Annotated in this window: 94 protein-coding genes, 1 tRNA gene and 2 pseudogenes (1 of these 97 only partly in view); 50 read left to right on the forward strand and 47 right to left on the reverse strand. The window is 68.5% G+C overall.

Going from position 1 to position 115,343, the window contains the following annotated elements; all coding sequences use genetic code 11:
- The first annotated feature begins 135 nt into the window (after positions 1 to 135).
- A complete protein-coding gene (locus ACIBAF_RS21555; protein WP_399464852.1) occupies positions 136 to 2,712 on the forward strand; it encodes a GIY-YIG nuclease family protein in 2,577 nt (858 codons plus the stop codon).
- 692 nt (positions 2,713 to 3,404) lie between these two features.
- Here the strand turns inward: ACIBAF_RS21555 and ACIBAF_RS21560 are convergent.
- Positions 3,405 to 4,361 (reverse strand): DUF6615 family protein, encoded by a 957-nt coding sequence (locus tag ACIBAF_RS21560; protein ID WP_399464853.1) that lies wholly within the window; start codon positions 4,359 to 4,361, stop codon positions 3,405 to 3,407.
- A gap of 437 nt (positions 4,362 to 4,798) precedes the next feature.
- Here ACIBAF_RS21560 and ACIBAF_RS21565 point away from each other — a divergent pair, with 437 nt between their 5' ends.
- Positions 4,799 to 5,116 carry a hypothetical protein gene (locus tag ACIBAF_RS21565; RefSeq protein WP_399464855.1) on the forward strand — a complete coding sequence of 106 codons (318 nt, stop codon included), beginning with the start codon at positions 4,799 to 4,801 and terminating at the stop codon, positions 5,114 to 5,116.
- Positions 5,101 to 5,922, forward strand: a complete 822-nt coding sequence (locus ACIBAF_RS21570) for a DUF317 domain-containing protein (protein WP_399464986.1) — start codon at positions 5,101 to 5,103, stop codon at positions 5,920 to 5,922. The genes ACIBAF_RS21565 and ACIBAF_RS21570 overlap by 16 nt, the downstream gene beginning before the upstream one ends.
- 184 nt (positions 5,923 to 6,106) lie before the next feature.
- Here the strand turns inward: ACIBAF_RS21570 and ACIBAF_RS21575 are convergent.
- Positions 6,107 to 6,541: pseudogene (locus ACIBAF_RS21575) on the reverse strand (hypothetical protein); the annotation flags it as partial.
- 208 nt (positions 6,542 to 6,749) lie between these two features.
- Between ACIBAF_RS21575 and ACIBAF_RS21580 the strand changes: the two are divergent.
- From ACIBAF_RS21580 to ACIBAF_RS21590, 3 genes are read left to right on the forward strand one after another with little or no spacing between them, the layout of a single operon-like run.
- Positions 6,750 to 7,835 (forward strand): tyrosine-type recombinase/integrase, encoded by a 1,086-nt coding sequence (locus tag ACIBAF_RS21580; RefSeq protein ID WP_399464857.1) that lies wholly within the window; start codon positions 6,750 to 6,752, stop codon positions 7,833 to 7,835.
- Positions 7,832 to 10,273 (forward strand): tyrosine-type recombinase/integrase, encoded by a 2,442-nt coding sequence (locus tag ACIBAF_RS21585; RefSeq protein ID WP_399464858.1) that lies wholly within the window; start codon positions 7,832 to 7,834, stop codon positions 10,271 to 10,273. Before ACIBAF_RS21580 ends, ACIBAF_RS21585 begins: the two co-directional genes overlap by 4 nt.
- Positions 10,270 to 10,872: a DUF6262 family protein gene (locus ACIBAF_RS21590; RefSeq protein WP_399464860.1), complete on the forward strand. Its 603-nt coding sequence runs from the start codon at positions 10,270 to 10,272 to the stop codon at positions 10,870 to 10,872. The genes ACIBAF_RS21585 and ACIBAF_RS21590 overlap by 4 nt, the downstream gene beginning before the upstream one ends.
- Before the next feature lie 53 nt (positions 10,873 to 10,925).
- Here ACIBAF_RS21590 and ACIBAF_RS21595 read toward each other — a convergent pair whose 3' ends face one another.
- A complete protein-coding gene (locus tag ACIBAF_RS21595; protein ID WP_399464862.1) occupies positions 10,926 to 11,336 on the reverse strand; it encodes a DUF6069 family protein in 411 nt (136 codons plus the stop codon).
- Entirely contained in the window at positions 11,333 to 11,944 is a 612-nt protein-coding gene (locus ACIBAF_RS21600) for a TetR/AcrR family transcriptional regulator (RefSeq protein WP_399464864.1), read from the reverse strand. Before ACIBAF_RS21600 ends, ACIBAF_RS21595 begins: the two co-directional genes overlap by 4 nt.
- Positions 11,945 to 12,117: 173 nt before the next feature.
- On the opposite strand from ACIBAF_RS21600, the gene ACIBAF_RS21605 reads away from it, so the two are divergent.
- The gene (locus ACIBAF_RS21605; RefSeq protein WP_399464988.1) at positions 12,118 to 12,495 is read left to right on the forward strand and encodes an NUDIX domain-containing protein; all 378 of its coding nucleotides are present in this window, start codon (positions 12,118 to 12,120) and stop codon (positions 12,493 to 12,495) included.
- 81 nt (positions 12,496 to 12,576) lie between these two features.
- On the opposite strand, the gene ACIBAF_RS21610 is transcribed toward ACIBAF_RS21605, so the two are convergent.
- From ACIBAF_RS21610 to ACIBAF_RS21620, 3 genes are all read right to left on the reverse strand, one after another.
- Complete coding sequence (locus ACIBAF_RS21610; protein ID WP_399464866.1) at positions 12,577 to 12,888, reverse strand: hypothetical protein; 312 nt, start codon at positions 12,886 to 12,888, stop codon at positions 12,577 to 12,579.
- A gap of 71 nt (positions 12,889 to 12,959) precedes the next feature.
- Positions 12,960 to 13,409, reverse strand: a complete 450-nt coding sequence (locus tag ACIBAF_RS21615) for a hypothetical protein (RefSeq protein ID WP_399464868.1) — start codon at positions 13,407 to 13,409, stop codon at positions 12,960 to 12,962.
- Positions 13,410 to 13,492: 83 nt separating this feature from the next.
- Complete coding sequence (locus ACIBAF_RS21620) at positions 13,493 to 15,202, reverse strand: relaxase/mobilization nuclease domain-containing protein (RefSeq protein WP_399464870.1); 1,710 nt, start codon at positions 15,200 to 15,202, stop codon at positions 13,493 to 13,495.
- 83 nt (positions 15,203 to 15,285) lie between these two features.
- Between ACIBAF_RS21620 and ACIBAF_RS21625 the strand changes: the two genes are divergently transcribed.
- Positions 15,286 to 15,771: a hypothetical protein gene (locus ACIBAF_RS21625; RefSeq protein WP_399464871.1), complete on the forward strand. Its 486-nt coding sequence runs from the start codon at positions 15,286 to 15,288 to the stop codon at positions 15,769 to 15,771.
- Between the two features lie 9 nt (positions 15,772 to 15,780).
- On the opposite strand, the gene ACIBAF_RS21630 is transcribed toward ACIBAF_RS21625, so the two are convergent.
- The 7 genes from ACIBAF_RS21630 to ACIBAF_RS21660 all read right to left on the reverse strand — a co-directional run bounded on the left by ACIBAF_RS21630 (position 15,781) and on the right by ACIBAF_RS21660 (position 20,937).
- Positions 15,781 to 16,278: a plasmid mobilization protein gene (locus tag ACIBAF_RS21630; protein ID WP_399464873.1), complete on the reverse strand. Its 498-nt coding sequence runs from the start codon at positions 16,276 to 16,278 to the stop codon at positions 15,781 to 15,783.
- A 131-nt stretch (positions 16,279 to 16,409) separates the two neighbouring features.
- A complete protein-coding gene (locus ACIBAF_RS21635) occupies positions 16,410 to 16,577 on the reverse strand; it encodes a hypothetical protein (protein ID WP_362873470.1) in 168 nt (55 codons plus the stop codon).
- A gap of 159 nt (positions 16,578 to 16,736) precedes the next feature.
- Positions 16,737 to 16,928 (reverse strand): hypothetical protein, encoded by a 192-nt coding sequence (locus ACIBAF_RS21640; protein WP_399464874.1) that lies wholly within the window; start codon positions 16,926 to 16,928, stop codon positions 16,737 to 16,739.
- Positions 16,925 to 18,547, reverse strand: a complete 1,623-nt coding sequence (locus ACIBAF_RS21645) for a hypothetical protein (protein WP_399464875.1) — start codon at positions 18,545 to 18,547, stop codon at positions 16,925 to 16,927. Before ACIBAF_RS21645 ends, ACIBAF_RS21640 begins: the two co-directional genes overlap by 4 nt.
- Positions 18,544 to 19,188 carry a WhiB family transcriptional regulator gene (locus tag ACIBAF_RS21650; RefSeq protein WP_399464877.1) on the reverse strand — a complete coding sequence of 215 codons (645 nt, stop codon included), beginning with the start codon at positions 19,186 to 19,188 and terminating at the stop codon, positions 18,544 to 18,546. The genes ACIBAF_RS21645 and ACIBAF_RS21650 overlap by 4 nt, the downstream gene beginning before the upstream one ends.
- Positions 19,189 to 19,337: 149 nt before the next feature.
- Positions 19,338 to 20,030: a hypothetical protein gene (locus ACIBAF_RS21655; RefSeq protein WP_399464879.1), complete on the reverse strand. Its 693-nt coding sequence runs from the start codon at positions 20,028 to 20,030 to the stop codon at positions 19,338 to 19,340.
- Positions 20,031 to 20,037: 7 nt separating this feature from the next.
- Positions 20,038 to 20,937: a helix-turn-helix domain-containing protein gene (locus tag ACIBAF_RS21660; RefSeq protein ID WP_399464881.1), complete on the reverse strand. Its 900-nt coding sequence runs from the start codon at positions 20,935 to 20,937 to the stop codon at positions 20,038 to 20,040.
- Between the two features lie 847 nt (positions 20,938 to 21,784).
- On the opposite strand from ACIBAF_RS21660, the gene ACIBAF_RS21665 reads away from it, so the two are divergent.
- The 4 genes from ACIBAF_RS21665 (at position 21,785) to ACIBAF_RS21680 (ending at position 24,833) form a co-directional block, all read left to right on the forward strand.
- On the forward strand, positions 21,785 to 22,225 hold the full coding sequence (locus ACIBAF_RS21665) for a helix-turn-helix domain-containing protein (RefSeq protein WP_399464882.1): 441 nt from the start codon (positions 21,785 to 21,787) through the stop codon (positions 22,223 to 22,225).
- 300 nt (positions 22,226 to 22,525) lie between these two features.
- A complete protein-coding gene (locus tag ACIBAF_RS21670) occupies positions 22,526 to 23,053 on the forward strand; it encodes a hypothetical protein (RefSeq protein WP_399464883.1) in 528 nt (175 codons plus the stop codon).
- Positions 23,054 to 23,064: 11 nt separating this feature from the next.
- A complete protein-coding gene (locus ACIBAF_RS21675; protein WP_399464885.1) occupies positions 23,065 to 24,258 on the forward strand; it encodes an MAB_1171c family putative transporter in 1,194 nt (397 codons plus the stop codon).
- Positions 24,255 to 24,833 carry a phosphatase PAP2 family protein gene (locus tag ACIBAF_RS21680; protein WP_399464887.1) on the forward strand — a complete coding sequence of 193 codons (579 nt, stop codon included), beginning with the start codon at positions 24,255 to 24,257 and terminating at the stop codon, positions 24,831 to 24,833. Before ACIBAF_RS21675 ends, ACIBAF_RS21680 begins: the two co-directional genes overlap by 4 nt.
- Positions 24,834 to 24,883: 50 nt before the next feature.
- Here the strand turns inward: ACIBAF_RS21680 and fxlM are convergent, their stop codons facing one another.
- From fxlM to ACIBAF_RS21735, 11 genes are all read right to left on the reverse strand, one after another.
- Positions 24,884 to 27,289 carry a methyltransferase, FxLD system gene (gene fxlM, locus ACIBAF_RS21685; protein ID WP_399464889.1) on the reverse strand — a complete coding sequence of 802 codons (2,406 nt, stop codon included), beginning with the start codon at positions 27,287 to 27,289 and terminating at the stop codon, positions 24,884 to 24,886.
- A gap of 146 nt (positions 27,290 to 27,435) precedes the next feature.
- Complete coding sequence (locus ACIBAF_RS21690; protein WP_399464891.1) at positions 27,436 to 28,482, reverse strand: phosphotransferase enzyme family protein; 1,047 nt, start codon at positions 28,480 to 28,482, stop codon at positions 27,436 to 27,438.
- A gap of 5 nt (positions 28,483 to 28,487) precedes the next feature.
- Positions 28,488 to 29,288 (reverse strand): class I SAM-dependent methyltransferase, encoded by an 801-nt coding sequence (locus ACIBAF_RS21695; RefSeq protein WP_399464893.1) that lies wholly within the window; start codon positions 29,286 to 29,288, stop codon positions 28,488 to 28,490.
- Positions 29,285 to 30,166: a phosphotransferase gene (locus ACIBAF_RS21700; protein WP_399464895.1), complete on the reverse strand. Its 882-nt coding sequence runs from the start codon at positions 30,164 to 30,166 to the stop codon at positions 29,285 to 29,287. The genes ACIBAF_RS21695 and ACIBAF_RS21700 overlap by 4 nt, the downstream gene beginning before the upstream one ends.
- Positions 30,167 to 30,299: 133 nt before the next feature.
- A complete protein-coding gene (locus ACIBAF_RS21705) occupies positions 30,300 to 30,800 on the reverse strand; it encodes a LuxR C-terminal-related transcriptional regulator (RefSeq protein ID WP_399464897.1) in 501 nt (166 codons plus the stop codon).
- A 38-nt stretch (positions 30,801 to 30,838) separates the two neighbouring features.
- The gene (locus tag ACIBAF_RS21710) at positions 30,839 to 32,269 is read right to left on the reverse strand and encodes a glutamine synthetase family protein (RefSeq protein WP_399464898.1); all 1,431 of its coding nucleotides are present in this window, start codon (positions 32,267 to 32,269) and stop codon (positions 30,839 to 30,841) included.
- A complete protein-coding gene (locus tag ACIBAF_RS21715; protein ID WP_399464900.1) occupies positions 32,269 to 33,795 on the reverse strand; it encodes an amino acid permease in 1,527 nt (508 codons plus the stop codon). Before ACIBAF_RS21715 ends, ACIBAF_RS21710 begins: the two co-directional genes overlap by 1 nt.
- A gap of 75 nt (positions 33,796 to 33,870) precedes the next feature.
- Entirely contained in the window at positions 33,871 to 34,866 is a 996-nt protein-coding gene (locus ACIBAF_RS21720) for a hypothetical protein (RefSeq protein WP_399464902.1), read from the reverse strand.
- A gap of 224 nt (positions 34,867 to 35,090) precedes the next feature.
- The gene (locus ACIBAF_RS21725) at positions 35,091 to 35,285 is read right to left on the reverse strand and encodes a hypothetical protein (RefSeq protein ID WP_399464904.1); all 195 of its coding nucleotides are present in this window, start codon (positions 35,283 to 35,285) and stop codon (positions 35,091 to 35,093) included.
- Positions 35,285 to 35,680: a hypothetical protein gene (locus ACIBAF_RS21730; RefSeq protein WP_399464905.1), complete on the reverse strand. Its 396-nt coding sequence runs from the start codon at positions 35,678 to 35,680 to the stop codon at positions 35,285 to 35,287. The genes ACIBAF_RS21725 and ACIBAF_RS21730 overlap by 1 nt, the downstream gene beginning before the upstream one ends.
- A 153-nt stretch (positions 35,681 to 35,833) precedes the next feature.
- Positions 35,834 to 37,072 carry a helix-turn-helix domain-containing protein gene (locus tag ACIBAF_RS21735; protein WP_399464907.1) on the reverse strand — a complete coding sequence of 413 codons (1,239 nt, stop codon included), beginning with the start codon at positions 37,070 to 37,072 and terminating at the stop codon, positions 35,834 to 35,836.
- Positions 37,073 to 37,496: 424 nt separating this feature from the next.
- On the opposite strand from ACIBAF_RS21735, the gene ACIBAF_RS21740 reads away from it, so the two are divergent.
- Positions 37,497 to 38,219 (forward strand): HAD family hydrolase, encoded by a 723-nt coding sequence (locus ACIBAF_RS21740; RefSeq protein ID WP_399464908.1) that lies wholly within the window; start codon positions 37,497 to 37,499, stop codon positions 38,217 to 38,219.
- Here ACIBAF_RS21740 and ACIBAF_RS21745 read toward each other — a convergent pair.
- Positions 38,216 to 38,686, reverse strand: a complete 471-nt coding sequence (locus ACIBAF_RS21745) for an FAD-dependent oxidoreductase (RefSeq protein ID WP_399464910.1) — start codon at positions 38,684 to 38,686, stop codon at positions 38,216 to 38,218. The two genes, ACIBAF_RS21740 and ACIBAF_RS21745, sit on opposite strands and share 4 nt — an antisense overlap.
- On the opposite strand from ACIBAF_RS21745, the gene ACIBAF_RS21750 reads away from it, so the two are divergent.
- The 3 genes from ACIBAF_RS21750 to ACIBAF_RS21760 all read left to right on the forward strand — a co-directional run bounded on the left by ACIBAF_RS21750 (position 38,658) and on the right by ACIBAF_RS21760 (position 41,000).
- Positions 38,658 to 39,269, forward strand: coding sequence for a hypothetical protein (locus tag ACIBAF_RS21750; protein ID WP_399464912.1), 612 nt, complete (start codon positions 38,658 to 38,660; stop codon positions 39,267 to 39,269). The two genes, ACIBAF_RS21745 and ACIBAF_RS21750, sit on opposite strands and share 29 nt — an antisense overlap.
- A gap of 196 nt (positions 39,270 to 39,465) precedes the next feature.
- Complete coding sequence (locus ACIBAF_RS21755; RefSeq protein WP_399464914.1) at positions 39,466 to 40,134, forward strand: HAD family hydrolase; 669 nt, start codon at positions 39,466 to 39,468, stop codon at positions 40,132 to 40,134.
- The gene (locus ACIBAF_RS21760; protein WP_399464915.1) at positions 40,131 to 41,000 is read left to right on the forward strand and encodes a DUF1932 domain-containing protein; all 870 of its coding nucleotides are present in this window, start codon (positions 40,131 to 40,133) and stop codon (positions 40,998 to 41,000) included. The genes ACIBAF_RS21755 and ACIBAF_RS21760 overlap by 4 nt, the downstream gene beginning before the upstream one ends.
- On the opposite strand, the gene ACIBAF_RS21765 is transcribed toward ACIBAF_RS21760, so the two are convergent.
- Both ACIBAF_RS21765 and ACIBAF_RS21770 read right to left on the reverse strand, forming a co-directional pair.
- Positions 40,984 to 41,538, reverse strand: a complete 555-nt coding sequence (locus tag ACIBAF_RS21765) for a guanylate kinase (RefSeq protein ID WP_399464917.1) — start codon at positions 41,536 to 41,538, stop codon at positions 40,984 to 40,986. The genes ACIBAF_RS21760 and ACIBAF_RS21765 overlap by 17 nt on opposite strands.
- Positions 41,538 to 42,575: an AAA family ATPase gene (locus ACIBAF_RS21770; RefSeq protein ID WP_399464919.1), complete on the reverse strand. Its 1,038-nt coding sequence runs from the start codon at positions 42,573 to 42,575 to the stop codon at positions 41,538 to 41,540. Before ACIBAF_RS21770 ends, ACIBAF_RS21765 begins: the two co-directional genes overlap by 1 nt.
- A gap of 556 nt (positions 42,576 to 43,131) precedes the next feature.
- Here ACIBAF_RS21770 and ACIBAF_RS21775 point away from each other — a divergent pair.
- From ACIBAF_RS21775 to ACIBAF_RS21845, 15 genes are all read left to right on the forward strand, one after another.
- On the forward strand, positions 43,132 to 44,403 hold the full coding sequence (locus ACIBAF_RS21775) for an ATP phosphoribosyltransferase regulatory subunit (RefSeq protein ID WP_399464921.1): 1,272 nt from the start codon (positions 43,132 to 43,134) through the stop codon (positions 44,401 to 44,403).
- The gene (locus ACIBAF_RS21780) at positions 44,400 to 45,755 is read left to right on the forward strand and encodes a UDP binding domain-containing protein (protein ID WP_399464922.1); all 1,356 of its coding nucleotides are present in this window, start codon (positions 44,400 to 44,402) and stop codon (positions 45,753 to 45,755) included. The genes ACIBAF_RS21775 and ACIBAF_RS21780 overlap by 4 nt, the downstream gene beginning before the upstream one ends.
- Positions 45,752 to 46,456, forward strand: a complete 705-nt coding sequence (locus tag ACIBAF_RS21785) for a PIG-L deacetylase family protein (RefSeq protein WP_399464923.1) — start codon at positions 45,752 to 45,754, stop codon at positions 46,454 to 46,456. Before ACIBAF_RS21780 ends, ACIBAF_RS21785 begins: the two co-directional genes overlap by 4 nt.
- Positions 46,457 to 46,506: 50 nt before the next feature.
- Positions 46,507 to 47,928: a pentapeptide repeat-containing protein gene (locus ACIBAF_RS21790; protein ID WP_399464924.1), complete on the forward strand. Its 1,422-nt coding sequence runs from the start codon at positions 46,507 to 46,509 to the stop codon at positions 47,926 to 47,928.
- A complete protein-coding gene (locus ACIBAF_RS21795; protein WP_399464990.1) occupies positions 47,915 to 48,661 on the forward strand; it encodes a class I SAM-dependent methyltransferase in 747 nt (248 codons plus the stop codon). Before ACIBAF_RS21790 ends, ACIBAF_RS21795 begins: the two co-directional genes overlap by 14 nt.
- The gene (locus ACIBAF_RS21800) at positions 48,658 to 49,473 is read left to right on the forward strand and encodes a sugar phosphate isomerase/epimerase family protein (RefSeq protein ID WP_399464925.1); all 816 of its coding nucleotides are present in this window, start codon (positions 48,658 to 48,660) and stop codon (positions 49,471 to 49,473) included. The genes ACIBAF_RS21795 and ACIBAF_RS21800 overlap by 4 nt, the downstream gene beginning before the upstream one ends.
- Positions 49,474 to 49,496: 23 nt before the next feature.
- Positions 49,497 to 50,534, forward strand: a complete 1,038-nt coding sequence (locus ACIBAF_RS21805; RefSeq protein ID WP_399464926.1) for a DegT/DnrJ/EryC1/StrS family aminotransferase — start codon at positions 49,497 to 49,499, stop codon at positions 50,532 to 50,534.
- A 20-nt stretch (positions 50,535 to 50,554) separates the two neighbouring features.
- Positions 50,555 to 51,727: a DapH/DapD/GlmU-related protein gene (locus tag ACIBAF_RS21810; protein WP_399464927.1), complete on the forward strand. Its 1,173-nt coding sequence runs from the start codon at positions 50,555 to 50,557 to the stop codon at positions 51,725 to 51,727.
- Positions 51,724 to 53,250: a class I adenylate-forming enzyme family protein gene (locus tag ACIBAF_RS21815; protein WP_399464928.1), complete on the forward strand. Its 1,527-nt coding sequence runs from the start codon at positions 51,724 to 51,726 to the stop codon at positions 53,248 to 53,250. The genes ACIBAF_RS21810 and ACIBAF_RS21815 overlap by 4 nt, the downstream gene beginning before the upstream one ends.
- Complete coding sequence (locus ACIBAF_RS21820) at positions 53,247 to 54,194, forward strand: aminotransferase class IV (protein ID WP_399464929.1); 948 nt, start codon at positions 53,247 to 53,249, stop codon at positions 54,192 to 54,194. Before ACIBAF_RS21815 ends, ACIBAF_RS21820 begins: the two co-directional genes overlap by 4 nt.
- The gene (locus ACIBAF_RS21825) at positions 54,191 to 55,258 is read left to right on the forward strand and encodes an SAM-dependent methyltransferase (protein WP_399464930.1); all 1,068 of its coding nucleotides are present in this window, start codon (positions 54,191 to 54,193) and stop codon (positions 55,256 to 55,258) included. Before ACIBAF_RS21820 ends, ACIBAF_RS21825 begins: the two co-directional genes overlap by 4 nt.
- Positions 55,259 to 55,438: 180 nt before the next feature.
- Positions 55,439 to 56,731 carry a histidine--tRNA ligase gene (gene hisS / locus ACIBAF_RS21830; RefSeq protein WP_399464931.1) on the forward strand — a complete coding sequence of 431 codons (1,293 nt, stop codon included), beginning with the start codon at positions 55,439 to 55,441 and terminating at the stop codon, positions 56,729 to 56,731.
- 163 nt (positions 56,732 to 56,894) lie between these two features.
- Complete coding sequence (locus tag ACIBAF_RS21835; RefSeq protein ID WP_399464933.1) at positions 56,895 to 57,938, forward strand: LD-carboxypeptidase; 1,044 nt, start codon at positions 56,895 to 56,897, stop codon at positions 57,936 to 57,938.
- Positions 57,939 to 58,422: 484 nt separating this feature from the next.
- Complete coding sequence (locus tag ACIBAF_RS21840) at positions 58,423 to 58,803, forward strand: helix-turn-helix domain-containing protein (RefSeq protein ID WP_399464934.1); 381 nt, start codon at positions 58,423 to 58,425, stop codon at positions 58,801 to 58,803.
- A gap of 47 nt (positions 58,804 to 58,850) precedes the next feature.
- A complete protein-coding gene (locus tag ACIBAF_RS21845; protein ID WP_399464935.1) occupies positions 58,851 to 60,458 on the forward strand; it encodes a LacI family DNA-binding transcriptional regulator in 1,608 nt (535 codons plus the stop codon).
- 153 nt (positions 60,459 to 60,611) lie between these two features.
- On the opposite strand, the gene ACIBAF_RS21850 is transcribed toward ACIBAF_RS21845, so the two are convergent.
- The 3 genes and pseudogenes from ACIBAF_RS21850 to ACIBAF_RS21860 form a co-directional block, all read right to left on the reverse strand.
- Positions 60,612 to 61,364 (reverse strand): phytanoyl-CoA dioxygenase family protein, encoded by a 753-nt coding sequence (locus ACIBAF_RS21850; protein WP_399464936.1) that lies wholly within the window; start codon positions 61,362 to 61,364, stop codon positions 60,612 to 60,614.
- A gap of 234 nt (positions 61,365 to 61,598) precedes the next feature.
- Positions 61,599 to 61,981 (reverse strand): annotated as a pseudogene (locus ACIBAF_RS21855) (glutamate--tRNA ligase); the annotation flags it as partial.
- 232 nt (positions 61,982 to 62,213) lie between these two features.
- On the reverse strand, positions 62,214 to 62,678 hold the full coding sequence (locus ACIBAF_RS21860) for an NUDIX pyrophosphatase (RefSeq protein WP_399464937.1): 465 nt from the start codon (positions 62,676 to 62,678) through the stop codon (positions 62,214 to 62,216).
- Between the two features lie 104 nt (positions 62,679 to 62,782).
- Here ACIBAF_RS21860 and ACIBAF_RS21865 point away from each other — a divergent pair, with 104 nt between their 5' ends.
- The 6 genes from ACIBAF_RS21865 to ACIBAF_RS21890 all read left to right on the forward strand — a co-directional run bounded on the left by ACIBAF_RS21865 (position 62,783) and on the right by ACIBAF_RS21890 (position 80,332).
- Positions 62,783 to 64,903, forward strand: a complete 2,121-nt coding sequence (locus tag ACIBAF_RS21865) for an AIPR family protein (protein ID WP_399464938.1) — start codon at positions 62,783 to 62,785, stop codon at positions 64,901 to 64,903.
- Positions 64,904 to 65,156: 253 nt separating this feature from the next.
- Positions 65,157 to 67,298: a restriction endonuclease subunit M gene (locus ACIBAF_RS21870; RefSeq protein ID WP_399464939.1), complete on the forward strand. Its 2,142-nt coding sequence runs from the start codon at positions 65,157 to 65,159 to the stop codon at positions 67,296 to 67,298.
- Entirely contained in the window at positions 67,295 to 68,725 is a 1,431-nt protein-coding gene (locus ACIBAF_RS21875; protein WP_399464940.1) for a restriction endonuclease subunit S, read from the forward strand. Before ACIBAF_RS21870 ends, ACIBAF_RS21875 begins: the two co-directional genes overlap by 4 nt.
- Positions 68,725 to 73,032 (forward strand): protein kinase, encoded by a 4,308-nt coding sequence (locus ACIBAF_RS21880; RefSeq protein ID WP_399464941.1) that lies wholly within the window; start codon positions 68,725 to 68,727, stop codon positions 73,030 to 73,032. Before ACIBAF_RS21875 ends, ACIBAF_RS21880 begins: the two co-directional genes overlap by 1 nt.
- On the forward strand, positions 73,023 to 74,690 hold the full coding sequence (locus tag ACIBAF_RS21885; RefSeq protein WP_399464942.1) for a hypothetical protein: 1,668 nt from the start codon (positions 73,023 to 73,025) through the stop codon (positions 74,688 to 74,690). Before ACIBAF_RS21880 ends, ACIBAF_RS21885 begins: the two co-directional genes overlap by 10 nt.
- The gene (locus ACIBAF_RS21890) at positions 74,687 to 80,332 is read left to right on the forward strand and encodes a hypothetical protein (protein WP_399464943.1); all 5,646 of its coding nucleotides are present in this window, start codon (positions 74,687 to 74,689) and stop codon (positions 80,330 to 80,332) included. The genes ACIBAF_RS21885 and ACIBAF_RS21890 overlap by 4 nt, the downstream gene beginning before the upstream one ends.
- A gap of 80 nt (positions 80,333 to 80,412) precedes the next feature.
- Here ACIBAF_RS21890 and ACIBAF_RS21895 read toward each other — a convergent pair whose 3' ends face one another.
- Positions 80,413 to 81,195, reverse strand: coding sequence for a hypothetical protein (locus ACIBAF_RS21895; protein WP_399464944.1), 783 nt, complete (start codon positions 81,193 to 81,195; stop codon positions 80,413 to 80,415).
- A 1,176-nt stretch (positions 81,196 to 82,371) separates the two neighbouring features.
- Between ACIBAF_RS21895 and ACIBAF_RS21900 the strand changes: the two genes are divergently transcribed.
- Positions 82,372 to 82,569: an AlpA family transcriptional regulator gene (locus tag ACIBAF_RS21900; protein ID WP_186280928.1), complete on the forward strand. Its 198-nt coding sequence runs from the start codon at positions 82,372 to 82,374 to the stop codon at positions 82,567 to 82,569.
- Positions 82,566 to 83,963, forward strand: a complete 1,398-nt coding sequence (locus ACIBAF_RS21905) for a tyrosine-type recombinase/integrase (protein WP_399464945.1) — start codon at positions 82,566 to 82,568, stop codon at positions 83,961 to 83,963. The genes ACIBAF_RS21900 and ACIBAF_RS21905 overlap by 4 nt, the downstream gene beginning before the upstream one ends.
- Positions 83,964 to 84,216: 253 nt before the next feature.
- Here the strand turns inward: ACIBAF_RS21905 and ACIBAF_RS21910 are convergent.
- A tRNA-Arg gene (locus ACIBAF_RS21910) sits at positions 84,217 to 84,292 on the reverse strand.
- Between the two features lie 321 nt (positions 84,293 to 84,613).
- Here ACIBAF_RS21910 and ACIBAF_RS21915 point away from each other — a divergent pair.
- The 5 genes from ACIBAF_RS21915 to ACIBAF_RS21935 all read left to right on the forward strand — a co-directional run bounded on the left by ACIBAF_RS21915 (position 84,614) and on the right by ACIBAF_RS21935 (position 91,571).
- Positions 84,614 to 86,221, forward strand: a complete 1,608-nt coding sequence (locus ACIBAF_RS21915; protein WP_399464946.1) for a dynamin family protein — start codon at positions 84,614 to 84,616, stop codon at positions 86,219 to 86,221.
- Positions 86,222 to 86,224: 3 nt separating this feature from the next.
- On the forward strand, positions 86,225 to 88,261 hold the full coding sequence (locus ACIBAF_RS21920; protein WP_399464947.1) for a GTPase: 2,037 nt from the start codon (positions 86,225 to 86,227) through the stop codon (positions 88,259 to 88,261).
- Between the two features lie 324 nt (positions 88,262 to 88,585).
- On the forward strand, positions 88,586 to 89,146 hold the full coding sequence (locus tag ACIBAF_RS21925) for a single-stranded DNA-binding protein (protein ID WP_399464948.1): 561 nt from the start codon (positions 88,586 to 88,588) through the stop codon (positions 89,144 to 89,146).
- A 299-nt stretch (positions 89,147 to 89,445) separates the two neighbouring features.
- Entirely contained in the window at positions 89,446 to 90,864 is a 1,419-nt protein-coding gene (locus ACIBAF_RS21930) for a TQXA domain-containing protein (protein ID WP_399464949.1), read from the forward strand.
- A gap of 128 nt (positions 90,865 to 90,992) precedes the next feature.
- Positions 90,993 to 91,571: a hypothetical protein gene (locus ACIBAF_RS21935; protein WP_399464950.1), complete on the forward strand. Its 579-nt coding sequence runs from the start codon at positions 90,993 to 90,995 to the stop codon at positions 91,569 to 91,571.
- Positions 91,572 to 91,781: 210 nt separating this feature from the next.
- Here the strand turns inward: ACIBAF_RS21935 and ACIBAF_RS21940 are convergent, their stop codons facing one another.
- The gene (locus tag ACIBAF_RS21940; protein WP_399464951.1) at positions 91,782 to 92,033 is read right to left on the reverse strand and encodes a hypothetical protein; all 252 of its coding nucleotides are present in this window, start codon (positions 92,031 to 92,033) and stop codon (positions 91,782 to 91,784) included.
- A 247-nt stretch (positions 92,034 to 92,280) separates the two neighbouring features.
- On the opposite strand from ACIBAF_RS21940, the gene ACIBAF_RS21945 reads away from it, so the two are divergent.
- From ACIBAF_RS21945 to ACIBAF_RS21960, 4 genes are all read left to right on the forward strand, one after another.
- Positions 92,281 to 92,619, forward strand: a complete 339-nt coding sequence (locus ACIBAF_RS21945) for a hypothetical protein (protein ID WP_399464952.1) — start codon at positions 92,281 to 92,283, stop codon at positions 92,617 to 92,619.
- Positions 92,620 to 92,972: 353 nt separating this feature from the next.
- On the forward strand, positions 92,973 to 94,637 hold the full coding sequence (gene ettA / locus ACIBAF_RS21950; protein ID WP_399464953.1) for an energy-dependent translational throttle protein EttA: 1,665 nt from the start codon (positions 92,973 to 92,975) through the stop codon (positions 94,635 to 94,637).
- Positions 94,638 to 94,643: 6 nt separating this feature from the next.
- On the forward strand, positions 94,644 to 95,066 hold the full coding sequence (locus ACIBAF_RS21955) for an acyl-CoA thioesterase (protein WP_399464954.1): 423 nt from the start codon (positions 94,644 to 94,646) through the stop codon (positions 95,064 to 95,066).
- Positions 95,063 to 95,746, forward strand: a complete 684-nt coding sequence (locus ACIBAF_RS21960) for a hypothetical protein (RefSeq protein WP_399464956.1) — start codon at positions 95,063 to 95,065, stop codon at positions 95,744 to 95,746. The genes ACIBAF_RS21955 and ACIBAF_RS21960 overlap by 4 nt, the downstream gene beginning before the upstream one ends.
- A gap of 51 nt (positions 95,747 to 95,797) precedes the next feature.
- On the opposite strand, the gene ACIBAF_RS21965 is transcribed toward ACIBAF_RS21960, so the two are convergent.
- Positions 95,798 to 96,211: a globin gene (locus ACIBAF_RS21965; protein WP_399464958.1), complete on the reverse strand. Its 414-nt coding sequence runs from the start codon at positions 96,209 to 96,211 to the stop codon at positions 95,798 to 95,800.
- A gap of 158 nt (positions 96,212 to 96,369) precedes the next feature.
- Here ACIBAF_RS21965 and ACIBAF_RS21970 point away from each other — a divergent pair, with 158 nt between their 5' ends.
- Positions 96,370 to 97,383 (forward strand): methyltransferase domain-containing protein, encoded by a 1,014-nt coding sequence (locus tag ACIBAF_RS21970; RefSeq protein ID WP_399464959.1) that lies wholly within the window; start codon positions 96,370 to 96,372, stop codon positions 97,381 to 97,383.
- 272 nt (positions 97,384 to 97,655) lie between these two features.
- On the opposite strand, the gene ACIBAF_RS21975 is transcribed toward ACIBAF_RS21970, so the two are convergent.
- The 9 genes from ACIBAF_RS21975 to ACIBAF_RS22015 form a co-directional block, all read right to left on the reverse strand.
- Positions 97,656 to 99,431, reverse strand: a complete 1,776-nt coding sequence (locus ACIBAF_RS21975; protein WP_399464960.1) for an FHA domain-containing protein — start codon at positions 99,429 to 99,431, stop codon at positions 97,656 to 97,658.
- A gap of 48 nt (positions 99,432 to 99,479) precedes the next feature.
- Positions 99,480 to 100,826 (reverse strand): VWA domain-containing protein, encoded by a 1,347-nt coding sequence (locus ACIBAF_RS21980; RefSeq protein WP_399464961.1) that lies wholly within the window; start codon positions 100,824 to 100,826, stop codon positions 99,480 to 99,482.
- A gap of 138 nt (positions 100,827 to 100,964) precedes the next feature.
- A complete protein-coding gene (locus tag ACIBAF_RS21985) occupies positions 100,965 to 102,287 on the reverse strand; it encodes a PP2C family serine/threonine-protein phosphatase (protein WP_399464962.1) in 1,323 nt (440 codons plus the stop codon).
- A gap of 3 nt (positions 102,288 to 102,290) precedes the next feature.
- Entirely contained in the window at positions 102,291 to 104,990 is a 2,700-nt protein-coding gene (locus tag ACIBAF_RS21990; RefSeq protein WP_399464963.1) for a tetratricopeptide repeat protein, read from the reverse strand.
- Positions 104,991 to 104,992: 2 nt separating this feature from the next.
- Entirely contained in the window at positions 104,993 to 106,354 is a 1,362-nt protein-coding gene (locus ACIBAF_RS21995) for a hypothetical protein (protein ID WP_399464964.1), read from the reverse strand.
- A gap of 60 nt (positions 106,355 to 106,414) precedes the next feature.
- Entirely contained in the window at positions 106,415 to 107,446 is a 1,032-nt protein-coding gene (locus ACIBAF_RS22000) for a glutamate ABC transporter substrate-binding protein (RefSeq protein ID WP_399464965.1), read from the reverse strand.
- A gap of 14 nt (positions 107,447 to 107,460) precedes the next feature.
- A complete protein-coding gene (locus ACIBAF_RS22005; RefSeq protein ID WP_399464992.1) occupies positions 107,461 to 108,837 on the reverse strand; it encodes a hypothetical protein in 1,377 nt (458 codons plus the stop codon).
- Between the two features lie 105 nt (positions 108,838 to 108,942).
- On the reverse strand, positions 108,943 to 109,974 hold the full coding sequence (locus ACIBAF_RS22010; protein WP_399464966.1) for an N-acetylglucosamine kinase: 1,032 nt from the start codon (positions 109,972 to 109,974) through the stop codon (positions 108,943 to 108,945).
- On the reverse strand, positions 109,965 to 111,230 hold the full coding sequence (locus tag ACIBAF_RS22015; RefSeq protein WP_399464967.1) for a 6-phospho-beta-glucosidase: 1,266 nt from the start codon (positions 111,228 to 111,230) through the stop codon (positions 109,965 to 109,967). The genes ACIBAF_RS22010 and ACIBAF_RS22015 overlap by 10 nt, the downstream gene beginning before the upstream one ends.
- A gap of 185 nt (positions 111,231 to 111,415) precedes the next feature.
- Between ACIBAF_RS22015 and ACIBAF_RS22020 the strand changes: the two genes are divergently transcribed.
- Positions 111,416 to 112,624 (forward strand): RNA-guided endonuclease InsQ/TnpB family protein, encoded by a 1,209-nt coding sequence (locus ACIBAF_RS22020; RefSeq protein WP_399464968.1) that lies wholly within the window; start codon positions 111,416 to 111,418, stop codon positions 112,622 to 112,624.
- A gap of 23 nt (positions 112,625 to 112,647) precedes the next feature.
- Here the strand turns inward: ACIBAF_RS22020 and ACIBAF_RS22025 are convergent, their stop codons facing one another.
- From ACIBAF_RS22025 to ACIBAF_RS22035, 3 genes are all read right to left on the reverse strand, one after another.
- Positions 112,648 to 113,508: a carbohydrate ABC transporter permease gene (locus tag ACIBAF_RS22025; protein WP_399464993.1), complete on the reverse strand. Its 861-nt coding sequence runs from the start codon at positions 113,506 to 113,508 to the stop codon at positions 112,648 to 112,650.
- 82 nt (positions 113,509 to 113,590) lie between these two features.
- Complete coding sequence (locus ACIBAF_RS22030; protein WP_399464969.1) at positions 113,591 to 114,535, reverse strand: carbohydrate ABC transporter permease; 945 nt, start codon at positions 114,533 to 114,535, stop codon at positions 113,591 to 113,593.
- Between the two features lie 2 nt (positions 114,536 to 114,537).
- Positions 114,538 to 115,343, reverse strand: partial view of an ABC transporter substrate-binding protein gene (locus ACIBAF_RS22035; protein WP_399464970.1) — the 3' portion only. The gene runs 544 nt beyond the window's last position; 806 of the gene's 1,350 nt are visible here — the last part of the coding sequence; its start codon lies off the right edge, out of view; its stop codon occupies positions 114,538 to 114,540.

The raw sequence follows: 115,343 nt of genomic DNA on the forward strand, positions 1-115,343 counted from the left end.
GATCCAGTAGATCAACGGCACCATGCGCCAGAAGCGCTTCCGTGAGGTGGGACGGTCTCCGTTACGGATCTCGGAGAGGGTTCCACTCTCGTCCGTGTCAACAGGGGGATTAGAGCTGTGCCTTCCACTACTGGCTTGACTGACTTGCGCGAGCAGTGGATCCAGAAGATCTACACGAGGATCGCCACCTCCAGCGGCCGCCACCCGTTGCTAGATCCGGCGCGAATCGTCGGCGACACGAGCGATCTGGATCTGATGCGGGCCCTTCTGGTTCTGCAGATCGCCGTCTTGGACGCGCGTGGCCGATCTACCGCGCACATCACCGGACTCCTGGCCGAACACCCGGTCTTCGCCGATCCCAAGCCCGACACAGATCAGTTCGCCAGCCTGGTCAAGCATGTCCGCCAGCGTGTGGAATACGACGGAGTAACGGGTTCCGTCCTGCTGTCCGGCCTCGGCCTGCGTGCCGAGGACTTGGAAAGCGCGTACGCCCTTCTCCTGGACCACTGGTTCCGTCGGCGTTCCCGCGCGGCCACCACTGCCCAGGTAGTCAGAGACCTGGCCCGGCACTGGGGCGTGGAAGCCTCTCGCACCGTAGAAGCTGTGGTGCCTCGCTCACTCGCACCCCTGGAGGCGTGCTCCGACACCGTCTGGTCCCGGCTGAAAACGGAGCCCGATACTCGTGTCCAGCATGTCGTGTCACGTGTCCTAATCGGGAAAGGCCACGAGGCACAAGAGCTATGGATGAAGCAGTTTCCAGCCCGCGGTGTCAGGCATCTCTGGGAGCTGGGCTCACAGGCGGCCAGCTGCACCGCAGCTAGAGGGTACTTTCGCGAGGCGATCCGCCACCTCCAGCTGAACTATGCTCAGCGGTCGGTCATCACCCGCGCCTTGGACCTGATCGACGAGCAACTCGAGGCGCTCGCCGAGGCGATGGGTTGCCTAAGCGCCGCCGAGCGCGACCTGCTACGGCCCCGTACACAGCAGGAGCGCTTCCAGGAAGCCTGCATCCTGACCTTCCTGAACCGGTCGTTCCACTTCCGAGACAGCTACCCCGTCAGCTCCTGCGTCCCCGACCCCCAGGCGGTACACGGCACATACGGCCCTCTGCCCTGGTGGAGCATCATCGTGCGAACCGGGGAGGAGACGGAGGCCGCCCGCGCCGCACTCAGCGAGGGAGTGTTGCCCCTCGGTTTCGAGAGGGATCCCGGACACGCGAGTCGACTTCTGCTCATCTGCCGCAAGCCCAGAACGGAGTCCCTGGGTATGCGCGCTCACTTCGTCTTCGACCTGGACAACCCAGCCCACGCCTGCGAGCTGCTCCTCATAGCGAAGAGCTCGGGCGTCCCCATCGACCTCTATGCCGAATCACACCACGAGCAAGACGAATGGGACATCGAGTCCACCCACCTGGGCACGCTGTACGCTCCCATCGGCCCGGAACTCGCTGGCCTGGTCACGGAAGGGGCCATCGAGGCACTGACACGATCCTTGCCGGGCGCCCGTGACAGGGACCACGACGAGCGTGAGGGGATTGAGCCGCTCGCGGAGGCGTTGCTGCGTCTTCCTCGCGCACAGGTCGAGCACTATTCCTCGGGGCGCCACATCACCGCATCGTCCTATCGCGACCTCGAAGGCGGGGTCGTAGCGCTGACGGCCGACCCGCCGGTCGAGCTCTCTGGATTCTCCAGAAGCACCAAGAGGCGCCAGCGGTCCAGCGGCTCGCGGGAGACGCGCACCAGGACTCCCCTGCCTCCCCCTCGGACGACTGGGTTCGTGTACGTCCAGCGGAACCCTGCCTTCCCGGACATGCTCAAGATCGGCTACTCGGACCGGCTCGCAGAGGACCGCGCGAAGGAGCTGTACGGCACATCGGTCCCCTTCCCTTACGAGGTACTCTTCAGGGCTCTCTCATCCCGCCCTGAAGACGTGGAACGGGCTGTCCATCGCGTCCTCACTGCCCAACGGGTCAACGCAGACAGGGAATTCTTCCGCGTCGCCCTTGAGACGGCTATCGAGGCGATCCGCCATTGCCAGGGTGAGGCAACCGGGATCACCACCTGGGAGCCGACACCTGCCATTCATCGCCTGCGCGCGGACGACCGAGTCGTCCTGCCCCTGAGGGCCGGGCAGTTGTTCGCGCTCACGGCATACCCCCATCTGCTCAGTTCGTCCGCCGAGGTCCTCGACTTCTGGCAGGCCCACGCGGACGGTGATCTACTGGAAATTCACGCCACGCGCGACCCCGGGCATGTGGCTGGCATCAGCGACAACGATCCCGGTGCATTCGAGGACCCCGTTCCATTCCTCAATAGGGAAAAAACCGCACGGAACGGCATGCTCCACGGTCGGGAACGCCTGGTCGCCGGCGACCGGCTGATCTGGTTCTCGGACGAAGAGGGGCCGACCGACGCCCGCGGCGTCGTCTTCGAAGCGGACGCCTTCTGCCAGGTCACCTACCGGTCGGCAGCCATCCGACGGGGCCCGCTGGGAATTCCTCTCCTGCTGAACGACCTTGACCGGGACATCCCCGACGCCATGGGAACACTCATCAGGGACGTCCTCGCACTAGACCCACCGCGCAGCTGGGCGCCCCGGAACCCTCAAGAAGAAGACGGGTGGGCGGTAGCGGCCACGGATCCCCAGCCGCCCGAGCGCTGGCTCCCCCAACTCGAACGACGGCGCAGGAACGTGCGCCGAGACCGATCCTGAACACCGTGAGGCACAGGAGCCAGCTCGACGTGACCAATCCCAGCGCACGCACTGAATCTCTGTCAGATCCCAAGTAAACCCGGCAAGTTCTTTTGCCAACCGATCCCGGTCGGCGCAGGTCAGCGGGACTCCAGCGACTAACGTCACCCCCAAGGACAAACTGCCGTCCGTCGACGAATCCTCCCTCCGGGGAACTGTCCCTGCCACCCCTTCAGTCGCCATACTCGCGGCACTGGCGCTGCGGGAGGTCTTACTCGATCATCTGCCAATGAAGTTTGTCCCTGCAGGTCAGCGTCTTCCTGGACCAACTTCGATGTTGTAGGTTCTCGCGGCTCGTGTCGTATGAGATCGCGCTGACCCGGTGCTGTGCGGACAGTCTCACCTCATGTCGGGATGATCGGTCTCACCGCAGTGGCGGATTCCTAGTGACGCCCCCCGGGGGGTCCACCACGGAACTGCCTCACTAGTGACGACCACCGACGCCAGGCGCCCAAACGGTGGCGCATCCTGGCCCATGGGCCCGGCGCGGTCCCGCCTGCAGGCCGGGGAGCTCGTGCCGATCGCGTTCACGATCCTCGAAAACCTCGGTTGGCGAGCAACGGCGGCCCCACTGCACCCTGCCCGTGCGCTGCGGTCGCGGACTGTACCAGCGGAACGCTCGCCATCGCTCGGCCGAGGGCGCATAGGACAGCTCAGCGCCGACGGCTGCGGCTTCGCTTCGCTTGCCGCTTCACGATCACCGTACGAGGCGCGGCGGGAACCTCTTCCTCGGTGCCAGGATCGAAGAAGCCAGGAGCCATCCTCCGCATGCTCTGCACGTAGCTCGGGAGATCGAAGATCCGCCTATTACGGTCGATCGGGATATGGTGCAGGTGCCCGGACGCGTCGCGGGCGCCGCTCGCTCCGCCCCTTTCGCTGAGAACCTCCAGGGTGCCGTGGACACGATCGAGCCAGTCACCGCGGTCGATCTGGGGATCCCAACGTTCTTCTCGGTTCGAATTGTGCGGCGGAAACCCGAAGGCATACGACCAGGGCACCGCTTGGGACAGGTGCTCCACAACCGAATACTTGGAGCGACCTTTAGCCTCGCACACATGCTTGACGTAATGACTCGACGCGATGGCGCAGCCGTAATGTCTGGGCTCGGCGTGGCCGCACTTGTCATAGTCCTGCATGTTGGGGCAGGCGTTCCAATATGCAGGTACCGCCCAGTGCGTTCCCGGGTGGAACTCCCCTTTGGGCCAGCCGTTGTAGAACACATGGAACGGATAGCGACCCTGCGCGGGGTCGCAGCCGCGAATCAGCGTGTCGTACTGAAACGTGTCCTCCGCGGTCCCGCCATGTCGCAACTGGGCATAGGTGCCCCCTTCGTAGGCGCGCTTGGCCTGCATCCTGACACAGAGCCACCCTGCATCATCGTCTCCGATCCACCACTCCCAGTCAGCCCCTGTCTCCCGCTCGTTCGACTGGGAGCTCTGCCAGATCAACAGCCCGGGTACTTGAGTCCTCAACGCGTCGAGGTTGCTATCCGTAACGCTCGTCTCGTCGAAGCGGCGACCCGGAAGTCGGCTGTCTTCCAACCGCCGCCACGTATCCAGCGCAACCTGGTCCATCGCGGTACACAATGCCTGCAAGCTCTCGATCGCCACGAGCGCACCCTCTCCAACCGTCCCGACCTGTGGCGTCTCAACGAGCCGACATCCGTACGACATCGGACGTGAGATTCCGACATGGGGCGCGAGATCCTACAGATGTCGACGGACAGCAGTTCGCCCGGGGCAGACAGGAAAGAGCCGGGAAAGACTGGCCAACGCGCGTAGAACTATGTCAACGTAGACGACCTTCCCGGAAACAGCCAGGTCAGAGAGGTGATTGTCCATGGCTGTGGCTCCCGTGAGCCACGGAGATGCCAGCCGATATCGTCCCCGTCGTGTCACACGTGCTGGAGCCTCCCGGCCCCTGTGAAGGACAAAGGCGAGTTGGCGTCAGGAGATTCCACACGGTACCGCGCTCCTTCTGCCCAACCTTGAGCGGCGCGACCTTCGCCGTCCCGTACGCCCTCTGCCTGTATGTAAGGAGACTTCCCGTGGAGCCCTCGGAGATGACCGTCGGTGACCTCATCGACCGCCTGTCCGCCTGCGACCGGACCGCGCCCTTGCGGCTGGCGATGAACCCGTTCTTCCCCATGGCCCATCGCCCGGCGCAGGTCGTCGAAGCGTGCGATGAGGCCGGACGGCCCGTCGTCTACCTGGCCGAGGGACGGGACGCGGACAGCCAGCTCGGGCATCTGCCGCCCGAGGTAGCCGTGGCCCTGACCTGGCAGGCCCCTGTCCAGGCGCCACCGCGCCGCCCCCGCCGTACCGCCCGCGGCCGATCCGCACCTAGCACCTGGAGGCGCCCCTGAACCCCAGCCACTCGCTCGGCCCGTCTACCCCGAACCGCGCTCAGCCCGCGTACTGGGTCGGCCCTCGACACCTCGCCGGTGACGACGGACGTCTCTACGACGCTGTCGCCGACACGCTGGCGGGCCTGAATTGGACGAGCCTGGCAATCGTCCGCGGACGCCAGGAGCCTGACGAGGCACCCGAGGACCGCCAGGTCCTGCGCAGCACCGTGCTCCACGTCAGCCCCGACACCCTGCGGTGGGCCCAATGGGTGCTGCCGGACGAGCCGTTTCACCTGGGCGGGCTGCCGATCGCCTGGCAGGTCTGTGCCCGTCAGGACGTGACCACGCCGCTCGCGCAGTGGTCCGCTTACTTCACCCCCGACGTCCCAGGCGAGGTCCTAGCCGAATTCCTCGTGGCGCTCGATGCCCGCGATCAGCCCACCGCCGCGTTCACCGGGCCAGATCTGGTTCTCGACGCCGTCACCGCGCACGGCTGGCTCCGCGACGTCGACCAGCTCGACGCCGGGGCGACGGATCCGACCTTCACCTCCCACCTCAGCCTCGGCGAGGTGCCGCCCCTCATCCAGGATGGCGACCCCCGTGCCCTGACCGTCGAGGCGGACGAGGCGGGGCCTGTCGGATGGCAGGCATGGGCAGAGCCGGTGCTGGGCGCGCCGTGCCTGTGGGCTGTGTCCTTCAGCGCCAGCGTGCCGCACGACCTCGTCGCCGCCTTCGCCGCATCCCTCAGTTCCACCGCACCGGTTCTGCGCCGGGTGCTGCCCGAGAGCACGCGGGACCGACTCCTGCGCGCCCCGGCCAGCTGAGTGCCGGCGCACCGTTTGCATCCGACAGTCCGGTTTCCCGAGTCATTCGGGAGGCCGGGCTGTTTGCTGTTACCGGCTGGCTCCTACCTCTCCTCAGCCTCTTCCCCTGAAGGGTCCTGGCGCAGATACACCAACAGCGCCCCGGCCGTTCGCTTGGCCTGGGGCGCTGTGGCGTGGGAGGGCGTCAGCGGGATGCCGTTACCTTGGCGAGAGCCTTGTCGAGGTGCTGGTCGACGAGGGCCGGCGCTCCCGAGACGGTCAGTAGCACGTTCCCGGAGCGGATCGCGGTCTGCTTGACCACACTGTCCCGCCCGTCGGCGGAGAAGGTGAGGAGCATGCTCCACCGCTCGTCGCCGAGCTGGGGCGCGGACATGCGCTGCGCGGTGATGTCGATCGCGGTGCTGCCGGAAAGGAGCTGGAACTCCGGGCATCCGGTTATCGCGGCGAAGATCCGGCCGGTGCTGTCGGAGAGCTTGCCTGCGGTGTCGCTGTACAGCTCCTCGGACACTTCCGAGTTGCTATCGCCGCTGTAGGTGAAGGATGCCTTCGCCTTGCGGGGGAAGTCGAGCGAGCTTCCGGTGACCGCGTCGCCGCCGAGTTTGGCCAGGGTGGGGCAGCCGTTCTGTGGGGGTCCCGCGAGTGCGGTGGACTGTTGCACTGGGCGGACTGCGGAGCTGAGTTGAACAGGTACTCCTGCCGTGTCGTGCACGTTGTGGATGTCGTTGTGGACGCAGGCACAACTGAGGAGAGAGCACGTGCAAGCGTTCAAAGTCCGTATGCCTTCGGGCGATTGCTACTGGACTGTGCTGGATCAGCAGATGCAGGTGATGCCCGCTGCCGACGGGTTCCTGCGGTACGTACGGTTCAGCAAGGATCGAGCCGAGTCGACGACGGAGGCGTACGCAAGAGCCATCGTCCTGTTCCTGCGCTGGTGCGCTCTGCTGGGCCTGGATTGGCGCTCGGCCGCGGGACATCTGGGAGCGTTCATGCTGTGGCTTCGCCACGCTCCCGCCTCCGCGACGGCGGGCTGGGTCTCGCCTGGTCCGGGTGCCAAACCGGTCCGTGGACCGCGCCGCATCAACCGCATCCTGATCGCGGTCCGTGGCCTGCTCGTGTTCGCCGCAGGCGCCGGCGACGTCCCGTCCTCCGTCGTCTCGCAGATCTACGAGATCGCCGACACCCGTGACCTGCCGCCCGAGGCCGCCGGCTCCGACAGCGGCTTGCACTACCGGCTGCGCGCCCGCCACCGGGTCAAAGAACCGCAGTCCAACGTGGACCGCGCCTCCGACGAAGAGGCGGTTGCCATGCTGCGAGTCTGCTCCTCGGCCCGCGATCTGTTCCTGATCATCGTCATGGCCCGAGCCGGTCTGCGGCGAAGCCAGACCGTGGGTCTGCACCGCGAAGACCTTCACTTCCTCGTCGACTCCAGCGCTCTGGGCTGCGACTTCCCCGGCCCGCACCTGCACGTCGTGCGTCGCCGGAACATCAACGGCGCCTGGTCGAAGTCCCGAGACTCCCACATCGTCCCCGTCGACCGCCTCGTCGTCCAAGCCCACGACCAGTACGTCTTCGAGCGCAGAGCCCTGATCGGCGATGATCTGAGCGACTTCGTCTTCGTGAATCTCTTCCGGGAACCGATCGGTTCCCCGATGCGGCCGGACGCGATCAACGATCTGACCACCGCTCTGTCGAAGCGGGCCAGGCTCAGCCGTGTGATCAAACCGCATATGTTGCGGCACAGTTTTGGCAGCAACGTGGCTGATGCCGGTGGTGAGTTGGACGTGATCCAGGCTCTGCTCGGTCACCGCTCCCCCTTTTCGGCGAAGCCATATCTCCACCCCAGCCGGCAGCGGCTGCGCGATGCCGTCGAGCGTGTCGGCAGCCCGCGGCTCACGACGGGGGCCGTGCGATGACCCTGGCCGCGTTGCACTCGGCGCCCCCGGAGGCGGACGACCCGGCAGCGTTCCTCTGGCGGTTGGTTCCGAGCGAATTCCTTGCCGAGATCGGCTGGGACGCTCAGCTTCAGGTGCTGGCGATGCCGATGGACCATCCGCTGCTGGGCTGGACTCCTTGCAAGACGGCGGACTGCGGCTCGCCGACCCGAGCCCGCACCAGCCTGTGTCAGTCCTGCGAGCATTCGTTGGCCGCCAGCGGACAGGACCAGGACGCCTTCCTCGCCGCCCACCGCAGGAACCGCCGCTTCGGCGTCGATCGTTGCGCGGTGGGATGCCCCCGCCCTTGGAGGTCCAGCCGTGTTCCGCTCTGCGAGGCTCACCTGCACCAGCAGCGGTTCATCCACAAGGTGTCCGTCGAGGAGTTCCTCGCCAGGCCCACGGTCGCTCCGCTGCCCGGGTTCGGACAATGCAAGGTCCTCGCCTGCGACCGCTTCCGGTTGGGCAGGCAGCACGGGTTTTGCAAGGCCCATCGCGCCCGCTGGCGCCAGGACCTGCGAGCCGACTCCAGCCTGGATGAAGAGACCTGGTGCCGCCTGCAGTCCCCGGTCCCCGTGCTCAACAACGTCACCTTGCGGGGCCTGTCTCCGCTGGCCAGCGCCCAGATCGTCCACGGCGTCTATGAACGCTGCCGTCAGGGCCTCAAGACCCCTCTCAACGAGCTGAGACCTCTGGTCAACGAGCTCCGGAGACAGCAGTCGGCCTCCGTTGACGATCTCAACACCGAGCGGGGACAACGGGCCCGCTGCCTGCTCGAGTCCTTCCAACGAGTCCACCGCCGGGCGATGTCCTCGCCGGCCAGTGAGTTCCTCAAGGACACCTGGGACCTGCACGTGTTCGGCCACTCGGGATGGCTCCGCTTCGGACAGATCACCCAGCCATGGCTTCGGCAGGCCGTCAAGCGCTGGGCCATCGACGATCTGCCCCACCGTCGCGGCAGCGTCGGCGCCACCGTCCAGTGCCATATCGCCTACATGGCCAAGCTCTCCGAGAGTCTGCGCCTGCAGAATGCCGCGCAGGGCCTGGACATCGTCGCCCTCGGCCGTGACGACATCGTGCAGTTCACCAACCGGCTCGCCTACCTGGAATCCCGCAAGGACCTCACTGCCCGGCTGCGGCAGCAGACCTGCCGCCATGTCCGGCGCATGCTCACCCGCATGCGGGTCCTCGGGCTGACCCGAGCCGGGGAACCCCTGGAAGGGCTGGCACCCGACTTCGCCCTGCGGGAAGAAGACATCCCCCGCGAAGCCGAGCGCGGCGACGAACCCGGCCGAGCCCTGCCCCTGGAAGTCGTACGCATTCTCTGCGACGCCCTCCCGCTCCTGGGCTCGATGGCGTCGCGCGACTTCCGCGTCGCCATTGAGCTCCTCATCGACACCGGCCGCCGTCCCGACGAGATCTGCCAGCTGGCCTGGGACTGCCTCCGCCAGGACAAGGAGGGCGGGTGGGTGCTGATCTACGACAACATCAAGGAACAGCGGCTGGGTCGCGAGCTGCCCATCACCGCGGCAACCGCCAAAATCATCCAAGAACAGCAGCAGGCCGCCCGCGAGCGCTTCCCGAACACCGCCTCCCAGCAGCTGAAGCTGCTGGGCCGTACGCTGCGCAACCACTTCGGCCTGCACGGCCTCAGCAACGAGACCCTCACGACCAAGCATCGCGACTGGGTCGACAGCCTGCCCCCGCTGATCATGTCCAACGGCCGTGAATTCCCCAAGCAGGACGTCATCCCCTACTCGCACCGCCACACCTATGCCCAACGGCATGCGGACGCCGGCGTCCCCATCGACGTCCTGAGCGAGCTCATGGACCACGACTCTCTCCGAGTCACACAGACCTACTACCGAGTCGGCGAAGCCCGGCGCAGAGCCGCCGTCGACCAGGTGGCACGTCACCAGCTGGACCGGCACGGAGCCCCGGTCTGGCGAGAAGTCGAGACCTTGATCGACGGGCAACGGGCCCGCTACGCCCGCCACGCGATCGGCAAGGTCGCCGTCCCCTTCGGCGGCTGCACCGAGCCCAGCAACGTTCAGGCAGGCGGCGGAGCTTGCCCGTTCCGCTGGCAGTGCGGCGGTTGCGACCACTTCCGCACCGACCCCTCCTACCTGCCCGAGCTGAAGGCATACCTCGACGACCTCCGACGCACCAAGGAACGCGTGCTGTCCGCCACCGGCCTTGACGAATGGGCCAGAGAGAAGGCCATCCCCTCCGAGCAGGAGATCGAGCGGATCAAGAACCTCATCAGCCGGGCCGAGGATCACCTCGACCACCTCTCGGAAGCCGAGCGGAGCGAACTCGAGGAAGCGATCGCTCTCGTTCGCCGCGGGCGCCGGGCCGTCCCCCTGGGCATGCCACAGGTTCGCCCGCCCACCTCCGATCTCCGACTGGAGCGACCATGAGCACGCAGACGCACGGGATCATCCAGGCCCGCCGGGCCGACACCAGTCGCCGCCGGGACAGGGTCCTCAAGACTCTGGACGCCGCCACCAAGGCCAGGGAAGAGATCAGCGTCTCCGCCATCGCCCGCCGGGCCGGCGTCGATCGGACCTTCCTCTATCGGCACCGCGACCTCCTCAACATGATCCACACCCAGGCCGCAGAACCACCGCCCACCACAGGCGAAACCGTCAGCCGACCCTCACTGCTTGCCGACCTCGCGAACGCGCAGGACCGCAACACCCGCCTGGCCAAGGAGAACCAGCAGCTACGTGGCCGCCTGTCCGCCGCACTCGGCGAAGAGATCTGGCGCGAAGCCGGACTTGCGGCACCGCCGGACGTCGAGACCCTGACCCGCCGCATCACCGAGCTGGAACAAGAAGCCGTCGAACTCCACCGACGACTCCAAGAGAGCGAGGAGGACCTCGAAGCGGCCCGCTCGGTCAACCGCGAATACATGGCCCGGCTCAACGCCAGCGACACGGCCCCTGGGCCTCGGCCCGCCCCACCAGGTATCGCTCATCATCTCGATCGTGGTGGGCACTTTGACGGTCATCCCTAGCCGCGCGACGTGCCTCCATCTGGTGCTGTTCGCGGCGTACTTGGTGCTGGCGGTCACCCCCTAGCAGCACCGGCTCCCGCCCCAGGGGACCTGCCGCCCAGCCCCGGGACCAGCACCGCCGCCACCGCCACGTGCATCAGAGCAAGGGAGACCCGGGTGCCGCCGTCCATGCCGTCGCCGATCAACGGCAGGAAGGAAACGGCCAGTACGCCGCCGGCCACCCCGGTCCAGATAGCGCGGGCGCGCCGCGCCCCGAACCGCTCCAGGGCGGCCAGCAGTCCCCAGCCGGAGAGAGACGCGAGCAGTGCGACGACCGCCACGGGCACGGCGCCGATGTCGAGCGTCTGTTCGCCGTCGGCGATCCGCAGCCGGTGCCCCAGCAGTGGGTCCGCGACCAGCCACACCAGGACGGGGGCCAGGACGGCCAGGGCCGTAACCCCCAGGCGTCTTCTCCGCGCGCTCACTTGGCGCCTCCCGAGAGTGCCCCGTGCAGGAAGACCTCCACCAGCTCCTGCGGGGTCAGGTCGGGCCCGTCCTCCGTACGCGGCTGGGCGAAGAGCAGCCCGATGAAGAGGGCCGCGATCTGCTCCGGGGGCCGGCGCAGGCCGGCCTTGTCGGGCTCAAGCAGCTCCGCGAGGGCCGCGCGGATACGGGTCGTCGACTCGTCGCGGCCCGCGCCGCGCACCGTGCCGGGGTGCTTGCCGCCGCGATGCCCCAGCGAGCCGAGGATCGCGCCCATCCTGTCCATGTGTGCCTGCAGCGCCTCGGCCGCCTCCGCGAGCCGGTCGGGCAGCGGCTGGGATACGTCGATCGCGTCGAGCTCGCGGACCGCGTGCTCGGGGGAGAGCGCCTCGGCCATGCAGGCTTGCAGCAGTTCGTCCTTGTCGGCGAAGACGCGGAAGATCGTGCCCTCGCCGATGCCCGCGGCGCGGGCGATCTTCGCGGTCGTCACGGCGGAGCCGTACTCGGTGATCAGCGGAATCGCGGTCTGGATGATCATTTCGCGGCGCTGCTCCGGCGACATGGCGGGGGCGCGGCGGCGGGGGGTCTGGTTCTCCTTGGGTGCTGTCATGACCACGAGATTACGGAGTGAGGACTCACTCCGTCAATGAGTGAGTCCTCACTCCGCCCACCTTTTCCATACTCGGCTGCTTGTTGACGGCAGCCCACCAAGATCCACAACTACGGCTGGAGTACTAGGTTGAGCCGATACACACAGACATCACCTCCGCTGCCCGCGGGGCCATCGCCGTCATCCGCAACAGCAATCACGATCTCCTGATGCATCTGCGAGATGACGTGGTCGGCATCGCATGGCCTGGACACTGGTCGGCTCTCGGGGGCGGCTGCGACCCTGGCGAGATGCCAGCCGATGCCATCGTCCGGGAACTGGCCGAAGAAGCCGGCCTCGTCGTGACCGACTTGGCCGAGCTCTTCGAGATCACCGACGAGCACGGGTCAGGTCAGCGGCTCACAGTCTTCGCCGCTTCCTGGGACGGCGATCCGGCTGGCCTCCACCTGAACGAGGGCACCGAGCTCCGTTTCGTTTCGCCCGCCGAGCTTGGAGATCTCACGATCCCGCCGTTCATCCGCGACGTTCTCGCCAGGGCCGCCTCGGTCTGACAACCCGTCCGAGTGACATCGCTTGCACCACAGGTGTTGCACTCTCTACCTTGCTAGCAAGAGCCATCTGAACTGCGAAAACTACGACGTCCTCACGGCCGAGACCCGCAGAACCCCCACAGAACAGCCGAGGACGGTGACGTCGTCGTGCCGGGCGGGGCGCTGGGGCGTGCGGGTGTAGCCGCTGCCGAGGTCGCTCTCGTCGAGCAGGAGACGCTCCAGCGCGGCCGACGACAGCGGCGCCGTCTGCCGCTCGCCGTTCACCGGAATGCCGGTGCGGGTGGCGGATGAGGCGGTGGGCTTGGTCTGGCTGGAGGGGGCGGAGCAGGCCGGCAGGGCGAGGACGGTGACGGCCGTGAGGCCGAGGACGGTGGTGGCGACGCGAACACGCACGGAGAGACCCCTTGTGCTAGGTGACGGTTGGGCAGTGCGGGCCCGTGGGCCCGGAGGGGCAGGGAAGGGGGTCAGTGGCCGAGATGGCGCAGGCAGTCCTCGAACGTCGCGTGCGTCGCGTCCGAGGGGCCGGAGTGCCGGTTGAACCAAGCGGTATCGAGCCGTGGTTCGAGCTGCTGGTGTCCGGCGCGGCAGCGCAGCCACACCTGGCCGCGGGTGGAGATGATGAGCCAGTCCCGGTACGTGGCGCACTCGGCGCAGGCGACGACCTCATTGTCGAGGACGATCGGCCAGGGCCACGGCATCATCCGTCCCTCGACCTGGTCGTGGCTGGGCACCCGCAAATCCACCGGCAGGAAGTCGTCCACCACCGGTGCCGGCTCAGCGACCGACTCTGGGGCGATGGTCGCGGGGTGCGGTGGCCTCTGGTTCGCGATAATCCGCGCCTCGAACTCCGCGTGCCTGCGCAGTATCTCGGCCATCTCTGCCTCCGCGCGACGGCGCCGTATCCGGTGGAACAACCGTGGTCCTCCCTCGTCTCGTCCTGCACACACGTTGATCGTCTCGCAACGGCAGGACCAGCTTCCATTCAAAAAGTCTGTAGTTATTGCCTGCGGCTACGAGATCCGGACCGCCCCTGTTCGGACCGCTTCGCGCGGTGCGTGCCCCGGTCGGCTGGGTGATCGCCGAGTGCCATGTCGGTGGTGTCTGCGGGGAGGCCGGCGGCGCGGCGTAGCCGCCACACGAGCACGTCACTGACTGACTCCGCACTGTTCAGTTCCCGTCGCCCAGCTGCTTCGGTGAGGAGGCCGGCTGGGTCGTGGCCGGCGCTCTCGGCGTCGGCGAGGGTGGCGGCGAGGGCGTACCAGCCGGGTTCGGTCAGGATCTGCTCGGCCAGTTCCGGCAGCGCCTCGCGCAGTACGGCCGTCTGCCGTTGCCGCAGGGGGCGGTTGAGGCGTCGGCCTCGCTGGTAGAGAGCGCCGAGGGGCTGGGCTGCGGCGGCCTGGTATGCGGCGCGCAGATGCTCGGCGGCCTGGCGGGCGGCGGCGGCCTGCTGCGCATGGCCCTTCTTCGCGTGCCAGTGGATGGCGGCGGTGATGAGGAAGAACAGCATGTCGATCGCCATCGCGGTGGTCGCGCCGTCCTCGCCACGGCCGAGCGCGGGACCGCTGTGGACGAGGTCGCGGGCGGCCTGCCGCAGAGCACGGTCGTACCCGCGCTCGGCCCTGACGTGGGAGCGGGAGGCCCTCTCGAACGCCCAGGCTGCTTCTCGCAGTTCGCGGCGGGTGTGGGCGGCGGAGGTCTTCGCCAGCGCGTCCAGGACCTCGCCGGCCGCCGCGATGTACGCGGCGGCCACCGCGTCGTCGCTGTGCTCGACGACCAGCACCGCCTCCCATGCGGCCGAGGCCGTACGCCGACGCGCGGAGGCCGGGCCGCCCGGCGCCGGCTGTCTCGGCGCGGTGTCCGGGGCGTGGTTGTCGGCGGACCAGCGTTCCCGGATGCGGGGAAGAGACAGGTCCGGCGCGAGGCGCGCGCCGGGGTAGAACACCGGCTCGTCCTGGGCGTTGCGGTCATCAGGCAGGGCGACCTTGTACCCGAGCAGGTCACCGGACGGGGCGGCCCGCTTGCGGATCAGCAGTCCCGCGGCGGCCAGCCGCTCGAAGAACTCCTCCTCGCTGGTTGCGCCGGCCACCGCGCGGCGCACGGTCTCGCGCAGCTCCTCCCGCGCCGTGCGCTGTCGGCCCTGGCGTTCGGCTTTGTGGCGTTCGGCGCTGGTGGGTCGCTGCGCGGCAGTGCCGTCGCCCTTGTTGAGGCGGCGCAGCCCCAACTCCATTTCCAGAACGCGGGCTTGGGCCTGGACACGGGCGGCGTCGTGGTCAAGGTCGGGTTTGTAGCCGTCCTCGCGGACGAGGGTGGCGACGATGTGGATGTGGTCGTCGGCGTGCCGGACGGCCGCCCACCTGCAGCCCGCGCCCTGGTCGGGGTCGTCGATGCCGGCGGCGGCGACCATGCGGCGGGCAACGTCGCCCCACTCCTCGTCGCTGAGGATGCGGTCCTCGGCGGCGTTGCGTACGGAGAGGTGCCAGACGTGCTTCTTCGGCCGCTCGGCCTCGTCGATGTTCGCCAAGGGCTGGTCGAGGAGCTGCTGAAGCTGCTTGAGGGTGGCGGACTCGTCGCGGCCGGGGTCGGGAGCGTTGTTGTCCCAGGAGGCGACCAGGTGCGGGTCGATGTGCTCCTCGTACTTGCCCGGCCCGTACAGGTAGTACAGGAGGCCGAGAGTGCGCTGCCCGCGCTTCTGGATCCTGGGAATCATGCTGCTGTCCTAGAACGATTGATCAACTGGGTGGTCGGCGGGAGTGGTGCGTTCCGGTTCCTCGTGGCGGGAAGCCATCGCGGATGAACTGGATATCGCCGCTCTCCGCCCTCCTGGGAGTTCTGTTCGGTGTCGGCGCAACGGCGCTGGCCGATCGCCGGCGGTGGCGCAGGGAGTCGGTCACCCGCCTGCTGGAGCTGCGTACGGCGCTGTACGCCGAGTACTTGGTCGCGATGGAGGAGACGGGGCAGGGCCTGCTGCGCCTCCTGAGAACCGCGGCGGCGGAGGAGCGCGCGGAGGCGGCCGAGGCGGCCTTCGTGGGCTTCAATCTCGGCGGCACCCGTCAGCGGATTCATGTCCTCGCCCCGCCTGACGTGTCCGAGGCCGCCGACGCGGCTTTCCGCAGCCTCCGGCGTGCGCGGGACTACGTTGCCATCGCGGATCAGCGGGACACACAGGGGCTGAGTGCCTTGAAGGACGAGGTCGGCTGCCTACGCGACCGGTTTCAAGAGGCACTGCGGCGCGACGTACGTGGCCTGCTGGTCGGCAGCGCTTCGTGGTCCGCGTGAGCTTCGAAATCACCGCCTGTCCAGCAGCCGGTCCGTGGCCGCCTGCACGCGGGTCACGGCGAGTTGGACCGCTGCGACGACTGCGTCGACCTCCGTGGGCTGACCACCGGAGTTGATGGCACGGGCTACCTGGTTGAGGTTGTTGCCCACTTGACCGAGATGTCGGCGGGCGGCGAACAGCTCGGCGACCAGTTCGCGATGTCCGGCGATGGCTGCAGCAGTCTTGTCGAGGTCGTGCGCGGCGGCGAGGCCGCTACGCGCGAGGAAGGCAGGCAGGCTCGTACGGGTGGCGTTGGCGGCGGCGGCGAGGAGGGTCTTCTCGTCGTCGTTCAAGCGGACGCTGCACACGTAGTCACGTTTACGCGCGGGCGGCTTCGGTGAGCGCTTGCGCGAGCTCTGCTTCGTGGCGCGGCGCTTGCGCGGCGACGGCTGCTTCTCCGGCTGCGATCCGCCCTCGGTCGCTGCCTCGCGGACCAGCACCCCCCGGTGCTGGTCCGCTTCCGCCACCCCCGGGGCGGGTCCGGCCGAAGACACCTTCCCCGACGGGGAAGAGTGTCTTGGCCGATAACTTGCTCGCCCTGAGACCGAGTTGAGCTTCGGCTCGCGGTCCGGGGTGTTGTCGGTGTCGTTCGGGTTGGTCATCGGGTGCGGGGCCTCGTGGTGCGGATGCGGTGCTGGATGGTGGCGGCCAGCTCGACGATGTCGGCCGGTCCCGCGAGCACGCGAACGGGACTGTCGGACTTGCGCTGAACGAGCCACTGGCCGTTCGGGACAAGAATCGCCGCGTGCAGGAGCTGACGACGCACCAATACCTCCGCCCAAGCGGCGGCCTCGGCAGTGGTAGGCGCGGATGAACGCATGATCTGGGAGTTGATGGTGGTGCCTCCTGGAAATCGGGCCGTGGCCCGGCACTGGGCCGGGCCACCGGTCGCCTTACGGGGCCGTGAGCTGCGGCTGTGCGAGCGTCAGCCGCACTCAGGGCAGCGCACGACGTGCCGGCTGAGGGCCTTGGCCATCCGCTGTTTCGCCGACAACGCATGCTTTGCGCTGGCCTTCGCCGCCGGCCTGCCGGCATGCAGCTCGGAGTGGTTGCCCAGGAAGCCGATCTCCTGCTCGAACTCCTGACGGATCTGGGAGAAGCGGTGGCAGGTCCTCATCGGCTGGAGCTCCTTGTGGTCGTGGTGGTGGTCGCCTCACTCCGCAGCTGCTGGAGGACGAGGCTGAGTCGGTCGTTGCGGCCGCCCGTCAACCCCTCGCGCCGGATGATCTCCCGGAGCTGGACTCGGGTGACGGTCTCGTTGCCGTCCCGCTGCAGCAGGGCGGGGACGTGTGGCAGGACCTGCTGCACGAGCTGGTCGACAGCCGCCTGCAACTCCCGCGACGGGCGCTGCGCCTTCTGGCTGCGGGACCGGCCGCCTCGCTTGCCCTTGGCTTTGCCACTCGGCTTCCGCCGCAGCGGGACCATGTGTCCCCGGTCCGTGGTGGGGTCGGTCCCCGTGTCGGTGTCGGTCGGTCCCCGGTCCGTGGTGGGGTCGGTCCCCGTGTCGGTGTCGGTCGGTCCCCGGTCCGTGGTGGGGTCGGTCCCCGACTCGGCGCCGCTCGGTCCCCGGTCCTGTCGAGTGGCCTGAGCAGGCACCTCGTGCATCTGGCGGCCGGTCCCCTCGCCGCTGTCGAGGGACCTGTCGGTCCCCGGCTCAGCCGCTTCGGCCCCCGCTTCCGTGCTCGCGGGCCACGCTTCACGGTCCCCGGATTGGGGGACCGTACAGCCCGGTGCCGACGCGGTCCCGGGGACCGGTCCCCTCGCAGACTGCGCGGACCGGTCCCCGGTCGGGTTGGCGTGGGGGCGGGGACCGTCGCCGGGGACCGCGGTTTCCAGTGAGGTGGTCCCGGTGACCGGTGCGGGGACCAGGCCCGCTTGGTTGGCCTGCGGGGACCAGGGAGAGGGCAGGGGCACCGTGGCGAGGGCGAGTGCGTGCCGGCGGGCCGCAAGCTGGTTGAGCAGCTCGGCCCGCTGCGCGGGATCGGTGCCGACCGAGGCTCGACCGATGGCCTTCGACAGTCGGCGGGTGAGCCGTCGGCCGCGCCACCCCGTTCGCTGCTCGGGAGTGCGCTCCGCGAGGCGGGCGGCGAGGGTGACGGCACGGCGAGTGGCCCGCTCACGGGTGATCTGTGCGGCGTCGCGATCCCGGGCGGCGATGTTGAGGCGGGACAGCAACCGCTCGCGTGCCTCCCGGCCGAGAGTGGCGAGCAGACCGTGGGAGGCGGCGCCGGGGGTGCGCAGGCGCAGTTCGATGCCCATGGCGAGGTGCCACAGCATCGCCGCCATGACCGGGCCGACGAAGGCCCGGACGGTGCCGCCGATGGGGCCGCTCTCGGCGTAGGCCGGGATCACCTGCACGCCGGTGATGACCCAGACCAGCGTGCCCGGCATGCCCGGCGCTCCCTGGGTGGCCAGGTTCTGCCGTGCCATGAGCGCGGTCGCGAACAGCGCCAGTTCGGCGGCGGCGAACATGCCAGCCCGCTCGGCGGTGCCGGCCATGTCGAGGTAGTCGGCGGCGAACCGCCAGCTGGTGTCCGCGCTGTAGACGGTGCAGCCGAGCGCGGCAAGGGCGGCGACCTTGACCGCGGGGCCGCCAGAACGTTTCTCCTGGTCGCTGGCTCCCCGGCGGATCGCCCAGCCCGTCAGGACAAGAGCCAGGACGGCGGCGGGGACGCCGACTGCGAGGAGGACGGACAGGTCCGGGACGGCGCCGAGGGACAGGGAGAGGCGGGTCAAGCGGCGGCCTTTCCGAGAGGGGCGTGCGCGGATGCCGGCTGTACCGGGTGGGCGGGAGGCTCCTCCTGGGCTGCCTGGCCGGTCGCGGGTGTGCTCGTGGCCGGCTTGGACTGCTTCCGCTTCTTCTTCCTCGGGGGCACCCCCAGGGTGAGGTCCCGGTGGAAGACCTTGTGGGCGGCCTGGGTCAGCAGGTCGCGGGCGTGATTCTGGCTGACCTGCAGAGCGACGGCGAGCCGGTCGGCACGCCAGCCCCGGGCGTAGGCGTGGTCGATGACGACCTGCTGCTCCTTGGCGGTGAGATGCACGTCGCGGCCGTTGAAGAACGCGATCACCCGGCTGTAGTCGAGCCGCTGCGGCAGCCCGTCGTGCCAGGGCCGGCGTTCGGCCTCGGTGAGCCCGCCCCAGATGCCCTCCTTCAAAACGTTCTCCAGGGCGAAGTTGAGGCACTCCCGCTTGACCGGGCACGCGGCGCATAGCTCCTTGGCGTCGGCGATGGCCTCGTGGTCCCGGGGCAGCGGGAAGAACGTGGCATCGGCGTCCTCGGGGTCCATGCCGTGGCACACGCCGTCTGTATGCCAGCTGGTGTCGCCGATGCCACGCAGGCCGCTGAGCGGCGTGTTGTGGGTGGTGATGGTGCGCAATCTTGTCTCCGATGTGGTGCCGCGTTGGCCGCTCGGGTCCGGCGGCGGGTGGACGCGGCGTCAGGCGTCGGTTGCGGCGCAGGGCGGGCGCCGCAGGGAGGGGCGGTGGTATCGGCTGTGCACCGGGCGGGGTGCACCGCCGGGTCAGGTCACGCCATCGCGGGCTGCTGGGCGTGCTGTGCTGCGGCGAGGTCGACGCGGCCGGGGTGCGGGGTGGCGCGGGGTGCGGTCCCGTGTGCGTAGCCGTCGGGGCTGACGCGCCGGCGGCGGCACGGCTCGCCGACCGCTGCGTGGCACCATTCGCAGCGGACGCTGAGGAAGTCCGGCTGGCCTTGGGCGACGGCAGCCTCGCGGGCAGCGCGGGCTGGCCGGTAGGAGGCGAGTTCGGCGCGGACGTGATCCGGTATGTACCGGCCGATCGACTTGAGATGAGGTTCGAGGTCCGGGTCGACCTGGCCGCTGGCGATCTGCCGGTATGTCGTCGGCGCTGTGGCTCCCGAGGCAACGGCGTGCCGCGTGCGGACCAACTCGGCGGTCCAGGCGGCCTGGTCGTCCGGGTCGGCGGTGGGGGTGGGGTCGGTGTGACGCTGAAGGCGGTCACGCCGGTAGCTCTCCCACGGGCGGGCGATGTCCGCGGGCAGGATCTGGTACGGCGAGACCCGGATGTGCTGGCGGGCTGCGATACGGGCGTCCCAGCCGTGTGGTGTGGCCAGGGGCACGTCCCCGAGCAGCTCATGCCACTGGGCAAGCTGGTCGCGGGCCTCGCCTGTGTCGGTGCGGATGGTGCGGGGGTCGAGTCGGCCGATGTAGGCCAGCAGGGCGGCGACTTCGCGTCGGTCCACGAGGGTGCTACTCCGTTCCGGTCGGCTCGTCGAGGGCTGCGAGGAGGGCGGCGGTGTGGGCCTCGGCGCGGGTCATGCCGCCTTCGGGTGCGGGGCCGCTGCCGGGCAGGGCGTAGAGGCGCGGGCGGCCCGGGGCCGGGGTGTGCTCACGGGCGACCCAGGCACGCCAGTCGGCAGCCCAGGCTCCCGCCGAGCGGGGCTTCCAGGCCGCGCGGTAGGCGCGCCACTTTGCGTCGGCTGAGCGCAGTCCGTCCTCGCCGAGGCGGGCGAGGTGACCTTGCTGGCGGGCCCAGGCGTGGGTGGCTGGGTCGACTTGCCACTGGCTGGCCGAGATGACGGCAGCACTACTGCTGTCCTTACGGTTCACCTTCGGTTCACTACGGTTCTGGGGGTCGGAATCCGCACCCCCCAAGGGTCGGAATCCGTACCGTCGGGGGGTCGGATTGCGACGTGAGGGGCCGGAATCCGACCCGTTCGGAACCCGGCGGGAGGGGGCGGAATCCGTACTGTCCTTGGGCCAGATTCCGTACTGCCGGAGATCCTCGATCTTCAGCTCGGGTACCGCATCCGCTTCCGTCGTCGGCGCGACGTCCGCGTCCGAGCCCTCCTCTTCGGCGGCCTTGACCTTGGCCAGGAACGCTGCGGTCAGGGGCAGGCGGTAGACCGTGGTCCGCTGCGGGCCCTGGAGGTCCTCGCGCTGTTCCAGCTCGCCGCTGGTGGTGAGCTTCTCGAGGGCGTCGCGTACGGCGGTCCGGCTCGCGTTCGTGCGCTCGATCAGGCTGGAGAGGGAGGCCCAGGCGGTGCACTGCTCGTCGGGCACCCGGTCGGCGATCGACAGCAGGACCAGGCGAGCGGTTCCCCGGCTGGAGCTGTGCTCCCACACCCACTCGCGGGCGTCGCTGCTCATCGGCCGCTCCCGACCGACAGGCGGCAGGCACGCGCCGGCATGGTGGCCAGGGCGTGCTCATGCCCGAGGCGGGGGGACGCGGGAACGAGGGGGGCTGCCGCGCAGGTCAGGCCGTCGGGCCTTTTGCGCAGGGCGGAGCGCATGCGAGAATCTCCTTTGGTGTTGCCACGCTGAGACGCCCCGTGGAAGGGATCAGCGTGGTGATGGTGGCGATATCCGCCCTTGCCGGGGCGGTTTGTGCCGTGAAGCGTTCGGCGTCCGGGAGTTGCACCTCTCGGGCGCCGTCGCTGTTTGTGGGCCTATGAGGCCCGAAGTATGCGTATGCCGCTGCTCCTCGGGGTCGTCCTGCCCAGGCGGGCTGCCCGGGGGACGACGAACATACGCACGACCCTGCGTCAAGATCCAGACTTGGTTCTTAAACCCTGTAGAAGTCGCGCGGCCGACGCGAAGCGCGTCGGATCGCCCGCAGCAAGAAGCAGAGCGCGTTCTTGGCGGTCGTCTTCGCGCCAGGGCGCCTGGTGGCTGTCTCGATGATCTGCGCGCCGGTCCGTGTGGAGGCTGCGGGCGAGCCCAGAGCATGTTGCCGACCGTCGGGCGGCGTGGCTTGGCCCTCGCCTGGCTGCGGCGACAGGGGTCCTCAGTGGCCACGTCTGCACAGCGCCCCCTCCCCGTCCGTCTGAGCTGCGAAAGCGCTGCCTGTGCATTCGCATCAGTCGATGCCGACGCGAAGACAATAGACCAGGGAGGATGGACTGCGTCAACTGGGGAGAATGGAACAGTTGCGTCGGGCGGTGTATGGTTCACACCAGTCGAAGAGCCCCTGTGAGTCATTGAAGGGTGGGCCTGTATGGGCGAAGGAGTGCCAGCGGGGCAGCGCACCCTCGCGGAGAAGCTCGACTACCTCTTCAAGACGGTCCACCCGAAGAACCGGGGCGAGTACACCTATGAAGAGGTGGCGCAGGCTATCCAGGGGTCGGGGGGGCCTACCATCTCGGCGAGTTACATCTGGACCCTGCGGAAGGGCAAGAAGGACAACCCGACGATGAAGCACCTGGAGGCCCTTGCTGGCTTCTTCGGCGTGGCCCCTGCTTACTTCTTCAGCGACGAGTCCTCCGAGCGCATCGCCGAGCAGCTGTCCCTGCTCGCCTCCATGCGGGACAACAATGTGCGAGAGATTGCCCTGAGAGCCTCCGGCCTGTCGCCGGAGACCCTCACGACGATCAAGGGATTCCTTGAGAGGGCTCGCACGCTTGAGGGACTTCCCGACGATGAAGCGTCCAGCAGGTGAACGGAAGGTGGCCTCCGGGCGCAAGGGTGCGATCCGGCGACGAGTGTGGCGCAGGTCACTCTGCGGGGCCCGGCCTTGCGGTGCGTATCGATGCCCATGCGGATTGCCGCTCAATTCAGCCTTGATCAAGTGATGCCGAATCAGGCGCATTTCTTGATCATCATCGGATGAGCGCAAATTGAGCATGCTCTTGGCATATTCGCTTGAAGGTTGTCGTATCGTTCCTGTGCCGGAATGCTGGATTCCGGTGCCGCCTCTGTCGCGGCCACGTACAGCGCCACCTGCGGAGCTGAGTTGCCGTTGCGTAGTCGAAGACAGCAGCCGGGCGACGGACACGACCGTCCGGACATCGGGGACGTGCTGGCCTCGATCGACATCCCGGACCCGTTCGATGTCCAAGTCCTGTGTGACCGAATCGCGGCGCAGCGCGGCCGTGTCCTCCATCTGCACAGCGTCCCCGGCATCTCCGGGACCGACGCCCCGTGCGGGGTATGGATCGCCACCGAGAAGGCCGACCACATCTTCCACGAGGCGGCGACCAGCCCGCTGCACCAAGACCACATCATCCTGCACGAGATCGGTCACATGCTCCTGGGCCACCGCTCGATCCTCGACGGTGTCGAGGCAGGTGGCGGCGGCCTGTTCCCGGACATCGACCCTGCCACTGTGGTCAGTCTCCTCACCAGGGCCAGCTACGGCACCGAGGACGAACGGGACGCCGAGCGTCTCGCAGGGCTGATCGCCAGCAAAGTCGCGGCCTCCCGGACCAGTAAGACGCCGCGCAGCAGCGTGCTGCGGCGCCTGGGCGACGCGCTCAGCGACTCGTAAGAGTGCCCTGGATGATCGACATACTTCCTGCGGTCCTGTTGTGGCTGGTCACCGCGTGGCGCACCCCGGCCGCATGGCGTAAGCCGAGCAAACGAGTCCTGTGGAGCGCCTTCCTCGCCTTGGCTGTTGCCATGACACTCAGGCTCCCCTCCATCGCCGCCCCTGTGGACGCCGCCCTCGGGGTCAACAACTTGAGCTCTCTCGGTAAGCACCTCGGCTGCATCGTCGCGGCGCACTCGGTACTGACCTTCGTCCACAACATGGCCGAGGAGAAGGCAGCCGGAATCAAGTCCTCCCGCGTCCACCTCCTCGCCCCCGCCACCGCAGCAGCCATCATCACAGTGCTGTTCTTCGCCACCCCTCAGCCGCACGAAGCGATCGACCTGCTGACCGAATACGCCACCGACTGGCGCATCGCCACCTACGGAGGGGTGTGGACGGCGTACCTCGGGGCGGCACTCTTCAGCGCCTCCCGGCTGTGCTGGCGCTGGGGCCGGCAACCCGGCACCGGCCTCCTCGGCCGTGGCCTGCGTCTCACGGGCATCGGCACGATCATCGGCATCGTCTACGCCGTGTACCGCGTGGCCGCCGTGGGCCTGCCTGCTCTTGGGCAGAGCCCTCTGCCGACCAGCACGAGTGAAGCGATCGGCAGTCTTCTCCTCTTCAGCGCGCTGCTCTTCATTGTGATCGGCAGCACTGTGCCCGCCGCCGGACGACTGCTTCGATGGAACCGCGAATACCGCGACCTGCTGCAGCTGTACGCGCTCTGGCTCAGCCTCACGGAGGCCGTACCCTCCGTCCGCCTCGACCCGCCACGGGGCAGAACTTCCGAGCTTCTCTACCTCCGCCACGTTCACGACCGCCTGTACCGCCGCACCATAGAGATCCGAGACGCCGTCCTGACCCTCAGCGACCACGCCCCAGGCAGCCTGCGCGACCAGGCCCGCGCCCACGTCGCAGCCTCCGGCCTCATAGGCGCCCAAGCCGACATCGCAGCGGAAGCCTGCTGGATCATTGGCGCCCAGAACTCCCGGCAGCGCAACGAGCCCTCGTCCGGCGAGGTCCTCCCGCCTGCCAGCGGCGGCCGAGATTTGCCCAGTGAGATCCACGCTCTCAAGCAACTCGCCAGGGCCTACGAATCCGACCTCACCGGCACCTTCGCCACCAAGCTCGACCATGCCCGAACGCTGGAGACGACACAGTGACCGAGTCCCGCACGGCCCGCCTCATCACCGACGCGCTTGCGCCGGCCAACCTCGTTATCGCGATACTGCTGATCATCGGCTGGCACAGCACGAGTAGCGTCACGGGGCTCGGCTGGGGCGTGCTGGCCGCCCTGTTCTGCGGCGGCATCCCATTCGCCGTCATCATGCTCGGTGTGAAGCGCGGCCACTGGACCGACAAGCACGTGCGAGTCCGCGAGCAGCGCGCCGTGCCTCTCCTCGCCACGATGGCGTCGGTACTGATCGGCATCTCGCTGTTGGTCGCCCTCCGGGCACCCCGCGAGGTGTTCGCCCTGGTCGTCGCCATGCTCGTCGGCCTCATCATCACTATGGCCGTGACCATTTGGTGGAAGGTATCGGTCCACACCGCCGTTGCCGGCGGAGTAGTCGTAATCCTGCTCCTCGCGTACGGCGCGCAAGTGGCACCACTGGTAGTTGGGGTCGCGGCCGTGGGCTGGTCCCGCGTCATGCTCCGTGACCACACTCCTGCCCAGACGGTGGTCGGTGCCCTGCTCGGAGGGCTGGCTGCCGCTGTTGTATTCAGCGCGGTGCGCTGACGAATACTGGTGGGACGCCACGTGAGTCCATAGGCGCGCACCGCACTCAGTCAAAGTTTCTCGGCGTCCCAGTCGAAGACGAGTCGGCTGTGCTGCTTGTCCAGGACGAGCCCTTCGGACATCTCCCGGACGTTGGTCCCGGCAGGGTAGACGGCCAGCTGCGGATAACCGTGGCCGCGTACATGCAGGTTCCAGAAGCGGACGGCAGCGGCGAGTTCCTCGGCGAGGAGCGTGCCGTCCGGGCCGTAGGCGTGGGCGATGAACTCTGATCGCCGTTCCTCGGAGGTGTCCGCGTCGTTGACGAGGACGTGGGTGAGGTAGGCCAGGGAGCCGTCGCCGAGCACGGCGGGCGCGTCAGCCCCGCGGGGCACGGCGGCGATCCCGGTGTCCTTGGCACGTTCGAGGGCGAGGCGGCAGAAGCCGGGCAGCGTGGTGGCCAGGTAGAGCTGGAGGGTCTCGAACGACTCGTTGCCCGCCACGGTCACCCCGGTGGGCAGCTCGTACCGCGTCCCGCGCAGCGCATCGTCGATTCCGGACACGTCGGCCGGTTCCCCGTCCTCGAACCGCAGTTGCAGCTCCCCGCCGCGTAGTTTGGCGACCGGGGTGGTGCGGTAGCCGGTGCCGAGGTCGCGTACGAACCCGCAGAACGTGAACTTGCGGGCGTGCAGCACGTTGCCGTGCTTCTGGAAAGTGATGGCACGGGTGTAGCCGTGGATCTCCAGCGGCAGCACCAGATGCCGGTCCTCGGCCAGCTGCTCCCGCCAGGCGGGGGCGATGTCCCAGCAGTTGTGGGTGATGATGCAGCCGTCGAAGCCGCCGTCGGGCACGTGGCCGGGTGCTCCGAGGCCGCCGTCGCCGAGGAGGGCGGTGACCCGGCCGCTGCCGGCCTCGGCGGTGAACCGTCGGGTGCGCTTGACGACGTACGGGTCGATGTCGACGCTCACCACCTGGCCGGCTGGTCCGACGACGTGGGCGAGCAGCTCGGCGTTGTAGCCGCCGGACCCCACCTCGCACACGGTCATGCCTTCCTCCAGGTGGAGGCTCTCGATCATGTCGGCCTGGAGCCAGGCGGCGGACACCGAACTGGTGGCCTGCCCGTCCTCGTCGCGGCGCGTGATGACGGCGAGGTTGTCGTCGTACGCCGTGGTCAGCGGGCTTTCGGGCGTGAAGCGGTGCCGCTGCACCGTCCGCAGCGCCTCCCGGGCCTCCTTCGAGGGGGCCCAGCCACCGGAGATGACCGCTGCGGTCATCTCCTGCCGCAACCGCACCGCCTCGGCTGGCTCCCCGTCCACGCGCGGGTGGTTGATCGCGTGCGGGTAGGCGCGCACGGGCGGCAGGCCCGGGATGATGCCGGGCCAGACGGCATCCAGCGCGGAAGCGGACGGGGCGAAGATCCGGTCGAGGTGGGCCAGGGTGTGCAGGGGGTGCCACTCCCATCGCGAGAATTTGGCGGCCTCGCGGCAGGTGAGGGTGCCGGAGAAGGCGTTGAGTCGGACCACGGCGGTCAGGCGTGAGACGCCGTGGTTGTCGTCCCAGAGCATCGTCAGCAAGTGTGCGTCGGCCGGGTCGGCGATCAGGCCGGCCTCCTCGGCCAGTTCCCGCACCGCCGTCTGTTCGAACGGTTCCGAGGAGTCGGTGCGTCCGCCCGGCAGCTCCCACATGGTGCTGGTGGAGCGCCCCAGCAGGACCCGGCCGCTGCCGTCGGTGACCACCGCGCAAGCACCGGTCACCGCGTGCGCGGTGGGCCGCTCCTTTTCCGCCACCTCGGCCTGGCCCTGGCGCGGACCGCGAAGGAGCACCATGGCCAGCTCGTCCGCATCGAACCGCTGGACCTGTTCCCACCCGGAGGTCAGCAGGCTGATTTCGTCTTCGTTCAGGGCGATGTTCCGCCTGTCTGCGGGGGTGTTCGCGGCGAGCGGCGTGATGACGACGATCGCGCCGCCCTCGCGTAGCCGGCGGCCGAGTTCGTGCATGACGCGGGTGCGGTCGCTCAGGAATGCGTACATCAGCCGGAGGGTGATCAGGTCGTAGCCGTCCTCGTGCAGCGGCTCAAGGTCGCCTTGTTCGATGTCCAGGCACAGCCACCGCACCCCGGACTCGTGGTCGCCGTGGGCACGGGCCAGGGCGCTCTGCGACCAGTCCACCGCGTCGACCATGTAGCCCATCGACGCCAGGTGGACGGCCAAGTCCCCCACCCCGCAGCCGACGTCCAAGGCGCGGCCGTCCTCGGCAGGGGCGGGCACATGCTCGGCCAGCAGAGCGCGCTCACTATCCCCGAGCTGCCGGAAGCCCTGTCCTCCGGCGTAGTGCTCGTCCCATTCCTTCTGTTCGGTGTAGGCCAACGGAACGTCTCCTTCAGGCGATTGGTGGTGGGAGGGGTCAGGAACGGGCCAGTTGGTGGAGGCGGGCAGGGTGCGGTGGCCGCGCTGGAGGAATTCGGGGTCGTGGTGGGTCATGGCGAACTGGATGCCAGAGAGCGGGTCGAGTCCGGTTTCGCAACTCAGTGGCAGGTACGGGACATTCACCGAGCGAGTGGCGTCATCCCGCGCTGGGTGAAGTCCCAGCAGGCTGACGTGTGGGCCGATGCGCGACGGCTGGTTTGTCACGAACAGCCTCCGTCCGTGGAGAGGCCGGCGAACGCGTCATCGAGGTCGGAAAGGCTGTTCAGCAAACGGCGGATGGCGGTCTGCCGCTCGTTCCAGTGCTGCTTCAGGTCGGCTTCCGCTTCGGGCGGGAGGCTGTATTCGGCGGTGGTGGCGCCGTAGAAGCTGAACAGCATGTACAGCAGTGCGATCCGGGCGCAGGCCCGTACTTCCACCAGAGGGAGGCTGGGGTTCTCCGCGTGGTAGGCGCTCACCATTGCCAGCGCGCAGGCATCCCATTCCGGACTAGTGGCCACGGTGCGCGGATCGAACGCGGCCCGGCCCAGCTCCCAGGCCGGTATGCCGGTTGCCCCCCGGAAGTCGATGACACCGGTGACGGCATCAGCGAGGACGATCAAGTTGGTGCGGCTGAGGTCCGCGTGCAGTGCCTGCTCCACCATCGTGCCGGGCAGGTGCTTCCGTAGCCGGTGGACGTGATCCTTTAGGTCCTCCCGACGCTGATCGAGGTCGGTCCGTAGGCGCTCGAGACTTTCATGCCCCTGCTGCAGGGCCGTGGCCATCACGGTGTCGCATTTGGCGACCGCGTCCTCGACCGTGCCCGTCCGCCAGCGGGACTGCTGCACGCGCTGCGGCAGCGGGTAGGCGGCCAGCACCCGGTGCATGCGTCCCATCACCGTGCCGATGTGTCGGGCGAGGGGCACCGTCATCGCCGAGGAGGTCACGCGGCCGGGCGCCTCGTCGACCACGGCCCAGGCGCTGCCCTGCGCGATCGTGATGAGGTTGCCGTCCTCGTCGTCCCAGACGCGGGGGATGGGAAGGCGCGCGGCTCGGCAGTACTCCGACATGTCCCATGCGGTGCGGGCCGCCTCCAGGTCCGCGTTCGACCGGTACTCCTTGACGAACAGCCGCATTCCGTCGTCGGTCAGGACCCGCCGGTTGATCGTGTCGGTGCCCATGTGCACCGGCTCGACCACGTCCACGACCAGCCCGTACCGTTCCTCCAGCACGTCAGCTGTCACCGCCGCATCCCAGTCCGCCTCGCTCATCCCAGTCACCGGTCCGTGGAGGAGGGGCGGCGCGCGGTGAGGACGGTGAATGTGTTGTCCTCCACGAGGCATCCGCCCTCTGCGAAGGGGACCAGGGCCTCGCTGAGTGCCGTCTCGAAGGCATCCTGGCGGTCGCCGAACAGATGCGAGGCCGCGAACGAAGTCGAGTACAGGTAGCCGATGACGTCGGCGATGCTCCATTCGCGGCGAACGGGGAGGGTCGCGGTGGTGACCTCGCAGAAGGCGGAAGCGCGCAGCACTTCTTCGTACGGCGGCCCGGGCGGGCCGAATACGCCGTCCCCCGCTCGCCGCTGCTCACCGAGGAACTGCTGGACGACGGCGCGCGCGGTTTGCTGCCAGGCACTCTCGGCGGTCCACAGGCTGCGATCGCTGAACACCGCAAGCACGCCGCCGGGGCCCACGTACTCGGCCAGTCGGTCGAGGAAACGAGGGCGGTCGAGCCAGTGAAAGACACGGCTACAGGTCACGAGGTGCGGCTGCCATCCCGTCGGCGGTTCGAAGTCCTCCGCCAGCGCGTGCCGGATCTGCAACCGCTGACCGCCGGAGAGCGCGGGACGGAGCACGGTCTCAGCTTCCGCGCACATCGCCTGGTTGGAGTCGACCGCGATCACCTCGTCGAAGTACGGGGCGAGCGCGCTGGCAACGAGCCCTGGGCCGGTGCCGATGTCCAGCAGACGCCGTGGAGAGCTCGCGGGTGCCTCGTGGGCGAGGAGGACGGCAAGGTCGACTGGGATGCCGGGGCGGAAGCGCCGGTAGTAAGAGGCCGTTCCGGCAAAGGCGTTCACGAACCGCACCCGCCCCACATGCGTGCGCCGGTCTCCTGGCGCAGGTTCTCCAGCATGGTGTGGGCCTCGTCGACGAGCCCGATGTCGTGGTGTGTGATCCCCCAGGACAGCGAGTCGAGCGCGTCGAGCGCCGCGTACGCCCGGCACGCCGTTAGTTCGTCCTCGGTGAGTTGGCGGCCGTAGCCGTGATGGAAGGCGGCAAGCAGGTCTGGGCGCTGCAGCAGGATCCGGTAGCGCAGGCGACTGAAGTCCCGGCGGGCAGCGGGCTGGAGTTCCGCCCGCTCGAAGTCGATGATCCGAAGCCGTTGCTCGGTCTCGTCCCACATCCAGTTCTTGGGCATGTAGTCGCCGTGCGCCGCCACCTGCGGCAGAGGCGGCGGAGCCTCCTTCACGAGCGCTCGCACCATCGCGATCTCGTGGTCCGGCACGTGGGACGCAGCACCATCCAGCAGCTTCGCAGCCGTCGCATCCCATACCTCCTCGGTCACGTCCGCGGTCGGCTCATCCGCTGCCGCGGCGTGATGTCGGGCCAGGAGTTCACCGGCCTGCTCATACGCGTTGCGCTCCTGCTCGGCCGGCAACCGCAGCATGTCCAGGCTGCGACCAGGTACCGCAGTGACCAGGATGGTCCGCGTCTCCGCATCCGAAGCGGTCAGCTCTGGCGCACGATCGGCGCCCAGGAAGACCGTCCACTTCCTGTACGCGTCGACCTCCCGCCGGTGCAGCTTCGGGCCCGCGTGCTGTTTGGCGAACCACCGCGTGCCGTAGAGTCCGTCGATCTCCCAGAGGGACGGTCTTCTGCCGGGCCGGGGGTGTTCGGCAACCACGGTGTACGTGTCGGTTACCGAACCCATCAGCTGGTGGAGTGCACTGGGCATATCGGTCACGTTTGGTGCGCCCTTCCATTGACCAAGCCACATGAGTCACACATGGTGATGGGCTGGGTTCTCTGAGTATTCGATCGCGGGTGGGGAGTGTGCCAGGCGGCTCTGACAGTGCGGGCTGAGCTGGTCAAACGTGGGTCGGGGCGCGGAGGACCATGCCGGAGACCATCTCGACGAGGGACTCGTCGAGTATGTTGTAGGCCCTGCCGAGCGTCACCAGGTGCGGGTCGTTGTGTGCCCGGACGCGCTCCCGGAGTGCTCTCATCCGTTGCAAGGCTTCGTCTCGGCTGATGCGAGCACGGGCCGCGTAGTCCATCGAGGTCGCACCGATCGCGATCATCCGCCAGGTCTCGGTCTCCACGTCCGAGAAGGTCTCCGGGAAGATGGCCTTCTCAGGGCGCGTGAGCTGCTCGGTGACGTAGCAGGCGTGGACGACGGCGGCTCGACCGCTCCCCCCGAGCTTCTGACCGCAGTGCTTCATCTGCGCGTTGATCGTGCCGGCGGTGATCGTCAGGTCGGATGCGATGGCGTCGGTGCTCTTGCCTGCCGCGACCTTCTCGGCGATCCGAACCTGTGCGGGGGTGAGTTCGAGGTGCGAGGCGGACGGGCGCGCCGGTCGGGCACTCACGGGAGTGGGAGATCCTTTCCTTCTCGGTGGTGTGATGGTCAGGCGCGAGCCAGCCACCGCTGCCGCTCAAGATCGGTGACCAGGCGCTGATGGTGGTCGAGTTCCAGGCGGGCGAGATGGGCGTAGTGCTCGACTACCTCGGCACCGAACGAGCTCTGGGCCAAGGCGCTGTCCTGGAACGCGGCCAGGGCATCGGCGAGGGTGGGCGGCACGGGGGTACCGCCCCCGGCATAGGCGTTGCCGGTCTCCTCGGGGCCGAGGGGAAGCTTCTGCGCGATGCCGTGGTCGATGGCCGCCAGCACGGCGGACAGGGCCAGGTACGGGTTGGCGTCCGCTCCTGGGACCCGGATCTCCAGATGGAGGCCCTCCCCGCGGCCGACGACGCGGATGGCGCAGGTGCGGTTGTCGCGGCCCCAGCTGACCGTGGTCGGGGCGAATGAGCCAGGCGTGAACCGCTTGTAGGAGTTGACGTTCGGCGCGTAGAGGGGGCCGAGTTCCGGCAGGCCGGCGAGCAGCCCCGCGATCGCGTGCCGCCCGGTCGGGGACAGCTCGTGGTCGTTGTCGGGTGCGTGGAGTTGGCTGATGGCCTTCGACCACAGCGACACATGCAGATGCAGGCCGTTGGCCCGGCCGGTCTCGGGGGCGGCCATGAACGTGGGTGCTAGTCCGGTGCGCGAGCCCAGGCTGCGGACCGCGTGCTTGAAGAGCAGGTGCTGGTCGCAGGCGGCGAGCGCGCTGCCGTACGGGAAGGTCACCTCGACCTGGCCGGGGCCGGCCTCGGTCTTGATGGCCTCGATGGGCATGTCGGCGCCGGCGAGCGCACGTTGCAGGCGGCGGAAGAACCGGTCGCGGAGCGGATCGTGGTCGAGGGCGTAGTCCAGGTTCTCGGTCGTCACCGGGCGCAGCCCGCGGTATCCGGCCTGTTCCGCTTCGGCGTAGGTGCCCTGGTAGAGGACGAACTCGGTCTCGATCCCCGTCTGGGGGTGCAGGCCGTGCCGGGCCAGCCGGGTCAGTTGCTGGTGCAGGATCTGGCGGGGCGCGATCTCGATAGGTGTCCCGTCGTGGTGCACGGCGTGGCCTAGCACCATGGCGGTACGCGGCACCCACGGCACGACGCGCAGGGTCGCCAGGGCCGGCTGCACCGTCAGGTCCTGATAGCCGGTCTCCCACGAGGTCAGTGCGAAGCCGTCCGCCGGGCTCATCTCGACGTCGGTCGCCAGGGTGTAGGCGCACACCTCTGCACCGTTGTGCGCCACGCGCTTGAGGAAGTGACCCGCGTCGTACCGCTTCCCTTTCAGTCGCCCCTGCAGATCGGGTAGGGCAAGCAGCACCGTGTCGATCGTGCCCGCCTTGACCAGGCTGCGCAGGTCGCTCAGCGAGACCACCTTCGCGGAGCGCCCGCCCGAAGCGGCCGGGGCCGCACCGGCAAGGCGTGCGAGCGTGCCGTTTGCCGTACTGGTCGCTGTCATCACACGACCTCGTCTTCGTACGTGGCCGCCGAGCGGTCGAAGTTCTGGGCTGGCACTTGGTACGAGCTGCCCTGCTTTCGCCACCACCCCCAGGCCAGGAGGAGGACGACGAGCAGAGCGATCGGCGCGTAGTTGAAGGTCTCCACGGACACCAGGCCGTCGGCGGGGCGCGTCTGCGGCAGACAGAACAGCACCGTCACGAATACCACCCAGCCAACTGCGATCGTGCCGACGGTCACGCCCCAGTTGCCGAGGTTCCACGGTCCGGGCTGGAACCGGTGTCGATTCTTGATGCGCAGGTAGATCGGGATCGCGTAGGCCGGGGTGATGCCGACCACATTGATGCTGGTGATCGCCGCATACGCGACCGGGCTGTACAGGCTGGGCAGGGCCAGCACGGCGGCGCACACGACGGACAGCAGCACGGCCATGCGCGGCGTGCCCGTGCGTCGGTCAACCTGCCGCCACAGATGCGAGCCTGGCAGGGCCCCGTCACGTGAGAACGCGAATACCATCCGGCTGGCCGCGGCGGTCTCGGCATTGCCGCAGCAGAGCTGCGCGATGATCACCACCAGGAGCAGTGTCTTTGCCCCCGCCACGCCCAGAGCGTCCAGGAAGATCTGCGCCGGAGGCACCCCCGTCGCGGTGCCCACGGTGCCCGCGTAGTCCTGGATCGCGTAGGTGAGCCCGGCCAGCAGAACGAACCCGGCCAGCCACGACCAGCCGATCGAGTGGATGATCCCGCGCGATGCGGACACCTGGGCATCGGTCGTCTCCTCCGACAGGTGCGCGGAGGCGTCGTAACCGCAGAACGTGTACTGGGCCAGCAGCAGACCGAGCACGGCCGCGTAGAGGGGGCTCCAGCCTGTGTTGTTGACGAACTCGCCGAACACGAAGTCCGAGGACTGGTGGTGCGAGGGGACAAGCGCCAGTGCGCCGACGATCACCGTGACGCCGCCGAGGTGCCACCAGACGCTGATGCTGTTGAGGATGCTGACCAGCCGAACCCCGAACAGGTTCAGGGCGAGGTGCAGGGCGAGGATGCACAGGAAGATCACCATGATCCTGCCCGGCGTTGGCTCGAATCCCCACTGCAGGTTGAACAGAGCGCCCGTGAACAGTGCGGCCCCGTAGTCGATGCCGGCGATCGCGCCGAGCAGGCCCAGCAGGTTCAGCCAGCCCGTGTACCAGCCCCATTTCCGCCCGCCGAGCTGCTCTGCCTGGTAGTACAGGGCCCCGGAGGTCGGATAGGCGGAGGTCACCTCGGCGAGGGCGGCACCGATGAACATCACCATGGCGCCGACGACGATCCAGCCCCACAGCATCACCGCCGGGCCGCCGGTGCTCAGGCCGAAGCCGTACAGGGTCATACAGCCGGACAGGACGCTGATGACGCTGAAGGAGATCGCGAAGTTTCCGAACGGCCCCATGCGCCGGGTCAGCACGGGCTCGTAGCCCAGCTCCCGCAGGTACGCGTCATCGGATTTCCGGGACGTCGCACGGTGGTTCGGACTCAAGTGAGACACGGGTCAGCCTCCAAACTCAGAGAAACAACTGGGCAGGTTCATGCCAAATCGGACTTGACGGGCAGCGGATGCCGGTCATGGGTGCGGCCCGGCGCGCGATCTACGGGTACGGGCGTAAGAGAGGGACTCAGCGCGCGCTCGAAGGAGCAGTGCCTCACCCGGGTCTGGCCCTGCGGCCCCGTCGTGCACCGACGCCCACGGCTCGCGGGCCGCGTACGGGCCCATCGCCTCGAACACGTCGGCGGCTTCCAGATACTGGTGGCCGGCCCACAACGCGTAGGCGAGAAGGCTCAGGTCAGCCACTGAGCGCTGCTCGCCGTGCGTCTTGTGGAACCAGTCGTGGAAGGCGGTCAGCGTGTAGTCGAGCGTCGACTCCTGCGCCCACTGACGCCGCCACAGCGGATCGGCACGCGATCTCCGTCGCTGCTCGATCTGCGCGTACGCGGGCAGAAGCAGCAGAGGCGATCCGACAGGCCTCTGCGAGGCCACGGACCGGCCGAAGTCGAAGACCGCAGCCAGGGAAGCGCCCGACGGGCCCTCCAGGGAGAGCATGAACTGCAGCACCCGGTGGTAGGCCTCCCGGTTGTACGGATCACGCTGGTTGACCTCGTACAACAGCCCCCACGGACCGCTGGGCAGCATCGGCTCGCCGGGGTTAACCCGGTGTTCCTGGCGCAGCTGCCGCGTGTCGATCTGCGCCAGAGCCAGGAGACACACCCACGGCACGGGATCATGCGGAGCGCGACGAGCCGCCAGCAGCGCATCACGCCGAGCCCTGAACTCGAACTCCAGCATCTGTGGATGCTGTTGCCTGTGCGCGCGCAACGCCCGCTCGACGGCCACGCGGGCACCCATCAACTGCGCGTCGTAGCTGCCAGGCTCTTCGTCGCGCCACACGCCCACCACGTCCGACCGGGCGGCTGCCACCGCCAGCAGCTGGGTGCGCGACGTTCGCAGTGCCCAATGCGTGCCCGTGGCCAGCAGCAGTTCCCGTGCCGTTCTCCAGCGGCCCGCCTGTAACTCGACCAGGGCCACGCCCAAGTCGTCGTCGTGGCCAGCTGGGTGATACATGAGACGCATCAGAGTCCCTCGCCATGAGCAGAGCGGTAGCGGAACGCGAGATCGAGGCTGCTCGTCGGATGTGGTCGAACCGTGCGCGGTGGCGTCGTGCTCTCCGGGGTGGACGTCGATGTCATCGAAGGCCTCAGGCAGGTTGGGGGGAATGGGGCCGCGCAGGGGGTGGCGTGCACCGCCACCGGGAGGCGGAAAGCGTCGCGGTCACCGAGCCGGGCAGCCTAGAAACGAATCTGGCCGATCATGTCCGCGATGCTGGTCACGAACCGGTTGATGCTCGGGGCCATGGAGGTGCTCGCCAGGAAGAACCCGAAGAGCACGCAGACGATCGCGGGTCCGGCCTTCACGGACTTCCCGCGAACCAGAACGACCACGAGGATGCCGAGCAACAGGACGAGGGAGACGCTCAGGGCCATCAGGAGGCTGCTTCCTCCGCAGACCCTCGCCGCTCCCGGCGCGCCTGACTCAGCGCACGGCGAAGCGCATCGGGCCGGGTCAGTGATCGCGGTCCGCTCGGGAGGACATGCCAGTGCATCCCCGGGGGTGTCGTGCTGTCGGCAGACGGCACGACGACGTGGCATTTCTGGCCCAGCGCGACAGTCCCCGGCTCCTCCCAGCGGGTCGCGGTGCCCACGGGAACCAGGAAGTACAGCCGCGGCTCCGGCCCGCCGGCGTCCAGGATGACCGGGCCGACCGGCTCCTCCCCCTCGTTGAGGATCTCGATCGCGCGCTGGCCCACGGCCTCCACGACGCGTACTGCATCCCACCATTCACCCGCGGAGCACAGCTCGGGCTCTTCACCGATGGGCATCCAGCGCGGCGGTAGCGCACGAGCTGCTGGATTGGCGTCGGACATGGAAACGGCCTCCTCACCACTACGTGTAAGGAGACCATTCCACTCAGCAAGTTCTGTGCGCGGACAGCTTGTCCGTGGGGTTCACTCGCCAAACCCCTTGACAGAAGCTCAGGTTGTGCTAATGCCTGCCCAACTACCGAACGCTGAAAGCTCGTTGGACGGATGAGCATCCACCCTGAGCAGTGCAGCAGTGGTCTCGCGCACGGACGGGTGGAACCGCGTGTGGTTCGGAGCAACCTTCCGAGCACGCTTGAGATCGCTGAACGCACCAGCCCGGTCGCCCACGGCGAGCTTCGCGGAGGCCACGTCGATGAAGTGGTGGCTCGACCGCTCGCCGACGGTCGTACTGGGCGGCGACCACTCGCCGCCGGAAACCGGTGACCATTCGGTGAGGCGGGCGAGAGCCTGCTCGGTGTCGCCCGTGTCGATCATCGCGTGCACCTCGTGGATGCGGACGTTCGTCGGGCCGAAGGACATCTCGTACGCCAGGGAGTCGCGGTTGCCTCCCACGGCCGCGACCTGCTCCGCCTCCCTCAGGTAGTCGTCGGCACGATCGGCGTTGTTCTCGCGGGCTTCGAGAACGGCCAGCTTCAGCAGCAGGGCGCCGTCGACGGCGAGCGCGTCCTCCGTGAAGGAGCGTTCGGGCTGGAACCGCTCCAGTTCGGTCCGCAGCCCGAGGAGCTTGCGGCGTGCCGGCGAGTACGCGCCCTGGCGCAGCATCGCCCCTGCGACGAGGTAGCCGGCGGTGAACTGCATCAGCGGATCGCCGGAGCGGTCGGCCGCCCAACGGACGCGCTCCAGCGCGGTGTTCGACAGGTCGTGGTGGCCCATCTTGTGGGCCAGGGAGTTCACGGCGCGGTAGGCGCGTGCCAGGTGCCAGAACGCCTTGGCCCGATCGCCGTTGCCGCCGCCGAGGGCCACGTGTGTCAGTTCGGTGATGATCGGCGGCAGCAGGGGGCCCATCGGGGCGTACCGGGCGTCGCGGCGCAGGGCCGCCACCTGGTCGACCTCCGAGGCGAGCACGGGAAGCGCCCGCGGAGCGATCTCCAGGTCGTCGGGGCTGTCGTAGCAGAGCAGGAGACGGCGAAGTTCGGGTATGACCGCGTGGACGCCGTCCTCCGCCTCCGGTTCGCCGTAGTACGGCTGGCCGGTCAGGACCTCGGGGCCGAAGCGCAGCGCTTTGGCGAGAGCCAGCACCAGCGAGGGCGAGGCCTTACGCGCGCCCGACTCCAACTTCTGCACGTAGCTCGGGGAGACCGCGACCTTCTGTGCCAGTTGGGCGGCGGACAGCTTCCGTGTCCTGCGAGCGACGCGGAGACGGTCTCCCAGTGTCAGGTTTTCACTCATCGGTGGAGCTGTCCCTTCGCGATGAAGCACTTCGATCAGAGTACGGATAATGTCCAAGCCTGCGCCCTGAGTCGCCAACTGTTAACAGAGCCGGTGGCCGCGCGCCCACGACGTGGATCTGCTGAACGGACCCGAGGCACCTTGCGGTTCCTCCTTGGATCTCCGGCCACATGGTCAAAGCGGGGCACATCATGACGAAGTGGGCGCAGGGTGAGTGGGGTTGTCGCCTTCCAGTCAAGAGCTAGACGTCGAACTACCTACGGACAGATTGTCCGAGCGAATCCTGCACGTGCCGGAAACCTGCGTTCGTCATCCGGCCGCAGACAGTAGCCCGGCGCTTACGTCGACAGGATGAACGGGTGCGGGCCCCACGTACGCTCGGCCACACGGCGGCGCCACCCTGGTCGAAGGCAAGGAGTCGGGAGTGACTGAAGCCGAACGGTCCCTCGTGTTGTGGGACATCGACCGCACGCTGCTGTACGTCGGCGAGATCGATCGGCAGGTCTATCGCGAGACCTTCGCGGAGGTCGTTGGGTACCCGGTCGAACGTCTGCCAGCCCGGGGCACGGGCGTCACGATGCCCCTGGCGATCCGTGCGATGCTCATGGAGAACGGCGTTCCCGAAGGACGGGTGCCGGAGCTGCTGCCGCTCATGATCGAGCTTCTGCCGAATCGGCTGGCCGCGCACACAGCGGACCTCCGGCAGCACGGAAAGCTGATGCCAGGAGCTGTCGCAGCGCTGAGGGCGGTACAGGCCCGGGCGGATCTCATACCGACCGTCGTCACCGGCAATCTCAAAGCGAACGCCATGTTGAAGCTCGCGGCCTTCGACCTCGAGTCATTCGTGGACTCCGAGATCGGCGGGTACGCGTCCGATGACCACCACCGCCCCGCACTCGTCGGCATCGCCCAGAAGCGAGCACAGGCTAAGTACGGCGTCTTCTTCAACCACTCCAACACGGTGATCATCGGGGACTCGCTGGAAGACGTACGCACCGGCAAGGACGGAGGCGGCGTCCCCGTCATCGGCATCGCATCCGGTACGACATCAGCGGCGGAACTCGAACGAGCCGGCGCGGACGTCGTTCTCCGGACTCTGGAAGACGTGGAGGGACTGGAGACCGCGATCGCGGAGCTCCTCTCCTAACCGGTGGCGGTCACCAGCTCGACGATTTCCTGAGCGCAGCCCCACGACGGCGTGACGCCGGAACCGCCGTGGCCGTAGTTGTGGAGCACCGGGACTCCGTCACTGCGGCTGTCCGCCTCGACACGCCCCTCGGAGCGCGTTGGCCGTACTCCGACTCGTGATGCGACGACAGGAGCCTTCGCCAGTCGAGGTTTGACTGCTGCGCACCGCTCGGTGATCGCTCTTGCCGCGACGGGTAAAGCGGTAGCCGCCTCGTCAAGGGTCGTTCGTGGACGCGGTGGACGGGCATCGTCGACGTCCGCTGCGGGACTGTGTGGCGGGCCGACTCGACGTTGTCGCTCCGGTCCGCACGTTTGGCTGGTCGCGCGGTGAGCGTCCGCTGAGCCCGTTCCGGTCCTGAGAGGACATCGTCGACGCCGACCCATCAAACTGTCCTCCATGGCGAGCAGCTTGATCACGACAGTCATCGCAATCTGCGGCACCCTGCTCGGCAGCGGTCTGACAGCGTTCGCGACCGCGCAGACCGAGCGGCGCCGAAACGAAGCCCTGGAACAACAGCAGATACGCGAAGAGGCTGCGCGGGATCGCACTCTGCGTCGCGAACTGCGCCTCGAGCACCGGAAATGGCGCAGGGACCGCAGGCAGGCCGCCTACCAGGGCCTGCTGGACGCTGCCCACGAGGCTCAAGGGGCCATTTGGCAGCTGGGGCGACTGACGGTGGAACCGTTTGACCAACACCGCTATGACATCAGGCGGGGTGCAGCCATCGATGCCGTGCGTGCGACTCGCCGCGCAGCCGACGCAGTTCAGCTGGAAGGACCAGCCGATGTCGCCCAGGCCGCCGACGAGTATGCGAAAGCTATAGATCTGAATATCGAGCCGTCAATCGAGTCCCTGATACAGCTGAGCAAAGGGCCACTGAGCGAGGAGCAGCAGGAGTGTTATCACTCCACTGCTGCCGAGGGGAACGCCCTCGTAGAGAGCTGTCAGCAACGTTTTGTTCCCTTGGCTCGCCAGGCGTTGGACGAGTTGATGAACGACATCGATTAGCCCATCCGCATCCCCGTCGAGCCGACCACGGATCGACGGGGATGCGGATGCGTCCGCTCGGACCGTCCCATGGGGTTCTCTCGCAGGAAGTAGCGCTGGCCCCCGACGGCATCCGTCGGGGCCCCACCCACCCGCGCACGGCCAGATCCCGGATGGTGATCAGCATGCTCGGGATACAGGGATAGAGTCATGTCCCGTGCAGCCGCTGGCGCTTTTCGATCTCGACAATACGCTGGTCGACCGGCAATCCACGCTGGCCAGCTGGGTCGCCGCCTTCCTCGTTCGCCATGGTCTCCCTGGCGCGTTCGAGTCCTGGCTCTACGAGCTGCTCGCGGATCGTGCCACCCCGGCGCACTTCGCTGAACTACGCGACCGCTTCGGTATCGCCGAGCCCGTCGACACGCTATGGAACGGCTACTGCACCGACATCGCAAGCACAGTCGTCTGCCCACCCAAGGTGCTGACCGGGCTGGAGGAACTGCGTACCGCCGGCTGGCGGATCGGCGTCGCAACGAATGGAGGCACAGACATTCAGCAGGCCAAGTTGCGCGCCACTGGAATCTTCGACCGTGTGGACGCCGTATGCATCTCCGAAGAAGCCGGCCCACGCAAGCCCGACCTAGCCATGTTCCAGGAAGCTGTACGCCACTGCGGCGGCGCGCACGACGATGCCGGCAAGTGGATGGTCGGGGACAACCCGGTAAACGACATGGCCGGAGCCCGGGACGCCGGATTCCGGACCGTATGGATCGGCTGCGGCCGATCATGGCCGGAAGAGCTGCCTCCGCCCGACCATCAGGTACGGGATGCCCGTGCCGCGATCGATCTGCTGCTCGCGATCGGCCCAGCAGGGAAACCCGCATGAGCCAAGCCAGAATCACTGTGGGAATACTGCATCCCGGCCGCATGGGGGCAGCTGTCGCCGGCCAGCTCCGCCGACGCGGGACGACAGTGTTGTGGAGTCCCCACGGCCGGAGTCACGCCACTACCGCGCGGGCGGCGGCAGCCGCGCTGGAACCTGTGGATGATCTCTCTGTGCTGCTTGCACGCGCCGACGTCGTGCTCTCCCTGTGTCCTCCTGCGGCGGCTGAAGACGTTGCCCGGCAGATCGCAGATCATGGTTTTGTCGGGAAGATCTTCATCGAGGCGAACGCCATCGCCCCACAGCGCGTGCGTCGCATCGCGCATATGCTGCCGAAGGTGACCGTCGTCGACGCCGCGGTGATCGGCTCGCCGCCGGTCGGCGGCAAACGGCCGAAACTCTACGCCTCCGGCCCTTCCGCCGCCCTCGACCGTCTCGACGACCTCTTCGCCACAACGGACGTACAGGTCTGCCCCCTCGGGGAGGAGATCGGCAAGGCTTCGTCGCTCAAGCTCGCCTACACGAGCTACCAGAAGGCCTCGCGAGTCCTGGCCGCTGTGGCGTACGGCTTGGCGGACGCCAACGGAGTCGCCAGCGAACTGCTGGACATCGCCCGCCAGCGCACTGGAAGCTACTTGGCCGAGACCGAGTACATCCCGAAGACCGCCAGCCGCGCATGGCGCTGGGGTCCGGAGATGGAAGAGGCTGCCGAATCGCTCGCTGAGGCGGGTCTGCCGGACGACCTCATGCGCGCCTCCGCCGCCATCCTGTCTCGCTGGGACCGTGCACGGGATGCCGATCTGAGCATCAGCGACGCCCTCGATCACCTGCGTGGTGACACTGCCCCGCCGGTCAGCCCTGAGCGTTGACCAGCTCGTGGATCTGGGTGGCGGCCTCCTGCGGAGACACCAGTTCCGTGTGTACGGTCAGGTCCCAGACAGCACCGGGATGCTCTGCCAGGTCGCGCTCCGTGGCGTCCCACGCCTCAAGCCGGGCTGGGGTATCGCCGTCTCCTCGTGCCGATGACCGCTGCTCGGTGATCTCTCGCGGACACCACAGCAGCACCCGCTGCCAGCGGGCCGGGAATCCGTCAGCGACGGCCTGGAGCCCGGCGATCTGTCCGAGGTGGATCAAAGGGATCTGTCCGTCCGCGGTGGCATCACGCAGGCCGGGCTGGTCGACCACGTATGTGTTGCCGTACCGGTCGTTGCGGTAGAGGACATGGCCACGGGCCTCCATCTCCTTCAACTGCTCCGGCGTGCCCATGCGGTATCCACGGGTTCGCCCGCTTCCGATCTTGAGCCGGGCGAAGGGGACGTAGCGCGGATCCAGGGCTGCGAGCGCAGCTGTGACGGTGTCCTTGCCCGCGGCTGGCGGTCCGTACAAGAGAACGCCTTGGCGGCCCATCAGAACACCGTCCCGGCGACCTGACGGACCTGGTCAGTGAGCGATATGGCCGCGCCGAGTCGATTGTCGACCGCGAGGTGCGGAACGGCGGGGCGCATGTCGGGGTCGATGGTGGCGGCGTAGTCGTCCCAGTGCTGGAGCTTCCAGGAATCCCGGGCAGCCGAGCGGAAGCTGATGTACTCGTGCATGGTGTCGATGTCGCATTGAATCCAGATCGGCGAGACCGAGACGTTTCGCGCTTCGCACCGGTTGACGAAGCGCTGCATCCAGCGAGCGTCGGCGAATTCGGTGATGAAGGGTGCGGTGAGGACCGTGCTGATCGAGCAGTCCACATTAGCGTACGCGGCTTCCAACAGGCACTGGTACTCCAGCGGCCGTACCTGCTCGCGGTACAGCGCGGTGTGCCGATCGTTCGGATCACTGCCCAGGGCGATGAGCAGGCGTTCCACCAGCGGCCGGGTGATCGGGTCCTTGTCGAGCACGGGCCAGCCGGTGAGCTGGGAGAGGAACCGCGCGAACTCAGACTTCCCGCTGCCCGCGTAGCCGCCGACCATGACCAGCGTGGGCCGGTTCGGATCGCCACCGGTATGTCGGCGTTTCCACGCGTCGAGGATGCGCTGCTGCAGCTTGGGGCCGTCAGCATCTCCGCCGGCCGGTGCGATCTGCAGCAAGGCGCGCTCAACGGCCAGGATATGAGCACCGTTGTGCTGTTCGCTGGACGGGGTGAGCTGCATCCGGGTCTCTTCCCCCGGCAGCCCGCGCCGGAATCCGAGCTCAGGCTCGGTGGCCCGGTAGAGAAGGCAGTACGCGCGCCGGTAGTGCGGGCCGGGGTAGACCTCGCCTTGTTCGTGTTGCCACAGGGTCTGGAAGTTCGCGGCGGGAACCGTCAGTCCTGCGGCTCCAGCCACCTCTCGGAGCCTCTCTCCAGCACCTTCCAGCGTCAGCCCATGCGCTTCGCGCTGCTCCCGTAGTCTCTCCGGCTGCCATCCCGCGCGGACCTTGCCCACGTCCCCTACCGCCTGTTCCAGGTTCGCCATGTTCAGGAGGCTAAGTCTGCCCCTCATGAACGCATGTGTAAGCGGATGTTGAAAAGCCGTGTGACTGCGCGATGAGCAGCTTCGATAACTGTGCGTGATACTCCGGGCACGCCACTGCCGGTCTCATGGTTCCCGACAGAGCGGGGGCCAACATCCTCCGTGAGGCGCAACCGAAGTCACCGGACACGAGCCCATGAGCGGACGGAGCCTCCCGAATGGTCACCCAATCGCGGTGCGTTGTTGATCGAAGCCTCCTCCGGCCGTCCCTTAGCCTCGAAGATTTCCGTCCTACCTGAACGCGGAAGCCAACTCTCCTACCGGGCCTTGCATCTCACTGACGATCCGTCAAGGTCCTTGCACAGAAAGCCTACGGACAGCCTGTCCGCTCACACGAGCACGACAGTGGAATGGTCTGAGACCGGGAGATGACCGGCCAACTCCCGCCATGGAGCCGGGCTACCGGAGTACGGCTTGTGAAGCCTGCGGATGTTGAGAGCCACGGGGCGGCGCGACGCCCCGGACCAAGACCACCGACTCCCAAGGAGGTGCTACCAACGTGGACGCATGGGCAACCCCGAGAGGATTCGCCGACGACGTGGGGCCGATGGCAGCAGGGATCTTCCGGGCGGAGGCGGAGTTCCGTTCGGCGGCCAGTAGCTTCGGTTTCCTCCCGGTGCAGGTGTCGCCGGTTGGCTATGCGGCGACATTCGAGCAGTTCGGTACAGCGGCAACGGGGCGAATCTTCAGTTTCGCAGACCTGGGCGGACGAGAACTCGCCCTGACGGCGGACTCCCTGGTCGCCGTGCTGCGGGCGATCGCAGGGTCCGGGGAGTTACGGCACGGTCAGCCTGTTCGGGCTGCCGCCTGCGTCCCCGTGGCACGGTATCGACACAAGCGCCGCCGAGGCTGGACACAGGCTGTCGCTGTCCTGTGCAACGAACAGGACGAAGTCGGCGCGGACCTGACACTCCTTCGTCTCTGGACCGCTCTCCTGAGTGGCCGCGCTCCGGGCGCAGGCTTCCGCTACTGCGACTTCGACATGATCGACACGCTGGCGGAGGACGAAGGGCTCTCGCTGGTGCAGGCGCGGACTGTCCTGCACCAAGACCGTAAGGAGCAACCAGTCGTTGACCAGCGCGCGATGGGCTTCCTACGGCGGTACCAGGAGCTTGTCGCGCTTTGTGAGAACTCTGACGCGGAGCAGTCCTTATCGGCGATCGAGCGTGCCGAACCACTGCTGCGATCCCGGACCAGTCATGTACGCCAGGTGCTCAGCACGGCAGGAGGGCTGGGCGCTGCCACCGCCTTCTCCATGGAATGGCCACGTTCAACCGAATACGGCGCTGGGCTGAGCTTCATCGTGCACGACGCGGACGGTCGAATGCTCGGGGATGGTGGCGGTTACCACCACGTCGTCCGCGCCCTGCGGGAAGACATACAGACCTGTTGGAGCACCGCCGTCTCGGTCGAGTTACTCGCTGAGCTGGTACCCGAGAGTCCTACGCAGCAGGTCCACCTGCTGAAGGTCCACGGCTCCGCTGACCTTGACTTTTTCCTCGCGGCAGCGAGTGAGCTCCGCGCCTGCGGCATGCAGGTGATCGAACACTGGCGTCCCGCACGTCTCGGCCGCGAGCTCAAGCGCATGCCCCGTGACGAGCTGGTCTGGTTCGCCCTCGTCGGCGAACGAGAGCAAGCCAGTAGCTCACTGACCCTCCAGAACACGGCCGTCGTCGGCCGCACGCGGCAGGTCCCGGTCAGGTCATCCCTCGCCGATCGGCTGACAGGCCACGTGGTGGCTCCCCGACGTCCCGAAAGGAAGCAGGCATGATGGCCACCACCCCCTCCCCCCTCCATCAGAGCATCGGTGACAGGTCGGCTCGGATCACTGTCTGGGGAGCCGGATTCATCGGGCTCTCCGCAGCCGCCGCCTTCGCCCAAGAAGGCTTCCGCTGCACGATCGTGGACGTGGACGCCTATCGGGTCCGCTGCATAAACGACGGTACGGTGCCGCTACCCGGCTTCGAAGACAAGATCCACCTGGACCCGCGAACACTCCGGGACGGCCGGCTCCGCGCGGTTGCGCCGGACGACACGGAGGCGCTCGCGGCCCAGATCCATCTCATCTGCGTCAACACTGATCGCGGCGGGAAGGCTTTCCGGGATCCCCTCGAAGTCGTACTCAAGGCCATCGGCTCCGCGTACCGGGCGGACAAGGAGCTGTTGGTCAGCATCGAGAGCACGGTGAGCGTGCGCTGGTTGGACCTGGTGCTTCCGCTGCTCACGGGTGCGACTGGGCTGGTGGAAGCTGGGATCCATCTCGCGACGGCCCCACGCAGAGACTGGCTGCTGGACCCGGAGATGAACCTGCGCAGCCTGCCCCGGGTGATCGGCACCCAGAGAGCGGCATCCCAGGCCCTGGTCACCGATCTGTATGGGACCGTCAGCGACGTGGTGCACGTGGCCGGCGACTGGACCCGCGCGGCCCTGTCCAAGTCGGTTGAGAACCTCTATCGCTATGTGGACCTGGTGTTGACCAACCAGCTCGCAACGGCCTATCCGGATCTGGACATGGCAGAGGTGTTCCGGCTGGCCGGGACCAAGTGGAACGTCCCTGCCCTCCATCCCTCGATCGGAATCGGCGGCTACTGCATACCGCTCAGCCCGCACTACGCCGGCGACGGACTCCTCGGCGAGGGACAGTTGCCCCTCGTGGACAGCGCGCTCGAATGGGACGCCACTCACCCCGGCAGGGTTGCCCAGTGGCTGACCAGCAAGTTCGACGGTCCCATCGGCATCCTCGGCATCAGCTACGCACCCGACGTTCACGTGCCCCAGGGTTCTCCGACTCTCGCCCTCGCGGCAGCACTGTCCGCCAGCGGGGCGGACGTCCGACTCCACGACCCCTTTCTCTCAACGGAAGAAGTCCTCGCCCGCGGGGAGGGCGCGAGCGCGCTGAGCTGGCCGGAAGACCTGGCATCGGTACGGACACTCGTCATCGCCACCCCGCATGCGGCGTACGCGGATCTACCCGAGCGCCTGTCGGCCCTTGCCGACCCGCCGACTGTGATCGACAGCCTCGGCCGGCTTCGCGGAGCATTTGCCGGCACCAAGGTCCGCTACGTGGAAATGGGCACTCCGACCCTGATCGACGGATCGTCAGCTTCGGAGCCGGCCCGATGAGTGCAGACGAGGATCTGCCCATCGGTACGCGGGCCGAGATGGACACACCGCCCCGTACCGTCATGGTTGTCGTCGCTCACGCGGACGACGCCGAGATCGCTGCCGGGGGGACGATCACTCGCCTCAGTGACGCGGGCGTGCGGGTCGTCACGGCGGTGCTCTCTCTCGCGGAGGCCGGCCCCAGCGCGGAACAACGAATCGCGGACACCGAACGAGCCGCCGGCCTCCTCGGCTACGAGCTTCGCTGGCCCCGCGGGGAGCCCGCGCTCCAGGTCTCCGACTACGGGGAGGTGGCCCTCGTCGCCACCCTCGACCGGCTGATGACGGAGATAGCTCCGCAGACGGTGCTCACCCACTGGCGCGGTGACGGGCATGTCGACCACGCCCTGACTGGACGAGCCGTCGCCGCAGCTCTGCGCAACCACCGGGCGGACCTGTTCTCTCTTCGCCCCGCCGAGCCTCGAACGATCGCCACCTCGCAGTTCTGCCCCACCGTGTTCGTCGACATCACCGACCAGTTCAAGCGCAAGGCCGAGGCCCTCGAACCATTCACCCGGCCTCGTCCGGGCTTCCGGCCCGTGGACGGTGCCGCCGTCCAACTCGCTGACCGCTTTCACGGCCAGCTCAGTGGCACCGAGTACGCCGAAGCCTTCGCCTTGGAACGCCAGCACGGACTCGGAGCAGCACTGCCCCAGGGCTGAGCAGACAGCGGACCAACTCGACTCGCACGTACCGACAGAGGGGAATTCCGATGGCCAACGCCACGCATGTGAGCCTCCTGACCGCTCTGGACGCCGCCGAAGACCGCGAACCCGTCCTCAAGAAGATCGCAGCTCTTACCGCAGATCTCCTACACAACACCGGGCGGGGACTCCAGCTCGCCGAGGCAGACCTCGCCAACCTGGACCTCGCGGACGCCGACCTGACCGGTGCCGTCCTCAACCGCGCCACTCTGCACGGCACCTCGCTGCGCAGGGCGCTCCTGGACCGGGTCACCATGATCTGCCCGGGAATGGAACGGACTGATCTGACCGGCGCCAGCATGCGCGACGCCTACGTCCACGCCCTCGCCGCACAGACCTCCGTCTTCGACAACGCCGACCTAAGCAATCTGCGAGACGCCACCGGCAGCCTCTTCCACGGCTGCTCCATGCGAGGCACCGCCTTGCCCAACGGCCACCTGGCCGGCACCACCTTCTACCAGTGCGACCTCGAAGGATCCGACCTCAAGGCCGCCAACCTGCAGGGCGCGAGCATCAACGAATGCGTACTGCGCAAGACCGCCTTCGACAACGCCGTCGCCGATCAACTGACCATGACCAAGAGCGACATGGCCGGAACCCGGCTCAACGGAATGACCGGGACCGGTGTCGTCATCCAACGAGCCACGAACTGCGACGGCCTCGACCTCAGCGGAGCGAGACTGCCCCGCCTGCGCCTCGACGGTCTTCGCGGCGGCAACGTGGTCGCGCGCGACCTCCATGCACCCGACGCAGACATCGGGCACTGCAGCCTGCCCGGCATCGACCTGAGCACAGCCGCCCTTCCCGGGCTCAGGCTGCGCGACAGCGACCTGACACGCGCCAAGCTCTCCTCGGCCAGCCTCGTGGCCGGCTCCGTGCACAGGAGCTGCCTGACCGAAGCCGACTTGGGGAACGTCCAGGCCGAGAACCTGCACGTGGTCGAATCACAGCTCCAACATGCCCGGATGGGTGGCTTCACCGGCCGCTGCGCCGTTTTCCGGGACGTGGACATGCGCGGTGCCGATCTCGCGCAGAGCAACCTCTACCGAGCGATGATCACCGGTGACCCGCCGCGCGGCATGTGTCTGGCCGATGCCTCACTCGCCGGCGCGATCCTCGTCCAGGCATACATCGCGGCCGACCTCAGCAACGCGAACCTGCGCGAGGTCAGCGCGGCGTACAGCCGGTTCAGCCAGTCGGACCTGACGGACGCGGACCTGACCGGAGCCGCGCTCTTCCAGTCCACCTGGGTGAAGGTGACGTGCCGCCGCACCAAGCTCGCGGGCATCAAGCCGCCGTTCTTCGCCGACCGGTGCACCGGACTCAAGGAAGCACTCAACGCCACGGAATCGCCGGACACGGCGGCCCTGAGTACCTACCTGACCGCCTTCGAAGGCGTCCTGCGAGGTGAGCGGCATGGCTCGACCTGAGCTGCCCCCCGGCTCCCGCAGTATCGACCTCAACTGCCTCGGCGAGCCCGACCGGGCCCTCGACAAGCCGCACTTCACGGCGGTCATCAATCTGCTCGGCCCCTTCCTGGATGCGAATCCTTCCGCGTCCCTGCTGGATATCGGCTGCTCGCTGGGTGGATTCCTTCAGCAACTCCGCACGCGCTGGCCGCAGCTGCGGTGCACGGGCATCGACGTGTTGCCGCAGGTGGTGGAGTACGCCCGCGGGCTTCAGCCGGGGATGGACCTGCGCGTTGGAAACGTTCTCGACCCGACGACGCTGCCGCGAAACCAGGACATCGTCACCTTGCTCGGCGTCCACTCGATCTTCGACGAACCGCTGATCTGGCTGGACGGTGCGCTCAGCGCGGGCACACCACAGGTCCGGCTGGCGGTCTTCGGGCTGTTCAACCCTGAGGACGTGGACACCCTGGTGCGGGTACGCCGCTCGGGCCCTGGCGCGCCCGGGGAATGGCAGAGCGGCTGGACCTTGTGGTCGCGGCGGACCGTCGAAGCAGGCCTGCGAGAGCGGGGACTGTGGTGGCGCTGGACAGCGTTGGCACCGCCCCGAACGGTGTCGCGCTGGTCTGAGGACCCGCTGCACTCCTGGTCCACCGAGGTCGACGGACAGCAGCGGCTGATCAACGGAAGTCAACTCATCCATCAACACGCTGTCCTTGAGATCGCTCGGTGCGCACGTGGAGGGGGGACATGATGCTCGGCGTCTCGACCAGCGTGTTGCAGGTCAAGTCGGACCTGGAGGCGCTGCTGGACTACCAGCCGGACCTCGTGGAGTTCTACACCTACCCGGTTGAGGCGCTGCCCCGGATCCGGAAGTTCTGCGCCGACCACGACATCAGGCCGGCGCTGCACACCCCGACTCCCCACCCGCAGCTGATGCCTCGCTACTGCCCTACGGGGCCTGACCCACAGGAGGCCGCTGCGGCGATCGCTGCCCTTGAATCCACGGTCAGGTGTGCGGCGGATCTTGGGGCGCAGCACGTCGTCGCGCACTTCCCGACGCCTTATCCGCCCTTTCCCGTTGAGGGGTTTGAAGACTTTGCCACGGCGTTCCTCGCGGAGGCCACCCGGCTCATCCAGCTCTTCCAGGTCCCGGTCCTGATCGAGAACATGACCGACAATCCTCACTGTGCGAGCGCCGAGCAGTACCTGCGGTTTCTCGAAGAGTGGCCCAACCTGGGTCTGTGCCTGGACATCGGCCACGCACACCAGCTAGACGGCCCTGAGGCAGTGCGATCCTTCGCGGACGTACTCGGCCCCCGCATCAAGTCCGTGCACCTCTACGACAACGATCGCTCAGGTTCTGGGCACCGGCCGTACCCGGCCCGGGGCAGCGGCACGCACCCGCAGGTCCCGTACGGCCTAGTAGCCCATGTCCTGCGGACTTGTCGTCCGGCAGCAGTCGTCCTGGAACACGACGCTGGGCATGGCCACCCTGACCGGCGCCTCCTTGAGTGGCTGCGCGAGCTGGCTGAGTGCCCGTCCCCGAGAAGGGATGAGCAGTGACCTGGATCGATCACAATGCGCCCTTGGTCACCACGGCTGACCGAGCCGCTGTAGACCGAGTGCTCCAGTCCGGCTGGATTGCCCCAGGGCCCGAACGCCGGCGCCTGGAGGAGGACCTGGTCGCGTACTTCGGCGCAGGCCGTACTGTCGCCACGACCTCGGGCACGCTCGCCTTGTTCCTCGCACTCGTTGGCCTGGACGCACCAGCCGGCGCTCTCATCGCCGTACCCACCTATTCCTGCGTGGCCTTGCTCGACGCCGTACGCCTGGCCGGCTGCCGCCCGCTCGTCGTCGATGTCGAGCCTGACGGACTGACCATGTCTCCGCAGTCGTTGCGGGACGCCTCCGACCGGATAGGGAAGCCGTACGCCGCCTTCGTGGTGCACACCTACGGTGCGACCGCAGCTCTGCCTGACCTGGCTGAGATCTGCCCCAACCTCGTCGAGGACTGCTGCCATTCGTTCGGGAGCAGGGGTCCGCACGGTGAACACGGGACCTTCGGGCGGGTCGCGGTGTCCTCGCTCTACGCCACGAAGGTCTTCACGGGGGCCACTGGGGGACTGTGCTGGAGCGCAGACGCCGAGATCTCCGAACGGATCACTTCCTACACCCAGGCGAGCTTTCGCAGCAGCCGTTGGCCCCGGATGACCCTCACCCTGTCCGACATGCACGCGGCGCTGGCTCGCTCGCAGCTCTCGCGGCTCGCCCAAGTACGGGAACGTCGGGCGTGGATCACCAACCAATACCTCGCGGCCTGCCCCGAGGCACTCGCACCGGCGGACTTGCCTGACCCAGGACGGCTCGTTTACCGGTTCGTTCTTCGGTGCGCCGACGAAGAGGAACGCGAGCGCCTCCTCGGCTTCTTCCACCTGCACGAGGTCGACGCGAGTCGATTGACACAGCGTCATGAACTGTTGCATCGAGAACTCGGGGTCGCCCCCGGCTACTTCCCTGTGGCTGAGGCCACTGTGGCCCGAACTCTCTCCCTGCCGTTGTACCCGGCCATGTCCGACTCGGACGTTCAGCGCGTCTGCGACCTGCTGACAAAGCTGCCCTGCTGACTGACTACATGGAGGTCCGCATGCCCCTACTCATCGATTCCGCCATTCCCCGCGCGCACCTGCCCGCAGACTGCGTAGCGGGACGGGACGTGGTCATCCACGCCCACGAGCTGGTGATCGAGCCTGGCGTACGACTCGACGACGGCGTCCGGCTTGTGGGCGACCGCATCCACCTGGGCCGCGACGTCCATCTCGGCGCGGGGGCCGACCTGCGCGCCGGCCACGTCAGCATCGGCGACAACAGTGAGATCGCCGCCGGCGTGCGGGTCCTCTGCGCCGACAGCTTCAGCACCGGGCCAGCCGCTCGCATCTGTACCGGCGTCGATATCGTCGCCCGCGCCTTCGACGCGGGCCGGCTCCTCTACGTGGGCCCGCACAGCACAGTTGGAGGCGGGGGCACACTCGAATCCACGGCCACCGTGCGCATCGGAGATCGAGTCACCGTCGGCCCGCACAACGTCCTCAATGCCAACTGCCTGATCGAGATCGGTTCGGACGTCGGTTCGGGCCAGTACGTCAGCATCTGGACCCACGGCTACCACTTCGCCCACAGTGTCCTCGACGGTTACGGCACCGCCTTCGAAGGCGTGCGCATCGGGAACAAGGTGTGGCTCGGCTACCACTGCTCCGTCATGCCCGGCGCGGACATCGGTGACAGCTGCATCGTCGCCGCTGGAGCCGTCGTCGCCAAGAGTTTCCCGCCCTGCCGACTCCTGGCGGGCGTGCCGGCCCGCGAAAAGGCCCTCTTCGAGCAGCCACCGCTCACGGATGACCAGGCCATGCACGAGGTCCGCCAGGCCCTGGCCGCCTGGCAGCGGGAGCTCGACTGGAAGGGCATGAAAACCGATTCGTCGGACGACCGCTGGAGCGTGCACCTTCCCGGGTGCACCAGGGTGGTCGAACTCTGGCAGGACGCGGCACAGGCCACGGCCCTCGACAGCGCTGCCGAAGGCCGCATCGTGGTGGCCCTCGACGGGGAACCGCAGACCTCCGTTGACGGCCTGCCGGTCTTCGTCCTGAGGCGCGGGCTGCTCCTGGGCCCGACGGACGACTTGGTCGAAGACCTGAGGGACCACCTGCGCCGCCGGACGATGCCCTGCGGGGACACCCGGACCTTCAACAGCATCACGCCGCTGCCCTTCCAGCGGCTCCAGCAGGCCATCACGCCCACGACCTACGGAGGGAAGGTATGACGTCCCAGACGGCGCCGCCGACCGACACACAGGACCTGAGTAACTATCTGGCGCTCAGTTGCGCCAAGCACTTGGACCGACTCGCGCTCTCGGACAGCCAGGCGCGTATGACGTACAGCCAACTCCACGCCGCTGTTCAAGAGGCGGCCCAGCTGATCCATGGCAGCACCGCGGTCAACGATGGACCGGTGCTCGTCCTCATGGACAACAGCATCGACAGCCTGGTACGCCTCTTCGCCGTCTGGAGGTCCGGACGCTGTGCGGTCCCTCTCGATGCCTCGGTGCCGGCTCCGGTGGTCATCAGCGCGGTGGACCGTACCGGTGCCGCGGCGGTCAGTCTGGGCGAGATCGAGCACTCCCGCGACGATCTGAGGGGACTGGGGGAGGCCGTGCCCGGTGGGCTCCGGATGTTGTCCGCGCCGGATGGAGAACGTGACCCGCTGCTTTCCGGGGCCGCACTGGTCATCTTCACCTCCGGTTCGACCGGGATCCCCAAGGGCGTGGTCCTCGGCCACACCGGCATCCTGGCCAAACTGGCCATGGTGCAGGAGGCGTTGGCCTACCAGCCTGGCGACCAAGCTCTCGCGGTGCTCCGGACGAGCTTCCTCTTCTGCCAGTGGGACATCCTGCTGACTCTCGGTACGGGTGGCTCGGTCCGGCTGTTGGACAAGTTCACCCCCAGCCGACTCTGCGAAGCGCTGGCGAACGAACCGGTCTCGCGCGTCGCGGTGGTCCCCACCATGCTCAGGCAGATCCTGCCGCTACTGGAAAACCAATCAGTACGCGACCCGCTGGTGCGGACACGCTCGCCCCAGCAGGTGGTCGTGGGCGGCGAACTGCTTCCCCCGCAGACCGGCGACCGCTACCGCACACTCCTGCCCCACAGCGGGATCTCCATCATCTACGGGCTGACCGAGACCAGCGCCCCCGACTTCGTCTTGCCCGCCGCCGACTACGACGCGCATCCAGACACCGTGGGCCGGGCCCTGAGCGGGGTGCGCTGGTACGTGGATGCTCCGGACCGGGCTGCCGCAGTCGGCGACTGCGGCGTTCTCGCGGTGTCCAGCGCCGGCGTCCTGCGCGGCTACCTCGGTCAACCAGAGCTGACCCGCGCCGCGGTGGAGGACGGCTTCTTCCGTACAGGGGATCAGGTGGAAGTTCGAAAGGGAGGCCGCATCTCAGTCCTGGGCCGCGGCACTGCCGTGGTCGTCAAGGGGGCGAACAAGATCGCTCCCGCCGAGGTGGAGGCCGTCCTGGAGCAGCACCCCCAGGTGGTCGACGCCTTTTCCTGCGGGGTCCCGGACCCGTTGCTAGGGGAGCGGCTCTGCGCCGTCGTCGCCCCGACGCCAGGGGACGAGCCCACGCCGGAGGAACTGATTCGGTGGATGTTCGAACGGGTCGAGCGGTACAAGGTGCCCGACGTGCTGTACGTCCGGGAGAGCCTGCCCACTGGATCCACGGGAAAGATCGACCGAGCGGAGCTCAGTAGCTGGGTCCTGCAGCAAACCCGGACGGCCTCATGACCGGCGGAGCAGGCGCCGTTGCCTGGGTCGACGGAGCACTCCTGGACGAGGCTGCGGCTCGCCCTGAAGCCTGGTCGCCCAGCTTTCACTACGGCTACGGCGTGTTCGAAGGCATCCGGGTCTACCCGACTCCCGGCGGCCCAAGCGCCTTCCGGCTCGCCGAGCACATCAGCCGCCTGTTCGCGTCGGCCCGTCTCTACCCTCCGCTGGACGTGATCCCCTGGACCGAGGAGGACCTTCGTCGCGCGGTCGTGGAGACCGTACGCGCCAGCGGACATGACGCCTGCTACGTACGCCCGGTCATCCATCTACACACAGGCGGCGTTGGGAACGACCCGACGGTCGGCACCGCGCGGGCGATAGTCCTGGTCACCGCCTGGGGTGGCCTCCTGCAAGCAGGCGATCTTCAGCTGACGATCAGTCCGTGGCGCAGGCCCGGCCCGGCGATCCTTCCGCCCGGCGCGAAAGCCAACGGAAGCTACGGCCCACTCATGCTCGCGAAGGCCGACGCGGTCCGACGGGGCTATGACGATGCGCTGCTCCTCGACGAGGCCGGCCACGTCGTGGAGTCAACCGGAGCCAATCTCTTCATCCGCATCGGAGACGAACTGATCAGCCCGGGACTGCCGCAGGGCGCTCTGCCGGGAATCACGCGATCGAGCGTCTTCGCCCTGGCCCCCGCGGCCGGCCTACAGGTGACCGAGCGGTCGCTCCGACTGGACGAGGTCCTTGGCGCCGACGAGCTGTTCCTCACGGGGACAGGTGCGGAGATCCGCGCCGTGCGCTCCGTCGAGCACAAGACCATCGGGAACGGCACCAGCCCGGCCGCCGACGAGCTTGCCAGTCGCTATCAAAAGGTCGTCCGGGGCCTTGACCCCGCCTGTGGCGACTGGCTCACCCCCTGCAATCCCTCATCACTCAGCACAGGAGGAGCAGCATCGTGATCACCCGCTACGACCACCGCAGTGTCGAGCTCCAGGACGAGCACACCGAACAGGCATGGAGCGCCTACCGGCTGTCCGACATGCCGCAGATCCTGGATGGCTACCACAAGGCCGTCGTCCTGGCGGCACTCATGCGCACCGGAGTGCTCCAGCGGCTGCGAGAGGGCCGCACGGACCTCGGCGACCTCCTCGGCACTCTTGACCCCTACTTTGGCGAGAAGCTGCTCGGCTGGCTCTCCACCGCCGGATACACCCAGCGTGTCGACGGCGGGTACGCCCCCACCGAGGCTGGCGCCGCACTGTTGAGCGACACCGCTCTCGCGCAACTCAGCTTCTACATCGAGGCGTACGGTCCGGTGACGCAGCGCATCGAGGACCTTCTGAGGGGAACCGCGCGCTACGGCCACGACATCCAGCGCGACGGCGCGGCGCTGGGACGCAGCTGCAACACCCTGTTCGACCTCTATCACATCGATGTGGTGCTCGAAGCCTTCGCCCGGCGCAGTGCGACCTGTGCCCTGGACCTGGGGTGCGGGGCTGGCGGTTTCCTCATCGAGGCCGCCCGGCGTGACCAACAGTTCCGCGGCATCGGACTGGACATCTCGGAAGGGGCGATCGCGGAAGCTTCCAAGCGGGCCGTGGAGGCGGGCGTGGCCGAGCGTGTGTCCTTTCACGTCGCCGACGCCTTCGACGCGGCTACCTGGCCGGCGGCCTGCACGCGGGCCGACGCGCTCTTCGCAGCCGGCGTCCTGCACGAGCACTTTCGGCAAGGGGAGGAGGCGGTCATTGAGATCTTGAACCGTTTCGCCGCAGCTTGGGACAGGGGGCTCAAGTCGATCGTTCTCGGGGAGCCCGAGCTGTACTACGACAGGCAGGACAACGACTCTGACCTGGACCTGGTGCACATCCTGACGCTCCAGGGCTTCCCGCGCAGGCACAACGGTTGGCTCGACCTCTTCCCGCGCTCTGACCTCGCGTGCCGCGCGGTCTACTCGCGACGCAACGCCGGCCCGCGCTTCGCGTTCTACGACCTGGTGCCGCGCAGGCTCGAGGGCACTGAGTAGAACGTCCGAGCCGCGCTCGCTCGTGGCTTGCCGGAGCTGAACCCGGATCCGGCAAGCCACGAGCGGAGGCCCTCTTGACACATGCAAGATCGACACACCGCAACTGCGCCGCTGCTAGGCTGACGATTCGTCTGTTTCCGTGGCGGACTTCGCTTCGCTTCTCGTAGAAAGGCACCCCTGGTGGGACGTTTGTTGCCGACAACCCCGTATCGCGGCACGAGGGACTTCCTCCCCTCGGAGATGTCCGTTCGGCAGCAGGTCTTCCATCAGCTCTACGAAGCGATCGAGCGCTACGGCTTCGTCCGCTATGACGGCCCCATTCTGGAGTCGGCGGAGATCTACGAGGCGAAGTCCGGCCAGGAGATCGCCAACCAGCAGCTCTACTCCCTCACCGACCGAGGCGGTCGCCGGCTCGCGCTGCGCCCGGAGATGACGCCGTCGGTCGCCCGCATGATCGCTGGCAACGCCGGACAACTTCAGTTGCCAGTTCGCTGGTACAGCCACGTCATCTGCCACCGCTACGAACGCCCACAGCGCGGCCGTATGCGAGAGCACCTGCAGATCAACGTGGACATCTTCGGTTCGGACAGCGTGAGCTGCGAGATCGAGATCTTCGAACTGATCCACGACATGATGGCCGCGATCGGTGCAACCAGGGATATGTGGGTGCTACGGGCTGGCGACCGCGTCCTGCTGGAGAGCATCCTCCTCGACGTGGTCAAAGTCCCTGCCGACAAGCTGCAGGAGACATCGTCACTGATCGACCGATGGGCGAAGTACCCCCGCGAGCAGCTCGTCGCCGACGCCGAGGGTCTTGGGATCGACGAGAAGCGGTTCGAGCTTCTCGAAGAGGTCCTGAGCAGCGGTGCTGGCGTCTTGGACTATGTCTCCGAGGAGGCCCGCAGCCGGTCCATGCTGGCGCAGATCCTGGCGGGTGACTCCCGGGACCTGGTCACCTTCGACCCCTTCATCGTGCGTGGCCTGCAGTACTACACCGGAACCGTGTTCGAGGTCTTCGACCAACACCCCCAGAACAGCCGCTCGCTCTTCGGCGGTGGCCGGTACGAGGACTTGGCCGGGCTCTTCACGACCCAGAGGATTCCGGGCATCGGGTTCGGCATGGGCGACGTGACACTCCACGACTTCATGGAGGGACACGGGCTGCTGCCGGAGCCCCGCGCCGAGGTGGACGCCGTGGTGATCCCTGTCGGTGCGGACTTGCTGCCTGATTGTCGGACCGTCGCCCGGGACTTGCGGCTGGCTGGCATCCGCACGTCTACGCCGTTGGAGCCTCGAAAGCTGAGCAAGGAGTTGGTGCGCGCCGACCAGGTCGGGGCCCAGGTCGCCGTCGTCATCGCTCCAAGTGAGTGGGAGCGCGGACTCGTAGCGGTTCGGAACCTGGCCACCCGCGAGCAGATCGAGGTGACCCTCAGCGAGGTCGTTGGACAGGTGAACAAGCTCCTCGGACGCTGACCGAGGACCTGGACGCGCGGGCGACTGTCGGACTGACGGCCAGTCGCCCGCCGTGGTCCCCTTTGCTGTCCAGCGGTCCGCCAACGGCGCAGGAGCTGCCCGTGACGGCGTGCCCTGCAACGACCTCGCAGGGTTCTGGCAACTGGCTAACTACCATGACGACGTGGCCGTCCCGATCTATCCCCCCAAACCCAAGCCCGGCGACTGCGTCGCGGTCGTGTCGCCTTCTCGTGGCCTGCCCGGAGAGGTGCCACTGCCCTACGAGTTGGGACTGCGAAGGCTTCAGGAAGACTTCCAACTCAGGGCTGTCGAATACCCCACCACCCGCACAATGGGAGCGTCCCCGCAGGCTCGCGCGTCCGACATCAACGCGGCCTTCGCTGATCCCCAGGTCAAGGCAGTCATCGCCAGCGTCGGCGGCTCCGACCAGATCACAGTGCTGCGCCACCTCGACCGCGATCTGATCCGCGCCAACCCGAAGCCGTTCTTCGGCTACAGCGACAACACAAACCTGGTGCTCTTCCTGCGCAGCCTGGGCATTGTCAGCTTTCACGGCGGGATGGTCATGACTCAGTACGGCCGACCCGGCGTATTGCACCCCATGACAGCAGAATCCCTGCAAGCGGCACTCTTCACTTCCGGCGAGTTCGAACTCCGGCAGACACCCCAGTTCGGCGAGGTCCTCGGCTCCTGGCAGGATCCGAGGACCTTCGAGGTCGAACCACAGATGGAACCCGCCGATGGCTGGATCTGGCACAACGCAAATCGCGTAGTGGAAGGGGCCGGCTGGGGAGGCGACCTGGAGATCGTGTCTTGGCTACTGATGGCGGACCTGGCAGTGCAACCGGTCGAGGTGTACTCCGGTGGCGTGCTGTTTCTGGAAACCGGCGATTCCATGCCAAGCGCCGAGGAAGTGTATGTGATCATGCGCAGCATGGGAGAGCGAGGTCTGCTCGAACAGTTTTCCGCCTTGTTGATGGGCCGTCCGAAGACGTGGTCCCGTTATCGCACACTGGACGCTGACCAGAAGGCACAGTTTCGCAAGGCACAGCGAGAGGCAGCGTTGCGAGCCCTGACAGAGTACGCACCTCAGGCGGTGGCGGTGTTCGACGTCGACCTTGGGCACACGGACCCGCAGCTCGTAATCCCCTGCGGCGGGACTATCCGCGTAGACGGGCCAGAGCGCAGGGTCTTCGTAACATACTGAGGACCGGCCAGCCGCGAAGGTCGGCCGTCCCTGCTGAGGCATGGGACAAACCTGTTCTGTTGATCTCCCCACCCTTCGTGTGACCTTGTCCGGTCTCTTCGCGTGATCTTCTCCGGCGTGTCGAGTCGGCCCGGGAGTGTCGTGGAGAGCCTGTGTGAGCCATGAGTTCGGCCTGGTCGGGGGCCTGAATGCTCACGCGGGAGGGAGACGTGGATGCTCACGCCCTGCATCGCAAGGTATGGACGATCTCTGCGATCGCGCGGCATTTGGGCCGGAACTGCAAGACGGCCGGTACCGATCTGAACGGTGAGTGCAGTGAGGCGAAGAGCATCTGCGGTCGACTCCAAGAATCGCCATCACCGAAGTCCCACGCGTCTCGCCCCTCGTGCTGCAGGGGCCGAGTGCCGCGTGACGAGGCCCCGCCCAGCGCCGCTGACCGAGAACGCCCCCAACCGAGTTAGGACCCCTCTTGCACCACTCCGCGATGCCCCCTGCCCTCGTACACCACCACCCCAGCACCGAGGGCGAAGCCTCCTTGCCCCGCCTCTACCGCCCCGAGGAGATCGCCGAAGCCCTCGGCTGTTCCGCCTGGTGGGTGAAGGATCGTGCCCGACGCGGCCTCATTCCGCACACCCGCGTCGGCCGCGCCTACCGCTTCACCGCCGAACACCTCGCCGAGATCATCCGCCTCCACGAAGAGCGCCCGGTCCGATCCGTCGGCAACCCGGTGGCCGGTCCCGAACCGGCAAGGCCTCACCGCGTACGAGCTCGTGCCTCTCAGCCTCCCCGACCGACCAAGGCCACCACGCCGGGGCGTCTGCGTGCCCGGCCACCGCGCCGCACCCAGCGCAAGTCCGTCGCGTAGCGCGCCGCGCCAGCCATAAGCCAAGGGCAGGGAGAGGAAGACGGAAGTTGGGCTTCGCGGAGAAGCGCGGAAACTATTGGCGCGGCCGATACAAGATCGCGTCTGGCAAGCACCTCACGGTCGTCGACGAGAACGGCAAGGCGATCCGGTTCGCCACCAAGAGCGAGGCCCAGCGCGCCGCGAGCGAGGCCGAGAACAAGTACCGGCGCGGCGACTGGCGCGACCCGGCCCTCGGCCAAGAGACCTTCGGCGAGTACGCGAACCGCTGGTACGAGGCCCAGGACCTGGCCGCCTCGACCATGCAGAACTACAAGCGCCACATCGAGGAGCACCTGCTCCCCGAGTTCGAGGACAAGGCACTCGCCAGCATCCTGCGCACGGACGTCGACCTGTGGGAGAAGAAGCAGAAGGCCGTCTACGCGGCCTCCAGCGTCAAGACTTGGCGCTCGACACTCCACCTGATCTTCGAGGACGCGATCGACGAGGGCTTGATCATCTCCAACCCGGCAGCCAGGCGGCGCGGACGCGGCAAGCGCGCCGGCCGCTACCGAGACCGCGGCCCGGAGAAGGTAGTCACCGACGCCCTCGGCATCCTGCTGACGGCCGAACGAGCCGCCCTGCTCTCCGGCCGCGACGACGAGTTCGTCGCCGTGGTCCTCAAGGGCTACACCGGCATGCGCTGGGGCGAAATCGTCGGCCTGGAGACGGAGTACGCCCGCCCCGGCTCGATCCGCGTCGAGTGGCAGCTGTACGAACTCGACACCGGCGAGCTCGTGCGCTGCCCGCCCAAGGACGACAGCTACCGCACCATCTACGCGATGGACTGGTTGTCGGCCCTGGTCGCCGACCACGTCGCCCGTACGAAGCCGAAACCCTGCCCGTGTCACGGCAAGACCTACGTCTTCCGGGGACAGGACGCTGCCCGCACCGGCGGCCACCAGGGCGCGAAGCTCGTCGACGTCGCACGCCGTGCCGAAGTCTCCACGGGTACGGTGTCCAACGTCCTCAATCACCCCGACCGCGTCACCGAAACCAAGCGGGTCAGGGTGGAGCAGGCCATCGCGGACCTGGGGTTCGTGCGCGGCGGCGTGGCGTCAGAGCACGCAGCTCACTGGCGTCGAAACGGCTTCGCGACGTGGCTGTTCACGCCGTCGGTCTCTGGCTGGTACCCGAAGAAGGCACCGCAGGAAGCTCGCCCTGTACCGCTGCTCGGCGAGCCGTGGCCCGGAGTCCCGGCCCGAGGACGCGGAGCCAGCGACCGGGCCGACGCCTGCTGGATCCCGATCGCCAAGGGCCTCACACCCCACGGCCTCCGCCACACCCACCGGACCGTTATGGAGGATCTCGGCACCGAGAAGGTCCTCATGGACGAGCGAATGGGCCACATCGACGGCTCGATCTCGGCGCGCTACGGACACGTCACCCCCGGCATGCGCAAACGCCTCATGCTCGGCCTAACCGAGCAGTGGGAGACGGCTCTCGACGCCCGACTGGCTCTGTGTCCGACGTCTCCCGTGCGCGTGCTCAATGATCTCCTGCGCGCACGCGCGTCCATGGCCCAATCTCCTCGCCATCGATCCGTACCCTGCTGCCGATTAGGATGGCGGGGCCCAGCCCGCAGTTTGCTGAGGCGGATCCCAGTACTGCTCCCATGATGCGAAATCCGATGTAGTCGAAGAATCGGCTTCGTAGATCGAGACGCTCAAGGAGCACAGGAGGGTGAGGCGGTTGCTGCCGCGCTCGGTGGGCGTGGCCGACCGGCCCTGGTTGGCTGACACTACGCACACACCGGCTCCCAACGTCGCTCCCTATCGGCGAAATTCGGCGAGCGGATCAGTGACGGCCTCGCGCCACCGATCACGGTGGCCGCTCGCATGGAGTCGGTAGTACACCGTCTCGCGCCGCCCCTCGGCAGTATCACCGTCGTGGTCACCGATGTTGTGGGCGAGCAGGTAGTGCGCGAACAGCACACTGCCCGCACTACCGAGAGCCTGCGTCGGCTCGCCGAGCTCGATCTTCGGATAGGGGCCCGGATTCATGTCCCCGACGCAAGCCAGGGCGTCTGCGCCGCGTTCGGCGAGGTAATGCCCGAATCGCAGATGGGTGCCCGGCCAGACCCACAGGTTCCCCCGATGCCGCTGGTCATGATTGGTGAGCCATACGCCAGCGAGCAGCGAGAACGTCCCCGGACGTCCGTCCGCTTCCCCCGGCGTTAGGCCGTCGACGTGAGGCCCGCCCGGCCGCTGCGGCCAGGGCGGGATCGTCGTGGCCACCTGCGCGAAAACGGGGTCCTGTACGGTCAGATTGGTACGCAGTAGCTGAGTAGCAAGCTGCCCGATGCCCGTCTCCCGATAGAAGTCGAGCAGCGGATGGCCGGTTGAGGAGAAGGACGGCCACAGGAAATACGGTCCGACGTGGTCGTCGGCGGGGGGTTGCCGCTCCAGCATGGCAGCGACCACCCTGCGGCCTGCGGCGATCTGTTCGCCGCGGAGCACGTCGGGAACCACTATGAAGCCCTGCTGACGGAACGTGGTCCTCATCTCGCCAGTGATGGTCGCCATGCAGTTCACTGCATCAGAGAGCGTATTCCCGAGCAACCAAATAATCCTTGCGGTCCACGCCCGCATTCCGGCGTGGCAGCACCCGTATGGTCACAAGATCTCCGATAGAGCGTGCAATTCCCGCAGCATCGGGGGGATCGAAGATCGTGTACGGGACGCTGGCCCGCCCCCGACGCGCATACATCCGCGACGCCGGATCCCGCTTTGGGCGATGGGAGCTTGATCACGAAGTGGTCAGCCTGCGAGCTTCGCCAGGGCCGCGTCGATCCGGGCCAGTGTGCGGTCCTTGCCGAGGACCTGCAGGGACTCGAAGAGGGGCAGGCCGATCGTGCGGCCCGTGACGGCGACGCACACCGGGCCCTGGGCCTTGCCCAGCTTCAGGCTGTGCTCCTCGCCGGCGGCCAGGACCGCCTGCTTGAGGGACTCGCGGCTGGTCCAGTCGGCTGCCTCCAGCTTGGCACGGGCCGTGGCCAGGAGGGACGCCGGGTTGCCCTTCGTCGCCTTGGTCCAGGACGCCTCGTCCTCCACTGGCTCCGTCAGGAACAGGAAGTCGACGTTGGCCGGATGGCCGACAGGACGGCCACGCGGGTCTGGGCTTGCGGGGCGATCGCTTCCCAGGCGGCCTCGTTGACGGCTCACCGCGAACCAGGTCCGCGACGACCGTCTCGCCCTCGGTGAGTGTGCGGAACCGCAACTCCTGGCCCTCCACGTACTCGAGGCCGCGTTCACGGTCGGAGGTCGAGGTCTCGGAGGACAAACACAACAGAGGGTCGTCATGGCGCACACTCGCGGGCCGTGAGCACCGAGTATGACCGCGCGGACTGCTCGGAGGGCTTCAGCCACGGGTGATCAATCGACCGGACGTGGCAGGTCGGCGGTCAGCAGGCGCTCGTGCAGCTCGCTCAGAGCGGTGCGATTGCTGTCGAACCGGAGCACCTCGTGGGCCGCTTGGTAGTCCATCCATTGGATGTCGGTGTGCTCGCGGGAGATTTTGATCTCCACGTCGGTCAGGTCGGTGGCGAACGAGTGCTCTGGCACGACGTAGGTTCCGAGGGGCCAACTGTCTCGCTCGGCGAAGAACCGTGCCGGGATGCTGGCTGTGGTCTGCAGCGGATACAGCGGTACGGGCCCGTCGAGGCCGAGTTCTTCACTGGCCTCGCGCGCTGCGGCTTGTTCCGGGCTCTCGCCGACTTCACCCCCTCCGGCCACGCCCTGCCAGACGTTCATGTCCTCGCGTCGCAGAACGGCGAACTCGACCTGATCGCCGACTCGGCGAAACGGTACGACTAGGACTTGGAAGGGTGCTCGGGGCATGCAGGAGCTCCTTGACCGGCGCTCGGAACGTGAAGCACGGGGAACGCCACGATTCTTCGCCCGATAGAGTCGCGATGGCCAGGAACGTTGACGGGAGTGGGGGCATGAGCAAACTGCACGTCGGGTACGTCCGTAAGGCGATCGAAGAGCGCTTCACCGGCCTGATCGACATTACGGACCAAGCGCGGTTTTCCGACGAGAAACGCCATCAAGCTTTCCTTAGCCGCGGGTTAGCCGCACTCGCCGTGCAGATCGAGCACCCGTGTAGTGACCGTGCCGCGGCACTCAGCGTCTTCGACGGTCAGGACGACCGCGGCCTGGACTCCATCGCCGTGGAGCTCAGGTCGGCCCAGCCGCGAATCTGCCTGGTGCAGGCCAAGTGGAGCGACCAGGGCAAGGGCGGGTTCGGCGAGGCCGAGGTTCACAAGATGATCCAGGGCCTGAACTTGATGCTCGACCGCCACTTCACGAAGTTCAACAGCCGGTTTCAGCCATTTGTCCCCGATATTGAGCGGGCATACGAGGTCGGGACGCCCAAGATCACACTCGTCCTCGCGTTAATGCGGACCGCTCCGATCAACGAGGACGTCCGCGAGCTCCTGGAGGAGAAGGTCGCGGAGCTGAACCAGGTCGAGGAGATGGTCGAGTACAAGATCCTCGACCTGCGTGACTTCCACCGTGCCATCCTCGGCGACGCCGCGGCGCCGAGGATCGACGCCAAGGTCCGATTGGACGGCTTCGTGCAGGAGTCGACTCCGTACAAGGCCCTGTACGGCACCATGACCGTTCCCGACCTCGCGGACCTCTACGGCGAGCACCGGCGCGGCCTCTTCGCGCGGAACATCCGTGACTCCCTGGATCTGACCGACGTCAACATCAAGATCAGGAACACGCTGCTTGAGCAGCCGGAGCACTTCTGGTACTTCAGCAACGGCATCACCATGCTCTGCGAGACGATCAAGCCGGTCGGCAAGGCGGTGCCCGGCAAGGTCGGGGACTTCCAGCTCACTGGGGCCAGCGTGGTCAACGGTGCCCAGACGGTGAGTGCCATCCACCGGGCGTACACCGCCGACCCCGACACCGCACAGTACGGCCGGGTGATGGTGCGTCTGATCTCCCTGGAGGACTGCCCTCCCGGTTTCGGCGATCATGTGACCACGACCACGAATACGCAGAACCCGATCGAGGAACGCGACTTCAAGTCCCTCGACAGTGGGCAGGTCCAGCTTCGCGACGACTTCGCCCTCCTGCTGCACCTCAGCTACGTGATCAAGCGGGGCGAGACGACGCCGGAGCCGGAGCACGGCTGCTCGATGACGGAGGCCGCTGAGGCTCTGGCCGCCACGAGCCCGAACGCCCAACTCGCTGCCGTGGCCAAGCGAGACCAGAACCTCGCCGGCCTGTGGCAGGACGAGACCTACCAGGAGATCTTCGGGCCGGCCCCGAACGCATTCCGCGTCTGGCGCTGCGTCCAGCTCCTCCGCGAGGTCCGCACCCAGCTACAAGCACTGCGGGACGGACTGCTCTGGCGCGCCGATGCGGCCGCCTTCTACGGAGACCTCCTGGTCACCCACATCGTCTTCCGGCGTCTGAACACCCGCTCAATCGAGGACCCGGAATACGACTGGTCGGCAGAGCTTGCGAAGGTCCCCGACCTGGTACGGGACACCCTCGCCTGGTCGCTGACCGCCATCGACGAGGAGTACGGCAAGACCAGCCACATCATCGCCGCAGTGCGGAACACCGAGCGGATCGAGCGGGTCGTACGGGCAGCCCTGCGTGGTCTGGACTCTGGTCGCAACGCGCCTGCGCTGGAAGACAATTACCAGGTCACGGAGGTCGAGACTCGCGGACGTCAGGTTAACGCCGTTACCACCCTGATCGCCAAGGGGCGCATTCAGGACGGCACGGTCCTCGAGTACCGGCCGTACAGCAAGCCCGAGCGCCGCGACATGACAGAGTGGCTGGCGGAGGACCCCAAACGTTCACGCGCGACCTGGAGCAACGATGGTGGCCGCTACCCACTGCAATGGCATGCGGACGAGGAGTGGTACTCGCCCAGCGGCCTCGCTCGGGAGATGCGTCGTCTCGCCTCAGGCGTGACCTCCTCGGTGCAGGGCACCCTCCGGTGGTTCGTGCCCGGCGAGGGGTCACTCGATGAACTTGCGCTGGCAGTGCGCTTGGAGGAAGGGCTAGACATGGGGGACGAGTCGGCCGGCGACTGACCAGGGCGGGGGAACGGCTGCCGAGCCCGAGCGGTGGGCCTGCTGTCCGGGGCGGACATAAGGGGCAGTGTCAGCGGTCCGCTGTAGGCTCGCGCCCCACCGCATGGTAGAGCGCCCGCTGCCTGACGGGAAGCGCCGTAGACGATGCCTCAGCGGCCGTAGAATCGCAGGTTGCGGATGCGATGGGTGTGGACCAGCTAGGTCCCGGAGGCACCGCTGGGACTACCGAGCACAGGAAAGAAGCAGCACGCTGATGGAGGAACTGACCTTGGACCTGGCCATCCCGCAGCAGCCCGGGGATGGCGCCGATCCAGCGATGGGGGACACTCAGCCCCGGGTCACTGCCCTGGAGGAGGGGCAGGTTGTCGACTACATCACTGGGGAGGCGATCAAGGAAACACCGAAGGAGAAGGTCCGGCAGAGGATCGTTCGCGCACTGGTGCACGAGCACGGCATCGACCCTCATGACATGGCGCGCGACTTCCCTGTCACGGTCAGTGAAGAAGGCGCTCCCCGTAAGCGGACGAAGAAGGCCGACATCGCGATCTTCGAGTCCGGTGCCCAGCACACCACGGCGAACCTACGCCGCGTGGTGATCTGCAAGCCTGAGCCGAAGCGCGGCAAGAACGTGGTCAAGCTCCGCGAGCCAGAGCAGGCAGAGAAGGATCTTGCCGAGCTGCAGGAGCTGCTGGGCAACGAGGATCGTCCCGAATGCGCGGACGGCATGTGGACGGACGGGGTCGACTTCTTTTTCCTCAAGAAGGTGATCGGCGACTTTGGCGCGACTTTCGAGGACCGCAGCGACTGGGAGGTCGCCGAGGGGACTAGAGGCAGCCGGACCGTGGCTTCGCATCAGCGGCTGCGGCGAGCTGAGCCGGAGATGCTCAAGACGACCTTCCGGCGTTGCCACAACTACATCCACGGCAACGAGGGCATGCCGAAGGATGCCGCCTTCTGGCAGTTCCTCTACCTCCTGTTCGCGAAGATGTACGACGAGCGGGTCAGCCGGGGAACGGCCCACGGAAGGTTTCGCACGGGCCTAAAGGAGATGTTCGACCCGGCGGGCCGTGCAGCCATCAGCGCCCGGGTCAAGGAACTGTTCGAGGACGTCAAGCGCGAGTACAAAGACGTCTTCAAGCCCACCGACGAGATCACCCTGTCCGACCGAGCCCTCGCTTTCATCGTCAGCGAGCTTGCGCCCTACGACCTGAGCGGCACGGACGTCGACGCCAAGGGAATCGCCTACCAGGAGCTCGTCGGAATTAACCTGCGCGGCGACCGGGGGCAGTACTTCACCCCACGCGGCGCGGTCAACCTGATGGTCGAGATCCTCGATCCCCAGGAGGACGATACGGTCCTCGACCCGACCTGCGGTACCGGCGGCTTCCTCCAGGCGACGCTCAACCACCTGCATCACACCTGGCAGAAAGAAGAAGGGACCTTCGGCTTCCCTGACACCGAAGAGCAGCGCGAGCGCTTCCGGGATCGGTTGCAAGCGTACGCGGAGAAGCACCTGTTCGGCGCGGACTTCGACCGGTTCTTGGTCCGGGCGACCACCATGAACATCATGACGCTCGCGGAGACGACCGGGAATGTCTTCCACATGGACTCCTTGGCCTTCCCTCGAGGGCACCTGCCTGGCGTCGAGCTGGCGAAGAAGCAAATTCCGCTCGGCGAGGCTGTCGACGTGCTTCTCACCAACCCCCCGTTCGGCGCCGACATCCCCGTGAGCGACGAGTCGGTCCTCGGGTCGTTCCGTGATGGCATCGCCAAGTCGTGGGGGCGGAATAAGGAGACCGGCAAGGTCGAGGCCAGCGGGATTAGTACGCCGGCGAGCATGGCGCCCGAGCAGTTGTTCATCCAGCGCGCCATCGAGTGGGTTAAGCCCGGTGGCCGTATCGGCATCGTTCTGCCCAACGGCATCCTGTCGAATCCCGGGCCGACCGACGAGGCGATCCGCCGGTACATCCTGGAGCACTGCTGGGTGCTCGCGAGTATCGAACTGCCGGTGGAGACCTTCGTCGTCGACGCGAACGTCAACATCCTCACTACGCTTCTCTTCTTGAAGCGGAAGACCGACCGGGAGGTACGCAACCACAGGCTGGGGACGGAGAAGCCGTACCCAGTCTTCATGGCCGTCGCCGAGAAGGTCGGATTCGACCGCCGGGGGAATGACCTCTACAAGCGCAAGCCCAATGGGGACATTGTGGTGGAGACGAAGGTCGACATGGAGCGGCTCCGTATCCGGGGCAAGGTGGTGACCCGGCCGCTGAAGCGTAGCCAGCCGGTCATCGACAACGACCTGCCGGTGATCGCGGAGAAATACCGGGAGTTCCGGGCCAAATACCCGGTGCCGGGCGTGGACCCGCGCAAGGCCACGGAGGCGGGCGCGTGAAGGCCGCCAGCCTTTCCAACCCGGTGATGTCCGACTGGCTGGCGGACCAGGGGCTCCGGCTCGACGCGTCGCCATACATCGCGGGCTCGCTGGAAGCGAAGAAGATGCTGGAGCGGCTGCCGGACACGGTGCCGCTGGCGAGCGTGACCTCCGGGCGCAACGGCGGGATCTTTAGCGGGCCCATGTTCCGGCGGGTCTTTCTCACCGACCCAGAGCACAGCGTGCCCTTCCTCGGTACGAAGGACATGATGACGGCCGACCTTACGGGGCTGCCCCGGCTACGGAAGTCCGACGCCACGTCGGCGGCTTTGTCCTACCTTCAGGTCAAGCCAGGGATGACCTTGATCTCGCGCTCGGGGTTCAACGCTGGCAGGAGGGCGTACGCCCGCCCTGACATGGGCGACTGCTGGGCTTCGGAGGACATCCTCAAGGTCGAGCCCGACCCGGAGAAGATCAAGCCCGGGTATCTGTACGCCTTCTTGCTCAGCCGGTTCGGGGAGTCGCTTGTCCGCGGATCGGTCTACGGGTCGGCTGTGAAGCACATCGAGCCGCACCACATCGCCGGGCTTCCCGTGCCTCGGTTTGAGGCGCGGTTTGAGGAGCAGATCCATCGGCTTGTGGAGCACAGCGCGAGGCTGCGGGCCAGCTTCCAATCGGTCTTGGTCAGTGCGACGAAAGACTTCTTCGAGAGTGTTGGTCTGACTGAACTGGCCGAATTCCAGTGGCACCAACAGCCGCGCGATCTGGGATTCGAAGTCGACCAGATCTCTGCCTTGTCCCTGCGGCCGATGAACTACGGGGAGAGGGCTCAGCAGTTGAAGCACAAGCTGGGCTTGGTCCCGCACCGACAACTCGGGGAGATCTGCTCCGGAGGTCAGCTGCGGTACGGGCCGATCTTCAAACGTGTGGACAGCGATTACGATCATGGTGGGCGGCTACTGGTTGGGCAGCGGCAAGGATGGTGGATTCGTCCGGAAGACGGTCGCGTCATCAGCCCGAAGCACACACCGGCGGGCGTGTTTGTTCCCAACGAGACCGTCATGATTGGGGGGCACGGCATGCCGAGCGAGAGTGGGCTGTTCGGTAGAGCCACATTGGTAACCGGGCGCTGGCTGCAACATGCCTATAGCCAGGACTTCTTGAGGGTGACCTCGGGGATGGATGACGTGCCTGGTGCTTACCTGTTGAGTTTCTTCCGCTCGCCAGTCGCCCTGCGGCTGATTCGCAGCATGCTGACGGGCGGAGGGCAGCAAAGCATCCACAGCGAGCTTGTTGCAGCGATGCCGATTCCCCTCGCAGCGCCCGACGACCGCGCCCGCATCGCTGCCACGGTCCGCTACGCCTACCAATGCCGCGACCGCGCCGACATCCTGGAAGACAAGGCGCTTGCGCTGCTCACCGCCGCCATCGAGGAGGCCGCCGGCTGATGGGTGCCAGGATCGTTGCTGTTGGGGAGGCCGTCAACGATGCCGAGCGGAGGGTGATCGCGCACTTGCGCGATCATGCCCCGGACGACTGGACGGTCCTGCACTCTGTCGAAATTCCGTACCGGAACGAGCTGTTCGAGGTCGACCTCGTCGTGGTCACCGGGCATGCCGTGTTCGTCATCGACGTCAAGGGCACCCGCGGCCGTATTGAGGTCGCTGGCAACCGGTGGCATCCGGTGAGACAGGCCCCGTTCCGTAGCCCGCTTCCGAAACTGCGCGGGCACGCCAAGCAGCTCAAGACGATCCTGGAGACGGCTCATCGGCCGTTGTCCCGGCTCTACACCGACGCGCTTGTGGTGCTGACCGCGCGGGATGCCCTGCTCATCGATCGCACGCCGCGACAGCAGGATGCCAGGGATACCGTCACGTTGCCCGACCTGATTGGACGGCTTGCTGACGTGACCCGTGTCCCCACGGCCTCGGGGCGGTTCGACACGGACATTGCGGCGCATCACGAGCTGATCGTGCGTTCGGTCCAGGGGTCCTCCCGACCGCCGTCCGGGCCGCTGCGATTCGGCAGCTGGGAGGTCATTGAGCGGCTCAGTGAGACGGCGCCCGATGACGGCGCCGACATCCACAGCGAGTACCGAGCGAAGAATGCGCTGGCTGTGCAGGGGTCGGGCACGGTCCGGCTCTCCGTTCGCAAGGCCGATCCGTACGCTCCCGACGCCGATCGGCTGTTGCAGCAAAAGCGGATAGGCATCGCCTACGAGGCGCTGGGCAAGATGCCCTCGCACCCGAACATCGTCGGGGTGCGGGACTTCTTCGCGGACGAGGACAAGGACGTCTTCGTCACCGTTTTCGACGACGTACCCGGCCACGCTCTGAAGCTGCATCTGACCGGGTCCGAGGATCCGCTGACCGCCGACGCGAAACTGCGGATCATCCGGCATGTCCTGATGGGCCTCGCTCATGCCCACCAACGGCGCATCGCGCACCGGGAGCTGAATCCGTCGACCATCCTGATCGCGCAGGACGGCCGGGCGATGCTGACCGGCTTCGAGTACGCGAAGACCGCGCAGCGGCGCGTCCACACGGTGATGCAGGAAGCCCACCAGGTAGCCGACCGGTCCTATCTGGCGCCCGAATGCCATGCGGACCCCGCCGCGATGGGCATGAAGTCGGACATCTATGCGGTTGGCGTCATCGGCTACCAGCTCCTCACCGGCGAGCTCCCCTTCACTTCGGCTACGGAGCAGGTAAGCGTGGCCGGGCAGCTCCCGGTCAGCGGCCTGGAGAGTGCCGGTGTCCGGGTCGAGCTTGCTCACTGGCTCCAGAAGCTCTGCGCGACGGACCCTGCCGACCGGCCAACCGCCCTCGAGGCGCTGCGGCGACTCGATCTCGCTATAGGCGCGCGAAACATCCCGTCCAAGCGCATCGGCTCCTCCGCCACGCCCCAGTCCGCCTCTGCGGCGGGCGTGGATGGACCGCGCGGCCCTGAGTTTTTCAAGGACCTGCCCGCCGACTTCCAGCTCGGCACGAAGTACCTGGTGCGGCATCGGCTGGGCCGCCCCGGATCGTTCGGCGTGGCCTACCGGGTGTACGACACCATCAGGAGCGTTGACCGCGCGGTGAAGCTGGTCCTTCGTGACCGGGACTCCGTCCTCGAGCGGCTGCGCCGTGAAGCGGACGTACTGCAGCGACTCCAACACGCCCCGCATCGCAACGTGGTGTCGATGGTGGACGCAGACAGGCTGCTGCCCCCGGACGAATACCCCTACCTGGTCTTCGAGTTCATTGACGGCAAGGACATCGCTGAGGTGATCCGCGGCGGGCGGATGGGCGCGGCGGACGTCCTGCGGCTCGCGATCGACACGGCCCGCGGGCTGCGGCATATCCACGAACTCGGGGTATGGCACTGCGACGTCAAGCCGAGCAACCTGCTCTGGACCGACGACGGGGTCAAGCTGATCGACTTCGGGATATCCAAGACCTCAGACTCCTCCGAAGGGCACACCTACACCAGCCCGCGCTACACCCCACCCGATCTGGACCAGGTCCCCGCTGACAGCACCGGATACACCGACCGCGACTTGTTCGGGCTCGGCGTCACCCTGTACGAGGCGCTGACCGGTGGACAGTACCCGTGGGAAGGCGTCGAGTATCCCCCGCCCGGAGTGCGCCCGATCGATCCGCGCACCGCCTACAGCGGCTTCGGAGACCTCTCACCGGGCCTAGTTGAGATCATGCTGCGGGCCATTTCCCCCTACCGTGGCGAGCGGTTCACCACAGCTGAAGAGCTGCTGCGCGCACTGGAGACCCTGGAATCCGCGCGCATCGCGCCCGAACCACTGCCGCTGCCCGCGCGCTCCGAATTGTCGCCCGCTGCACCGGCCACCAGCAGCGGTGATGAGTCTCTGCGGCCCGAGCCGAACAGCAATCCCTTCGTCGCGCACCTCCAGACGCTGTACAGCCAGAGCCGCCGCAGTAACCGAGGCACCCGCGGACTCGACCCGCACAGTATGTCCGTGTACGTCGAGACGGCCCTGGACCGTGAGCTCGTACCGGCACTCCGCGAAGGTCGGCACGCGCTCGTCGTGGTCACCGGCAACGCGGGCGACGGCAAGACCGCATTTCTGGAGAGCTTCGAACGGCAGGCCCGCGATCTCGGGGCCACGTTCGGGCCGCGGCGGCCCAACGGCACCGACTTCACCCTGGATGGTCACCGCTTCCGCACCAACCATGACGGAAGCCAGGACGAGGGCGAGACCAGCGGCGACGAGGTCTTGGAGGAGTTCTTCGCGCCGTTCACCGGTGCCGACGACTCGGCGTGGCCGGTTCAAGGCGAGACCAGGCTGATCGCCATCAACGAGGGGCGCCTGGTCGACTTCCTCAGCCATCACCACGACCGCTTTCAACACCTTGCCAAGCTCGTCAACCTGGGCTTGGCAGGCCGGCCAACCGGACAGGCCGCCGCCGTGGTCAATCTCAACGCGCGTGACGTGGCGGCCCGTCCCCTCGACACCGATGGGACGCCCCAAGACGGCGAGTCGCTGCTTGAGCGCATGCTCGACCGGATGACGCAGAACGGGTTCTGGGAGGACTGCGAGAGCTGTGACCTCGCCGCGACCTGTTACGCACGGCACAACGCCCAAACCTTCCAGCACCCCGCGGCCGGCCCGCAGGTCAAGCGGCGGCTGAGGCGGATCTACGAACTGACCCAGCTACGTGGCAAGCTGCATATCACCCTCCGGGACCTGAGGTCGGCCCTCGCCTTCACCCTCACGTCGGGCCGCGACTGCGCCGAGATCCACCAGCTGTATGCGGCCGGCGACGCCAGGGAGATCCTGGACAGCTTCTACTTCTCCGCGCACCTTGGCACCCGGCCCGCAGCCGACGGCACCCCACGGGAACGGGACCGGCTGCTCTCCCTGTTGCGGGAGGCCGATGTGGCGTCGGTTCCTCAGCCACAGCTCGACCGGCGGCTCGACTATGCGGGACTTCTCGAGGACCGTGCACTGGTCACGGTCGACGGCCGCAGCGACCACGGCCGCACACTGCTGGACCAGCAGTTCCAGCAGCTGGGCCGGTCGGCTGCCGCCCGCACCTCTCAGTCGGCCGCGCACCGCCGCTACGTGGACGCGGCCCGCCGGCTGCTTTACTTCGAGCTCCACGACGAGGAGCGCGCAGAGCGGATGCTGCCGTTCCCCTCGGTGCTGCGCTTCATGGACCTGCTCTCGGCCCGGAGCTCCCTTGCAGAGGAGCGGGACGGCATCCTGCGTGCGCTCAACCGTGGCGAAGGACTGGTTGTCCCCGAGCGGATCGGTGACGCCCTCGCGCTGAAGGTGCGCGACGTGCAGGGCGGAACCGTCCGCAGCTTCCGCCGATTCCCTGCCGCAGGGTTCCGCCTCGAACCCGGAGAAGCACCGGACTCGACATACATCGAGTCCGGGCGCACCTCGTTGCTCCTCAGCTACCGCGACCCGGCCGGCAGCCAGGGCGGGACAGCCGAGTTGGACATCCGGCTCGACCTGTTCGAGCTTCTGCAGCGGTTCGAGCGTGGCTACCGGCCGTCTGTCGCCGACCTCCAAGGACAGCAGCTCGCCCTTGCCGTGTTCAAGAACAGGCTGGCCGCCGTCCCGTATCAGGAAGTGCTGCTAACGACACACGGACACGACCTGCGTCGCATCCACCGCACCGAGGACTCCGTACTGCACATGGAAGAGCTGACGGCACGGCAGCCGGACGGCGAAGATGAGCCGCTCGCCGAGGGCGCCGACCGGGTGGAGGAGACGACATGGCGCTGACCGGGTCCCTGGGCACCTTCCACCATCCCGGCATCAGCCGGATCGACTACAAGGCGCTGGACATGGACCGCGTCCTCACCGCGCTCCTGGCCCGGCTCTGGCACCAGGGACTGCCCAGCAAGATCAGCCGGGCTAAAACCCTCGACGTCGACGTATTCGTCAAACTGTTCCTGCAACATCCCGAGGTGTTCGACGGCTTCGACCGGGAGACCACCACCCGCTGGACGGCCACCCATCTCCTGGACCTGGTCAACCGGGGCAAGGCCACCGAGGCGGTGGCTAGCCCCCGGCCTCTGCACGGATTCACCTACCGCTTCCGCAATAGCCGAAAGTCTCGCCCGTACGGGGCCGACGAGCAGCTGTACGAGATGCTCGCCGAGGACCCGGGCGCCCTGGCCGGACTGCGTGAGTTCTTCTTCTCCGACGTGGACCGGGCCACAGGGGCGATCACTCCCGGCCCGGGCACCGACGTGGAGACGCAGGCCCTGCTCCACCTGGTGGAGCAGGCCGGAAACCAGATGCAGGACCGGCCGGACACCAGCAAGCCCCGCACGCCCTACCCGCCGCTGTGCGCCGAGCCAGCGCGGCAGCTGTGCCAGGACGTCATGCGGTTGCTGTACCACCAGGACCACATGCCACGCACCGTGCTCGTGGACTATCTGAAAATCCTCTTCGCCTTCCACCTGTCCCTCTACCACCTGCGCATGATGAAGCTGCTGCCCGCCATCGTCGAGGCGGGCGCGGCCCCCGCGTCCTGCCGCAAGGGACACGCGGGGGAGGACACGGCGGACCGCTGCCCGTACAGGGTCCGGCTCTTCCTCGACGTCGAAGGAACACCGGGCACCCCGGCCGCCGTGCTGGCCGAACGCAGCGCGGAGATCTGGTACCGGCGGATTCCCCGTTTCATCCAGGCGACCTACCAGGTGAAGAAGCTCGACGACTTCGCCGAGCACCTCGCCGTCAAGACAGACAAACTCAGCCGGCCCCGCGGGAGGAACTACTTCACCCCGGAGGAAGCTCTGCGGCTGCTCGGCAAGTCGTACCGCAAGGATCGCGACGCCTTCTTCCTGCAGCGGACCAACCGGGTGCGCGACGAGGAAGAGGACACTCCCGCAGAGCTGAAGCAGATCACCCAGCTGGATCTTGACCCCTTCGACGAGTACATCGAGATGCTGATGCACTACAAGGGGCGCTACTACCGCCGCTATTTCGTCGACTGCCTCGACTCGATGCTGCTCAAGCACCGGCCCGGCGCCCTGCTCGCACAGCCGCGAGGCGGTCGCAGCGGTGGCGAGAACTCCGCCCGCCGCTTCGTGCTGGACGCGCGGCTACTAGAAGTGCTCCTTCAGGTGTCGCTGCTCCGGGAAGGCAACGACTCGTCCGGTGATCTGCAGACATCGCCGATGCGTGTGGATGAGTTCCTCGCCCTCTTGCGGGATCGCTACGGGCTGTACATCGACCAGCTGCCCGAATCCGACGGTTTCTCAGGCGCACACCTCGACGACCAGGCAGCACTGCGCGCCAACTCGGCGGCATTCCTCAACCGGCTTCGCGAGATCGGCTACTACCAGGACATGTCGGACGCCTATCTGACGCAGACCATCACTCCCCGGTACGCCATCGGCACAGTGGAGAAGATGGGAGGGACGGCCCGATGAGCACAATCGGACTGGCAGAGATCACCCCCAAAGATCTCCGCGAGGCCCTCGAAGGCGTCCTCGTTCCCCGGCTGGCCAAGCTCGTCGGTGAGCGGACCGCCGGGCACTGCATGCGGGTCACCGAGGTGGAGGCCGAACTCGCGGCGCCGCTTGTGCGCCGACTCCGGGGCGCGCTCGGCCCCGACGCCACAGTCTGTGTCCTCGGCACGGTCGACGACCTGGCCCCTGACCTGCCGTTCCATGACGTCACTGTCACCAGCACCAAGCTGGTCGAGCTCCGCAACCGCACGGAGGACGAAGTCCTCCCAGGTCCTCTGCTGGTCTTCGTGCCGCCGGGGATGCGTGTGAGCGCCGAAGACTCCTTCGGGATCGCGACGTTCGAAGAGGTGCCGATAGGCGATGCATACGGGCAGCTGGCAGAGCACCTTCTCGACCAGGTGCCGGACCGACTGCGTCAAGGCGTGGACGAGCTGCTCTCCGCTCTCCGGGACGGCTCGGACCGTCGCCTGGGTGACCGCGCTGTCGCGACGTACCTGCTGACACTTCAGGCCAACGCGTACCGTGAGCAGGTCGCTGGCGCCGCTGTCTTCCACTTCGGGCTCGTGCCCGACTTCGACCTGTTCGCTGACCCTACCCTCGTCAGGGAACGCGTCGAGCGGAACCGCGGGCTGGTCGACAAGCTGACCGGATCGACTCGATCTGAACGTCAACGCGTCCTGGACCTCGGACTCAGCGATGCGGACTTCGCTGCCCGGCTCGCCGGCTTTGCCACCCGCTGCGGACTGGAAGATCCGGTGGCCTGGACCCGCCGTATCGTCGTCGAGCGGGAGAACTGGGGTCTGTCCTTCGGTAACTGGCACATCGACGAGCGACGGCGCGCCACCGTCTCCATCGAAGTGCAAGAGCTCGGACTGCCGGCCGCCGGAGACAACCCCGAGGATCTGCGCGCCTATCCGGCGTTGGAGGCCATGGTGGGGCAGCCCTACCTGCTCGCCGGCGAGAAGGGCGTACGCGAGGTGACGGCACGGTTCTCCGTGCAGCCGGACCCCCGCAAGGTGGAGGGGCTCGAACGCTTCCGGGTGGAGATCGTCTCTGAGAACGGCGGACCGATCGGACGGATCGCTTACCGCGGCAAGGGGAAGACGGCGACAGCCGAGTTCAGGGCCCCGCTGCGCCGTCTGAACAAGATCGACTGGGAGGAGGGGTGGCACTACGTACGCGTCACCCCACTCGACGCGTCGGACGTCGCGCTCGACGTCGCACCCAACGCCCACGACCAACCCGGCGGCGAGAGCGAACGCTTCTACGTCATCCCCGATGCGGAGACTGAGGAACCGCCCGATCGGAGCGCCGGGCGCTACGACGGCGTCGTCCAGGCACTGCGGTCCTTGCAGTTCGAAGCACTGGCCGCCGGCGACGACCCGTCGCGTGTAACAGTCACTGACATCCGCTGGAAGGCGATCACGCCGCGCAGTCCGCAGCGCGTCCTCAACGCCAGAATCCACACGGCCGGCAGCGCCGAGATCCGCCTCGCCCCTCTGTTGGTGCAGATCCAGCAGGACCTGCTGGCGCGGCCCAGCGACACCACGCTGCGCCGCTTGGTGCTGAACTCGAACGGCACAGCCGAATCGCCCACCGGCACCGACGAAAACCTGGAACGCGAACTGAGCGGGCGGGCAGCCGAGGCGTCCGCCACCTTCCTCGCCGCACGGCACGCCTACTTCACCGCAGTGAGCGGTCAGGGCGACGAAAGAGCAGGCGGGGCGGACACCGGGGACCTCCTGGTGAGCGAGGCGATCGACTTCGAGCCCGTACGCGAAGTCCTAGTTGCCTATGCCGAGGCGTACGCCGAGCTGGTGGCAGCTCAATCGCTCCAGGTCGAGCGGTCTACAGACGACACCCGTGGCGCCGCACTCGTGACACTGGCGCGGCTTCAGCAGATCGACTGTGCCGCAATCACCCTCACCGACGGCCTCGGGCAGCGCGACACGATCCTGCTCGTCTCGCCCACCCATCCCCTACGCGCGCTTTGGCTGGCGACCTGGTCGGCTATGGGCCAGGAGTGGGTCGGGCGACTCGGCGACGCAGACAAACGCCAGATCATCGCGGCCCGGGAATCGCTCCTTGACGCCCTGTCCCCACTGGGCTTCCCGTTCGCTGTTCCCCGCCAGGACGGGCGACTCATGGCCGCCGCGGACAACCTCACCCCGTACTGGGGCGCCTACCTCCCCAGTGAGACTGCGGACCCCCGCGGCCTGCTCGGCCGCCTATCCACCGCCCTGAACCTCCCCACCGTAAGTTCACGTACCTCGAACGGCGCGAGCGCACTGTCCGGGACCGCTCTGGCCGACCGCATCGAACGGTACGTCCGCCTTCACCCGTACGTCCGCACCCTCGTGTTGAACGTCGTCAACGCGGGCCGCGGTGAGATCGTCGCCGACGCGCTCCTCGAACTGCAGCAACGCACGGCCACCCGCGACCTCACGTATGACATCCGCCTGTGCGTGACCGACCCGGAAGCCCAGGAAGCCGGAGCGGCCCTAGGCGGACTGCTTAGCGCTCAGAACCAGATCGCCTCCGCCGAGGCTGAAGCCTTTCTGCACACGGCGGGGGGCACGCGGACCGCGAAGCTCGTCTACTCCGTCCGCTCCGTACGGGAGTTCAACCAACGCCCTGCCGAGTTCGACGCCCACCTGACCATAATGATCGACGCCTTCGGCGGCGAACAGTACAGCTCCGTTGTACGTCAGGACATCGTCAACGCGCCGGTACACGGACTTGTCCAAACGACAGCCTCCACCTACGAGGACAACGAACAGCAGATCGTCTGGCGTACCGTCCCGCGTCTCGGCACCGCCCTGGCCACAGAGGACGCCGAAGACCTCGCCACACTCATGAGCAGGATGCCCGGGCTGCTTGCCAGCGCTGCTGCCAATGTCGCTACGGCCGGACAGGCACCGCGCAACGTCCCGTGCACCGTCCTGTCGCTCGACAACGCGGACCGGGCCCTGCTCTACCAGGCGCATCAGGTGGGCGACTGGGTCGTCACCATCGACCGAACCCTTGGCCTGGAGTACTTCGACCAGGCCGGACAGCATGGTAGGCCCGAATACGTCATCGACTACGCGCCTTCTCTCGCTGGCGGGCTGGGCCACCAGATCATGGTGAGTTCGAACTCGGTCGACGAACTACGCACCCTGCTCGGTCCCACGGCGGAGCAGCATGGACTCGACGTCGAAGAACGCCACCTCAACACCTTCTTCGAGCAGCTGCGTCTGCTCTCCGGAAACCTCGCCTTCAAACTGGCCTCCACCGCACCCAACCAGCGCACCGAAGTCCTCGGCCTCTCCCTGGCCCGCCTCTACCTGGACTACCAGGACGTCCTCCACAACCAGATCGTCGTCCCTCTCGACGCCCACCCTGAGCTGTACAGCGAAGCCAGGCGCCTGGCCCGGGAACTCGGCGACGCCTTCTCCTTCCAGCGCAGCGACCTGGCCCTCTTCCACCTCAATGCCAGGGAACGGACCGTCGTCTGCCACCTCATCGAGGTCAAGTGCTACACCGCCCTCGACGACATCGGCGCCTACCAGAGACTGAAGACGAAGGTTGCCCAGCAGCTGGAGCGCAGCGAAACCGTCCTAGCCGAGTCCTTCGACCCGGCGCGTATCACTCCTGACCGTGTCGACCGCACGGTCAAGAACCTTGCGCTTGGCTCCATGCTGCGCTTCTACCTGGAGCGAGCAGCACGCCACGGCACCATGGGCCACAAACCCCGCGAGGCAGCACACGCGCTGCTCGACAGCCTCGACAAGGGGTACAAGCTGCGCTTCACTCGCAGCGGCCTGATTTTCGACCTCGCCCGCAACGGCACCGACCGGGAGTTCGACGACGGTGTGCACTTCCACCGGATCGGCAGCGACCTGATCACCGAACTCATCAACGCCATCCCCACCGTACGGCCGGGACTGCCCGAGCTCGGGGACACCCCTGTGGAGGACCAGGCCCCGGAGCCGGACGGCGAAGCCACGGCGCCCACCCTGTCGCTGCTGCAGCTGTCGGTGCCACGCCTGGCCGACGCGGAATTCCGTGCGCAGGACGCAGAGGCTCCCCCGGAGAACAACAGCGAGGACGCTCCGGTGTCGGAGTCGGCCGTCACCGAGCCGGACGAAGCTGATGTCCGGGCACCTACCGACGCCCCGAGTGCATCGTCGGACCAGCAGGACCGCACGGACTCCGTAACTCCTCCGTCGGGACCGGATCCGGTGGCCTCGGAGCCTGGCCCGGAGCGGGGTGACGTGCAGGATAGTGCACACGATGTCCCTGCTCACGGTGACACCGATTTGCCTCCCCGCTCAGCCACCGTGCCCGCCCCACAGAGCTTCCCGGACGCTGTCACCGTCGATGCTCCCTTGGCTCCTTCAGCTGCGACGCCTGCTTCGTCGGCGCCTGGAGTCTTTCTCGGTGTCGTCCACCCCTCGCCGCAGCACGGCGTGCTGGGCGAGGTGGCAGGCAGAACGGTCGCGCTCGACCTCAACGAGACACACACGATTAGCTTGTTCGGGGTCCAGGGAGGCGGGAAGAGCTACACCCTTGGCAGCATCATCGAGATGGCCTCCCTACCGTCACCGCCGGTAAACGAGCTCCCGCACCCGCTGGCAACCGTGGTCTTCCACTACAGCCAGACCATGGACTACGCCCCGGAATTCACCTCGATGGCGCGCCCCAACGACGACAAGGCTCAGCTGAGGGTCCTCAAGGAGCGTTACGGGGCCGAGCCGCGAGCCCTTGAGGACGTCCTGCTGCTCGCGCCGGCCGACCAAGTCGCCGATCGGCAGCGGCAGTTCCCCGGTATTGCGGTCCAGCCGCTGGCCTTCTCCTCCGCCGAGCTGCAGGCTTCCCACTGGCGGTTCCTCATGGGGGCCGTGGGCAACCAGTCCACCTACATCCGCCAGCTCACGCGGATCATGCGAGCGCATCGCAACGACCTGAGGCTCGACGTCATCCGACAGGGCGTGGCCGACTCGGGCATGCCGGACCATGTCAAGCAGCTTGCCCAGGAGCGACTCAACCTCGCCAGTGACTACATCGACGACAACGCCCAGCTCACCAGCCTCATCCGCCCGGGACGTCTGATCATCGTCGACCTTCGTGACGAGTTCATCGAGAAGGACGAGGCGCTCGGCCTCTTCGTCGTTCTGATGCAGCTGTTCGCCGAGGCACGCAGCGGCGGTGAGCATTTCAACAAGCTGGTCGTGTTCGACGAGGCGCACAAGTACATCGACAGCCCCGACCTCGTCGCAGGACTCGTCGAGACGGTCCGAGAGATGCGGCATAAGGGCATGAGCGTTCTGGTTGCCAGCCAGGACCCACCATCAGTACCGATCTCCCTGATCGAACTCTCGGATCACGTCATCTTGCACAAGTTCACGTCGCCCGCCTGGCTGAAGCACCTTCAGAAAGCCAACGCCGCCTTCTCCGGGCTGCGTTCCGAGCAGATGTCGCAGTTGCAGCCCGGAGAAGCGTACGTATGGGCAAGCAAGGCAACAGATAAGGCTTTTACCCATGGCGCGGTCCGCGTCCGGTGCCGTCCCAGAGTGACGAAGCATGGAGGCGCGACCAAGACGGCGTCCGGAGAAGCCTGAGTGAGGCCCCCCGCTGTGCGGGAGGTGCTGACTAGCTGGTCAGGGCGACGACCTACCCGCGCCCTGACCGGCAGTCAGGCTCAAGTGTTGCCATCGAGATGCGAGCGAGCCGCTTGAACGAAGTCTGTTCGCACTTCGTGGAAACGCTGCCACCGCCCGTGGGGGTAGCGCTCCACAGCCTCGCTCAGTGACAGCTGGTGTGCGTACGTGAAAACGAGGGCCGTGGTGTCAGAGGCAGATAGCAAGTCCAAGGCGAGGATCTGGAGGCCGAGGCGCTGTCCGTACTCCGTTCGGCCCGGATCGTCGGATTCCATGCCCCGCAGCTCGCGTAGCGAGCTGAGAACCGCCGCGATCGGCTGATGCTGATCGGAGGGAACTTCGCGCTGCTCGCGCTGCCCGGCTTGTTCGAGTACTCCCATCGCTCGCGCGGCGGTGAGTGCCTGCTCCAGCTCGAAGATCGTCTGGACCATGACGCCCTGCAAGGCGTAGCCCTTGGAGACGATCTGCTCAGGTCCTTCGAGCTCGATCTTGCGATATGCGTCGGTTGCGCCCACAGACCGAGAGTGAGCCGCTTCGAGTCCCAGCTCGGCCTCTGGCAAATCTTCGTCAGCGAGATGTCCTGCTACCTCTCCGGCAGCCAGCCTGAACTCATCCACGGCGCCGAGATATTCGACCCAGACGTCGCGCCTTACGGTCCGACGCCACTGTGCATTTTGGTCTCGTCCCTGCGCCTTGACCGCTTCGATGGCTGCGTTCGCCTGCTCCTGCATGCCGCGTGCCTGCCAGCGGGCCCCAAACAGGCCAAGCGCCACACCTGCCACCGCGATCAGCGCCGCGAGTACGGCAGCTGCCCCCTCATCCATCCCGGCATTGTTTCACGCCGAAGATCACGCCAGAGGGGAACCCGGCCGCGCCGACCGGTGGCTGCGAATGCGACGGGGTAGCCGGCCAGTCTCACGACTGCGGCCAACTGGCCACTGAGTGGCCATGGTTCGTGAAATTCGGCCACGGGGCCTGAGATCCCACAGGGCTCCCGGGGCGGATTCGCCCACGGCAGACGAGAAAGAGCGCCAAAGGACTGGAACCTCCTGCGGGACCATGTCAACGTACAACGTCCCTTAAAGAACCAGGTCAGCGTATAAACGCGGGCCTCCGGGGCGACCGCAGCATACCGACCGCCCCGGCAGCCCGTACCCGCGTCCTACTCGGTCTTGTCGCCGAGGCCCCCCAAGGAGGCCCACCTGTCGAATCCCGCTCTCCGATCGGCTTGCTTCACTGCTGCCATCCTCTTGGCGCTTGGCGCCCCGACGCGTGGACTGCACAGGAGTGAGAGGACTACGGCGCCCTCTGCACGGCGCTGTGTTTCTGCGTCTGTGCGGCTGGGCTGTTCAGTGAGGACTTGCTGCAACACGGCTACCGCTGGGACGGAGCGGCACTCGTGCACACCGCAACACACCCTGGAGTCGCTACCTGGCAGGTCGCCCGAGCCGTCGGCGTTGCCGAGCACATCGTGGCACCCCCCTCCTCGACCGGCTCACTGACGATGGGCTCCAAGTGCTCGTGACAGGCGACACGACCCCCGGGCTCCGGTCGCGCCGGCTGGCCTCCTGAGCTTCGTCCGTTGGGAACTGTCCGGGGACTTCCCTGTGGCGGGGCGAAACATAGACCACGATCGCCGGTTAGCCAAACCGGCGATCGTGACGACCATTGAGGGTGTTCGCAGCGGCTGTGCTTGGCGGTGGAGCCGTGGCGGACGCAGTAGGCAGTGCCGCAAAGACGCAAGGGGAAAGTGATCGGCTCCCGCCTGCTGCTGCCCTGAAATCCGCAGCGCCTGTTCGCTGAAATACAGCGATGCCTCCGCCGAGTAAGCGTGGGCTCCCGGCGTTGTTGATTCCGCTCTGTCGCCCCGCGCGCTCCATCGCAAGGAACCACCTCATGTGTCGATCCGCGATACCCCCTGCCCTTTTCCACCCCGGGCTGGCGGGCCCGCCCGCGTTGTTCGCCGCCTCCGCATCCATCCGCAATCGCGAGGTGGCGCCATGACGGTAGCGGTGCGACCTGGGCAGAAGCTGACAGTCGACGAGGTCTGCGCCGAGCTGCGGATCTCCCGATCGACCTTCTACGACTGGCGCCAGAAGGGGCGCGGCCCGCGCTGCATTCGACTGCCCAACGGCTCCCTCCGAATACGGCGCGGTGACTTGGAAGACTGGCTTATGGATTGCGAGGACCACTCTTGACGGACACGAGCTCGTTGGACGTTCGCTTCTACCCCATAGAGACGAACAAGCGGGCCAAGGGAAACACCTACACCGTCCGTTGGAAGGTGGCCCACAAGAAGCACAGCAAGACCTATAAGAAGAGCGCGGTAGCCGACGACGAGCGCGCGAAGCTGATGTCCGCGCACAGGAAGCGCGAGCCGTTCGACATCGAAACCGGGCGGCCGATCTCCTGGATGTCCAAGGCCGCCGAGGTGAACTGGTACGACTTCGCGGTCGAGTACGTCAACTGGAAATGGCCCCAAGCTGCCAGCAACACCCGAAAGAACCTGGCCAAGGCGCTCACTCCTGCGACCATCGCCCTGTTGCGCACGACACCGCCGATGCACTTCGAACCGGTGGCGGTCCGTAAGGCGCTGCGGGAGTACGCCTTCAGCGTCAGGGGGCGCGCCCACACCGACAAGCCCATACCTGTCGAGGTGCAGACGATCCTCGACTGGATTCAGCGCAACTCCCTCCCAATGAGCGCGTGGGAGAAGGCCGAGAACGTCGACAAGGTCGTCACGGCCCTCAGCACGCGCCTCGACGGCACCGCGGCAGCCGCCAGCTCCATAAGACGCAACGACCGGATCATGAACCTGGTCATGGGGTACGCGATCAAGCACAGCTACCTGAAGGTCAACCCTCTGCCGAAGGAGAAGGGTGAGCGTACTGCTCCGAAGGTGGCCCAAGCCATCGACAAGCGATGTCTGCTGAACGGAGACCAGGTCGCGAAGATGCTGGACTGGATAGGCCGGCGCCCGCGCCGCGGGCGCCTCTACCGGGCCTTCTTCGCCACCCTCTACTACGCCGGCCTCCGGCCTGAGGAGGCGGTCGCCCTCCGTGTGGGGGACGCCACGCTGCCTGAGACGGGATGGGGCGAGTTCCTGGTCCACGAGGCTCAGCCCGAAGTCGGCCGCCAGTGGACCGACACCGGTGACGTCCATGAGAAGCGGCACCTCAAAGGACGGGCAGAGGGCGACACGCGTCTGGTCCCCATCCACCCGCGCCTCGTCGTGATCCTTCGCGAGATCATCAAGGAGTATGACCTTGGGTCGGCCGACCTTCTCTTCCCGGGAGAGAGGGGGGACATGCTCGCGGGGTCGGTGTTCAGGCGCGTCTGGGCCAAGGCGCGCGAGGAGGTCCTGTCCGATCACGAGTTTCAGTCACCGACGGGCAAGCGCGTGTATGACCTACGTCACACCTGCCTGACGGCCTGGATGAACGAGGGCATCCCGCACTCAGAGGTCGCCGAGATGGCTGGCAATAGTGTGCCGGTCCTGCAAGCCATCTACGCGCGCTGCGTCATCGGCCAGCGGGAGCTCTACCTGAAGCGCGCCGAAGCCGCTCTGCGGCTCCCAGAAGTGGCGGCGTGAGAAGCGGAGCGGCCTCGGTCCCCCGAAGAGGGGGGCCGAGGCCGCTCCGCTTTGTGTACTGAAGGGGGTGTCGGGCCGTCCCGCGCCCCCTGATTTTGTGGGACGTATGTGGGATGGACACCCGTAGAAGCCCGGTTTTGACCGGTGCCAGCCGGACTCGGCCCCCGGCGGAGGCGAAGAATCCGATTAACGTGGAAGACCAGGAAAACGCAGTCTGACCTGCGAAAACGTCGCCAGCCAGACCGACGGTCAGTGGCGCCCCCGGCAGGACTCGAACCTGCGGCCAAGCGCTTAGAAGGCGCCTGCTCTATCCACTGAGCTACGGGGGCCGGGTGTGGTGGCCTCGTACGTGCTGCCCGGGTGTGGGCTGATCCGTGACGTTGCCGGGGACAAGGATAGGGCTCCCGGTTCCTTGTCCTGGTTGCTTCCCCTCCGTGGCTCAATGTGGAGGTTCGGTGAAGCGGTCCTGATAATCGCAGGCAGGTGCGAATCGTGCATCGCTTTTGGCGTCCACGGCCACGGGTGTTGTGCACTCGTTATGCCTGGGCTGTGCCTCTGTCCCAGTCGCACCTTCCGTCCCTTGTGTCCTATCGGCGCGCAGACATGCCTATATGCTTCATAAATCCCCTAAAATTGGGCATTCTTCGCATGTGGTGACCTTGGACGTACGGCCTCAGCTGCTCGACGCACTCTCCGCCCTGCGCGACCGTGTCGCCGCCGCACGCTTCCCGCTGCCCCTTGCGGGGGCCCCACGCGCGCGTGCCAACCGCGACGAACTGCTCGCCCAGCTCGACGACTACTTGGTGCCCCGCCTCAGGCAGCCCGAAGCGCCGCTGCTGGCCGTCGTGGGCGGCTCCACCGGCGCCGGCAAGTCGACCCTCGTCAACTCCCTGGTGGGACGGCGCGTCAGCGAGGCGGGCGTGCTGCGGCCGACGACACGCACGCCGGTGCTCGTCTGCCATCCGGAGGACCATCACTGGTTCAGCGGTATGCGGGTGCTGCCCGGCCTCACGCGCGTGTGGGCGCCCCATCAGGAGTCGACCGACGACCTGTTGCTCCCCGGCGAGGACGGCAGACGCGTGCTGCGCATCGAGACCGCCGACTCCCTTCCGCCGGGCCTCGCCCTCCTCGACGCGCCCGACATCGACTCCCTCGTCGCCGACAACCGCGTCCTGGCCGCCGAGTTGGTCTGCGCCGCCGACATCTGGGTGATGGTCACGACGGCCGCCCGCTACGCCGACGCCGTGCCCTGGCATCTGCTCCGCACCGCCAAGGAGTACAACGCCATGCTCGTGACCGTCCTGGACCGGGTACCCCACCAGGTCGTAGGCGAGGTGTCCCGGCAGTACGGCGCCCTGCTCACCAAGGCCGGGCTGGGCGACGTACCGCGCTTCACGGTGCCCGAGCTGCCCGAGTCCGCCTGGGGCGGCGGGCTGCTCCCGGCGACCGCCGTGGCGCCGCTGCGGACCTGGCTCGTCCACCACGTCCAGGATCCCAACTCCCGCCGCTACGCCCTGGCCCGCACCGCACACGGCGTCCTCGACTCCCTCAAGGCCCGGCTGCCCGAGCTGGCCGGCGCGACCGCCGCCCAGTACGCGGCCGCGCTACGGCTCACCTCGGCCGTCGACGGGGCGTACGACAGCGAGTACACGCGCGTGCGTGGCCGTCTGCAGAGCGGCGCGGTGCTCGCCGGCGACGCGCTCAAACGCTGGCGGGCCTTCCCGCTGGACTGCACCGCCGCCGAACTCCTCGACGCCCTGGTGGAGAGCCTGGGCGCGCTCCTGCTGTGCGCCGTCACCGCCGCCGACGAGCGCGTCGACGAGGCCTGGCGGCGCGAACCGGCGGCGAACGCCCCCTCCCTGACGGACCGGGACACCTCGCCGGAGAACGCCGAGCATCGCATCGGCCTGGCGGTACGACGGTGGCGGCGCGAGCTGGAGGAGTACGCCGAGGACGAGGTACGCGGCCTGGAGCGCGGTGTCGCGCCCGATCCCGAGTCGGTCGCCGCCCTCGTCGCCACCGCCCTGCTGGGCGGCCGCAGGGCGCGCTCGGCGGGCGAGGGGCTCGCCGAGCGGATCGGCGCCCATGGGGCGCTGCGGCTGCGCGACCGGGCCGGACGGCTGCTCGCCGAGCACCTCGACCGCGTGATGCACAACGAACGAGAACGCCGCCTCGCCCCCCTCGACGGACTCGACGTCCACCCCGAACCCCAGGCCGAACTCATCGCCGCGCTGTCCGTACTGCAGAAGGAGAGGTGACCGGTGACCGCCGTCACTGACCAGGACCACACGGGCAACAGGGACCAGCAGCCACAGCAGAAACACCAGCAACAGGAACAGCACGCACCACAGAAACAGCACGCACCACAGAAACAGCACGCACCAGAGGAACAGCAGGAGAGCGGCCCCCCGGGGGAGGAGAACCCGGAGACGGAGACGACGGCGTCGAGGACAGCGTCAACGGGGGAACGCGTGCCACCCGACGCCGACAAGGACGCCGTCGGGTCCTGGGACGACGGGCTCATCGCTCGCCGCGTCAACGAGGCCGCCGCCGTGGAGAACAGGATCGGCGGTGGCGGTGGCGGTGGCGGTGGCGGGGGCGGCGGTGGCGGTGGCGGGGGCGGCGGTGGCGGCAGCGGCGTGAGCGGCGGTGGCGCCGGCAGTGCCCTGCCCGCGCCCCCGCTCACGTACGACGGCCCCCTGCGCTCCCGGCTCGACGCGCTGCGCGAGCTCGTGGGGCTCTCCCGCACCCGGGTCGACAGCAGGACACTCGCCGAGGCCGGCCGGGTCCTCGACGAGGCGATGGCCCGGCGCAGGCTCTCCGGGCAGCACACCGTCGTGGCCCTCGCGGGCGCCACCGGGAGCGGCAAGTCGCAGCTGTTCAACGCCCTGGCCGGGGTGACCATCTCGGAGACGGGCGTACGCCGTCCGACCACCGCCGCGCCCATCGCCTGCAGCTGGAGCGACGGCGCGTCGACCCTCATCGACCGGCTCGGCATTCCGGGCCGGCTGCGCAGACGGCCGGTGCAGAGCCCGGAGGCGGAGGCGCAGTTGCGCGGGCTCGTGCTGATCGACCTGCCCGACCACGACTCGGCGGCCGTGCAACACCGTGAGCAGGTCGACCGGGTGCTGAGGCTCGTCGACGCCGTCATCTGGGTCGTCGACCCGGAGAAGTACGCGGACGCCGTTCTCCACGAGCGCTATCTGCGGCCCCTGGCAGGACACGCGGAGGTCATGTTCGTCGTCCTCAACCAGGTCGACAGGCTGCCCGGCGAGGCCGCCGAGCTGGTCCTCGACGACCTGCGACGCCTCCTCGACGAGGACGGCGTCGCCCTCGGCGAGTACGGCGAACCGGGCGCGACCGTGCTCGCCCTGTCCGCGCTCACCGGGGACGGGATCGGGGAACTGCGCGAGCTGCTCGGCCAGTTCGTGGCGGAGCGCGGCGCCGCGGCACGGCGAGTTTCGGCCGATCTGGAGGCCGCCGCGTGGGGACTGCGGCCCGTGTACGCCACCGGTCGGCGCACCGGGCTCAGCGAGGAGGCGCGGGAGGCGTTCGCCGACCGGCTCGCGGACGCCGTGGGCGCCACCGCGGCGGGCGAGGCCGCCGAACGCGCCTGGCTGCGCCATGCGGGCCGCGCGTGCGGGACGCCGTGGCTGCGGCTGTGGCGCTGGCACCAGGACCGGTGCGAGCCTCCCACCGGACGGCTGCCGGTCCGCGCCCAGGTCGACGAGGAGGCCACGGCACGGCAGCGCGTCGAGCAGGCGGTGCGCACCGTGTCCGAGCGGGCCTCGGCGGGGCTGCCCGCGCCGTGGGCGCAGGCTGTGCGGGAGGCGGCCGTGCGCGGGGCGCAGGGGCTGCCCGAGGCGTTGGACGCGCTGGCGGCGCGGGCCGGGTTGCCGGCCGGGCGGCCGCCGCGGCCGGGCTGGTGGCCGGTGGCCGTCCTGGCGCAGGCGTCCATGACCCTGCTCCAGGTCGTCGGGGGGTTGTGGCTGGTCGGACAGATCGTCGGGGTCATGGCGCCGAACCTCGGGGTTCCGGTGCTGCTGATGGTGGCGGGCATCATCGGCGGCCCGCTCGTCGAGTGGAGCTGCCGGATGGCGGCACGGGGACCGGCCCGGCGGTACGGGCAGGACGCGGAACGTCGGCTGCGGGAGGCGGCGGCCGGGTGCGGCCGGGCACGTGTGCTGGATCCCGTGGCCGCGGAGCTGCTGCGGTACCGGGAGATCCGGGAGCAGTACGGGCGGGTCACCGGGGCGGGGGCGGGGGCGGGGGCAGCGACGGGGACAGGGGTGCGGTGAGCCGGAGAGCTGTGGAAGCGGTTCTGGAAGTGGTTCTGGAAGCGGTCGGGGAGGTGGTTCTGGGGGCGGGTGTGGCGGGAGGGGGCTGTGGGATGAGGGGTGATCCACAGGGAGGGGGACGGCGGTCACTCGTCCGGGTGGCGGAGTTTTCCACAGGCGGACGGTGATCCACAGGGCTCGGCGGGCCCGGCCCGAACGGAGGCAGTCTGGCTTCACGGCGATCGCGGCGATCACGACCGCGACCGTCGCGACGGACGCAGCCGTACGGGACGGGCCCGTACGCGTTTCCGGGCGGTACGACCGTCCGGCGAGGGAGGGGTTCGCATGAACGAGACCATGGTCTGCGCGGTCGGCAACGTGGCGACGCGGCCGGTCTACCGGGACCTGGCGGCGGGCGCTTCGGCGAGGTTCCGGCTGGCGGTCACCTCGCGCTACTGGGACCGCGAGAAGAACACCTGGACCGACGGGCACACCAACTTCTTCACGGTGTGGGCCAACCGGCAGCTGGCCGCGAACACGATGGCTTCGTTGAACGTCGGCGACCCGGTGATGGTGCAGGGCAGGCTGAAGGTGCGCACGGAGCAGCGCGAGGGACAGCAGAACTGGACGTCGACGGACATCGACGCCGTGGCGATCGGCCACGACATCGCGCGGGGCACGTCCGCGTTCCGTCGCTCGGGCCGCCCCGAGCCGATGACCGCGGGCGCACCGGCGCAGCCCGAACCCAACTGGGAGACACCGGCCGCGACTTCCGCGGAACGGGGGCCGGCCTCGGAGCCCGGGCCGGAGCCGGAGCCGAGGCCGGTGTCGGGGCCGGTGTCGGGGCCGGAGGGAGAGTGGGTGCCGGGCACTTCGCGGCGACGCGAACCGGTGGGAGTGACGTGACCAGACCGGCTGGTGACGGGGCGTCATCGACCGCTCCGTGCCGTCGCTGACCGAACTACGGCTTATCGACGGGTGCACTCCGAACGGCGGAGTGGATTTGTCGATAGGCCGGGCTCGCGAAACACCCCGTAGACGATCTTGGGGATAACGATTACGAGTCGGATCGGTGATCCGATGAGATGACCGGTAAGCGTGGTGCGCGGCGTCTCTAGGATGCCGGACGTGGCTCACGGGGCTTCTGATTCTGCTGGTGGGACCGTACCCCCCACATCAACGTGTCCTGCTCGAAGGGGAATTGTGTGATTTCTTCGTTCTCCGCGCCGTTCGCACGCGGGCGAGGGGTGGTCCGCCTCGCCGCGGCGACGTTGGTGTCCGGCTTCGTCGCCGTGGGCGTGATCGCCGGTGCGGGTACGGCCGTCGCCGCCGAGATGACGCAGAGTCAGGGCGGAGCCACCGCGACCATAGGCGGCCTCAAGACGTACGGCGCCGCCGTGATCCACGCCGACACCGGGGACCAGGAGGTCTCGGCCGGTCTGTTTGAGATGTCCGTCGAGGGCGGCGGCACCCTGCAGACCTACTGCGTCGACCTCTACAACCCCACCCAGAAGGACGCCAGGTACCACGAGACGCCCTGGAGCGGCACCTCGCTGGGCGCCAACAAGGATGCGGGCCGCATCGGCTGGATCCTGCGGAACTCCTACCCCCAGGTCAACGACCTCGCCTCGCTCGCGGACAAGGCCGGCATCGACAGCGGCCTGACCGAGCAGGACGCGGCCGCCGGCACCCAGGTGGCCATCTGGCGCTACTCGGACGGCGCCGCCGTCGACGCCGTCGACCCGCAGGCCGAGCGGCTCGCGGACTACCTGCAGAAGGCCGCCCGCGCCGTCCCGGAGCCCGCGGCGTCGCTCACCCTCGACGCGCCCGCCGTCTCCGGCCACCCCGGCGAACTGCTCGGCCCGGTGACGGTGCACACCGAAGCGAGCGGCGTGACGGTGACACCGCCGCTGGACGCCGCCACCAGCGGGGTTCGGATCGTCGGCAAGGACGGCAAGGCGGTCACATCCGTGACGGACGGCAGCCAGCTGTTCTTCGACGTGCCCGCCGACGCGGCGGCCGGCTCGGCCGAGCTGACCGTCCAGGCCTCGACCACTGTCCCCGTCGGACGGGCCTTCACCTCCGAGAGCCGCAGCCAGACCCAGATCCTGGCCGGCTCCAGCGAGTCGACGGTCTCGGCGACGGCGAGCGCGACCTGGGCGAAGCAGGGCGCCGTACCGGCACTGTCCGCGGCGAAGAACTGCGCCGGCGGCGGCGTGGACATCACCGCCGCCAACCAGGGCGACGCGGCCTTCACCTTCGAGCTGATGGGCACCCGGCACACCATCCCGGCCGGGGCGTCCCAGACGGTGACGATCCCGCTGCAGGAGGACCAGGCCTACGACTTCACGATCAACGGCCTGCAAGGCGTCGAGTACCGCTTCAACGGCGTCCTGGACTGCCGGACGCAGGCCGACGAGACCGCCGGCCTGACCACCCAGACCCTCAGCGAGCCGAGCCCGGCGACGGTCGGCGGCACGTCCACCACGGACGACACCGATCTCGCCGCGACGGGCGGCACCAGCGCCACCCCGCTCATCGCGGGCACGGCCATCGGCCTGGTCGTCATCGGCGGAGCGGCCCTGATCCTCGTGGGCCGAAAGGAGAACGGCGCACAGGACTGACCCGACTTCCGCCCACCGGTCGGCCGATGCCGTTTCGTGATCGTCCGGGCCAGGTCCGGTCACATTGCGCGCCCAGCCTTGATCACCACGGCCTCTCAGGGGCGGGTACTCGATCATGGGGAGCAAGCATGCGGCAGCTCGGAACCACACTGGCGGCGCTCGTGTTGGCAGGCGCCGGGATCGCGGGAACGGTGGGCACGGCGCAGGCCGCCACCGCCGTGTCGGAGTCGGCGGTGTGTGAGACCGGGTGGGGAAGCCTCGAGAAGCACCTGTGGTCGGCGGACGATCACAAGCCGCCGCTGACGAACATCAGGACCGGGCAGCACGAGTGCTTCGACCGCATGGTCCTCGACTTCAAGGGCGGCGCGGCCGGGGCGACCGGATACCAGGTCAAGTACGTCGACAAACTGACGACGCCCATCACGGGGGAGATCCCCGTCTCGGGCGGAGCGATCCTGCAGATCGCCGTGGACCCGAACTACGACCCGGCCACCGGCACGAAGTCCTACCCCGGACAGCACGGTCAACCGCTGCCCGGAGTGAACGTCACCGGCTACAAGACCTTCAGGGACACCCGCTACGCGGCCGGCCTGGAGTCCGAGGTACGGGTGGGACTCGGCGTCCGGGCCCGGCTGCCGTTCCGCGTGATGCAGTCGGGCGACCACCTGATCATCGACGTCGCCCACTCCTGGAACGCCACGTCGTAGAGCGAGACCGCCCTCGTGCACCGCGAGGACGTCAAACTTCAGCCCTCTGACTGTGCTGCCTCAGTAGGCTCGTGCCTGTGGATGCGTTCTTACCCTTCCTGATCTTGATCAGTGTGCTTGCCGCACCGTCTGCACAGCAGCCTCGGCTATCGCAGTCCCGCCGAATACGAGACCGCACTCGCAGCCTGACCACCACACCGATGGTGTCCGTCAAAGCGGAACAAGCTCAGCCAACCGCACCGTGGGCCGGTCCTCCTCTTCGGGCAAGCAGCCGTCACCGGGAAAGTGGTAGTGCCGGATCTCACGGGCAAGTGCGTTGACGGCTCGCTGTAGCGGCGTGGCATCCTCCGGGTCCGGCTCATAAGAGAGACGGCCCTCGGCGGACGCCGCAGTGGTCACCGCCTTGGCGAGCCGCTCGATCTCTCGCAGGTAATCCAGCTCTGAGAGTTCGGGTCGATGCACGCGAGGCAGTTTCGCACCCGTACAGCATCACGTGGAACCGGTTATCCGGCGGCCCGGAATCCGACGCGAAGGACGCAGGCCGCATGCTCCGCGCAAGGAGAGGAGCCGGCTCGCTTTCCCTCTCGCTCAGCCCTGTGACACGGCGGTTCGAGCGGGACCCGGAGCAGTCTCCGCACCGACGGTCGGGCACACACGAACGCACTGGAACGCCCCTGACCGACGCCCGGTCGAGGGCTAGTTTGAGTACGTGGACGACGATGCGATCACCATAAGACTCACGCGCGATCAAGCGTTCGTGCTGTCGGACTGGCTCTACCAGGTCATGTTCCGGTCCGGAGACCTTGAAGGGATCGTCCACGACCGAGCTGTATGGTCGCCGATCTACTCGATCTCAGGAACGCTGGACACGACGCTGAGCGAGATCTTCATGCCCGACTACGGTCCGCGGCTCGAAGCAGCCAAGGAGCGCCTCCGCGCAGACCTCTACGGCGAAACCGCCGGACCGACCGCGCCAGGCGAGGACCCGACCACCGCACCACAAGCGCACCAGGGCGAGCGGGGAGCGGCGGGGGACCACGGTGGCTGAGGCTGGTGGAGGGCCGGTGGGGGTGCGGCGAGGCACACGCCTGCCGGCCGGTCGGCGCGCCCGCCGTCGTGGCTGGCTGTCGTCGGCTGAGGGGCCGGCGGCCCGCACCGAAGGGGCCCGCCGTAGGCCAACCGGCCGGACCGCGATGATCAACCCTGGGCCGTCCCCGAGCCGTCCGAGGTTCCCCAAAGCCGCTCGCGAGCGAACGGCACTGACAGACCAGCCATCGCCGTCAACGCCGAAACCCCAGGTCAGCCGCCCCCGGGCAATCGCGTTTCCCCCCAGGGGTAGCCGTCCGGCAAGATGGGGTGTATCTGCCCACTGCCTGATTTCAAGCTGCCGGACGGTTTCTCTTGGCTGAGTACATCTACACCATGCGCAAGACGCGCAAGGCACACGGCGACAAGGTCATCCTTGACGACGTAACGCTGAGCTTCCTGCCCGGCGCGAAGATCGGTGTGGTCGGGCCGAACGGCGCCGGTAAGTCCACCGTTCTGAAGATCATGGCGGGGCTCGAGCAGCCCTCCAACGGTGACGCGTTCCTGTCGCCCGGATACAGCGTCGGCATGCTGCTGCAGGAGCCGCCGCTCGACGAGTCCAAGACCGTGCTGCAGAACGTGCAGGACGGCGCCGCCGAGGTCATGGGCAAGCTGAAGCGGTTCAACGAGGTCGCCGAGCTGATGGCGACCGACTACTCGGACGCGCTGCTCGACGAGATGGGCAAGCTGCAGGAGGACCTGGACCACGCGAACGCGTGGGACCTGGACACCCAGCTGGAGCAGGCCATGGACGCCCTGGGCTGCCCGCCCGGCGACTGGCCCGTCACCAACCTGTCCGGCGGTGAGCGCCGCCGCGTCGCGCTGTGCAAGCTGCTGCTGGAGGCCCCCGACCTGCTGCTGCTCGACGAGCCCACCAACCACCTGGACGCCGAGTCCGTGCAGTGGCTGGAGCAGCACCTCGCCAAGTACCCCGGCACCGTCGTCGCCGTCACCCACGACCGGTACTTCCTCGACAACGTCGCCGGCTGGATCCTGGAGCTCGACCGCGGCCGCGCCATCGGCTACGAGGGCAACTACTCCACCTACCTGGAGACCAAGCAGACCCGTCTCAAGGTCGAGGGGCAGAAGGACGCCAAGCGCGCCAAGCGGCTCAAGGAAGAGCTCGAGTGGGTGCGGTCCAACGCCAAGGGGCGTCAGGCCAAGTCCAAGGCGCGTCTCGCCCGGTACGAGGAGATGGCCGCCGAGGCCGACAAGATGCGGAAGCTGGACTTCGAGGAGATCCAGATCCCGCCGGGCCCGCGCCTGGGCTCTGTCGTCGTCGAGGTCGACAACCTGTCCAAGGCGTTCGGCGAGAAGGTCCTCATCGACGGTCTCTCCTTCACGCTGCCGCGCAACGGCATCGTCGGGGTCATCGGCCCGAACGGCGCCGGCAAGACCACCCTCTTCAAGATGATCCAGGGGCTCGAGACCCCGGACTCGGGTTCCATCAAGGTCGGCGAGACCGTCAAGATCTCGTACGTCGACCAGAGCCGCGAGAACATCGACCCGAAGAAGACGCTGTGGGCCGTCGTCTCCGACGAGCTGGACTACATCAACGTCGGGCAGGTCGAGATGCCGTCCCGCGCGTATGTCTCGGCCTTCGGGTTCAAGGGACCGGACCAGCAGAAGCCGGCCGGGGTGCTCTCCGGCGGTGAGCGCAACCGGCTGAACCTCGCGCTCACCCTGAAGCAGGGCGGCAACCTGCTGCTCCTCGACGAGCCGACCAACGACCTCGACGTCGAGACGCTCAGCAGCCTGGAGAACGCGCTGCTGGAGTTCCCGGGTGCGGCCGTGGTCGTCTCCCACGACCGGTGGTTCCTGGACCGGGTCGCCACGCACATCCTCGCCTACGAGGGTGACTCCAAGTGGTTCTGGTTCGAGGGCAACTTCGAGTCGTACGAGAAGAACAAGATCGAGCGACTGGGGCCGGACGCCGCGCGTCCGCACCGCGCCACCTACAAGAAGCTGACCCGGGGCTGATCGGTCTTGCGCCACCTCTACCGCTGCCCGCTGCGCTGGTCCGACATGGACGCGTACGGTCACGTCAACAACGCGGTCTTCATCCGCTACCTGGAAGAAGCCCGCATCGATTTCCTGTTCCGCCCGGAGAAGGACTTCAAGCAGGGGTCCGTGGTGGCGCGCCACGAGATCGACTACAAGCGGCAGCTCGTCCACCGGCACACGCCCGTGGACATCGAGCTGTGGATCACGGAGATCAGGGCGGCGTCCTTCACCATCACCTATGAGGTGAAGGACGGCGACCAGGTCTACGTCCGGGCCTCGACGGTGGTCGTGCCGTTCGACTTCGAGGCCGAGCGGCCGCGTCGGCTCACCGCCGAGGAGCGGGAGTTCCTCGCCGAGTACCGGGACGAGGACAAGGACGCCGACAAGGAGGCCGTCGCCGCATGACGGTGCTCCACCTGGCCGACGAGCGGGAGGCGGCGGACCTCGCGGCCTTCCTCTCCCGGCTGCTCCACTACGACCGTGGAGCCGCGGTGCGCCTGCAGGCGGCCGGTACCGCGCTCGCCGTCTTCGGGCGCCCGCCGTCCTTCGAGGTGCTCGCGATCCGCGCGGTCCGGCTGGCCAAGCCGTACGAGAACGGCCTCGACGTCACGCTGGACGTGACGGTGTCGGCGGGCGAGCTGCTGGAGTCCGTCGACGAGAGCGCCGCCACGGCCGTCGTCCCCGGGGCCGTCACCGGGCCGCCGTGGGCCGGGGTGATGCCGCCGCGCGGCGGGTGGCGGCCCGAGCCGGGGCTGCCCGCCCCGGACGCGCTGCGCGCGATGGTCGGTGCGTCGGTCGGCGAATTCCGGTCCCGCACCGAGGAGTTGGCGGACGAGCTGCGCACGCGGGCCGAACTCGACCGGATCGGGCGGGAGATCTGGTCCCGGACGGTCGGGGACACCGGCCTGCCCGTGCGGGCCGTGCACGCGGCCCAGTCGCTGGGTTTCCTGCGGCCTTCGGTGGGTGCGGGCGACGACCTCGCGCTGCTCTCGCTCGGCGGCTGGCTGCGGCTGCGCACCCCGTACGGGTCGATCGCCGTACGGCGCGCGGGGCGGCTGGGGATGCTCGACGTCAGCGTCCGCTGACACGGCCCCGGACCGACATCGGCCGAAACCGGCCCACGCACGCCGAGACCGTCACTCCGGGGTGTTCACCATCGACGCGGCCGCGTACGTCAGGTAGTTCCACAGCGTCTGCTCGTGCTCCTCGGACAGGCCGAGCTCGTCGACCGCGTCCCGCATGTGCTTCAGCCAGGCGTCGTGCGCGGCCCGGTCCACGACGAACGGGGCGTGACGCATGCGCAGGCGCGGATGGCCGCGGTTCTCGCTGTACGTCGTCGGACCGCCCCAGTACTGCATGAGGAACAGCGCGAACCGCTCCTCGGCCGGACCCAGGTCCTTCTCCGGGTACATCGGCCGCAGGATCGGGTCCTCGGCGACTCCCTGGTAGAAACGGTGGACCAGCCGGCGGAAGGTCTCCTCCCCACCGACCTGCTCGTAGAAGGTCTGCTCCTGAAGCGTGCCGCGCCGAATCTCTTTCACGTCTCCCATGGTCTCAGACGGGTGGACGGAGGACTGAAGGCTTAGGACCACAGGGCCCGGTCCCGCGAGGCCCGGTCCCGCGAGGCCCGGTCCCGCGAGGCCCGGTCCCGCGAGGCCCGGTACCGCCCACGTTCGCCTCGGGGCGGGTTCCGCCGCACAGTGGAGGCATGGGCGCCCACGTGGTGGACAGGGAGCTGGAGGACCTCGCCGTCTCGGCGCGGGCCGCGCTGGTCCGTGAGATCGAGGCGAGCGGGGCGTTCGCGGCCGACCCGGGCTGGCGGGCGGCCTTCGCCACCGTCCCGCGCCATCTCTTCGTGCCGTACTACTACGTCAGCGGCGTCGCTGGCGGCTACGAGCGGCGCTGGGGCGAGAGCCCCGACCGGCGCACCCGGGAGCGCTGGGTGCGCGGCGCGTACGAGGACGTCCCGCTGGCCACCCGGCTGCGCGACGGCGTGCTGCTCTCCTCCAGCAGCCAGCCCTCGCTGATGGCGCTGATGCTGGCCGAGCTGCGGGTCGAAGGCGGGGACCGGGTCCTGGAGATCGGGGCGGGGACGGGATACAACGCGGCGCTGCTGTCGTACCGGCTCGGCGAGGAGAACGTCACCACCGTCGACCTCGACCCCGAGTTCACCGAGTCCGCCCGCCGGCACCTCGCCACCGCCGGGTACCGGCCGACCGTCGTCACCGGGGACGGGGCGCGCGGGGTTCCCGAACGCGCCCCCTTCGACCGGATCGTCGCGACCTGCACGCTGACGTCGATCCCGCGCCCCTGGCTCGCCCAGTGCACCCCCGGCGCCCTGATCCTGGCCCCGCTGGCCACCGGGCTGATCATGCTGATCGTGCGGGACGCCGGGCACGCCGAGGGGCACTTCCTGCCCACCGCGGCCTACTTCGTGCCCCTGCGCGGGGCGGAGCGCCCCGAGCCGGAGCCGGTGGCGCTCGCCGGGGTGCCGACCCGGGCCCGGGAGAACGAGCGGTTCCGTTTCCTGCTGGCCCTGACCCGGGGCACCCTCGACCCCCACGAGGCGTTCGCCCTGTGGGCGCGCGAGGGCATGCCGGGACGGGAGCGCTACGGCATCACGGTCGGCGCCGAGCACGCGTGGGCGTGGCTGGACGAACCGGGGGGCCCGTACGCGTGGCCCCTGCCGGGTTCGTCGGCCCCCGGGCTCGTCGAGGTCTAGGACCGATGCCGGTGACTCAGGCGGCTGTGCCTCGTTGGTGACGGCCCCGAACACCGCCTGGGTGCCGCTAAGAGACGGTCGTCCGCTGCCCCGAGGCCGTACGCGCCGTCGTGACCGGCGTGCGGGTCGCCTGCGGGCCGCGTACCCGCAGATGCGCGCACGGGGCCGTCGTCCAGCCCGTACCGGAGGCATCGGCCGACGACGACACCGTGTTCTGGCGGTGGTGTCGTCGTGGTGGCCGAGCCTGCGGCACCGCCTGGCGGACGTGCGGCTCAGCCGCGGCGGATCGTGATCGTCGTCCAGGCGCCCACGTGCACCTGGTCGCCGTCCTGCAGCGGTACCGGGACGAACGGCTGGATCGGTTCTTCCGAGCCGTTGACCGTCGTGCCGTTCGTCGAGTTCTGGTCGACGACCGCCCAGCTGCCGTCCGGCTGCTGGACCAGCACCGCGTGCTGGTGCGAGACGCCCGGGTCCTCCGGCGGCACCGACAGGTCTATGTCGGGGGTCTCGCCGGTGGAGTGGCGGCGGCGGCCGATGGTGATCTGGTTGCCGGTGAGCGTGCGCTGCTGCTCGGGCGAGTACGCGGGCAGGTTCAGCCCCGCGGCCTCGGGGCCCGAGCGGTGCATCATCGCCATGAAGTACGAGCGGTCCGGACCGATGGTCGCCGTCCAGGTCGCCGGCTGCTGCGGGAACGCCGGGCCGGGCGGGGGCGGTGCCTGCGTGGCGCCGGTCTGGGGGTAGCCGTAGCCACCGCCCTGGGCGTTGCCGGGGCCGCCGGGGCTCCTGGGATCGTTCTGCCCGGGGCCCGTGTTCGACGGCGGGGAGATCACCCAGTCGTCGTCACCGCCGCCGAAGGGCTGGCCGCCCTGCTGCGGACGGCCCGTCTCCTGCGGGAACCCGGACGGGGCCGACGGACCGGACGGCTGGAACGCCTGCGGAGCCTGAGGCCCACCCTGGCCTCCGGGGCCGCCCTGACCTCCGGGCCGCCCCTGACCCCCGGGACCACCTTGACCCCCAGGACCTCCGGGGCCGCCGAAGCCTCCCTGGCCCGGGAAGCCGGGGCCGGCCGTGGGCGTGGGCCCGGGCGGCGGCGGAACCGGCCGCGACGGGTCGCCGCCGAAGCCGGACGGACCCCCAGGGCCCCCGGGGCCTCCAGGACCACCGGGACCCGACGGGCCGGCGCCGGGCGGGCCCGGAGGACGGCCTCCGGGGCCGCCCGGCTCGCGCCCGAAGGGGTCGCCGGAGGGACCGGACGGCTCGCGCCCGAAGGGATCGGAGGGCTGCCCGCTCTGCTCACGCCGGTAGGGATCCCCGGGTGGGCCGGGGGGACGGCCGCCGGGACCGGAAGGCTGACCGAAGGGGTCGCCACCCGGACCGCCGGGACTGGAAGGGTCACGTCCGAAGGCGCCCGGCGGGGGACCACCGTGCCTGCCCTGGCCGCCAGGACCGCCCTGGCCGCCAGGCCCCCCGGTCCGCCCCGACGGGTCGCCGCCGAACGGCGGGCCCGACGGGATCGGCTCGGCGGGACGATTCACCTGGGACGGGCGGGAGCTCTGGTACTCGAACGCGTCGGTGCCGCCGTAGGACGGAGGCGGCGGCTGGAAGCGCGCGTCAGGACCGCCGCCACCGGGACCCGGTCCTCCGGGTCCGGGGCCGAAGCCCTGCCCCGCACCAGGACCAGCGCCGGGACCGGGACCCGGACCGGGCGCCGTCGGGCGCGGTGCGGCCGGGGTGTACGAGGTCGCCGTGTTGGTCAGGAAGTTCCACCGGCACTCCTCGCAGAACGGCGCACCGCCCTCACGGGGCGTACGGCACTGCGGGCAGAGCTCGGGCTCGTGGTCCGGCACGGAGGACAGATGCCGTCCGCCGGGCGGGCCGGGCTGGCCGCCCTGGCCGGGGCCCTGCGGGGGCGGCGGGAAGCCGTAGCCGCCGCCGACGGTCGGGGGCGGCGGGGGAGGGGGCGGAGGTACGGCACCGGCCATGCGGTGACCGCAGACCTCGCACCAGTCGTCGGAACCCGACTGGTGTCCGTTCGGGCAGGTCGGCATGTCGGCGCGTCCCCCTCTCTCCTTCGGTGTCCCAAAAGCGCTTTCAGGTCACTTCTTTACACGAACAGTCTTTGTGGACCGGGTCTCGAGCGTCATCTCGTCGGCGTCCGCGACCTTCGCCTTCAGTCGCACAGTACCTGTCGTGGCATCGACCACGTCCACCACCTTCGCAAGCAGTTTCGCAGTATCCGCGTTCCCCGAGACGCTCGCGAGCTGAACGGCGCGGCCCAGTTTGGCCGTTGCTCCATCCATATCGCCCGCTTTGCGAAGGTCGAGCCCTTGCTGGATGACCTGTGCCAGTTCGGCCTGGCCGGTGTAGTGCGCGACCTGTGGGTTGATCGACGTGGAGGCGGCCATGTCGTCGGTCCACACGGCCCGTACGAGACCCTGCGCGCCCAGGTTCCGGACGCTGCCGTCCGACTGCGGGATCACCAGGGACACCCGCGCGGCCAGCATCTCCTGGCCGATGTTCGCGGTCGGGACCTCGACGCACACGTGGTAGTCGCGGGACTCGTCGCCCCAGGAACCGGTGGGGTAGTCGCCCGCGCGCGGGCCCGCCTCCGTGCGGCGTGCGGTCAGTTCCTCGACCGTCGGCGCGACCTGCTTGACGAACTTGATGGTGGTGCCGACCGGCGTCCACAGCCGCAGGGCGACGTCCGCGACCTCCTTGCCCATCGCCGTCTCCATCATCTGCGTGAAGTCGGCGGCGAGGCCGGCCGGGTCGGCGACGATGTCGGCGGTGCCGAGCAGCGCGGAGGCGACCCCTGTGACTTCTTTCACTTCCCAGTCGGTGCCCACGCCGCGGGCGTCACAGGTGAAACGTCCGGCGCAGTCGTCGAGGGCGGCCTTGAGGTCCTGTGGCGCCTCGTGCTCGTTGCGGCCGTCGGTGAGCAGGATGCCGTGCCGGATGGCGACGTCGGCGGTGGACAGCAGCCGGTCGGCCAGGCGCAGCCAGGTGCCGATCGCCGTGCCGCCGCCCGCGCTGAGCCGGCGCAGCGCCTGCTTGGCCTGCTCGCGGGTGGTCGCGTCGGCGACCGCCAGCCGGCCCCCGCCCGGGTAGACCTCCTTGGCGACGTGCGTCCCGCCGATCACCGCGAAGTGCACGCCGTCGCGCAGGGTGTCGACGGCGGCGGCGGTGGCGTCGCGGGCGTTGCGCATCTTGGTCGGCGGGTAGTCCATCGAGCCGGAGCAGTCCACCATGATCGCCACGGCGGCGGACGGGCCCTGGCCCGGCGAGTAGAGGTGCGGGGCGGCGACCGCGCTGCCCACCGTGCCGCCGCCGGTGGCGGTCACCGTGACGATCGCGTTGACCTCGCGCCCGCCCTCCGGCAGGTACTCGTTCTGATAGACGTCCACCGAGAACTGCGGCACGTTCGACTTCGAGAAAATGGCCATACCTGCTCAAATCCCCCTCGAAAACCCCACGCTCGTGGAGTGATGTCTGGATACGGACCGGTCCCCACCGGTCCGTACGCGTGCTTCCCCGTGTTGCCCGTGTTGCCTGTGTTTCCCCGTGTTTCCGGTTTGCGGCCCTCAGGCCGATCCTGCCCCCTGTGCGGGGGCGGGGAACGGCACGACGGCCACTGTTACGTTGTCGTGGCCCCCGCCGTCTAGGGCGTGGCCGACGAGAACGCGTGCGCTGTGCAGGGGGCGTACGGCGGCGTCCGGTGGGACGACCTCGGCCATCTCCTCCGCCGCCTCGGCGTAGTTCCACAGGCCGTCCGTGCACACCACCACCACACCGGGCCGGTCCGGCTTGAAGGAGGCGGTGTGCGGCTCCAGTTCGTAGGCGTCGGCGCCGAGCCAGCCGGTGATCGCGTGGGCGCGCTCGTCGGCGTACGCCTCCGCCTCGTTCATCAGGCCCGCGGCGACCATCTGCGCGGCCCAGGAGTCGTCCTCGGTGAGCCGGGCCGGGGGCGAGCTGCGGTCTTCCGGGACCCAGTAGGCGCGGCTGTCGCCGACCCAGCCGACGACCAGCAGCCCGGGCGTGACGACCGACCCGACCAGGGTGCAGGCGGGGGCGTTCTGGTGCGGGGCGTGCTCGCGGGCCGTGGCCGGCTCTTCGGCCAGCGCGTTGACCGCGTACGACGCTGCGACGATCGCCTCGTGCATCGCCTGCTGCGGGTGCGTGCCCTGCGGCAGGGCCGCGAGCAGCGACTCGCTGGCCGCCTTCGACGCGGCGAGGGAGGCGTCGTCGGGGCGGGTCGCGGAGGACACGCCGTCACAGACGATCGCCACGAGCGCGGGGGAGCCGTCGGGCAGCGCGGTGCGGCCGAGGCCGAAGGCGTCCTCGTTGCGGTGGTGGCGCAGCCCGCGGTCGCTGACGGCGGCCAGCGGGCCCGACTCCAGTTCCATGTGGTCGCGTTCGCGGGGCTGGGCGTGCCCGCAGTTCTCGCAGTACCCGTCGTCGTCGACCCGGCCCGCGCGGCAGGCCACGCACACCTTGGCCGTCTCGGCCACCGCGGCGGCCTCGGCGGCCACCCGGGGGTCCGGCGCCTGCAGCGCGTACTCGTCCGGTTCCGCGGGCCGGTCGAACCGCACCCCGGAGACACCGCTGGCACCGCTCATGCCGGAGACCCCGCTCGCGTCGGAGCCACCGCCGACGCCGGGGACGGCGCCGACGCCGGGGACGGCGGTCACACCGGTGCCCGACACGGTCGTACCGCTCACCGGGATCCCCGCCGCGGGAGCCGGCTCGGTCGAGCCGTTCATCGTGAGGGTCGGGTGGTCGTCCGGGCCGGGCGGCACGGCGGACAGGTCGTAACCGCACGCACCACAGAAACGGTCAGCCGCGTCGAGCGGCTCCGCGCAGCTCGGACACGTCGGCAGGGCGGCCTGCCGGGGCATCTGCGACATCAACTACACCCACGTCCGGGGGCGGTAACGATTGGCACGTTCCACCAGGTCGATCCTCTCCTCACCGCCGGTCGCCAGCCGGGCCAGCGTGCGGTACGAGCGCTCCAGGCCGAAGCGCAGCCCCCGCTCGTCCAGTTCGCTGCCGAGCAGCACCCGTCGGGCGTCCGGTCCCGCGCCCCGGCCACCGGAGAGTATCCAGTCGAGGGCGCAGCCGAGGACTTCGGCGGACAGCTGCTCGCGCCGCTTCGGATCCAGACCGTACGCGTCCAACGCCTCGACCTGGGCCGCGGCGGCGGTGAGGTCCTCCAGGAAGGGTACGTCCAAGGCGAGGGCCGTCCGCTGCCGGAGCCGGGCGCGCACGGCCGCCACCCGGGCCGCCGTGTAGTGAATGGAGGACTCCGGCACCGACTCCAGCGTCCGTACGGCGCCCTTGCGGTCCCCGGCCGCGAGCTGGACGCGCGCCAGGCCGAACGCGGAGCTCACATAGCTGGGGTCGGTCGACCACACCAGGCGGTAGTACTCGGCGGCGTTGTCGAGCTGCCCCAGCAGCTCCGCGCACAGGCCGAGCGCCAGCTTGGGCGCGGGTTCGCCGGGGAAGGCGTCGTAGATCGCGTCGAAGGCGAGGGCGGCGCCCTCGTGGTCGCCGGTGACCAGCGCGGCCACGCCCCGGTACCAGACCACCCGCCAGTCGTCGGGCCGTTCGTCCTCCAGTTTCTGGAGGGACATGAGGGCGGCCTGGTGGTCGCCGTTCTCCAGCCAGGCGCGGATCTGCCGCAGCCGGGTCTCGACCGACGGTGCGGGCGCGGCGGCGAGCGCCGTGATCAGCTCGCCCGGCGCCGACGTCAACAGGCCTGCGAGGAAGCCCGCGTTGGGGTCGGAGGGGTCGACGTGCGGGACGGGCAGCGCGAGGGCCGCGGCGGGCGCGGGGACGGTCTTCACCAGGCCGCCGGGCACGGCACCGGACCCGCCGCCGGACGACACCGGGCCGCCGCCGGCGCCCAGGCCCGTACCCGTACCAGCCGTCGGCAGCGCGCCGGCGGGGGCGCCCGCGAAGGCGAGGGCGGGGACCGCGCCGCCGGACGGCGCAAGCGCACCGCCCGGACCACCCGTCCCGCCCGTGGCTCCGCCCAGGCCGCCGCCGAGAGCCGTCGTGGCTCCCGAACTACCGAACAGCCGCCGGGACTTGACCGCGATCCGGGTCCCCAGTCGGGACACCTCGCCGTCCAGCTTCGGGAACAGCTCGGTGTCCGTGACCTTGATCTCGGGCCCGAACAGGGTCGACAGCGAGGGCCGCGCCCGGCCGCTCTGCAGCGAGACGACCTCGCGCAGCACGCCCGTCAGCTGCTCCGCCATCTCCTGCGCGGAGGCGAACCTGCGGGCCGGGTCGGGGTCGGTGGCGCGCACGAGGAGCCGGTAGAAGGACTCGTACTGGCGGAAGACCTCGATGTTGTCGGGGTCGGGCAGGGAGTCGACGAAGACGGTCGTGTAGCCCTGGAAGTCGAAGGTCAGAACGGCGAGCGTACGGCCCACCGTGTACAGGTCGGAGGCGACCGACGGGCCGACCTCCGCGACCTCCGGGCCCTGGTAGCCGACCGTGCCGTAGATGGCCGACTCGTCGTCGTCCATGCGCCGGACCGCGCCCATGTCGATCAGCTTGAGCTGGTCCTCGGTCTGGATCGCGTTGTCGACCTTGAAGTCGCAGTACAGCAGGTTGCGGCTGTGCAGATGGCCGAGCGCCTCCAGGGCCTCGATGCCGTACGCGCACGCCTGCTCCACCGGCAGCGGGTCCCGCTTGCCCGCGGAGGTGCGGCGGGCGTTGGCGATCTCCTTCAGGGACTTGCCGCCGACGTACTCCATGACGATGTAGCCGTCGAGCGAGCCGGTGCGCTGGTCGAGGTGCTCCACGAAGTTGTAGATCCGCACGATGTTCGAGTGCTCGATCTCCGCGAGGAAGCGCCGTTCGGAGATCGCGGCGGCCATCGCGTCCTGGTCGCCCGTGTCGAGGAGGCCCTTGAGGACTACCCAGCGGTCGGACACCGCGCGGTCCACGGCGAGGTAGACCCACCCCAGGCCGCCGTGCGCGAGGCAGCCCGCGACCTCGTACTGGCCGTGCACGACGTCCCCGGCCTTCAGCTTCGGGACGAAGGAGTACGGGTTTCCGCACTTGGTGCAGAAGCCCTCCGTGCGGCCTTCGCGCTCGCCGCGCGAACGGCCCACCGGGGCACCGCAGTCGGAGCGCGAGCAGAACCGCTTGCGCTCGGGCACCTCGGGGTTCTCCAGCACCATCTCGCGCGGGTCGGGCCTCGGCACCTGCGGCACCGAGACCAGGCCGACGCCGAGCCGGGCCCGCCCGGAGGAGCCGGCCGCGGAGCCGGAGGAACGCACCGACACCGAGCGGCCCGTCGACTTGCCCGACAGCGAGCGCGACAGCCGCCCGGACACCGAGCGCCGCGACTTCGCCGACTGCGACGACGTACGGGAGCTGCGGGCACTGCGGGCGCTGTGCGAGCCGGAGCGTGAACTCCCGCTGCCCGACGAGCCCTTGCCGCCCGCGGTCACCCCGGTCGGCGGTGAGCCGACCATGCCTCTCGACGAGACGACGGGGGCCAGTCCACAGGTGTCGCAGTACAGCTCGCCGCCGCCCACGTCCTCGTACGACCCCTCGCAGCCCGGCCGCTGACACGCCTGCCCTGCCTGACTCATGGCTACTGCTCCCCCCTACGGTCCTCGAAGCCGCCCTGATCCGGCACGCGCGGGGCGGCCAGCAGTTCGGCGGCCGCCTGCTGGTAGCGCAGGACGGCCTGTTCGGCGACGCGCAGATCGCAGGGCGCGCTCCACAGCATGCGGCGCGCCGCGTCGTAGCGCTCGATGAGGAACGGGTCCTCGGCGAGCCCGTGCCGGGCGACCTTCGCCTTGTACGCGTCGAGGCGTCCGCGCAGTTCCGCGCGGACCGCCAGCGGCTGGGTGACCGCGGTCAACGACTCGCGGGCGCGCAGCAGTTCGTCCTCCGCCTTCTGCTCCAGGGTCTCCAGGAGCGGCGACAGGCGGTGCCACTGGGCGTGCCGGCGGTACTCGGCGGCCGTCGCGAGCTGCTCCTGCAGCACGGTCGGCGGGCCGCTGACCACCGGCACCTCGGTCGCGGCGATCTTCGCGAGCACCTCGCCGCGCGCGGTGCGCGCCTCGGCGAGCGTGCGGTCGGCGCGGCTGAGGATGTCCCGCAGCTTCACCAGCCGCTGCTCCGCGTCCTGACGGACCGTCAGGACCGCGTCGATCTCCCGGCGCACGTCCTCCAGGGCGCGCGCCTCACGGTCGTACACCGTGGTGTCGGGACGGCCGCCGCCCGGTGCCGAACTGCCCTGCGCGCGCACCCAGTACGCGAGCGGGTCCGACACCACCTGCTCGCGCAGGGCGGTCAGCGTGTGCGTGATGCGTTCCAGGTCGTCGCCCGCCGGGTGCTCGCCCGGGCGGACGCCGACGGAGTGGGCGAGCCGACGGGTGCGCTGGAGCTCCGCGGCCAGTAAATCTATCCGGGCGGGCAGCGCCGACCACACGGCGTCGGCGGCGACGACCATGTCCAGCGACGAGGCGTACAGCTCGTTCATGCGGTCGACGAGGGTGCTGAGGGAGAAGCTCTGGCTGAGCTTGCCCGAGCCGTGCAGCGTCGGCGCGCCGGCCAGGGCGGCGGCCGATCCGGCCAGCGGCCCGGCGACCGATCCCGCGATCGACCCGGCGACGGTGACGGACTCGCCGCGCAGCAGCTCCGTCAGCTCCACCAGGTCCTCACGGCTGGACCAGCGGCGGCGCGAACGGATCTCGCGGGCGCCGCGCAGCGCGTCCGTGTACGCGTCGAAGTACGCCCACAGCAGCGTGATCGACGCCTCCGCGGACGCCCAGCGCTCCTTGGTGACGCCGGTGAGCTCGGCGCCCTCCAGCAGCCTGCGGCCCGCGTGGTCCTGCAGGGCGAGAAGCGAGGTCTCGATCGCCTCGTGCTCCGCGCCGAGCCGCGCCAGCGCACGGTCGACCTCGTCCCGGTCCATCACCGGCCCGGGGGGTCCCGTGACGCCCATCGATCACCTCTCGCTGCCTTGTCGGTTCTACGCTCGGTACTCTGCCTGCCCGTCGGTCCGTCAACTCGTGCGCAGGTACTGCGGCGGCGTGGGCGGCTTCGACGTCGTCGCGTCACCGCCCAGTGTCGCCGACAGCCACTTGTCGTACGAGGCCTGCCAGCCGCTCGCGCGGTACTCCACCAGGATCTGGTTGACCCGGCGTACCAGATCGCTCGCGTCCTTCTTCATCGCCACGCCGTAGTACTCGACGGTGAACGGGGCGCCCTTGAGTTCGACCGTGGGGTCCTGGGCCGCCTGACTGGCCGCGAGCGCGCCGTCGGTGACCACCGCGTCGACCTCGCCGAGCTGCAACCGGACCAGGCAGTCGAGCTGGTTGGGGACGGTGGTGGCGATGTCGACGGTGGCGGGCAGCCGGCTCGCCTTCTTGTCGTCGTCGAGCTTGGTGTTGGCCGTCGAACCGGTCGCCGTGCAGATCTTCTTCTTCGCCAGCGTGTCGTTGTAGCCGGTGATCGCCGAGGACTTGGGGGCGAGGACCTGCTGGCCCGTCTTGAAGTACGGCGCGGAGAACGCGACGTCGGAGAGACGGCCGCAGGAGATCGTCATCGTGCGCACGACCATGTCGACCCGGCCCTCCTGGATGGCCGGGATGCGCTGATTGGTCGGGATGGCCTTGAACTGGACCGCCTCCGGGTCGCCGAGGATGTCCTGGGCGATCCGGTGGACCAGGTCGATGTCGAAGCCCTCCAGCTCCGCGCCGGTGTTGTTGGGGTCGCGGTAGCCCCAGCGGTAGCTGTTCTGGTCGACGCCGACGATCAGCTTGCGCTTCTCGCCCTGCCGGGCCTTGATCGCGGCGATCGTCGGGCCGTCCGCGCTCGACGGCGCCAGCGTCTGCTTCTCGGGGGCCGTGCAGGCGGCGTCGGCCACCGGGCTGCCTTCGCCGACGCCCCGGCCGCCCTGCCCCGTGCTTCCGTCGCCCTGGGAGTGCGCCCACGGCAGCAGCAGGACGAAGGCCAGCGCGAGCGCGCAGACGACCGCCATGGCCCCTACTCCGCCCCAGCCCTTCAGGCTGTCCCGCACACGTTGCGCACGCATCGTCGCGCCCCCTTTCACCGGTACTCCGACAGCCTGCGGCCGATGCCGAGGACCGCGCCCGCGGCGCCCAGCACGGCGAGCACGGCGGCGCCGACCGCCAGGCCGGTCATCGCGTCCAGACCGTCCCCGGCCGCCTGCTGGAACTCGACCTGCTCGTGCGCCAGCGCGGCCGCGAGGTTCTGGTCGACGCTGTCGAAGCACGCACCGGTCGCGTCCTTGCCGCCGATGACCAGGGCCAGCGCCTGCTCGTAGTTTCCGTTGTCGTCCTGCGAGCGGGCCTCGGTGTGGCGCTTCTTCCACTCCGCCATGTTGCTCTCGGCCGAGGTGACCGGCTTCTCGCCCGTCTGGTCGTCGGCGAGCTTCGCCGCCAGGGTGAGGCCCTTGCCGAGGGCGGTCATGTCGGTGGTGAAGTCGTGGTCGTACTTGTCGAGCGTGACCTCTTCGCCGTCGGCCGTCACCTTCACCGTCTCGGCGCCGCGGGCCACCAGCGTCAGGTTCTCGTTGCCGCGCGCCTTGAGGGAGGCGATCCGGGCGTCGTGCAGGACGTTCAGCGAACGGACGCCGTTGTCGTAGGAGTCGTCGAGACCCGCGCGGGCCACGCTGTGGCCGACGACCAGCCAGAGCAGGACGACGGCGGTGGCCCCTGACGCGGCGACCAGGCCGTGGTTCAGGACACGGTTCGTGCGGCGGTAGTTGCGGTGCTGCGCCCAGGCGAGGCCGGCCAGCGCGAGGACGCCCAGCGCGATCGCCGCCCACGGGTAGGGGGTGGCGTGGCCGTAGTCGTCCTGGAGGCGCTGGTTCTCCTTCTTGTAGAGCTCCTCGGCCGCCGGGAGCATGTCCTTCTGCATCTTCTGGTTGGCGTACCGCAGATAGGCGCCGCCGACCGGGAAGCCCTGCCGGTTGTACGTCCGCGCGCGCTCCACCAGGCCCTTGTACTCGGGCAGCAGCTTGTTCAGCTTGGTGATGACCGCCGTGGAGGAGGAGCCGGGATCGGCGTTGTTGGCCGCGGTGACGAGCTTGGAGGCGGCCTTGTCGATGTCCTCCTCGTAGCGCTGCCGGGACGCCGCCGTCTCCTGACCGCCCGCCAGGAAGCCGCTGGAGGCGGCCGTGTTGGCGTCGGCGAGGGAGCGGTAGATGTCGGCGGCGGCAGCGCTGAGCGGCTGGCTCTTGTGCAGCACGTCGTCGGCGGCGGCCTCACGGTCGGTCGTCTGCCAGGCCGTCACGGCGCCGAAGGCGAGGACGAGGAGGGCGAGGAAAGCGCCGATGATGCGGAGTCGGCCCGGCTCCGTGGTCGCCGCGGCCCGCGCCTTGTCGACGCCCTCGGCGAATGCCGTACGGCGTGTCGGCGGTGGTGTCGGCGGCGGTGTCGTACTGGTCGGCGGGTTCGCCAGGCTTGCCACTGTTTGACCTCCCCCATGGTCAGCTCCCGCCGGTAAGTATCGCTGGCGGGAGGTGTTGTGCGCACCGGCCTTCACTGGATCTTGATCAGATCGCAGTCACCCCTGTTCATGAATACGTCGTGGGCGCACATTCGGTTCCCTTTCGGCGGCAGGGTCGGGCTGCTCGAAGTAGGACCGCACCGACTCCTGCACCTGCGGCCCCGCCCCCAGCCGATCGAGACCCAGCAGAGCCGCCCCCAGGACGGGACGTGCGCGCACCACGCTCGGCACCGCCTTCGGCGCCCTGGCCGCCAGCAGTTCCCGCACCCGGTCGTCCAGTTGCTCGTGGCCCGCCGTCAGGACTCCTCCGCCCAGCAGCACCGGCGTTTCCTCCTCCAGCAGCTCCAGACGGGTCAGCGCCACCGCCGCCATGGTGACCACCTCCTCCGCCAGGCGGTCGACGAGCGTGCGGGCGACGGCGTCGCCCGCGGTCGCCGTCGCGAAGAGGACCGGGGTCAGTTCGTGGCGGCGGGACGGCGGGATGCGCTCCAGGTGGAGGGACTCGATCAGGGCGTACATGGTCGGCAGGCCGAAGTGGGCCGGGAGCGTGCGGGCCAGGGCCGTGTGGGCGCCCCTGCCGTCCTCCGCCCGCGCCGCGTGCCAGACGGCCTCCTCGGCCAGGCCCCAGCCGCCGCCCCAGTCGCCGGAGAGGCGGCCCAGCGCCGGGAAGCGGGCGGTGCGGCCGTCGGGGCACATGCCCACGCAGTTGATGCCGGCGCCGCAGACGACGGCCACGCCCAGGGGGTCGGCCACGCCCGCCCGCAGGATCGCGAAGGTGTCGTTGCGGACGTCCACGGACTCGCCCCACGCGCGCGCGTGCAGCGCCGCCGCCAACTGCTCCTCCTCGACCGGCAGGTCGGCGTTGGCCAGGCAGGCGGAGACATGGGTCGCCGTGGTGACGCCTGCTTGCCGGTACGCGCGCGTGACGATGTCGGCGAGGGCGTCGACGGCCGTCTCCACGCCCACCGCGGGCGGGCGGAAGCCGCCGCCGCGAGCCGTGCCGAGGACCTCGCCGTCGGCCGCCACGACCGCGACGTCGGTCTTGCTGTTGCCCGCGTCGATGGCGAGCACACTTGCCGTCAGGCCCACGCGAGGTGCTCCCGGTTGTGTGCGATCAGTCGGTCGGTCAGCTGCTCGGCGTACTCGTACTGGGCGACCAGCGGATGGGAGAGAAGGGCCTTGAAGACGCGGTTGCGGCCGCCGTGCAGGGCCGCGTCCAGGGCCAGGTCCTCATAGGCCGTCACGTTCGCCATCAGCCCCGCGTACAGGGGGTCCACCGGCACTACGGGGAGGGGGAAGGCGCCCTTGGGACCCACCGCCGCCTGGACCTCGATCACCGCGTCGTCCGGGAGGAAGGGCAGCGTGCCGTTGTTGTGGGTGTTCACCACCTGGTACGGGCTGCCGGAGCCGGTGAGCAGGGCCGCCGCCAGATCCACCGCCGCCTCCGAGTAGTAAGCGCCGCCGCGCTTCGCCAGCAGGGCCGGCTTCTCGGCCAGCGCCGGGTCGGCGTACAGCGCCAGCAACTCGCGTTCCATCGCCGCCACTTCGGCCGCCCTCGACGGCTTGCTGCGCAGTTCCCGTACGACCTCGTCGTGCGCGTAGTAGTAGCGCAGGTAGTACGACGGGACCACGCCGAGGCGGTCCAGGAGCTCGCGGGGCAGCCGTAGGTCGGCGGCGATCGCGTCGGCGTGGGTGGTCAGGAGGTCCGGCAGGACGTTCTCGCCCTCGGGGCCGTCCAGACGGACCCCCGTCTCCCAGGTGAGGTGGTTGAGGCCCACGTGGTCCAGGTGGAGGTCGGCCGGAGTGACGTCGAGGAGGGCGGCGAACTTGCGCTGGAGGCCGATCGCCACGTTGCACAGGCCGACCGCCTTGTGGCCGGCCCCCAGCAGGGCTCGGGTGACGATGCCGACCGGGTTGGTGAAGTCGATGATCCAGGCGTGCGGGTTGGTGCGCCGGACGCGTTCGGCGATGTCCAGGACCACGGGGACGGTGCGCAGCGCCTTCGCCAGGCCGCCCGCGCCGGTCGTCTCCTGCCCGACGCAACCGCACTCCAGGGGCCAGGTCTCGTCCTGCTCGCGGGCCGCCTGGCCGCCGATGCGGAGTTGGAGCAGGACGGCGTCCGCGCCCTCGACCGCCGCGTCCAGGTCGGAGGTCGTGACGATCCGGCCGGGGTGGCCCTGGCGGGCGAAGATGCGGCGGGCCAACCCGCCCACCAGTTCCAGTCGTTCGGCCGCCGGGTCGACGAGGACCAACTCCTCGACGGGCAGGGTGTCCCGTAGGCGGGCGAAGCCGTCGATCAGTTCGGGTGTGTAGGTCGAGCCGCCGCCGACCACGGTGAGTTTCATCGAGGCTCTCCTTTGTGGATACTCCGGCCTTCAGGCCGGGGTGGGGGTACCTCCCGCTTGCGGGGGAGAAACGAAGCTCCTGCGGAGCAGGGCAAGAAGAGCCGGTTCGCCGCCAGGGCGGACCGGCGTTCACCGGCCACCGGCCGACACTCGCCGCTCACACGGAATCCGATATGGTGTGAGGTATGACGCAGCAGGTCAAGCGGGCGTTCAAGTACCGCTTCTACCCCACGGACGAGCAGGCGGCCGAGCTGTCGCGCACGTTCGGCTGCGTCCGCCTCGTGTACAACAGGGCGCTGGAAGAGCGCACTCGGGCCTGGTACGGCGAGCAGCGCCGCGTCTCCTACGTGCAGTCCTCCGCTGCGCTCACGGAGTGGAAGAAGACCGAGGAGCTGGCCTTTCTGACGGAGGTGTCCTCCGTTCCGCTCCAGCAGGCCCTGAGGCACTTGCAGACGGCGTTCGGGAACTTCTTCGCCAAGCGTGCGAAGTACCCGCGTTTCAAGAGCCGGAAGAAGTCCCGCGCGTCGGCCGAGTACACCCGCAGCGCCTTCAAGTGGCGCGACGGGCAACTGACGCTGGCGAAGATGGCGGAGCCCTTGGACATTCGCTGGTCGCGTCCGCTGCCCGAGGGTGCGGAGCCGACCACGGTGACCGTGTCCCGCGACGCGGCGGGACGCTGGTTCGTGTCCCTGCTGTGCGAGGACGCCATCACCCCGGCCCCCGCCACCACGGCGGCAGTCGGTATCGACGCAGGGATCACCTCCCTGGTGACCCTGTCCACCGGGGAGAAGGTCGCCAACCCCCGGCACGAGCGGCGTGACCGCGCCCGTCTGGCCCGCGCGCAGCGTGAGCTGTCGCGGAAGGCGAAGGGCTCGGCGAACCGGGAGAAGGCCCGCCGCAAGGTCGCCCGCGTGCATGCGCGGATCGCCGACCGGCGCCGGGACTTCCTGCACAAGCTGTCGACTCGTCTCGTCCGTGAGAACCAAACGGTCGTGATCGAGGACCTCACCGTCCGCAACCTGCTGAAGAACGGCAAGCTCGCGCGCGCCATCTCGGATGCTTCGTGGACGGAACTGCGCTCCATGCTGGAGTACAAGTGCGCCTGGTACGGGCGTGAACTCGTCGTGGTCGACCGCTGGTTCCCCAGCTCGAAGCTGTGCGGGGCCTGCGGCACGGTCCGCGAGAAGCTGCCGCTGAACGTCCGGGAGTGGACGTGTGACTGCGGCACTGTGCATGACCGCGACGTGAACGCGGCGCGCACCATCCTGGCCGCCGGGCTGGCGGCGTCTGCCTGTGGAGACGGTGTAAGACCTCAACGGGAGTCCTCCCGGACGGGGCGGTCGTCGGTGAAGCAGGAACCCCAGCGGGCGACCGCTGGAATCCCCCGCCGTTAGGCGAAGGAGGAAGCCAAGCCTTGTTAACCCTTCACTCCGGTGAGGGTGACACCTTCGACGAACGCCTTCTGGGCGAAGAAGAACACGAGGATCACGGGGGCCATGACCAGCACGGTGGCCGCCATGGTGAGGTTCCAGTCGGTGTGGTGCGCGCCCTTGAAGGACTCCAGGCCGTAGGACAGGGTCCAGGCGGCCGGGTTCTCCGAGGTGTAGATCTGCGGGCCGAAGTAGTCGTTCCAGGCGGCGAAGAACTGGAAGAGCGCGATCGCGGCGATGCCGGGCTTGGCCATCGGGAGGACCACCTTCAGCAGGGTGCGCAGGTCACCGCAGCCGTCCACCTTCGCCGCGTCCACGTACTCGTTCGGGATCGTCATCAGGAACTGACGCAGCAGGAAGATCGAGAACGCGTCGCCGAACGCCAGCGGGATGATCATCGGCCACAGGGTGCCCGACAGGTCCAGCTGCTTCGCCCAGAAGAGGTACATCGGGATGACGACCACCTGCGGAGGCAGCATCATCATCGAGATCACCAGCATCAGCGTCAGATTGCGGCCCCGGAAGCGGAACTTGGCGAGCGCGTACGCCACGGGGACCGAGGACACGACGGTAAGGACTGTTCCCAGTCCGGCGTAGATCAGCGTGTTCTTCCACCAGGTGAGGAAACCGGGGGTGTCGAAGACCTTCCGGTAGTTGGCCCACTCCCAGGTGTGCGGGATCAGGTCCCGGCTGAGCGCCTGCGAGTCGCTCATCAGGGAGGTCAGGAAGACGAACACGAAGGGGAGCGTGAAGAACAGGGCCGCGGCGACGCCCAGGGAGTGGACCGCGATCCATTCCAGGAGCGCCTTGCGGCGGGCCGTGCGCTCGGCGGGCGAGGCGGGGGCCATCGACTCCACCGGCCACCCCGGTACTCGGGCCGTGCGCCGGGTCGTGCCCCGGGCCGTGTCGTGGGCCGTGTCCTGGGCCATGTCAGTCACCTGCCTGGATGAGACCGCCCCGGCGCCGCATCAACAGCGCGGTGAACGCCATCGACAGGGCGAACAGGACCAGGGCGACGACACAGGCGGAGCCGTAGTCGAAGCGCTGGAAGCCGAGGTTGTAGACGAGTTGGGGGAGGGTGAGCGTGGAGTGCTCGGGGTAGCCGGGCTCGAACATGGTGCCCGCGCCCTGGATCACGCCCGAGGCGACCTTTCCCGCGACGAGCGGCTGCGTGTAGCACTGCATCGCCGCGATCACCCCGGTGACGACCGCGAACATGATGATCGGCGAGATGTTGGGAAGGGTGACGAACCGGAACCGCTGCCACGCCGACGCGCCGTCCAGCTCCGCCGCCTCGTACTGCTCCCTGGGCACGTCGAGCAGCGCGGCCATGAAGATGACCATCAGGTCGCCCACGCCCCACAGGAACATCAGCGTCAGGGCCGGCTTGGACCAGTCCGGGTCGTTGAACCAGGCCGGCGCCGGGATGCCGATCTTCTCCAGGATCGAGTTGACCGGGCCTGTACCGGGGTTGAGGAGGAACGCGAACGCCATCGTCGCGGCGACCGGCGGGGCGAGGTAGGGCAGGTAGAAGAGGGTCCGGAAGACGCCCGTACCGGTCTTGATCTTCGTGATCAGCATGCCGATCCCGAGTCCGAACAGGACCCGCAGGGTCACCATGATCACGACGAGCCAGAGGGTGTTGCGCAGGGCCGGCCAGAAGAAGGGGTAGTGCTCGAAGACGTACGTCCAGTTCTTCGTGCCGCTCCACGTCGGCGGCCGGAAGCCGTCGTAGTGCATGAACGAGAAGTAGACCGTCGAGATCATCGGGTACGCGAAGAAGACCGCGAAGCCGATCAGCCAGGGGGAGAGGAAGGCGAGGGTGCGCAGCGTCGAGCGACGGTGTTTCGCCCGCAGCGTGTGGGTGGCCGCCATCGCTACTTCGCCTGCGCGATGTCCGTGTCGATCTGCGCGGCCGCCTTCTTCAGGCCCGCCTGCAGGTCGGTGACCTTGCCGCTCTCGTAGTCGTAGCCGAGCTGCTGGACGGTGGTGAGGTAGACGCCGCCGTTGATCGAGGCCGGGGAGGTGGTCGAGTTCGGGTTGGCGGCGATGTCGAGGAAGGTCTTGAAGCGCGGGTCGTACTTCAGGTCGGGGGACTTCAGGGCGGCCAGTGTGGACGGCACGTTGTGGATGGCGTTGGAGAAGGCGACCACCGCGGACGTGTCGGTGGTCATGTACTTCACCAGTTCCCAGGCCGCGTTCTGCTTCTTGCTGGTGGCGGCGATGCCGGCGATGGTGCCGGTGATGTAGCCCTTGCCGTACTGGGCCGCCTGGTCGTCCGGGACGGGCAGCGGCGCGACGCCGATCTCGAAGTCCGGCTTGGCGTCCAGGGCCATGCCCAGGCGCCACTCGCCGTCGAGCTGCATGGCGACCTGGCCGGTCTGGAAGGGATGCTTCGGGCCCCACTCGTCGCCGAGCGTGGACCGGAAGGTCTCCAGCTTCTTGAAGCCGCCGAGTTCGTCGACGAGCTTCTTCTGGAGGGTGAAAGCGGCCGCCACGGCCGGGTCCGTGGCGATGGTCGACTTGCCCGCCTTGTCGAAGTACGTCGGGGAGAACTGGCCGAGGTAGTGCTCGGTGGTCGTCTCCCAGCCGTGGTAGTCCGGCATGAAGCCGAGCTGCTTGAACGTGTTCCCCTGGGCGATCGTCAGCTTCTTGGCGTCGGCCTCGAACTCGGACCAGGTCT

The sequence above is a fragment of the Streptomyces sp. NPDC051677 genome, assembly GCF_044453465.1.
Lineage (GTDB): Bacteria > Actinomycetota > Actinomycetes > Streptomycetales > Streptomycetaceae > Streptomyces.

Excerpts from the sequence above, each read along its gene's own strand:
- ACIBAF_RS21580 (WP_399464857.1), top strand. The coding sequence starts at position 6,750 with ATGCCCGCTGCCGACGGGTTCCTGCGGTACGTACGGTTCAGCAAGGAT.
- ACIBAF_RS21585 (WP_399464858.1), top strand. The coding sequence starts at position 7,832 with ATGACCCTGGCCGCGTTGCACTCGGCGCCCCCGGAGGCGGACGACCCG.
- ACIBAF_RS21590 (WP_399464860.1), top strand. The coding sequence starts at position 10,270 with ATGAGCACGCAGACGCACGGGATCATCCAGGCCCGCCGGGCCGACACC.
- ACIBAF_RS21600 (WP_399464864.1), bottom strand. The coding sequence starts at position 11,944 with ATGACAGCACCCAAGGAGAACCAGACCCCCCGCCGCCGCGCCCCCGCC.
- ACIBAF_RS21620 (WP_399464870.1), bottom strand. The coding sequence starts at position 15,202 with ATGATTCCCAGGATCCAGAAGCGCGGGCAGCGCACTCTCGGCCTCCTG.
- ACIBAF_RS21625 (WP_399464871.1), top strand. The coding sequence starts at position 15,286 with ATGAACTGGATATCGCCGCTCTCCGCCCTCCTGGGAGTTCTGTTCGGT.
- ACIBAF_RS21640 (WP_399464874.1), bottom strand. The coding sequence starts at position 16,928 with ATGAGGACCTGCCACCGCTTCTCCCAGATCCGTCAGGAGTTCGAGCAG.
- ACIBAF_RS21660 (WP_399464881.1), bottom strand. The coding sequence starts at position 20,937 with ATGAGCAGCGACGCCCGCGAGTGGGTGTGGGAGCACAGCTCCAGCCGG.
- ACIBAF_RS21665 (WP_399464882.1), top strand. The coding sequence starts at position 21,785 with ATGGGCGAAGGAGTGCCAGCGGGGCAGCGCACCCTCGCGGAGAAGCTC.
- ACIBAF_RS21675 (WP_399464885.1), top strand. The coding sequence starts at position 23,065 with ATGATCGACATACTTCCTGCGGTCCTGTTGTGGCTGGTCACCGCGTGG.
- fxlM (WP_399464889.1), bottom strand. The coding sequence starts at position 27,289 with ATGACCCACCACGACCCCGAATTCCTCCAGCGCGGCCACCGCACCCTG.
- ACIBAF_RS21690 (WP_399464891.1), bottom strand. The coding sequence starts at position 28,482 with ATGAGCGAGGCGGACTGGGATGCGGCGGTGACAGCTGACGTGCTGGAG.
- ACIBAF_RS21700 (WP_399464895.1), bottom strand. The coding sequence starts at position 30,166 with ATGCCCAGTGCACTCCACCAGCTGATGGGTTCGGTAACCGACACGTAC.
- ACIBAF_RS21710 (WP_399464898.1), bottom strand. The coding sequence starts at position 32,269 with ATGACAGCGACCAGTACGGCAAACGGCACGCTCGCACGCCTTGCCGGT.
- ACIBAF_RS21720 (WP_399464902.1), bottom strand. The coding sequence starts at position 34,866 with ATGTATCACCCAGCTGGCCACGACGACGACTTGGGCGTGGCCCTGGTC.
- ACIBAF_RS21725 (WP_399464904.1), bottom strand. The coding sequence starts at position 35,285 with ATGGCCCTGAGCGTCTCCCTCGTCCTGTTGCTCGGCATCCTCGTGGTC.
- ACIBAF_RS21730 (WP_399464905.1), bottom strand. The coding sequence starts at position 35,680 with ATGCCCATCGGTGAAGAGCCCGAGCTGTGCTCCGCGGGTGAATGGTGG.
- ACIBAF_RS21735 (WP_399464907.1), bottom strand. The coding sequence starts at position 37,072 with ATGAGTGAAAACCTGACACTGGGAGACCGTCTCCGCGTCGCTCGCAGG.
- ACIBAF_RS21750 (WP_399464912.1), top strand. The coding sequence starts at position 38,658 with ATGGCGAGCAGCTTGATCACGACAGTCATCGCAATCTGCGGCACCCTG.
- ACIBAF_RS21745 (WP_399464910.1), bottom strand. The coding sequence starts at position 38,686 with ATGACTGTCGTGATCAAGCTGCTCGCCATGGAGGACAGTTTGATGGGT.
- ACIBAF_RS21760 (WP_399464915.1), top strand. The coding sequence starts at position 40,131 with ATGAGCCAAGCCAGAATCACTGTGGGAATACTGCATCCCGGCCGCATG.
- ACIBAF_RS21765 (WP_399464917.1), bottom strand. The coding sequence starts at position 41,538 with ATGGGCCGCCAAGGCGTTCTCTTGTACGGACCGCCAGCCGCGGGCAAG.
- ACIBAF_RS21770 (WP_399464919.1), bottom strand. The coding sequence starts at position 42,575 with ATGGCGAACCTGGAACAGGCGGTAGGGGACGTGGGCAAGGTCCGCGCG.
- ACIBAF_RS21780 (WP_399464922.1), top strand. The coding sequence starts at position 44,400 with ATGATGGCCACCACCCCCTCCCCCCTCCATCAGAGCATCGGTGACAGG.
- ACIBAF_RS21785 (WP_399464923.1), top strand. The coding sequence starts at position 45,752 with ATGAGTGCAGACGAGGATCTGCCCATCGGTACGCGGGCCGAGATGGAC.
- ACIBAF_RS21790 (WP_399464924.1), top strand. The coding sequence starts at position 46,507 with ATGGCCAACGCCACGCATGTGAGCCTCCTGACCGCTCTGGACGCCGCC.
- ACIBAF_RS21795 (WP_399464990.1), top strand. The coding sequence starts at position 47,915 with ATGGCTCGACCTGAGCTGCCCCCCGGCTCCCGCAGTATCGACCTCAAC.
- ACIBAF_RS21800 (WP_399464925.1), top strand. The coding sequence starts at position 48,658 with ATGATGCTCGGCGTCTCGACCAGCGTGTTGCAGGTCAAGTCGGACCTG.
- ACIBAF_RS21810 (WP_399464927.1), top strand. The coding sequence starts at position 50,555 with ATGCCCCTACTCATCGATTCCGCCATTCCCCGCGCGCACCTGCCCGCA.
- ACIBAF_RS21815 (WP_399464928.1), top strand. The coding sequence starts at position 51,724 with ATGACGTCCCAGACGGCGCCGCCGACCGACACACAGGACCTGAGTAAC.
- ACIBAF_RS21820 (WP_399464929.1), top strand. The coding sequence starts at position 53,247 with ATGACCGGCGGAGCAGGCGCCGTTGCCTGGGTCGACGGAGCACTCCTG.
- ACIBAF_RS21840 (WP_399464934.1), top strand. The coding sequence starts at position 58,423 with ATGCCCCCTGCCCTCGTACACCACCACCCCAGCACCGAGGGCGAAGCC.
- ACIBAF_RS21850 (WP_399464936.1), bottom strand. The coding sequence starts at position 61,364 with ATGGCGACCATCACTGGCGAGATGAGGACCACGTTCCGTCAGCAGGGC.
- ACIBAF_RS21860 (WP_399464937.1), bottom strand. The coding sequence starts at position 62,678 with ATGCCCCGAGCACCCTTCCAAGTCCTAGTCGTACCGTTTCGCCGAGTC.
- ACIBAF_RS21865 (WP_399464938.1), top strand. The coding sequence starts at position 62,783 with ATGAGCAAACTGCACGTCGGGTACGTCCGTAAGGCGATCGAAGAGCGC.
- ACIBAF_RS21870 (WP_399464939.1), top strand. The coding sequence starts at position 65,157 with ATGGAGGAACTGACCTTGGACCTGGCCATCCCGCAGCAGCCCGGGGAT.
- ACIBAF_RS21880 (WP_399464941.1), top strand. The coding sequence starts at position 68,725 with ATGGGTGCCAGGATCGTTGCTGTTGGGGAGGCCGTCAACGATGCCGAG.
- ACIBAF_RS21885 (WP_399464942.1), top strand. The coding sequence starts at position 73,023 with ATGGCGCTGACCGGGTCCCTGGGCACCTTCCACCATCCCGGCATCAGC.
- ACIBAF_RS21890 (WP_399464943.1), top strand. The coding sequence starts at position 74,687 with ATGAGCACAATCGGACTGGCAGAGATCACCCCCAAAGATCTCCGCGAG.
- ACIBAF_RS21895 (WP_399464944.1), bottom strand. The coding sequence starts at position 81,195 with ATGGATGAGGGGGCAGCTGCCGTACTCGCGGCGCTGATCGCGGTGGCA.
- ACIBAF_RS21900 (WP_186280928.1), top strand. The coding sequence starts at position 82,372 with ATGACGGTAGCGGTGCGACCTGGGCAGAAGCTGACAGTCGACGAGGTC.
- ACIBAF_RS21925 (WP_399464948.1), top strand. The coding sequence starts at position 88,586 with ATGAACGAGACCATGGTCTGCGCGGTCGGCAACGTGGCGACGCGGCCG.
- ACIBAF_RS21935 (WP_399464950.1), top strand. The coding sequence starts at position 90,993 with ATGCGGCAGCTCGGAACCACACTGGCGGCGCTCGTGTTGGCAGGCGCC.
- ACIBAF_RS21960 (WP_399464956.1), top strand. The coding sequence starts at position 95,063 with ATGACGGTGCTCCACCTGGCCGACGAGCGGGAGGCGGCGGACCTCGCG.
- ACIBAF_RS21965 (WP_399464958.1), bottom strand. The coding sequence starts at position 96,211 with ATGGGAGACGTGAAAGAGATTCGGCGCGGCACGCTTCAGGAGCAGACC.
- ACIBAF_RS21970 (WP_399464959.1), top strand. The coding sequence starts at position 96,370 with ATGGGCGCCCACGTGGTGGACAGGGAGCTGGAGGACCTCGCCGTCTCG.
- ACIBAF_RS21975 (WP_399464960.1), bottom strand. The coding sequence starts at position 99,431 with ATGCCGACCTGCCCGAACGGACACCAGTCGGGTTCCGACGACTGGTGC.
- ACIBAF_RS21980 (WP_399464961.1), bottom strand. The coding sequence starts at position 100,826 with ATGGCCATTTTCTCGAAGTCGAACGTGCCGCAGTTCTCGGTGGACGTC.
- ACIBAF_RS21985 (WP_399464962.1), bottom strand. The coding sequence starts at position 102,287 with ATGTCGCAGATGCCCCGGCAGGCCGCCCTGCCGACGTGTCCGAGCTGC.
- ACIBAF_RS21990 (WP_399464963.1), bottom strand. The coding sequence starts at position 104,990 with ATGAGTCAGGCAGGGCAGGCGTGTCAGCGGCCGGGCTGCGAGGGGTCG.
- ACIBAF_RS21995 (WP_399464964.1), bottom strand. The coding sequence starts at position 106,354 with ATGGGCGTCACGGGACCCCCCGGGCCGGTGATGGACCGGGACGAGGTC.
- ACIBAF_RS22000 (WP_399464965.1), bottom strand. The coding sequence starts at position 107,446 with ATGCGTGCGCAACGTGTGCGGGACAGCCTGAAGGGCTGGGGCGGAGTA.
- ACIBAF_RS22015 (WP_399464967.1), bottom strand. The coding sequence starts at position 111,230 with ATGAAACTCACCGTGGTCGGCGGCGGCTCGACCTACACACCCGAACTG.
- ACIBAF_RS22020 (WP_399464968.1), top strand. The coding sequence starts at position 111,416 with ATGACGCAGCAGGTCAAGCGGGCGTTCAAGTACCGCTTCTACCCCACG.
- ACIBAF_RS22025 (WP_399464993.1), bottom strand. The coding sequence starts at position 113,508 with ATGGCCCCCGCCTCGCCCGCCGAGCGCACGGCCCGCCGCAAGGCGCTC.
- ACIBAF_RS22030 (WP_399464969.1), bottom strand. The coding sequence starts at position 114,535 with ATGGCGGCCACCCACACGCTGCGGGCGAAACACCGTCGCTCGACGCTG.